Raw genomic sequence first — 115,343 nt, 5'->3', positions numbered from 1 at the left:
ATCTCGTTGCGGTATTCCTGCGGCCAACTATGCCCGAGGTAAATCATGGCCCCGGAATGGGCGTGTCCGCCCCCCGCCGACGCCGAGCGGAAGTTGCCGGCATGGGGCCCACGCTCGCCCACCCAGTGGACGTGGTCGGCGTGGGTCTTAATGTCGTCGTAGGTGTACGGATTGAAGTGTTTTCCGGCCTGCCGCTGATACCGTCCGCCCTGAATCATGTGGTACATGTGCGGAATGACGCAGGCCGTGATGAAGGCGTGGCCGTAATCGTTGAAGTCCAGCCCCCAGGGATTGCTGGTTCCTTCGGCGAAAACTTCGAACTGCCGCGTGGTGGGATGAAACCGCCATACACCCGCGTTGATCTTCGTCCGCTCCGAATCCGGCGCACCCGGTTTTCCGACGTTCGAGTGCGTAAAGACGCCGTGGGTGCCGTAGAGCCAGCCATCGGGTCCCCAGCGCAGGCTGTTCAGGGTTTCGTGCGTGTCCTGGGTGCCCCAGCCATCGAGCAGTTTCTGGGCCGGGCCGGTCGGTTTGTCGGTTTTGAAATCCGCCGGAATAAACAAAAGATACGGGGCTGCTCCCAGCCAGACCCCGCCCAGGCCCACTTCAATGCCGCTGACCAGATTCAGGCCTTCGGCAAAGACTTTCTTCCTGTCGAGCGTGCCGTCGCCGTTGGTATCTTCAAAGATAAAAATCCTGTCGCGTCCCTGCCCTTCCGGTGCCGGAACCGGATAGGTGTGCGACTCCACCACCCAAAGCCGGCCACGCCAGTCGATGGTAAAGCAAATGGGTTTCACGATATCCGGCTCGGAGGCTGCCAGCGACACTTTAAAGCCGTTGGGTGCGGTCATTGCCCTGGCCGCTTCGATGCCCGAAAGCCCGGCATTCAGGACGGGGTCCAGCGGGGGCAGAATAATGATATCCTTCTGTTTCAGCTCGTTCGGAAAGTTCGGACGGGTCGCGTAAAACTGAAAATCGTCAAAATTGATGTGCGCCCATTTGTCGTTTGGAATGTACGGGATCTGGGAAATACCGGTTTCGTTATCGATGATCCGAATGAAAATATCCTGATTCAGATACGGTTGCAGTTCCACCACGGCGGGTTGCAGCGTGGCCCGGCCCTGCCCGGTTATGTGGTAAATAATCTTGTTGGTGCTGGCCTGTACAATTTCGACCCGCGTATCCTGCAACGCTCCGCCCGACACTTTAAAAGCCGCAAATGGCTGGGTAACCTTGAACGGAACCGAGGTCAGCGTACCGGTTTGCTTGTAATTCGTGGTCCCGCCACTGCTCAGGAAATACGTGCCATCAAAACCGATGTGCATCTCCTTTTCGTGCACCGGCGACGGGTCGTCCTGGTTGAAAACCGGGTTACTGAACGCATCGCCGGTCGCCGTCCAGTCCTTCAGCGTGCCGGTTTCGAAATTCAGATTCAGCGGTTGTCCATCTTTCATCGGTACCTGCCCGGCGATGGTTGCCGTCGCAATGGCTCCCTCCACTACTTCGAAACTTCCGACCATACCAGCCGCCCGGTGGCCCGGAACCGAACAGAAATACGTATCGTTCTGGTCGGCTTTAAACGTAATACTGGCCTTCGAACCCTTTTCCAGAATGGTTTTGCTCTTGACGCCCAGTTTCTCCAGCGCAATGTCGTGCGTCATCACCTCCCCGTTGGTGATCGTGATCCGTACCCGCTCGCCTTTTCGGGCCTTTAAGGTCGGATTTCGGGTGCCATCTTTCGCAAAAAAGCCCAGCATGGTCGCTTCCAGCGCATAGTCCCGGTCAACCTTTGCGGTATCCTGAGCGACGGGCTTCGCTTTGGATGACTGCGCCATGGTCTGGGTAACCGGCACGAACAGGGCCGCAAAAAGGATGGGTGTAAGCAATCGGAATCGAAGCATAGGAACAATGGGTAAGGTGCCTGGGAATTTCACACTAAAGTATCAAAAAAAGTCTTGCCACTAACAGGACGGATTCGGCAACTTATTATACTCAGTGTAAAAGGCATTCGGAGCCACTTTTTCCTCTTATTCGCTGCTTTATTTCGATTCGCAGCCCGCCGGTTTCCGGTTTGTTACACGACGGTCTAAACCGCGTACCAATCGTCCATTCTGCCCTTAAGCTCGATCGTTGCGGGTTACCCAAACCGTCCTACTTCTTCTTGGCACTGGCGGTGCCGGCTCCTTTCCACTGGTCCATGTAATCGACCGTCAGGTGGCATAATGATTTGACACCCAGACCAAAACCGCTCTCATCGATGTAAAAATCCGGGGTATGATGCGGAGCAGCCTCTTCAAGTTTTCTACCTTTTGGCATTCCGCCCAGGAAGAAGAAAAAACCGGGCACCTTCTGCTGGAAAAAGGAGAAGTCTTCGGCGCCGGTGTCCAGCGGGCGGATGAGCACCTTCTCTTTTCCGGCCACGGCTTCGAGCGTCGGCACCATCTGGTCGGTCAGGGCGGGGTCGTTGTAGGTGACGGGATACATCACGTCAATTTTGACATCGGCTTTCGCCCCGGCGCTTTCGGATATGTTCGTCGCAATTTCGTTGATCCGGCGGTGGATGGTCTGCTGCATTTCGGGCGTAAACGAACGGATGGTGCCGATCATGTTGACTTCCTCCGGAATGATGTTCTGGCGAATTCCGCCGTGCATCGCTCCGACCGTTACAACGGCCGGATATTCGGTAATCGGGAGATTGCGGCTAACGATGGTTTGCAGGCCCATCACGATCTGGGAGGAGGTTACAATCGGATCGACGCCCGACCAGGGGGCGGCCCCGTGCGTCTGCTTGCCTTTGACTTTGATGCTGTAAAAATCAACGGCAGCCATCGTGGCCCCGGGCCGGTATTTGATCGTTCCGACTTCGGTTTGCGAATTGATGTGCAGCCCAAAAATGGCATCAACGTTCGGATTTTCCAGCACCCCTTCTTTCACCATCAGTTGTGCCCCTCCTTCTTCGCCCGCCGGAGCCCCTTCTTCCGCAGGCTGGAAAATAAACTTCACGGTTCCTTTCAGGTCGTTTTTCACGCTCGCCAGCACTTCGGCCACGCCCATCATGATCGCGACGTGTGAATCGTGGCCGCACGCGTGCATTACGCCGGTTTGCTGGCCGTTGTATTCCGTCTTCACCGTCGATTTAAAGGCCAGCTCACCCCGTTCGGTCACGGGTAACCCGTCCATGTCGGCCCGCAGGGCCACCACCGGCCCCGGTTTCCCGCCTTTTAAAATCCCCACTACCCCGGTTTTGGCCACATTGGTTTTCACGTCAATGCCCAGCGCATGCAGGTGAGCCGCAATCTTGGCCGCGGTCTGAAATTCGCGGTTGCCCAACTCCGGATTCTGGTGAATTTCACGGCGCCAGGTTATCACTTTTTTTTCAACCCCATCGGCCAGTTTATTCATCTGGGATTTCAGAGGAGACTGCGCATGAGCAGGATTAAAAACCAAGCATAAAACCCCAAAAAAGCAGTAAACTAATCCTGTAGTTATTTTCATAAAACTGGTTTGAGTCGTTTAAGTAGAAATATCAAAAAAACAGATTCATAAATGACTTCAAAAAAAATTTAATGAAATTTTAATGCACTATTATTATACAATCATTTTTTGAACCATTTTTGCAAATAACCTAAACAAATATACATACTTATGAAGAAATTCTTACCATTTCTATGGGTGTGGTCTGTCCTGTTGTCTTTCTCTGCTTCAGCCCAGGATCGTACCATCACCGGAAAAATCACTTCATCAGACGACGGCTCTCCCCTCCCGGGGGTGAGTATTCAACTCAAAGGTACCAGTCGAGGCACCAACAGCGATGGCGACGGCACCTACCGCCTGACGAATGTTCCAACCAATGCCCGCCTGGTTTTTAGCTTCATCGGTTTTTCTCCGCAGGAAGTCGAAGTCGGCAACCGCTCCACGGTTAACGTCACGTTGCAGGTCGATGCCACCAGCCTCAGCGAGGTGGTGGTGGTGGGGTACGGAACCCAAAGTAAAAAAACCATCACCGGGGCCGTTTCATCGGTGGGTGGTGAAAGCATCGCCAACAAACCGGTACAGAGTTTCGACCAGGCGCTGCAGGGCCGGGCGGCCGGGGTGAACATCATCACCCCGAACGGGGTGTTGAACAACGCACCGGTGATCCGGGTGCGCGGGGTTTCGTCCATCAACGGCAGTTCGTCTCCGCTGATCGTCATCGACGGTTTACCGATCAACTCCAATGACAACGTTTCGGCAGGCGGTTTTACGGTGAACAACCCGCTTGGCGATATCAACCCGTCGGATATCGAGTCGCTGGAAATCCTGAAAGATGCGTCGGCAACCGCCATTTATGGTTCTCGCGCGGCCGCCGGGGTCATTCTGATTACGACCAAAAAAGGGAAAGAAGGTCGGGTTCAGGTAACGTATGACGGCTGGATAGGAGCCACCAAACCGTTCCGGCTGTTTAATATTCTGAACGCCCAGCAATACATGGACTACAAGAACCTGGCCGCCCGGAATGCCGGGTTGCCGGATCAGTTCTTCCCGACGCTCAATGCCGACGGCAGCGTGGTCGATACGGATTGGTATGACGTCATTTACCGCACCGGAACCGCCCACAACCATAACCTGAGCGTCAACGGGGGCACCAAAGACACCAAGTATGCTTTCTCGGTGGGCTACACGAATCAGGAAGGGATGCTGAAAAAGAACTCGTTTAACCGGATGACGGGCCGGATGAACATTTCGCACCAATTAAACAAAGCCATTAAGCTGGGGGCTAACATTACGCTGGCCAACAGCAACAACCAGGCGCCCAATACCGGCACAACCGGGGCCTTCAGTACGGGTGGTCTGGGCCGTCTGCCGCTGGTTCTCGCTCCTAACCTCGCGCCCCTCAATCCGGATGGTTCGTACAACATCAACCGCGCCGGCAACAACATGGGCCTGGGTAAAAACCTGGTCGGTGCCGGTGGGTATTACAACCCGCTGCCGGACCTCGAACTGAGCCGGTTTACGTCGGAAAACAACCACCTGATCGGTAATGTGTTTGCCGATTTCAACCTGTTCAAAGGGCTGTCGTTCCGGACTTCCTACGGGATCGACAACACGACGGTGGAAGACATCGACTTCCGTAACAGCGTCCACGGGGAAGGTGGCACGGCGGGTGGCCAGGCGTTTAACATCTTCACCAACATCAAGCAGTGGAACTGGCAGAATTATTTCACCTACGATTTGCAGCTGGGCAAAAATAATGTCGCGCTGGTCGTCGGGAACGAGGTTCAGAAATACACGATCAACCGCTGGGGGGGTGCGCGGCAGGGCCTGTCCGATCCGTTCTTTACCTCGTATCAGGGGAACTTCACGAGCAACCAGCCGCCAGCCGGTAACTTCCAGAGCCAGAACGGCTTGATTTCCTACTTTGCCCGCTTCGATTACAACTTCGACCAGAAATACCTGCTCACGTTCAATTTCCGCCGGGACGGCTATTCTGCCTACGCGCCGGGTCAGAAATACGGCAATTTCCCCGGTGGCTCCATCGGGTGGCGGATTTCGGAAGAGAATTTCTGGAAAAACTCAATCGGAAAAGTGGTGAATGAATTCAAAATCCGGGCCAGCTTAGGCCGCGTCGGTAACGCCAGCATCAGCGACTTCGGTTCGTTGAGTCTGTTTAACTCCGGTTTGTACAGCACGGTTCCGACGTTCTTCTTCGCACAGGCCGGCAACCCCAGTTTGCGCTGGGAAAGCAGCACCAGCACGGATGTCGGGATTGCCTTCGGGTTGTTCGGCGACCGGATTACGGGCGAGCTGACGTATTACAACAAAAACGTAACCGACCTCGTCCTGCCCGAACCGCAGGCCCCGTCGCGCGGTATTCCGAACAACTTCATCCTGACCAACATCGGTTCAATGGTCAATTCCGGTATTGAACTGGCCCTGACGTCCAGCAACATCACCAAGGGAAAATTCAACTGGACCACCAACTTCAACCTTTCGACCCTGAAAAACGAAGTAACATCGCTGGCCAACAACAATGCCGACATTCTGGCCAATACCGGTGGTCTGGAAAGCTCCAACATTGTCCGGGTCAACGAGTCGATCGGAAGCATCTACGTCATTCGGACGGATGGGGTTAACCCGGCCAACGGGCGTCGGATTTTCATCAATGCTGCCGGCGACCGGGTTCAATACGATCACTCCGCCCCGGCCGCCAGCCGCTGGACGTATGTCGACAAAGACGGCAATGCGCCCGCCATTTCCGGCACCGACCGGGTGGTGGTTGGGGCCGCTCTGCCGAAATGGTACGGCGGTTTGGACAACACCTTCAAGTACGGTAATCTGGAACTGGGTCTATTCCTGCAATTCTCGGGTGGTAACGTGATCTACAACGGTACTAAAGCCGGTCTGCGTGACCAACGCCCCTGGAACAATGATGTGGGCGTTCTGAACCACTGGAAACAGGCGGGGGACGTAACCGATGTGCCACGGCCGGTTTTGAACGACAACATCTCCAACGGTTCGGCCAACCCGATTTCCGACAACGTCGAAAAAGGAGACTTTATCCGGGGTCGCAACATCATGCTGGCGTATACGTTCCGCAACGACCTGCTCCGGAAAGCGAATCTTTCCTCCATCCGGGTATACGGACAGATCCAGAACGCCTTCATTATCACGGGCTATTCGGGTGCTGACCCCGAAATTTCGACCAACCGGAACTCCAACACGGCGCCCGGTGTCGACCGCAACTCGGTTCCGCAGGCACGGACCTTCACGGCCGGCCTGAGCCTCAATTTTTAATCAATCGTTTAACGAACTGATTCGGATCAACTTTAAACGACCAACACGGTTTTCCATGAAAAAACATACCTCAATTCCTTCCATTAATCGACGGACTCTCCTGAAAACCGCCCTGCTTTCGGTTTTTCTGCTGCCGGTCGTGACCTCGTGCAGCGAGGAATCCATTCTGAACCCGACTCCACTGACCAGTCTGGCCGACGTGGAAGCGTTTGCCAATCCCGACCGGGTGCTGGCGCAGGTTAACGGGCTGTATTCCAGCGTCAAAAACGGCCAGTTTCTGGGTGGCCGGTATTTTATTTATGTCGACGTTCGGGGGGAGGAGTTTCTGAATGTGAGCAATAACGGGGTGACGGCCCTCCAGACCTGGAACCACACCAACAACTCCGGTTCGAACGAACCGACCAACCTCTGGAATCAGGCGTACCTGGCCATTAACCGGATGAACCTGTTTCTGGAAGGCATCGACGCCAATCCCAACGTAGTCGATGCGACGCTGGCCAGTCAGTACAAGGGAGAAGCCCGGTTTTTGCGGGGCCTCACCTACCTCTCGCTGATTCAGCTTTACGCCCAGCCGTACACGAAAAACAACGGTACCAGCCCCGGTCTGCCGCTTCGCGTGAAAGGGGAAGTGGGAAGCGGAAACAATGACCTGGCTCGCAGTACCGTAGCGGATGTTTACAAGCAGATTCTGGACGATCTGACATTCGCCGAACAGAACCTGCCCGCTTCGTATGCCAGTGCCGCGCTCAACACGACGCGGGCTCATAAAAATACCGCCATTGCCCTGAAAACCCGGGCTTATCTGGCCATGGGCCGCTACGCGGATGTGGTTACGGAGGCTGCCAAAATTGTGTCTGCTACGGCACCGTATCGGGCCGCTACCGGGGTTGCGCACCAATTGCAGCCCAGTGTCGCTACGGTTTTTTCGAACTATACGACTACGGAATCCATTCTGTCGATGCCGATGAGCAGCAACGACCTGCCGGGTGTACAAAACGGTTTGGCGAGTTATTACATGCCCATTGTCGGCATTGGTGACTACAGCCTGAACCCGAACGCAATTCTGGCCAGCCCGGCCTTTACGGCGACCGATGCCCGCCGGACCAGTTTTGTAAAGAATGATTTTACGGGCGATGCCGGTCGCATTCGGCTCACCAAATTCCCGACGGGGCCGCAACATACCGACTATGCGCCCGTGATCCGGTATGCCGAAGTGTTGCTCAACCTGGCCGAAGCCAAAGCACGGCTGGCAGCGGGCGTCGACGCGGATGCACTGGCTTTGCTAAACGCCGTACGGGGCCGGTCGGCACCGACGGCGGTTTACACGACGTTTGCCGATAAAACCGCCCTGGTCGATGCCATCCTGCTGGAACGCCGGATCGAACTGCTCGGCGAGGGATTCCGGTCGAATGATTTGCTGCGACTGAACCTGCCGCTACCGGCCAAAGCCAACATTCAGGCCGTAACGGTAGACGCATCGGTTTATATCTGGCCGATTCCACAGGGGGAATTGAACGTCAATAAACTGGCGGAGCCTAATCCGTAATTTTCCGTAAACTGGCCCGGTTATTGGGCAGGTTGTTAGCAAGAAGCCTTCCGGCAGTAAGGAAGATCCCCTAAAAAAGGGTCAGACTTACAGCCGGAAGGCTTCTTAATTATAGCCCGGAAAGATTCTAATCAATATACTATCAAATAACTAATAATCAAGTATTTAACAGGAAGACATCTTTCGTATGTCTAAAAAAAAGTAATCAAACTACCTACTTTGGTTTATTTATTGCGGATATAAAAGTATTTTTGCATCCATTTTTTTACGTTCATCCAAACATAACCTATCTATGAGAAAATGTCTAGCCGTTTTTTGGCTACTGTGCGTGCTTTTTGCACTGCCCGCACTAGCTCAGGATCGGACAGTGACCGGTAAAGTCACCTCGTCCGACGACGGCTCCTCCCTCCCGGGTGTGAGCATTCAACTGAAAGGTACCAGCCGCGGTACCACCACCGATTCAGACGGAAATTACAGTCTGACCAACGTTCCCGCCAACGCCCGCCTGGTTTTTAGTTTCATCGGAACCACAACGCAGGAAATCGAAGTAGGCAATCAAACCACCATCAACGTTCAGCTTAAATCGGATGCCAGCCAACTCTCGGAAGTTGTGGTAACCGCCCAGGGTATCGAACGCGACCGTCGTTCGCTTGGGTATTCAACCCAGGATGTTCGCGGGGATGTACTGGCGCAACGGTCGGAACCCAACGTACTGAATGCCCTCCAGGGGAAACTGGCCGGGGTGAACATTACGCCTTCCAGCGGGGCGCCGGGTGCTTCCACCAACATCAACATCCGGGGGATTACGTCGTTCAACGGCAGCAACCAGCCGCTGATTGTGGTCGATGGCGTTATTTTCAACAATGACGTAAACCGCAACTCATCGACGGACAACTCGCTTTTCAGCGCCCAGGCCTCCAACCGTCTGGCCGACATCAACCCGGAAAGCATCGAGTCCATCAACGTCCTGAAAGGCCCCGCAGCCTCGGTTTTATACGGCTCGCGGGCATCGGCCGGCGCCATTGTCATCACGACAAAAACCGGCCGGAACATGAAGGGAAAAACGGAAGTAACGGTTAACTCTTCCTTCAACGTTCAAAACGTATACGGTCTTCCTGCCCTGCAAAACGACTACGGACAGGGTACGCAGAACAACTTCGTCAACACTTCCGGTAACTCCTGGGGGCCTAAATTCGGTGGTAGCCTGACCGAAGTGACGACGCTTCAGGGCACCAAAGTTCCGTATCAGGCCTACCCGAATAACATCACAGATTTTTACAATCAGGGTAGTGTTTGGCAGAACTCGTTCAACATCGCTTCGGGCGACGAACGCCGGAACTACATCCTGGCCGTAGGCAATACGCTGCAGAAAGGGATTGTCCCAAACACCAAATTCGACCGGACCAACATTCAGGTGGGCGGTGAGTCCAAGCTCCAGAACGGCCTGAAACTGAGCAGCACCGTAACGTACGTAAAAACCGCCCAGAACGGGATTCCGGTCGGAAACGGCGGTAGTGCCTTTGGGCAGCTTACCCGGATTCCCCGGAGCTACGACCTGATCGGTTCGCCGTATCAGGATGCCCAGGGCAAGAGTATTTATTACTCCACCACGCAGAATCACCCGCTCTGGAGCGCCTATAACGAAACGATGAAAAGCCAGGTGGACCGGATTTTCGGTAACTTCCAGGTTGGTTATGACATCACCAAATGGTTGAATGTATCGTACCGGGTAACGGCCGATACCTACACGGATCGTCGGAAAATGAGCTTCGCCATCGGATCAGCCCGCGGACCAGCCGGCCAGATTGTTGAAGATATGTTCTTCCGCTCCGAATTGAACGGCGACCTGTTGATCAATGCGCACAAAGATGATTTGTTCCTGGAAGGTCTGACGGCCAATGTGTTGCTGGGCAATAACATCAACCAGCGCCGGGATCAGAACACCACGTTGTCGGCGCAGCAGTTGACCATTCCGGGTTTCTACAACGTCAGCAACGGCTCGGTTTTCACCGCCAGCCAGGAGAACAACACCCTGCGCCGACTGGTCGGTTACTACGGTCAGGTATCGCTGGGCTACCAGAACTACCTGTTCCTGGAATTATCGGGCCGGGTTGACCAGTCATCGACGCTGCCCAAGTCGAGCAATACGTACTTCTATCCGGCGGCCTCGGTTAGCTTTGTTCCGACCGATGCCTTCAAGCTCAACTCGGATGTGTTGTCGTACGCGAAAGTGCGCGCCAGCATTGCCCGGGTGGGGCGGGATGCCGACCCTTACCTGCTGAATTCGGTTTTTGTAGGCTCCAGCTACGGGAACAATGCCGCCAGCATAACCTTCCCGATTTCGGTGGGTGGTGCCAGTTTGCCGGGTTTCGGTCCCAGCACCCGAATTGGTAACAACGCGTTGACGCCCGAGTTTGTCCGTTCGTACGAGTTCGGGCTGAACCTGGGTCTGTTCCGCAACCGGGCCAGCATCGACCTGGCCTACTTCGACACGCGCAGTACCAACCAGATTTTCAACGTTTCGGTCTCTAACTCAACTGGTTACGACACCCGCACGACCAACGTAGGGGCCTTGCGCAACAAAGGGATCGAACTGGTGCTGAACACCACGCCGGTCCGTTTGCAAAACGGTTTCAAATGGGATCTGGTCCTGAATTTCACCCGCATTCGGAACAAGGTGGAAGAAATCGCTCCGGGCGTCACACAATCACCGATTACCGGGAACGCCTTCTCCGGTATTAACCCATCGATCGTGGTGGGCCATCCTTACGGCGTGATTGTCGGAACCGCCAATGCCCGCAGCCCACAGGGCGACTACCTGATCAACCCCAATACGGGTGCGTTCGTACCGGGTATTGCCGGACAGGTAATCTCCAACCCGAATCCGAACTGGACAGCTGGTCTGAGCAATACGTTCAGTTACAAAGGCTTGGCGTTGTCGGTCTTGTTTGACACCCGGCAGGGTGGTCAGTTGTACTCGTTTGGTGCGGTTGACTTGCGGGGTCAGGGCCACTTAGCTGTCACCGGTATCGACCGTGAACAACCGCGTATTTTACCGGGTGTCATTGAAGTTACCAACGCCGACGGTTCGAAATCATACACGCCAAACAACATCCAGGTGAGCGCGCAGAACTACTGGGCCAACCTCGGTGGTCTGGCATCGGAATCGGCCGTTTTCGACGCGACGGTTTACCGCCTGCGCGAAGTAGCGCTGAACTACAGCCTCCCGGCCAGCCTGATTGGCAAAACGCCATTTGGCGCGGTTTCGGTCGGTGTTAGTGGCCGTAACCTGTGGTTCTACGCACCGAATTACTTCGGTGATCCCGAAACCAACACGCAAGGTGCCGGTAACATTCAGGGACTTGATTTGAACGGTGTTCCCAACACGCGGAATTACGGTGTCAACCTGCGGTTTACGTTTTAATCACCTTCATCATTATGCTGACAATGAAGATCTTCAATTATAAAAAATTTCTGTTGGTGCCCCTGCTGCTTTCCATGGGTGCCTGTAGCAACTACCTCGACGTCAACGTGACGCCGAACAACCCGACGGAAGTAACACCCGCCGTTTTGCTGCCGTCGGCCCTGGCCGGTACCGCTTTTGCCAACAATGGCGAACTAAACCGGTTTGCCTCGGTTGTGGTGAATTACCTGTCTGGTGCGGGTGGAAGCCCCGCTACCTGGGACCGGTTTAACACCAATGGCGCTGATTTTGGGAACCAGTGGCGTTTCGATATCTACGGCGGTGCGCTGGTTGGGTATCAGAAACTCATTGAATCGGCCGACCAGCGGAATGCGAAAATCTATACCGGTATTGCTAAAATCATGAAGGCGTATACCTTCAGCATGGCAACGGATATTTGGGGTGACATTCCGTATTCACAGGCCCTGCAAGGCGAAGCATTTGTTCAGCCTCGTCTGGACAAACAGGAGGATATCTACAAAGGCAATCAATCATTAGGGATTCAGAGCCTGTTCGATCTGGTCCGCGAAGGGATTACGGATCTGGATGCCACCACCACTCCCAAACCAGGTGCCGAAGATATCGTCTATGCCGGGAACGTCGAGAACTGGAAACGTGCCGGTTATACGCTCATGCTGAAAATGGCCAATACAATCAGCGACAAAGAACCGGCGCTGGCCAAAACCATCATTACGGAAGTACTGACGAAAAACCTGTACATCACCAGCAACGCGCAGGACCTGAACGTAAAATTCGGTAGCAGCGTCGGAAGTACGAGCGCCATCTGGAACCTGGCGGTTTTCGGATCATTCAGCAACGAGTTGATTCTCAGTACCCGTTTCCTGAATATTCTCCGGCCAAATGCCGCAGACCCGTCTAAAACCGACCCGCGTCTGCCGGTTTTCTTTACCAAACCGTCGACCGATTACGTAAGCATTGATAACGGTTATAACGGTGTACTGCCCACGCCTACTACTACCTGGTCGCGGTATGCGCCGTACGTAACGGGTACCCAGGGTGAAGGCCCGGTCCGGTTGTTAACCAACTTCCAGCGCGCATTCATTCTGGCCGAATCGGCCCTGACACTCGGCACCCCGGGCGATCCGCAGGCCCTGTATACCGAGGGCATTACGGCTTCGATGAAACTGGCCGGTATTTCGGATGAGAACATTGCGGCCTATCTAAAAGCCAACCCTAACGTGGCAACGCTGACGGGAACGAACGAGCAAAAGCTCGAGCAGATCATTACCCAGAAATGGATTGCCTGGACGGGTAACGGACTGGAGTCGTGGAACGACTGGCGCAGAACCGGTTATCCCAAACTGACACCCTCGCAGAACGCCGTTGGTATCGACGGAACGCGTCCGGTACGGGCGGCCTACATCACGCAGGAAATCGAGCGGAATCCGAACTTCCCGAATCCGGGTCCGCAATCCAATGTGAAACTGTGGTGGGATGTTGATTAATCGGTCATTCGTTAACTGAATACTATCATGAAAAAAATAGCGTTTCAATTTCTTTTGCTTACAGTAATCGCGCTGGCCGGAACGTCCTGCAAAGATGATTACGTCTACAGCGACCTGGTCCAGGATAATCGTCCGGACGTGCCCGTAACCTATCCGGGTGCCACTACGTACGGTTTTGATCCGTATTACGAAGTTTCTACGGCTGCGGGTGGTAACATCAAAATCACCCTGTCGATTCCGGAGTCTTCGGGTCGGACGATCAAAGAGATCACCCGGGTTGCGGCCGGCGCTACCAGCATCAACGTCGCCACGCTGAATACGGCTTCGCAGAATTATCTTGCGGCTCCCATCGCCGGCAATGGTACCAAGGCGGAGTTTACCACTACGCTCAAGGATTTTTCGGCCAAACGGCCAGCCGTTTCCGTTGCCCCATCGGCCGAAATCGCCTTCATGTTCCTGGTCACGCTGGATAATGGCTCACAAATTGTGGCCCAGCCGGTTCGGATCCGAATTCGGGCCTAATTTACCGCCCATTACTTACCAAAAAACCGTTCCAGAACTGGAACGGTTTTTTTTATGCTTCGTTGGAAATGCAACGTTCTATTCCACTCCTTTTACCTGCATTTCAACGGTATAAACCGATTCCGATGCCGTGATGAAAAGCGTTTTACGATCTTTTCCGCCAAAACAGATATTCCCGACCCAGCGCGACGGCACCGGAATAACCTGAAGCTTTTCGCCCGCGGGGCTGTATACCGTTACCCCCCGACCGCTGAGGTAAACGTTCCCCTGGTTATCGAGCGTCATACCATCGGAGCCCTGCGAAACAAACAACTGGCGATTTGTTAACGAACCATCGGCGTTGATCTGGTATTTGTACGTTTTGTTGGCGCGAATATCGGCGACGTACAGGTGCTTCCCGTCCGGGGTTCCGACAATTCCGTTGGGTTGCATCAGATTATCATCGACTATCACGGGGGCTTTTTTCCCTTTGGGCAGGTAATAAACCTTCTGGCCCTCAATCTCCGGCTTTTTGCGATCCCAGTAATCGCGCTGGTAATACGGGTCGGTGAAATAGATTCCTCCTCTCGGATCAATCCACAGATCGTTCGGACCGTTGAGCCGTTTGCCTTCGTAATCCGTCAGCAAAACTGTTATCTTTCCCTTCGGACTAATCGCCCACAGTTCATTCTTTTCGTCGGCACAGGCAATCAAATTGCCTTTCTTATCAAAATAAAGCCCGTTCGACCGCCCGGTTTTATCCATGTAAAGGGATAAGGTCCCGTCGGCGTCGTACTGCCAGATTTTATCGTTCGGCTGATCGGTGAAGTAAATATCCCCTTTCTTGTTAACGGCCGGTCCTTCGGTAAATTTGAACTGGCTGGAAATCTGTTTCGGACTGGCCCCCGCTGCGGTTACTTTAACGGAATCGGCCCCGCCCGCAGTGAACCCACGGCCAACGCTGTTGAGCGCGCATACCGACAGCACCGTGAAAAGGAAAGCGGCTTTTCGACGAAAAGTCATAGGAATGGTTTTAAGAGTCAGGAATACGCAAATATAGCAGATTCCGCTTACCAGGGCACTTCCCGCTTGTCTTTCCAGAACTTGCCGGTTTCGTGCAGTGGCGCTTCCGTCGCCAGCCAGACGGCGGTTTCGGCCCCTTTCTCCAGCGATCGGTTGGCCCCGGAACCGCCCATACTGGTTTGTACCCAGCCCGGATTTACACAACTTACGGCAATGTTTTTTCCCACCAGTGCGGCCGCAAATTGCTTCGTCATTGCGTGTAGGGCGGTTTTTGAGAGACTATAGGCCGGGTACCCATCGCGCATGTGCGACAGCGCCCCCAGATCGCTCGTCATGTTGATGATCCGGCCGCCCCGTTTACTTTTTTCCAGATAAGGCAAAAAGTCCTGAATGACCATAATCGGCCCAATGAGATTGGTTTTGAGCGTACGCTCCAACGACTCGATGTTGAGTTTACGAATATCGACATGCCGGTCTGCTTCTTCCAGAATGGCGGCATTATTCACCAGTACGTCAAGATGATCAGCTTTTTGGGAGAAAGCCCCATAAGCATTTTTGATGCTTACCGGATCGGTAACATCCATATGGAGGAAGATGGCTTCGTAGCCTTTATCGCAGAATTCACGAACGGCGTCCCGGCCTTTCTCCGCATCGCGGGCGGCCATAAAAACCGCATAGCCTTCTTTGCACAACTGGTGTGCAATTTCCTTTCCAAGTCCCCGGTTGGCACCGGTTATTAAAGCAACTTTTTCGTGCCTCGTATTCATAACTTCAATGGTTGAATTGTAATCCTCGACCGGGTACTGTTTTCCAGTTTCCTTCAATTCTACCATTCAACCATTGAAATTGTTTTCAAATAGCCTGTTCCGCTCGTTGGACCTCTGATCTAACCGTGCGCAACCAAGATCATACTTTCCTTATGAGTGTGCTTTTTAAGAATCTTTACCCAGCGCCTTTACGGCACCGTAAATCATATCTGTCATTTTGCGCGAACTTTCATCGCCCAGAATTTCGGCGTACCGGCGCATCAAATTGTCCCAGGCTTTTTTAATGTCTGGCAACATCGCAATCCCTTTTTCCGTAGCGTAAACCAGGGTGTGCTTGCCTTCAATTTTGCGTTCCACCAGTTTTTTCAGCTCCAGCTTCTCAATAAGACGGGTAATTGTCGATGGCGTTAAATGTAATTCGCCACTTAATTCCTTGGGTTGAATTCCGGGGTTTTCGATTGCTTCCTTCAACACAAACGCATGCGAAGCTGTCAGTCCTAACCGGCCAAATTCATCATCGGAAATATTCGTCATTACTCTCGCTAACGCATTTGCCGTAAAATTCAGGCAACTGCTGTACTTGGATACCCGTTGTTTCTCTGCGATCATGATTGCTAGGGTTTTTAAACGTTTCTAATAAATTTTGTTACTGATTTGTAAATATAACGAACTTAACAAAGATTAGTTTGTCAAAGCAAGTATTTTTTGGTTAGACCCCGACCTTTGTTAAGAATATGTTACCACAAATGACTAGAGTTTTCGCAGAATTCAAAAAGCCCTTCTCCTTGTTGCTACAATTTAGTTATTAAACGGTATTTTAGAGCCAAGAAAAAATGAGATAATTTCAATTTTGGAGGTTACCCGTAAAGACGGTTTTCGTAAGCGTAAAGCCCTTTTTAGCCGTTTTTTACCACGATAAATTAACTCATGGAGGACCTCATTTAGAAGGTAAATGCACCTCCGCCATCATGCACCGGGCCGAACCGCCCCCATTGCTTTCGATCATAGCCAGATCAAAATGGAACAGTGTCGCAAAATCGTCCAATTCGTCGCGCTGCCGGACTGTCAGGGAATTAAAGGCCGTGGTCGACATTACGAGCAGTTTCTGGCCTTTCCGCGTCGTCACCAGCAGCATGTTTCCGGCAAACTTCGCCATCTGCTCGAGCGAAATATCGATCACGTGTTTTCCGCTGTTGACCAGTGACTGCCGGATCATCAACCGTTCGTCCGGATCGATAATGGCGGCCAGGCAAACCACGGCAAACACATCTCCGATGCACATCACCACATTGGTATGATACACCGGAACCCCGGCGGCATCGACGGCCGAAAACGTGATAACGCGATACCCGGTCCGCCGGCTGAACTCGGCCAGAACGCCCGTGTCGGTTCGGGGGGAAAGACAGGCGTACGCAATTCGTTTCATTCGATCGAGCACCAGGCTGCCGGTTCCTTCGAGGTATTTCCCCTCCTGCTCAAAATGCGTCAGATCGACAATTTTAGTTACGTGGTAGGTTTTGGCCAGATCGTCGATGATGTCGAGCCGCCGTTCGAGTCGCCGGTTGGGGGCCAGCATGGGATAGAGCACCACCGTTCCGCTATAATGAAACGAAACCCAGTTGTTGGGAAAAATGGAATCCGGGGTATACGGTTCAGGCGAATCTTCATAAATAATGACGTTAACCCCGGCGGCACTCAACTGGTGCGTCATCTCGTCGAATTCACGGAGGGCGCTTTCCTGAATTTCTTCCCGGTTTTGGGCCGCCAGTGCCGCATTCTGGAACGTGTTCGTTTCGGCAGTCTGATCATTGAAGCCAAATCGAACGGGCCGGATCATGAGGATGGTTGAGGTGGTCTGCGATTGCATCGGGATAGGAATTAGGGTTATAACTCGGCACGTAATAAAGGCAAACTCATGCAATGGGAACCGCCCCGCGCCCGCGACAACTCAGCCGACGGCAACAGGATGAAGGTATCTTCCAGCGTTTCGGGATCGGCTTCTCCCCGCTCGAACCGCTCGAGAAGGTCAGCCGCCCGAACGGTTTCAAAACCGGCTTCCCGGAAAGCTTCCAGGGTTTTGTCGTTGCGGTCGTACCCGATTACCACGCCATCTTTCAGCGCCAGCAGGTTACACGAGTCCGTCCATTGCTCGCGGGCCCCGAACGGAAATTCATTGTTCCCGGAATAGATAAACCGCACCGGTTCCTGGCAACCCAGGTCGTCGCGGCTAATGGAAATCAACAGGTCTTCGAGGTTTTCGAAGGCAACCGGTTTGTGTTCGGCTCCTTTCGTAAACTGCATGATCCGCATGTCCTCGGAACCATCTTTCGGGGCCAGAAAATGCAGCAGATCCCGCTTTTTGGCTTCATCACCCGTCCGGCCCAACGAGCCCAGCAACACCCAGACATTGCGTTTTACCTGCGTAAAAATAGTATCGATATGCATGTAATCCCGTTTTTTGGGGATCTGAACGATGGTCACTTTTTCGACCACCTTCTTTTCAAACAGCATCCGAATCACCTGTTGGGCGGCATAGAGCGTCGTGCGTTCACTGCAACCAATCACCAGGTGGTTATCGGAGACGATCATCACGTCGCCCCCTTCCAGCGTCGAACGGGTATAATCGTGACTGGCATCATTGTCGGGCAGCAGAAAATGATGCTCATTATCCGGAATTTCGATGATTTTGTCCCGGTAGGCGCTGAATAACGGGTGATAAAAGAAAATATACTGCGCCAGAAAAGCCTCGCGGGTCCGGGCCAGTTTGGCCGGTTTATTGAGCAGAATGTGGCTATTGATGACAATGCCAATATCCCGCGTAAAGATAAAATTCGGCAGGGGCGCGAACAGCATCCGGCGATTCGGCAACGAACCCGAAATCAGAATCTTGGACAGCTCGACCGGGTCATAGGTATACAACTGGCTCTGAATGTGGAAACTACACCGTTCAACGGCGCAAATTCCGGAGATCAGCCGGGTGCGGATGACCTCGTCCTCCAGAATCTCGGCCAGCAACCGCTGAATGTCGATCACGGCGTCGGAACGGAAATACGCCGGGTGATCCGGTTTGAAAAAATTCCGCTCCGAATCCGCATCAATTTCCGCCAGTTTGCCCCGGATTTTGTCGGGATCGAGAAAGTACAGCAGGATTTTTACATAATAGTCATATTCATCCTTCCGCATGGTTTCCAGATGAACAATATCCTCGAATAGCCAGTCCTGCGCCTTGGACGGGATCACCTTCCCCAGCCCGCGATCGGGGCTGTGAATCAGCAAACGCCGGAGCGCACCGACCTCTGATGTGACCCTGATTTCCTGAGTTTGGACCCGATGATTGCCATTTCGCATATACAAAAAAGGGAATACTTCTTCAGCCTGCAAGGTAAGGCTTTGGGTACTGAAAAAAAAAGCAGCCGGTCGCTGGCAAACGAAATGCAGTGAGCGTCAACTTTTAACAGCGCGAAATTGTTATCAGATCGTGTAGCTTACACATCATCTCATTACCTTTGCGGTTTCATTAAAGAAAGTAGTAATCATCCTTCCGTTATGCTAACTATTAGCAACTTACAAGCATCCATTGGCAATAAAGAAATATTGAAAGGCATTGATCTGGACGTCAAACCCGGTGAAGTTCACGCGATTATGGGTCCGAACGGTTCCGGCAAAAGTACGCTGGCAGCGGTTCTGGCCGGGCGGGAAGACTATACCGTAACCGACGGCAGTGTGCTGTTTAACGGAAAAGATCTCCTGGAAATGGGGCCGGAAGACCGGGCCGCCGAAGGAATCTTTCTGGCTTTTCAGTACCCGGTCGAAATTCCGGGCGTCAGCACGACCAACTTCCTGAAAACCGCGATGAATGAAATCCGGAAATACCGGGGTCAGGAACCGCTGGATGCCGTTCAGTTTCTGAAACTGATGAAGGAAAAAATGAAGCTGGTCAATATCGACCAGTCGTTGCTCAGCCGATCGCTGAACGAAGGTTTCTCGGGTGGGGAGAAAAAACGGAACGAGATTTTCCAGATGGCCATGCTCGAGCCGAAGCTTGCCATTCTGGACGAAACCGATTCCGGCCTGGATATCGACGCCTTGCGGATCGTGGCCGAAGGGGTCAACCAACTGCGTTCACCGGAACGGGCTACCATTGTCGTCACCCACTACCAACGCCTGCTCGACTATATCGTTCCTGACTACGTGCACGTGCTCTACAAAGGCCGTATCGTTAAATCCGGCCCGAAAGAACTGGCGCTGGAACTGGAAGAAAAAGGCTACGACTGGATCAAAGCCGAAGTAGAAACGGTTTAATTTTTTAGTTATGAGTTACGAGTTATGAATTATGAGCTGGCCCAGGCTTACGGGTCTACTTTTAACTCATAACTCTTCACTCTTAACTCCTAACTGACTCAGAATGAATAATCAGCCCAATAACGATCTTAAGTCCAAGCTGCTGGCGGATTTTCAGGCCTCGGAAGAGCGCATGAACGGTGCCAGCAAATCGGCTTTACACCAAATCCGGCGGGAAGCACTCAACCAGTTCGATCGGCTGGGTTTTCCGACGGTCAAGCACGAAGAGTGGAAGTATACGAACGTCAATCCTTTGATCAAGGAGGTTTTCGAGTTTAATGCGGTTTCTGAGGTAACGGCGGAGGATCTGGCGCAGCTGGAATCGTCGCGGCTGGAAGGGAACGTGCTGTATTTTGTCAACGGGCATTATCAGCCACACTTATCCAAAATTGTCAGCCCCACCGACCAGCTATCCATCACTCCGCTGGCCGAAGCCATTAAAACCGCCCCGGATGTACTGACGAAATACTTCGCTCAATACGCTGATTATCAGTCGAACGCCTTTACGGCCTTGAATACCGCGTTTGCCAACGAAGGCGTTGTAATCCAGGTTCCGGCGCATACCACCGTCGAAGCCCCGACCATTCTGCGGTTTATTTCCGACGCCCGGCAGGTTAATGTGGCCTCCCAGCCGCGTAATCTGTTCATCGTCCATAAAAACGCCGAAGTCAAAATAGCCGAGTCGTTCCGAACGCTGGGCGATCAGGCCAGTTTTACGAACGTGGTCACGGAAATTGTGCTGGATACCGAGGCCCGGATGGAATACTACAAGGTCCAGAACGAATCGGATATGGCCTATCACATCGGCACCACACAGGTCGATCAGAAAGATAACAGCTATTTTTACTCCGCCACGGTGACGCTCGATGGCGGTTTTATCCGCAACAACCTCAACATTGCGCTCGACGGCTCGAACTGCGAAGCGCACATGTACGGTTTGTATTTCCCGAACGGCCGGCAGCATATCGACAACCATACACTGGTCGATCACCGCAAACCGAACTCCCACAGCAACGAACTGTATAAGGGCATTCTGGAAGACCGCTCGACCGGGGTTTTCAACGGCAAGATTTTCGTGCAGGAAGATGCGCAGAAAACCAACGCCTACCAATCGTGCAAAAATGTGGTGCTCTCGAACGAAGCATCGATGAATACCAAACCGCAGCTGGAAATCTTCGCCGACGACGTCAAGTGTTCGCACGGGACGACTACCGGAAAACTGAACGAGGAAGCCCTGTTTTACCTGCGTTCACGCGGGATTCCGAAAGAAGAAGCCCAGTCGCTGCTGATGTATGCCTTTGCCGAAGACGTGATCCAGAAGATCAAAATCGATCCTCTGCGCGAACAGATCGAACGCCGGATTCAGGCCAAACTCGCACGATAATTAACGAAGTAAGAGTTATGAGTTAACAGTTAAGAGTTGGCTGACGCATTCCATTTGGCGGAGCAACTCATAACTCATAACTCTTCACTCATAACTCATAACTCCTTATGCAAATCGCGCCCCACGAAATCCTTGATATAGAAGCCATTCGCCGGGACTTTCCGATTCTCGATCAGGTCGTGAACGGTCGGCAACTGGTTTATTTCGATAATGCGGCCACCACGCAAAAACCGCTGCCGGTGCTCAACGCCCTGGCGCGGTATTACGAGGGCTATAATGCGAATATCCACCGCGGTATTCACACCCTGGCCGAGAAGGCAACGTCTGCCTTCGAAGCGTCGCGCCGGGCCATTCAGCAATTCCTGAATGCGGCCCAGGTGGAAGAGATCATCTTTACCTACGGCACGACCGACGGCATCAACCTGGTGGCGCAAACCTACGGTCGGCGGTTTTTAAAGGAAGGGGATGAGATCATCATCACCACGATGGAGCACCACTCGAACATTGTCCCCTGGCAGATGGTGTGCGAGGAAAACGGGTGTGTGCTGAAAGTAATTCCCATCGACGACAAGGGCAATCTGATTCTGGAAGAATACGAAAAACTGCTCTCCGAACGAACCAAATTTGTTTCGGTAGTCCATGTTTCGAATGCGATGGGCATCATCAATCCGGTGAAAACCATCATCGAGAAAGCCCATGCCGTTGGCGCCAAAGTGCTGGTGGATGGCGCCCAGGCCAGTTCACACATCGACATCGACGTGCAGGAACTGGATCCGGATTTTTACGTCTTTTCGGCGCATAAACTCTACGGCCCGACGGGCATGGGGGTGTTGTACGGCAAGCGCGCGGTACTGGAGGCCATGCCACCCTGGCGCGGTGGGGGCGAAATGATCAAGGAGGTCACGTTCGAGAAAACCACCTACAACGACCTGCCCTACAAGTTCGAAGCCGGAACCCCGAATATTGCCGACGTAATTGCGGTGTATGCCGCGCTGGAATACCTTGAAAACCTCGGCAAGCAAAAGGTAGCCGCCTACGAACATCACCTGCTCGAATACGCCACCGAAGCCCTGGAAAGCATCGACGGTTTACGGATTATTGGTCAGGGACCGGATAAAATCAGTGTCGTTTCGTTCGTGCTCGACGGGATCCATCACCAGGATACGGGCGTTATTCTCGATCAGCAGGGCATCGCCGTCCGGACGGGCCACCACTGCACCCAGCCCCTAATGCGTCGGTTTAACATTACGGGAACCACCCGGGCTTCCTTTGCGGTTTACAATACCAAAGAGGAAATCGACCGGCTGGTGCAGGGTTTGCACCGGGTTCAGAAAATGATGCGGTAAGCTTAACGCGCAAACATCATGGTCACGGAATTTATCAAGATTCTACCACCAAAGCGGTAGCTATTCGTCCGATGGGAAGACCTCTGGGCACGTTATAAAATGACGATCAACGAAAAACAGGACGAGATTATCGAGGAATTTGATCTGTTTGACGATCAGCTCGATAAAACACAATACATCATTGACCTGGGCAAAAAACTACCGCCCATGCCGGAGCAGTTCCAAACCGACGATAACCTGATTCGGGGTTGCCAGTCGAAGGTCTGGCTGCATTCCGAAATGCAGGGGAATACGGTTCATTTTGAAGCCGACAGTGAACCGACGGCCCAGATCAGCAAAGGCCTGGTGAGTCTGTTGATCCGGATTCTGTCGGATGAAAAACCGGAAGCAATTGCCCAGGCCGATTTGTATTTCATCGATCGCATCGGTTTGAGTACTTTAGTAACCTCCCGGCGCGCTGGTGGACTGGCTTCGATGATTCAACAAATGAAACAATTTGCCGCCTTCCAGGCCGGTAAAAACCAGGCTGCCGAGCAGTCAACGCTTTAATGGAAACTGTCATGAATGAGTCTGAACTGAAAGAAGAAGTTGTCAAAGCCCTGAAAGAAGTGTACGATCCGGAAATTCCGGTCGATGTCTACGAACTGGGCCTGATTTACGACATCAAGGTTTTTCCGATCAATAACGTCTATATCCTGATGACCCTCACCTCGCCTTCCTGCCCATCGGCCGGAACTATTCCGGGAGAGATTGAAGCCAAAGTGCGGGCCATCGAGGGCGTTAATGACGTGAGCGTTGAACTGACCTTCGATCCCCCCTACTCGACCGAGATGATGTCGGAAGTAGCGAAACTCGAACTCGGGTTCATGTAAAAGGAACGGTTAGAGTCATGGAATGGTTATACTGGCGAAATGGTGAATTGCCTTTTAGCCAGCAAACCATTTTTAGCCATAACAATTTAGTTACCATAAACTTTTAAATATACTACGATGTATCCTCCTCATTTAGTTGCCCCGATGAAGGACGAACTGCTCAGCGTCGGTTTCGAGGACCTGAATACCGCCGAGAAGGTCGATGACGTAATGCAAAACGCCGAAGGCACCATGCTGGTGGTCGTTAACTCGGTTTGTGGCTGTGCGGCTGGTGCGGCTCGTCCGGGTGTGAAAGCAGCTTTGGCCCTGAGTGATATTAAACCCGATAAACTGGTGACGGTTTTTGCCGGTGTCGATTTTGATGCGACCGCCCGGATGCGGGAATACCTGCTGCCGTATCCGCCGTCGTCGCCCTCCATCGGGATTTTCAAGGACGGTGAGTTGGTTCATTTCATTGAACGGCACCACATTGAAGGCCGTTCGGCGCAGATGATCGCCCAGCACCTTGAAATGGCTTTCGAAGAATTCTGCGAAAAAGCCTAAGCAAGTACATTTAACCAATCGAAAACCGGTAGTTTTTCACTACCGGTTTTTCTTTTTTGAGGTTTCGTCATCCGTAGATGTAACTAATGTTGCAATAACATAAACATTTGTTTTTTTTGTTGCATGGAAAAACGCTACTGTCTACCTCTTTTATTTATTCTTTCTTCATTCGTTGGCTGGGCGCAACCAGCCCCCCCCCACCAGGCTGTTGGGTACGCGGAAGTTGGCACTTTCGGTTCAACCACCGAACGAATTCCCTTTTGGTTAAGAGCCAATCAATATGGCACGATTCCCTTGTCAGGCCCCGGTGGCACCCTCCGGCTTGGCGTCCAGGGTTCGCTCCTGCTAACAGACACGACATCGGTTCGGTCGTTTATTCATCCGGGCCGGGAATGGACACTGTCGTATGCCGCTGAGGGCGTTGCGAATGCCGAAAAAAACAGTACGGTCCTGCTGCCCGAAGCATACCTCAAACTCACCCACCGCGGGCTCGTCCTGCTCGCCGGTCGGCGACGCGAAGTGATCGGACTGATCGACTCTACGCTTTCCTCCGGTTCGTATGGCTGGTCGGGAAACGCGTTACCGCTACCGAAAATTCAGATCGGCACCCGGGGATTCCTCCCATTCCGATCAGGAAGCTGGCTCGCCGTCAACGCATTCATCGCGCACGGCTGGTTTGGCAATACCTGGTACGTGAAACGCTCCTACCTGCACCAGAAAGCCGTTACGTTTCGGATCGGCAGACCTTCCGCGCGGGTACGCTTTTATGTCGGCCTTAATCACCACGTACAATGGGCCGGTCATACCGACCATTTGCCGGATAATTCAATTGCCATCAATGGTCAGATGCCCAATCGGCTCAGTGATTTGCCCAATGTCATGTTTGCCATCCGTACCAACGGTTTGAATAATGACCGCATAACCAAATTTGACTGGGAAAACATGTACGGAAACCACGTCGGCAGCACCGATTTCGCGCTGGAAACGTCGCTTTCCGGTTTTCATCTTCTGGCGTACCACCAGCATTCCTTTGAAGATGCTTCCAGCTTTCTTCTCCAGAACGTCCCGGACGGTTTATACGGTATTCGTTTACGCAATACCAGACCCGCCAACACCTTTATTCAGATAAATGGAATCAACCTTGAGTACCTGACTACGGTTTTCCAAAGTGGGGATCCGAACCTGAAGAATTTGCAATTCGGCTGGGGTGGCGACAATAATTTTAACCACGCCCAGTACCAGGAAGGCTGGATTTATAGAAACCGCGTCATTGGAACACCGTTTTTAACCCGCCTGATTGACGCTAAACCCGAAAACCGGATCGGTTATATGGTGAATAACAACCGGGTCAGGATGGCTCATGTCGGCCTTCAGGCAACCCTGGCAGGACAGCTTCAGCTCATTGCCAAAGTGTCCTATAGTGAAAATAAGGGAACGTATAACTTTCCGTTCCGCAAAACCCTGCCCCAGTGGTCGTCGATCGTGCAACTCGGCATGCCGCTCAACTGGCTCGGTGATACCTGGCTGACAGCCGCCCTGGCGGTCGATTCGGGGCAACTTTATGAGAATGCAACGGGCGGTTTTATCAGCCTTCGGAAAACCATCTGGCAAACGGCGGGTGCCCGCGTTCCCCAAAAACCGCCGGGACGGCTTTAAGGGACGTTACTCTTTTTTAGCCTGCCCCAACACCCGCAGCAGATTCCCGCCCCAGATTTTGGCAATATCCTTTTCGGAATAGCCTTTACGCACCAGTTCCAGCGTCAGGGCCTCGATCTGGGTGACGTCTTCCATACCGTTGACGCCCCCGCCCCCGTCGAAATCGCTGCCGATGCCGACATGATCGATCCCGACCAGGCGCACAATATGGTCGATGTGTTTGACGATATCGGCCACACTGGCCCGCTCGTAGGCGTACCGCTTCTGGATGGAATCGGCTTTGGCATCGAGCTGTGCCTGCATGGCGGGTGTCACCACGCGCCCCACCCCCGACATCCGGACCGCATTCAGGGCCTGCCGGTGTTCGTCCGACGGTTTCCGGAGGTAATCGCTTACAAAATTAACCTGGATGACGCCCCCTTTGGCCGCCAGGGCTTTGATCATATCGTCGGTCATGTTCCGCGGGAAATTGCAAAGCGCGCGGGCGTTGGAGTGCGACGCAATCAACGGCGCTTTCGATACTTCCAGCGCGTCGTAAAATGATTTATCGGAAACGTGCGAAACATCGATGAGAATGCCCAGCCGGTTCATTTCCTGCACCACCTTGCGCCCAAACGGACTCAGGCCGTTGTGCAACGGACCGTCGGGGTCGGTGGCAGAGTCACAAATGGCGTTGTTGGCAAAATGTGAAAGGGTGATGTACCGGCAGCCCAGGTCGTAATAGGTTTTCAGTAAGGACAGGTCTTCTCCCACCGGATACCCGTTTTCCATGCCGATAAAAACCGCCCGCTTTCCGGCTTTTTCGATCCGGTAAGCATCAGCCGGTGTTGTGGCCAGTTCGGCCTGATCGGGATGTTTCTTCAGCGCATCGTGAATGCGCTGAAAAATCCGGAGGGCGTTGGCTTTAGCCTCGGCATGGCCTGCGGGCGTACGGGGTCCCTGCGCCAGATAAACCGCAAAAAACATGGCGTCCATTCCGCCTTCCTTCATCCGGGGAAAATCAATTTGCGACTGATCCCGCACCCGGTCGTGCCGCTCGCCCACATCAAAACCGTCTTTGACCATGTTGATCGGCGCATCGGCGTGCGTGTCGAGTGTCAATACCCGTTCATGAATTTTATGGGCTTTCCGGGTCAGCCGATCGGCGGGTTGAAGCAAGAGAACAACCAGTAAAACAAAGGAAAAAAGTGCGTTCATCAATCAGGAATCTAATACCCCAAGGTAGAAAAGAAACGCTGAATTATTCCCATTCAAACCGCCGAAATCCTCGGAAAGACCGGGTGGACTTTGATTTATCCAAATGAGCATGTATTTATACACCAAATTCGCCAACGTTTAATGATTCCAACATGACCCCAACAGCTCTGATTACCGGTGCCACTTCCGGCATTGGTCTCGCCATTGCCAACGCTTTTGCCAAACTGAACTACCGACTGATTTTGTGTGGACGACGCCAGGAGCGATTGGACGAACTGCAACAGACCCTCGGCCAACAGACGGAATGCTACACCCTGACGTTTGACGTTCGCGACCGGTCGGCGGTCGAAACCGCCCTGGGTTCCTTGCCTGATGCCTGGAAAACCGTCGATATTCTCATCAACAATGCCGGAAATGCCCACGGTCTGGGGCCTATTCAGGAAGGCGACGTCAACGACTGGGACGCCATGATCGACGGTAACGTCAAAGGATTGCTGTACGTTACAAGAGCCATTTCGCCGGGCATGGTGGAACGCGGGCACGGGCATATCGTCAACATCAGTTCAATTGCCGGCAAACAAACCTATGCCAACGGCGGTGTTTATTGTGCTTCGAAAGCCGCCGTCGAAGCCCTGAGCGAAGGGATGCGGCTGGACCTGACCCAGCACGGGATTAAGGTTACCAACGTGGCACCGGGAGCGGTCGAAACCGAGTTTTCGATGGTCCGCTTCAAAGGCGATGAAGCGCGGGCGGCCAAGGTATACGAAGGCTTTACGCCCCTGACGGCCAGCGACATCGCCGATGCCGTAGTCTACGCCGTGACAGCCCCACCCCACGTCACCATTGCTGACCTGACGATTCTGGCGTCCGCTCAGGCTGCCGCCACGACGATTCATCGGAAATGAAAGGACAGGAGGAAAGAAAACCGTTCCTCCTTTCTCCTTTTACTGAAATATCATACAGGTTGAAGTCGCGTGGGCGTAGAGCTTTCCCTGCTCGTCTTCGACCCGGGCTTCGGCGGTGGCCACGCTCCGGCCTACGTGAATGACCGTGCCCGTGCAAATCAGTTTGCCGGTTTTGGCCGTCACGGGCCGCACCAGATTCACTTTGAGTTCAAGCGTGGTATACCCCACACCGGCCGCCAGTTTGGTATGGATGGCACAGCCCATCGCCGAATCGCAGAGCGTACTCAGCAATCCGCCGTGGACGACGCCAATCGGGTTGTAATGAAATTCGGATGGGATGACGGCAAAAACCGCCTTGCCTTCCTCCATCGCCACCGGGTCGAAATCCAGCGTCTGGCAGATGGGCGGCAACGGGTTTTCACCATTCAGAATGCTCTGAAGGTATTCTAACCCGGACATTTGTTTAGCAGCCTGGGCGCCCTGCATCGGATCTTCCCAGGTATACGACCGTTCTCTTTCTATGGCCATTAGTACTTGACGTTTTGGGATAAAAAACTCACTAAAATACAAACTCCCGCTTCCGGAAGCACGTCAAAAATCAAATTTTTCCGTTTTGGAGCGCTGATAGCTCCGCCAGTAGGCCTTCTTTCAACGAATAGGTCGAAACCCGGATTTGCCGGATCCCGTACGTTTTCAAAAGATAGTCGATCAGGCAAACGCCCACCACAATCATATCGACCCGCAGTTCGATCATTCCCGGCAACTGCATCCGCCCGGCGTGGTTACGGGTCAGCAGCAATTCGTACGAACGATAAAACTCGCTGATGGGCAGAAGAAAAGCCGTCTGCCCGGCCTCCGGCCACTGCCCTAGTTCGTGCATATACTGCATATCGATCAGCGTATCGAACGAACCCGACGAACCGACCAGTACCGTCGGGGCATACTGATGAATGGCATTGGTAAGCGTTAACAACTGCTCCTGAAAAAACCGGTTCATCCGGCGGATCGCCGTCGGACTGATCGGATCGGTGTCCATAAATCGTTCCAGCAGCCGCTGCCCCCCGATTTCAAAACTCTGCTTCCAGTAAATTCGCTGCCGGGTCCCAAGAATACATTCGACGCTCCCTCCACCGATATCGACCACCAGGGCCATTTGATCGTCCAGCGCACCAGCCGCCCGCACTCCCGCGTAAATGTAACCCGCTTCTTCCTCACCCGAAATGGAGCGAATGACAATCCCAGTTTCCTGGCGCACCCGTTCGATAAAGTCCGTCTGGTTGCCCGCATTACGGATGGCACTCGTTCCGATGGCAACGGCCTGCTCCGCTGCGATCCCGTGCTGATCAAGCACTGACCGGAAATACCGCAAAACCGTTAACGCCCGCTCGGTAGCTTCAGTGGTAATTACACCCTGATTAATCCCCAATTTCCCAATTTTAGCCGGCCGACTTTCCCGGAAGAGCGTCTGCCCCTCGCCCGTAATCATTAAATGAAAAGTATTCGTTCCGAGATCGATAACCGCTTGTTTCATGAATGCTGGATGGTTGGATGCTGGCTGGTTGGATACTGGATATTGGATATTGATGGTAGATGATTGAGTTGTTTATAATACAAGGAAAACCGTAAAGGATTATCAAATTGCCTTTCTAGTTCCAATATCCAGCATCCAGTATCCAACCAGCCAGTATCCAGCTCATCCAGTTCCCTCCTCTCTATGTGAATGATTTCACGCAAAACTATTGGATTTTTCTTTTCAGAAGCCTATCTTTGCAATCCGTTTGATATCAGAAAATTAACGAATAGCAGAATATGCTTATCATAAACGTCAAAGAAAACGAATCCATTGATAAAGCCCTGAAGCGCTTTAAGAAGAAATTTGAAAAAACCGGCGTATTGCGTGCCTTGCGTTCCCGGACTGCCTTCCAGAAACCGTCGATCAAACGTCGTCAGGAGATCCTGAAAGCGGTTTATCGTGAAAAAATGTACGGCAGCAACAGTGAAGCATAAGTTGTAGCATACATTCGGCGACAGCATGGGTTGGCAGTAGGCATAGGCTTACTGCTTTTTTTATGCTATCTTGGTTCTTCTTCCTGCTTGACGGTTTTATGGTTGCGCTTTTCCTTGAACACATCCGCTACGAAAAACGCCTGAGCCACCACACGCTCACGGCCTACCGCACTGATATGGACCAGTTTCAGGCGTACCTGAAAAGCGAGTACGAACTGGAACAACCCGAAACCGCCAGCTTCCACCAAATCCGGTCGTGGATTGTCAGTCTGGTGGAAAATGGGCTGGACAAAACCTCTGTCAACCGGAAAATTGCGACCTTGCGGAGCTTTTACGGTTTTCTGCTCCGCCGGAAGGCTATTGCTGCCGATCCGATGCTGAAAGTATCGGCGCTGAAAACCAGCAAAAAAATCCCGGTTTTTGTGGAAGAAAAGCCAATGGAAACCCTGCTGGACGACGTCGATTTTCCGGACGATTTCAAGGGCCTGCGCGATAAACTGGTGCTTGAGTTCCTGTACGGCACCGGCATCCGGCTGGCCGAACTGGTGGGCCTGAAAGTAGCCGACGTCAACCTCTACGAGAAAACCATCACGGTACTGGGAAAGCGCAACAAACACCGCATCATTCCGGTGCCGAATCCGCTGTTCACTCTTATTCAGCAATACCAGCAAGCAAAGGAAACGGAATTTGGCCCCAAAGCCGACCCGGTTTACCTGATTCTGAGTGATCAGGGCGTAAAAGCCTACCCGGTTTTGATTCAGCGGATTGTGAAGCGCTATTTAGGCCTCGTTACGACGCTGGAAAAGAAAAGCCCGCACGTGCTGCGTCATACCTACGCGACGCACCTGCTCAACCGGGGAGCCGACCTGAACGCCATCAAGGATTTGCTGGGGCACAGTAGTCTGGCGGCCACGCAAATCTACACGCATACCACCATCGACAAGCTCAAGAAAGCCTACAACCAGGCGCATCCGAAGGCCGGGTAAGTTGGCGGGAGTCGATCTGCTTGCTACCTTTACCGCATGAATGCAACAGCCCTTTCCGACACCCTGCTCGACCTGATTCAGCGGCAGCCAAACGCCGAAAAAGCCGTCACCTACCTGACGCAACAGGCCGACGCTTACCCAAAAAATCCGGCCACGGCCACCTTTTACCGCGTTTTTACGGCCCTACCGCGCTTCGTGGGCAAATCGCTCATCGAGGTTCCGCCCGCTACGGCGCAGGAAATTCAGACACTGCGACCCGGTTTTACCGTAGACGGCTGGACACTCGACCGGCTGGCGCGGGTGTGGTGGTTGCTCCAGCTACCGGCCAATGATCAAACCGCCTATACCAGCACGATTGAGAATTTGTTCAAAGGGGCCGAAATAAACGAACTGGTGGCGCTGTATTCCGCCTTGCCCGTTTTGCAGTTTCCGGAACATTGGCGGTTTCTGGCCACCGAAGCGGTACGCAGTAACATGAGCCCGGTGCAGGAAGCCCTGATGGTCTGCAACCCGTATGCGTCGGAACAATTGGACGAACCGGCCTGGAATCAACTGATTATGAAAGCCTTTTTCTGCGACCTGCCCGTCGATCAGATCATCGGTTTCCGGGAACGGTCCAACGAGCGACTCGCGCGCATTGTCATCGATTACGCGCACGAACGCCAGGCTGCCGGACGCACGATCCACCCCGAACTCTGGACGCTGGTAAAACCGTTCGTGACGGAGTCCAATAAAGCCGAACTGGAGAACTTATTCCGTACCCACGGACTTTAGCCCGTGTTTTTTTGAAATTGCCAACTTATCAGGCACCTAAAGCACGGACTAAAGTCCGTGGATACGGTTAGAGCCAGCGGTACGACAAGCCGACGGAAAGCAGCAGGTTCGTACTGTTGTTCAGTTCGTTGTACTTGAAAAATACGTTCTGGTACTGCGCCTGAATCTCCCCGCCCAGATTATTGCCTTTGCCAAACTGGAACTTCGCGCCGACCGCTGGGGCCAGAGCCGCCCGGATGCCGGTTTTCTGATCGGCCAGCGTACCGTAATACTGCGTATAATCGACGTAAGCGCCCCCCGCGCCCAGCTGCAAATACGGCCGGAACGTCGAATTGACATCGTTGAGATACACCGACCCGATAGCCAGCAGGGGAACGAGCGTCAGCGTTCGGGTCTGGACGGCCGAGATATCGCTTCCGTCCGGGAAGGAGAACACCTGCCGGGGTAACCGCTGGCTGAAATACTGCTGACCGATGCGGCCCCCCACCGAAAACCGCCCCGGAAACATGGCTTCGAAGGCCAGGGCAAAACTCCGGCTTCCGGCTTTGTCAATATAGTTCTGCTGACTGCCCATCGGCAGCGCAGCCCCGTAAAAAACCGTCGCCCGCCCGGATACAAACTGGCGGTAGAGCGACGATTGATACGACTTTTCTTCATCCGGACTGATTTGCGCAACCGCTCCCAGTGCCCAAACCAGTCCGATCAAACTAAATATGATCTTTTTACTCATGGCTTTTTGTCGATCAAAGACCGGAGAAGTGAAAGAAAAGATCAATACCTTTTTTCTTTCCTCCCGTGTCTACCCTCTTTCTTATTGATTAGCCCGTAAATAGGCCGATTGTTCGAATACCCTGGTCAGGATGGAATCGATTGAAGCGGCATCGAAAATACCGTTCCCCCGAATCTGGGCCTGCCAAACCACCTTCAGCTCCTTATCGGTCGTATTCGGATGTTTCAGGTCAATGGCCTGAATCAGCCAGTAGGTGTCACTGACTTCGTAAAACGAATAATAGCTTGGGTAATACGGACTGTAGCCGCCCCAGCCACCCAGTCCGCCGTAGCCCCAGTAATCGAGGTAATAGGGTGAAAACGGCATGGAGCTAACGCCCACGTAGCTGTTGTTGACCAGCATTACGGCCACCCCCAGGTCGGCGCTATCCTTCCGGCTGACCCGCTGGTACCCCCGGTTGGTCAGTTCCTGCGCGAGCCGGTTCAGGAAAGGCGGCTCCAGACCGGTATTGGAAAGCTGGGCCTGGTCGTTGGAAATCTGCACCACCGAGTCGGGCAGACTAAACGTTTTATACGCGGCAAAATTGACCGACTGATCGCGGTTCGTAATAAACACCTGACTATCTTCCGGGGTCAGGTCGCTCAGGGCGTCGGGGCGGCAGGAACTGATTCCACTTCCTATTCCTCCGCCTATTGCTACCCACAGCAGAATCCGAAATATGGGTTTCATAATTAACTAACGAAATAGTACAACTTATTTTAGTAGTCGATGCTCCATACATCGCTCCTACTTAACTAAACGTTTTTCCTTTCGGTTTTGATAAAAAGGGAACGGTTCTTAATCCTTTTCTAATCACTCCGGCCACGGAATCGTTCGGTCCATCACTTGCAACTGGGTCGCGGGCCAGCTACCTTTGTTTTTTTACAACCCGACAATATCATGAGTTTTTTAGAGAGCATCCGGGGCATGAAGTTCTTCGACATGCACGTGCACATGACCTCCCGCACCACCGACGATTACCAGGCCATGGCCGACGCCGGCATTGTGGCCCTCATCGAGCCGGCTTTCTGGCTCGGCCAGCCGCGCACAGGCGTCGATTCCTTCCGGGATTATTTTGCCAGTCTGGTGGGCTGGGAGCGGTTTCGGGCGTCGCAGTTCGGCATCCGGCATTACTGCACCATCGGTTTGAATTCGAAAGAAGCGAACAACGAAGCCCTGGCCGAGCAGGTCATGGAAATTCTGCCGTTGTTTATCTATAAAGAAGGCGTGGTGGGCGTCGGCGAAATCGGTTTTGACGACCAAACCCCGCTAGAAGAAAAATACTACCGGGCGCAGCTGGAACTGGCGAAGGAGGCCAATCTGCCGGTGCAGATTCACACCCCCCACCGCGACAAAAAGCAGGGCACCAGCCGCAGCATGGATATTGCCATCGAACACGGGCTGGACCCCGGCATGGTCATTGTCGATCATAACAACGAAGAAACCGTGAAGGAAGTCCTGGATCGGGGCTTCTGGGCCGGTTTTACCATTTATCCGTTTACCAAAATGGGCAACGAACGGATGGTGGAGGTCGTCAAACAATACGGACCGGAACACATCATGATCAACTCGGCAGCCGACTGGGGCATCAGCGATCCGCTGGCGCTGCCCAAAACCGCAGCCCTGATGAAAGAACGCGGCATTGCCGACGAAACCATCCGGCTTGTAACGTTTCAGAATGCCGTGACGGCCTTCGCCCAGAGCGGCCAGCTCAGCCTCGAAGACCTCGACCAACCACTCGACATCGACCAAAGCCAGCGCTACAACGGCAGCTCCGTTCTTCGCGGTGGCCAGGCTCCCCGGGTCGACAAATCTTCAACGATCATAAAATAAGTGATGCCTGATCCAGGAGGAATGGAGCTGATGCACACTCATTCCTCCTGGATCAGGCATCATTCGCTCCCATGTTGCTTCCGCTTCTTCGCCTAACCCGCCCTGCGAACCTGGTCACGGCCGTTGCCGATGTCATAGCCGGAATGGCCATTGCCGGGTATTTCCTTATTCCCGACGCTGATCCGGCCCCGGTTGGCTGGTTATGTTTGTCAACGGTTGGCTTATACGGCGGGGGCGTCGTATTCAACGATGTGTTCGATGCGGAGCTGGACGCTGTCGAACGGCCCGAACGGCCTATTCCGAGCGGCCAGGTCAGCCTGCGGGCGGCCACGCTACTGGGCGTTTTTTTATTCGCAATCGGAATCGTAGCCGCCTGGCTGGTGAACCCAACGGCAGGCTGGTTTTCGGTAGCGATCACAATCGCATCGCTGGTGTACGACAAATACGGCAAGCATAGCGCCATTCTCGGCCCGCTCAACATGGGCTTGTGCCGGGGCCTTAATCTGGCCCTGGGGATCAGCATTTTCCCCGAACTGCTATCGACCTGGGCCTTCCTGGGCATCATTCCCATTATTTACATTGCCGCCATCACGATGATTAGCCGGGGCGAAGTACACGGAGGGAATGCCGGTGTTCTGCGAATTGCCGGTTTGCTGTACGGCCTTGTTATTGGTAGCATCGGAGCCATTGCGCACCAGCGGGGCCAGCTGGGCACCGCCGTTCCGTTTTTACTTCTTTTTGGCTCCTTCATTTTCCCACCCCTCTGGCGGGCCATTCGCGAACCGCAGGGTCGCAACATCGGCCTGGCCGTCAAAGCCGGTGTGTTATCGCTGATTGTCATGAATGCGGCCTGGGTCGCGGCCTTTGCTTCCTTTCCACTGGCCATGCTGGTGGTTTGTCTCCTTCCCCTGTCGCGGTTGCTGGCAAAAGTATTTGCCGTCACCTAGCCGAACGCTTCCGGTTAATTGCTTGTTCTAGAAGACAAACCGTCCGGTTTGTTTTTTCAGTATCTTTACATTTTATCATCATTATCTGCGAGGAATGAACACCCTTCATCAGTCGTTCAGCGTTCGGTTTACGTACGATGTCTACTTTTCCGATCGTCTGTTTGAAAGTACTAACCCGACCTTACTTGATTTCCTGCAAAAACACCATTCCGAAGGATTTCGCAAAAAGCTTTTATTTATTCTGGATGAGGGCGTTACGACGGCTCACCCCGAACTGCCCGACCAGATTAAAACCTATTTTTCCCGCGTTTCGATTGTTGACCTGATCCCGGATCTGATCGTGATTCCCGGTGGTGAAGGCTCCAAAAACGATCCGTTGCTGGTCGATCAGCTCGTTGAGGCCGTTGATCGTTACGGCATCGACCGGCATTCGTACGTGGTCGCCGTCGGGGGCGGTTCCGTCCTCGATCTGGTGGGTTACGTGGCCGCCATTTCGCACCGGGGCATCCGGCACCTCCGCATTCCGACGACGGTTCTGTCGCAGAACGATTCGGGCATCGGGGTGAAAAACGGGGTCAATTACCGGGGCAAGAAAAACTTCCTGGGTTCCTTTGCGCCCCCGACGGCGGTTTTCAACGACGCCCATTTTCTGGCTACCCTCGACGACCGCGACTGGCGGTCGGGCATGTCCGAAGCCATTAAAGTGGCCCTGATCAAAGACCAGGCATTCTTTGTCTGGCTGGAGGACAACGCCGAAAAGCTGGCCGCCCGCGATCTGGAGGCCATGCAGTACCTCGTTCACCGCTGCGCCGAGCTGCACCTGAACCATATCGCCAGTGGGGATCCATTCGAAATGGGATCGTCGCGACCGCTTGATTTTGGTCACTGGAGCGCCCACAAGCTCGAACAACTCACGGATTTTGAGGTCCGCCACGGCGAAGCCGTTGCCATCGGCATTGCCCTCGACAGCGTGTATTCGCAGCGGATGGGCTGGCTCAGCGAAGCCGACACCAACCGGATTCTGAACCTGGAACGAATTCTCGGTTTTTCCTTGTTTCACCCGGCGCTCGACGGCGATGGCGTGTTGAAAGGATTGAACGAATTCCGGGAACACCTCGGCGGTCGGTTAACCATCATGCTGCTAAAAGCCATTGGCAAGGGCGTGGAGGTGCACGAAATGGACCCGAACCGGATTCGTGAAGCGATCGGCATTTTGAAAGAGAACGAAACGCAACCCGTATGAAAACCGCACTGGGACATCTCGGGTACTGCACCAATATTCACGCGGGCGAACACTGGCCGGAGCATTTTACCGCGCTCCAGCAGGCCATTCCAGCCCTCAAACAAAAACTTTCGCCCAACGCGCCGTTCGGGATCGGCCTGCGGTTGTCGAACGTGGCGAGTCAGGAACTGACCCAGGCCGAACGCCTGCGGGAGTTTCAGCAATGGCTGACCGACAATGACTGTTACGTCTTCACGATGAACGGTTTTCCGTACGGCGGTTTTCACCACACCCGCGTCAAAGACCAGGTGCACGCGCCCGACTGGCGGACGGCCGAACGAGTCGATTACACCATCCGGCTTTTCCAGTTGCTGGCCGCGCTGCTGCCCAAAGGGGCAAACCGCTTGACCCGGGCCGGTATTTCGACCTCGCCCCTTTCCTACCGCTACTGGTTCCGGTGGGACAACCCGGACGAGCGCGATCTGGCGTTTGAAGCAACCACCCAGCGGTTGATGACGGTGGTGGAAGAACTGGTTCGGATCAAACAGCAGGAAGGCATTAGCCTCCACCTCGATCTGGAACCCGAGCCCGATGGTCTGCTCGAAACCGCCGACGAATTTATCGACTGGTTCAATCTGTATCTGTTGCCGATCGGCATCGAGCGGCTCAACGATGAGTTCGGTTTTTCGGCCAGCGAATGCGAAGCGGCTTTGCGCGAACACGTGCAGTTGTGCTACGACGTTTGTCACTTTGCCGTGGGCTACGAACGGCCGGAAGAAGTCCTTAAAAAGCTGAATGACAATAATCTGAACGTCGGCAAAATCCAGATCAGCGCGGCCCTGAAGGCTACGTTTCCGGTTGAAGAAAATAGCCGGGAAGCGGTTCTGGACCAATTCCGGCAATTCAACGAACCAACCTACCTGCACCAGGTCGTCGCCCGGAATTCGACCGGTGATTTGCTGCGGTTTCCGGATTTGCCCGAAGCACTGCTGGCCTTTGATCAAAACCACGTCGAATGGCGGTCGCATTTTCACGTTCCGTTATTTGTGAACGATTACGGTTTGCTGCAATCCACGCAGGACGATATTCGTGAGGTGCTTCGTCTGCAGCAGGCTAACCCCTTCACGGAGCAATTGGAAGTAGAAACGTATACGTGGGAAGTCTTACCCGAAGATTTGAAACTGCGGCTCAACGATTCCATCGGCCGGGAATTGGAGTGGGTTTTGCATAAAATTAACCTGTAACCGTCGTAACGACCTGGCAGGGCTATTCGCAAGTATGAAAAAAACCGTCGTAATTGATGTGGTGGGGTTGTCGTCCTCGCTGATTGGCGAACACACCCCCTTTCTGAAACAATGGGTTTCCGGTAAGCAGCTTTCGACCATCGAACCCATGCTGCCCGCCGTCACGACCTCGGTTCAATCGACTTACGTGACGGGAAAATGGCCCACCGAAACCGGCATTGTCGGCAACGGCTGGTATGACCGGACCGATTGCGAAATCAAATTCTGGAAACAGTCGAATAAACTGGTGGGCGGGGAGAAAATCTGGGAACGCGCCCGGCAACTGGATCCGTCGTTTACGGTTTCCAAAATGTTCTGGTGGTACAACATGTATTCCTCCGCCGATTTTTCGGTCACACCGCGTCCGCAATACCACGCCGACGGTGTCAAAGCGCCCGACTGCTACAGCCACCCGTCCGACCTGCGCGACCGTTTGCAGGATGCACTGGGTACGTTTCCGCTGTTCAGCTTCTGGGGACCGAACGCCAACATCAAATCAACCCGCTGGATTGCCGATGCCTCGCTGCTGGTGGATCGCTGGCACGATCCGACGCTGACACTGATTTATTTACCGCATCTTGATTACTGCCTCCAGAAGTTCGGCACCGATTTCAGCAACATTTCGAAGGAACTACACGAAATCGACGCGGTTTTGCGCGACCTGATTCAGCATTACGAGCGGCAAAGTACGGAAATCATCCTTCTCTCGGAGTACGGAATCACGAACGTCAGCCGCCCGATCCACCTGAACCGCCTGTTCCGTGAAGCCGGACTGATCAATGTCCGGGTCGAGCAGGGGCTGGAATTGCTGGATGCGGGAGCCTCGCGGGCGTTTGCCGTGGCCGATCACCAGGTGGCTCACATTTACATCAACGACCCCTCCTGCGCGGCCCAGGTTCGTTCCATTCTGGAAAAAACCGCCGGTATTGAACGGATTCTCGACGAAGCCGGAAAAAAGGAGCATCACATCGACCACGAGCGGGCGGGTGATCTGGTAGTCATGGCCGACGCCGAAAGCTGGTTTACCTACTATTACTGGACCGACGACGCGAAAGCCCCGGACTACGCCCGGCTGGTCGATATTCACCGCAAACCGGGGTACGATCCGGTCGAGATGTTTATGGACCCGGCCAATCCGATGATCAAGCTCAAAGCCGGTTATAAACTGCTCCGGAAAAAGCTGGGATTCCGGTACCTGATGAACGTCATTCCGCTGGACGCGACCCTGATCAAAGGCTCACACGGGCGCGTCGGTACGCCGGTTGACTACCACCCGGTTTTCGTTTCCTCCCAAAAAGGATTAGCCACCGGAAAACCGCTTCAGGCCGTTGAGGTCTTCGGGAAAATCTGGGAATCCCTTACGTCGTAGCAGACCCGAAAACCGCCGAAATCGAATAGATTACCTTCTAAAAACCGGATACTGACCAGTGTCCGGTTTTTTAATTGTCCCGTTTAATAATAGAATTCGACCCATTCCACCGGGATTAGGTTGTTCTTTATAGACAGGGAGGTGCGATATGAGAGAAGAGACGTAAAAGGCCATCAGGTTTGTGAACCAGCGTTTTATTTTCTCTTGTCTTCTATCTCATCTCCTTTGTCTATTCAAGCTTTCTGATTTACTCAACAACGAACGAAACGGTATGGAAACGAAAATTCCACCCCAGCATCAGGACATACAACCGGGTCTGGAAAGCGAGCTGGACCCGCAGCCGAAAGTAATTCGGTATACGTATGTCGGGTCGGGGAAATTGAAGGGAAAAGTGGCGTTGATCACGGGAGGAGATAGTGGCATTGGGCGGGCCGTCGCGGTGCATTTCGCCCGCGAAGGGGCCCAGATTGCCATTTCCTATACACCCCGCGAAGAAGAAGATGCCCGGAAAACCAGAGCCCTGGTAGAAAAGGAAGGCCAGCCGTGTTTGCTCCTGCCGGGCGATTTGCGCAACCCCTCATACTGTGAGCAAATCGTCGACGATACGGTCCGGCGGTTTGGCAAACTGAACATTCTGGTCAACAACGCCGGTTTTCAGTTGCAGCACCAACAATTTGAGGATATGACCGACGATGACCTGGTCAAAACGTTCGAAATCAACATTTACTCCTTTTTCCGGGTGACCCGAGCGGCTCTCAAACACCTCCAGGCAGGCGACTGCATCATCAACACCACCTCGGTTACGGCCTACCAGGGCCGCGCTGACCTGCCCGAATACTCCGCCACGAAAGGTGCCATTATGAGCTTTACCCGGGCGTTGTCGTCGAATCTGGCGGACAAAAAGATTCGCGTCAATGGAGTCGCGCCCGGTCCTATCTGGACCCCGTTGAATCCCGCGTCGGTCAGTGCCCCGGAAGTAGCCCAGTTTGGAAAGGATGTACCGATGAAACGCCCCGGGCAACCCAGCGAAGTGGCCCCCGCCTACGTGTATCTGGCTTCTGATGATTCCACGTATGTAACCGGTCAAACCCTCCATCCCAACGGCGGAACAATTATCAACGCCTGAAAACTGCCTACCCTCATGAATCTAGAACAGGAAACACCGCCCCAGCACCAGAACGAGCAGCCGGGGCTGGAAGAACTGATGCATCCGCAACCCATTTACATCCGCGATACCTACGTCGGCAGCGGAAAATTACAGGATAAAATCGCCCTGATAACGGGCGGAGACAGCGGTATTGGCCGGGCCGTCGCGGTGCATTTTGCCCGCGAAGGGGCCGACCTTGCCATCGTGTACCACCCGCGCGAAACCGGCGATGCAGAAAAGACCAAAAGGCTGGTAGAAGCCGAAGGACGGCGTTGTCTGCTCCTGTCCGGGGACCTGCGAAACCCGTCATTTATCAGACAAGCAGTTGATCATGTCATTGCCGAATACCACCACATCAACATCCTGGTCAACAATGCCGCCAACCATGTCGAACAGCGCGAGTTTACGGCGATTTCGGACCAGCAACTGATCGAGACCTTCGAGCTGAATATTCTGGCCATGTTTCGGCTGATCCGGCAGGCATTGCCTCATATGACAGCCTACGATTGCATCATCAATACGACGTCGGTCGTGTCGTACCGGGGCAGCAAGGCACTGGTCGATTATGCCTCGACCAAAGGGGCCGTAACGGCATTAACGCGGTCGTTATCGCAACATTTGGTGGAGCGCAACATCCGGGTCAACGCGGTAGCACCCGGCCCCATCTGGACCCCGCTGATTGTTGCGACCAAAACCGAAAAAGAAGTGGCGGAGTTTGGAAAAGACACGCCCCTGGAACGCGTCGGGCAACCGGCGGAAGTCGCTCCGGCCTTTGTTTTCCTGGCGTCGGAGGATGCGTCCTATATGACCGGCCAGGTCCTGCACGTGAATGGGGGCGAGGTGGTCAATACGTAATTTATGCCAAAAAATGACAAAAATCAGCCCTGATTGCTGATTTATCAGATTGTCAAATTAGATAATAAGAAGAATTTTTGCATTACCGCAGATGACGGTTGGTACGATAAATGTTGGTTTTGAATCGTGAGTAAGCATTCGTACAAAATTGGACAATTGCCTAAGTTGGATATTTCGTGCACCCTCTTGCTTCTGTCAACAGGATTTCCAAACTTAGGTAGTCCATGGGTTCCTTGTTTAACTTTAAACCATGCGACACGTATGAGAATTCAAATTCATTGCGTCCATTTTACGGCAGATCAAAAGTTGCTGGACTTCATTCAGAAGAAGCTCGACAAATTAGACACCTTCAACGACCGGATTATTAGCGGTGAGGTTTATTTGAGGTTGGAGGGGAGCGATACCAGCAAAATCAAACAGAAAGTTTTTGAAGTTAAACTGTTTTTGCCGGGAGATTCCATCTTCGTTCGTCAACAGGGTACCACGTTCGAAGAAGCAACCGATATGGTGATCGACACACTCAAAAACAAGTTAAAACGTCATAAAGATAAACAACGTAATATTTCCGCGCAGCAGATCAAAGAGTCGCGGGATTTGGTGGAAGAGGGCGTTCTGAATGAAGACCTCGAGTACTAACCAATTCGTTCCTCAATAAAAAAGCCGTCCTTTCAGGACGGCTTTTTTTGGTTCAACCGATGGACCACCCGCAGGTTTTAGAGCCCAAACGCTTCTTTGACTTTATCAACATAGTCGAGTTTCTCCCACGTAAAGAGTTCGACTTCGACTTCTTTCGTACTGCCGTTCGAGCCAAAAACTTTTTTCACAACCTGGTTCTGGCGGCCCATGTGTCCGTACGCTGCGGTTTCTGAATAAATCGGATTGCGCAGTTTCAGGCGCTGCTCAATGGCATACGGCCGCATATCGAACAGTTCTTCGATTTTGGTCGCAATTTCGCCGTCGGTCATGTCCACTTTGGCGGAGTTGTAGGTGTTCACGTACAAACCGCAGGGTTTAGCCACCCCGATCGCATAGGAAACCTGCACCAGCACCTGGTCGCACAAACCGGCTGCCACAAGGTTTTTGGCAATGTGCCGCGTCGCGTAAGCCGCCGAACGGTCTACTTTCGAAGGATCTTTCCCGGAGAAGGCGCCCCCGCCATGAGCCCCTTTGCCCCCGTAGGTATCTACAATGATTTTACGACCCGTCAAACCGGTATCGCCATGCGGGCCGCCGATGACAAACTTGCCCGTCGGGTTGATGTAATACGTAATATTGTCGGTGAAAAGCGCCTGCAAGTCCGGTTTCAGCTTCGCCTTCACGCGCGGAATTACAATGTTGATGATGTCTTCGCGAATCCGCTCCAGCATCACCGCATCCGTACCGAAATCATCGTGTTGTGTCGAAACCACAATGGTGTCAATCCGCACCGGTTTGTCGTCATCGCTGTATTCAATCGTCACCTGCGACTTCGCATCGGGCCGCAGATACGTCAGAATATCCGATTCGTGGTTACGGATATACGAGAGTTCCTGCAAAATCTTGTGCGCCAGATCCAGCGGCAGCGGCATGAAGTTTTCGGTTTCGTTGGTCGCGTAGCCAAACATCATCCCCTGGTCACCCGCCCCCTGATCTTCGGGATTGGAACGTTCAACCCCCTGGTTGATATCCGCCGACTGATCGTGAATGGCCGACAGGATTCCGCACGAGTTGGCTTCAAACATGTATTCACTCTTGGTGTATCCAATTCGTTTGATGACTTCGCGCGCAATTTTCTGAACGTCAAGGTATGTATTGGTTTTTACCTCGCCCGCCAAAACGACCTGACCGGTTGTAACGAGGGTCTCGCAGGCAACCTTGCTGGACGGATCATACGCCAGAAAGTGGTCAATCAATGCATCGGAAATCTGATCCGCAACTTTGTCGGGATGTCCTTCAGAGACTGACTCTGAGGTAAATAGATAAGGCATTGTACGTTAGATTTAAGACCAAAAACAGCCACAAAGCTACTGGAATTTTATGAGAGGTCAAATGCTAAATTTTGGTTCCAGCCAAAGCAGCGTTAAACAACCCAGGAATAGCAGAAACCAGCCCCAGTCCGGTATTTGAACGGAAAGCGAGCGCAGAACCGCGGCTTTTGCAACTTCCGTTTCAATCGACCGGGCCCGCATATACGCCCCCAGCAGCGGATTGCCGTAACTGGTTTTGCGCCCCGGCGAATCCACGTAGATTTCCAGCGAATCCTGTAGCGACTGCCAGCCCGAACGACCAAAGGTATACGAAAGCTCGGCCGACAACTCGTTGATCGCCGAATAGGTCAGCCGAATCGGCTCCTGGCCCAGCCGGACAGACGGGGGTTTCGCCATCAGGTTATTGAACCGAACCACCGTCCGAAGCCCCGCAAAAACCGGCGCATCGACCTGAACGTTGTTGGTGTAACCGGGTTGCAGTTCTGCCAGAATCGCCGTCCAGATTCGGTCGTAGGCCAGGGTATCACCACTCAATTTCAGCGGATACGTTTCGCTCAGCAGACTAAAACCGATGTTCGCCGTTGTTTTCTGAACCGCAACGGGATAGCCCCAAACCGCAAACTGATTCGGAGCCTCAACGAATTGGAACGGCAATGCCTGCAACCCATTCCCGACAGAAACCGTCGCTTCGTTGGCGATTTTCTTCACCCGCCAGCGGGTTCCCAGCGCCTGATTGAGAGTTTTGCTGTCCGCTTCCGGGTCCGAACTGTTTATCAATAAGACCGGTTTTCCCTGCGCAACGGCCTTCTTAACCGCCGGATTCGTCACGTTACCCGGGTCTGTAATCAGGACGTCCGGGGCAGCAGCCCGGTTGATCTGAACACGGTTGCTGATGTCTCTGGAAACGCGCGAAATCAGTTGGACGGAATTACCCTTTTTCCCCAGCCAGTCCGCGAGCGTTTTGCTTTCGAAATCCGGATAATCCAGTAGAAACTGGTACGTAACCGGCTCCGGCTTCCGGGCAAAAAACCGGAGCGTATCCAGCGGTTTTTGGTCGAGGACCAATTCTACCTCGGTGCGTCCCTGCGAAAAAACCGGAAACTGCAACTGGAAAGTCGAATACCCCATTGGGATCGTTAAACTATCGAGCGTCTGTTCACCGAACCGGAGTTTAAGCCGCTGCGAATGCGACGATTGGATCGACCCGCGAACGGTTTGCAGGTCGCCCTTTCGAACGATCCCCTTCCACTGCCAGAACTGAATCCGGTCGGGCGGGCTGTACGGAATCCAGCGTACGGTTTGTCGGCTCAGCTGCGCTAACGCATCGGGCGAAAAACCGCTTCCCACCAGGGTGACCGAATCAATGGAACCGTCAACCAGTTGTTTTCTGAACGTCGATGACTGAAAGGCAGTCGCCCGAACCATCCGTTCTAGGCGCAGGCTATCGTTCAACTCGTTCAGAAAACCGGACGGCACATCCGGATCGGCGATCAAAACCGCCTTCGAACGATGCGGAACGTTCCATTCCAGCCGAAGGAAATAGCTGACCAGTACGAGCCACAGTCCGACATTCAGGAAGCCCCGAATCCACTTTCTGCGACGCGAAATCCCCCTGTTTCCCACAATCAGCCAGACCTGAATGAAGAGTAGCGCCACCAGCAGTATGGCCAGCATCCAGTGCAGGGGATCGGATGAACGAAATGAAAAGAGGAAATGGTTGAATACGGTCATTTGAGGTGCTTCCAAAAGGCTTGTTCCAGTTTCCGCTCACTGGCGTAGGAGCCGGTTTTGTTGGGAGCCGAAACCCGGGTTAGCGCGTACAATCTGGTTTTTAATGTCACTTTTTCTGCCTTCGCAAGCGCTTTTCCGTCGCCCAGTTTCTGCAAGATCGCAACTGTGGACCAGTTGGATAAACTACTGTTTACCAGTTCGACTGTTAGCAACGAACTCAGTTGCCGGACGCTTCTTTTCTGGTGCGGATCCAGGCTTTTTAAATCCAGGTAGCCCAACACATCAGCCGCGAGTTTTTCCGTGCGAACCGGGTCATAATGACGTTCCTGAGTAAAGCCGGTATTCACTTTTTTTAATTCACCGGTTAACCGGGTTTCTTTCTCTTTAATAGGGGGCGGATCGTAACCGCTTTTCTTAACAAACGTCCGGGCTTTGTGCTGCGCGGCTTTCAGATAAACCAACGCTTTATTCTCAAATGGCAACGCTTTTTCCGGTTCGTATAACCGCAAATGCAGTTCCGATTGCCACATCTGTTCGAGGGCCATTTTCAACAGGCTCCGCGTCGATTGTTCGTAAAAAGTATTGGCTTCCGCGTCATCGTGCGAATGGATATACTGCTCCATCAAAGCCGCAACGGGGTCGCTGTTCTCAGCGCCCGGTTTCCCGGCTTCGTGCCCGTGATCGTGCTGACCGGGCGCCGGCAACTCCTTTTTCTGCTGACTTTCCGCCTTTTCGATCTGTTTGAAAGCAAAGGGCTTTGGTTCGTTTTTCTCTTCCTCGGTATCGTGTTTATGGATAAAGCCTTCCAGCACATTGCCCTCGGGGGCCAGGTCGTGGCCTCCAATCGAATTTTCAAACTCTTCGCCTAAATATTGCCCGTACCGCAGCCGTAAAACTTTCTGATCAAACCCGATTTCGTTGGATATACTTTTAAACTCTTTGGCGGAGATTTTTTTCTTCCGGGCCAGCAGTTTTTCGGTATCGATAATAATCTGCCGCTGACTCCGGAAATACTCCGGCATAATGTTGACGGCCATCGTCGCCAGTTCGGCTTCTTCCACTTTGGCGGTATCTTTATAAACCACAAAATAGGTATCCGACTTGGCAAAATTGGGCTCCGGCTGTTTATTATCAATGGCGGCCCAGTAATAATACAGCTCGTCGCCCGGCGCAAAATTAAGGGCTTTTAAATCAATGGTTTTGGCAAGTTGCGCGTCTTTAAAATGAGTTTGTGGCAGGGGGAATTTGACCTCCCTGAATTTTACATTTTCCCCGGAGCCGCGCGCCAGCGTAGCAATAATATACGCCTGTTGCACCTTAAAATCGTCTGATATTCGGGCCGAAACCCGCAGGTTTTTATCATCCTTCAGGAAATGAAACTGGTATATTTCTTTGGAGTCCGGCTGAATTTTGGGCGCCAAGTCGGGTTGCGCTTCCAGCCGGTAAAAATCCGACTGGTAGACCAGCGAATCGTTTCCACGGGGGGCTTTCCAGTAGGCTTTCAGTGCATAAATCCCGGAGCTAATTAACTGATCGCGGTATTCGAAAGACGATGCGTTTTTTTTAAACGCCCGTTCTTCACCCCGGCTATTAGCCAGGCGAACGGAAAGACGGGCCGGATCACTGAAGGTAACCTGCCACCGCAGTTGCGATCCACTGACCGCTACGGCATTTAAATCCGCCGATTCGTTCGTGGGCAGACCCGTGTAGGCGGGTGGTTGGACCCGTAAAACCGCCGATTGAAATGCCGGTATCGACAACCGGTTTGGCTTTGCAGCAGCCGACCTGTCATTGGTCATTTTTTTCAGAACCGGGTCAGTCGTAGGCAGCAACGGGATAACATACGCAACCGCCAGTATCACCAGAACCGGTGTCGCATAGAACCCGGTTTTTGAAAAAATCACCGAAAAGAACTGGCTAAACGGCGTGTGAATGGTTTGAATTCGCTCATTCAGGCGGGCCAGCTGGAGCTGTTCGGCCAGGTTCAATTCCTGTTTTTCCAGAAGCGGCAAACTGTATTCGGCCTCGCCAAGGGTTCGGTGCAGGATGGAGATTGCCTGTTGCTTTTTACTTTGAAAAAGCCCCGTATACCAGGCCCCGACGGCAAACCCAACGGCCCCGGCCAACGCGGCAAAACCGGCCGGAGCGCCGGCCAGGCCGGCCCCCAAACCAACCGCCATTCCCAGCAGCAGGCTTTTCAGCAGCGCATTCGCAATGAGCTGATAAATGAGCGCCGACAATTTACGTTTCAGTTCGTTCATGCGTTTTTCTTCAAGGCTACCCAGCGCTCCACGCCCGTCACCACCACCAGCGCGATCAACACCCAGTTACGATCCGCTTCCGGTTGCTGCCGATCCGGCCGGGCTGTGGCAACAAATACGGTTTTTAACTGCTCGGGACTCAGCTCCGTTTTTTCGGGTTTCATCCTAAAATAAGCGATCAATAACTCACCCAGCCATTCCGGTAACTGACCATTCCGAACCCGTTCGGTACGCTGGGGGCTAAACGTTTCTCCGACATAGATCACATTGGAAACCGTCTGCACCTTCGGCGTTCCCGAAATGACATAAAACGTTTCCGGTTTGGGCGTTACAACGTCCGTGTCTGTTAGAATCCAGTCGTATTTTTTTGCCGGATTTTCCCGTTGTTCCTGCTGAATATCCAGCGAATACACTTCCGATAAAGCATCCAGGGCCGCCGACACGGTTTGCTGTTCTATCTTATCGTTAAACCGGACCAAAACCGTTAGGGAATCCGTATGGATGGGCGCTGATAAAAAGCGGGCAGCCGGGTCTAAATCCTGTCCGGTAATCAGGCGATTCGACAGGTTGACAAAGGTCTTTTTCCCATCCGAAAATGCCAGATAATTTCGAAGCGGTTGGCTTACCGAATCCGGAACAAGGTGCAATTGATAGGTATCAGGAACCCGAATAAAAGGAGCGTTTGCCAGGCGCGAATCATTCACTAAATAAAGGTTCAACTCCGTATTTTCTTTCTGCAAACGGTTGATTACCGATTGCAGCAAAGCCGGACTAAATAGCGGCTGGTCGGGCCATCCATCCGTTTTTTTCACCAATTCGGTGCTGCCATCGATCCAGTAAACCGCTTCTCCTCTTCGGGTGGCCTCCTCCAGTTCAAACCGGAAATTGTCAACCACTATTTTCTCGGGTTGCACCAAATGAATTTTCTGAACCGCCGGCGATGGCCGCAACCAGCGAAAAACTGGCTGGCTCAACAAAACCGCCAGTAAAACCAGGAGCAGACACCGCAGCGCTAACAGCCAGGGGTTATCGAACTGGAAGCCCCGCTGTTGCTGCTGATCTTTTTCCTGCAACCAGCGCATGGCGGCCCAATCCAGCGTTTTCCCTTTTTTCTGGTGCCAGAAATGCAGGATTACCGGAATAGCGACGGCACTTGCCCCCCACAACATGAACGGTTGTAACAACTCCATTAAACTCTCCGCTTGGTCAGAAAATCTTTCAACGCCCGGGCAACCGGCTCGTTGAGGTTTATCCGAATTAAATGAACGTGGGGCAGGGCTAATTCCGTCTCCAGTTTTTCCAGATACGCAGAAACCGATTGCTGAAATATTGCCCGGACTGTATCAGCCTGCACTTCCATCTCCCGGCCGGTTTCCAAATCCTTAAAGCGGTAAAAACCGCTCAGGTTAAAATCGGTTTCCTGCTGACCCAATATCTGAAAAATAACAATTTCCCGCCGGGGACTGGCGACGGTTTTAATCAGGTCAAGCCACTCGGTATTGGCCTGCAAAAAGTCCGAAACCAGCACGAACAACTCCTTTTGTTTCTGCTGAAACTCCGGAAAACGCACCTGATCCGGTAGCCATTGCCCCGATGCTTCGGCTTTCTGCAGCGCGAATAATATCCGTTGAAAAGCTTGCTTGCCCGCCGGAACCAGGGTTTGCAGGCCCCCATTTTGCAGGGCGTACAAGCTCATCTGATCGTTCTGCCGATAGCCCAGATACGCCAGGGAAGCCAACAGAAGTTTCGCATACGCCAACCGGCTGACGCCCTCTTCCGTATAATTCATTGACCCGGACAAATCCAGCAAAAACCGGATTTGCAGGTTGCTTTCCGTGGCCGATTCCCGGACCAGGTGTTTATCGGTTCGGGCGTACAATTTCCAGTCGATGCGCCGGGGATCATCGCCGGGTTCGTAGTGCCGGTACTGCTCAAATTCCGTCCCCGAGCCGGATCGCTTGCTGGCGTGAATACCCAGCAGCAACTCATCGCTGACGAGTTTCCCGGCCAGTTGCAGGTTATTGAGCTTGATCAGATCCGTTGCTAATTGAGACATAGGCCGTTATATCACAGAGTAAATCAAAGATTATCAGGGTTTATCAGAGGGCTCTCCGCTCGACTCTGATGGTCTCTGATAAACTCTGTGTAATAGCTATTTCGTTAACAATTCCTTAATCACCTGGTCCGTGGTCACATTTTCCGCTTCGGCGCGGAAGTTCAGGGCGATGCGGTGGCGCAGAATCGGGTAGGCCAGCGTCTGAATATCTTCGGGAATCACCGAAAACCGCTCGTGCAAAACCGCCCGGGCTTTGGAACACAACACCAGCGCCTGCCCCGCCCGGGGACCCGCCCCCCAATCGCACCACTGTTTGACAAAGGCCGACAAACTGCTTTCGGGCCGCGTCGAACGAACCAGTTTATTGATAAAACCGATGAGTTCATCGTTGATGTGGACCTGCCGCGTTAGCAACTGTAAATCAACAATTTCCTGATCGGTCAGGATGGTTTTCAGTTCCGCCCGGCGGGTGCCGGTGGTGCTTTTCAAAACGTTCAGTTCTTCCTGTTCCGAGGGGTAACTGAGTTTGATGTAGAGTAAAAACCGGTCAAGCTGGGCTTCCGGCAACGGATATGTTCCGGCCTGTTCGATCGGGTTCTGCGTCGCAATGATCAGGAAGGGCCGGGGCAGTTCGTAATCGGTGCCCCCGTAGGTTACCTTGTATTCCTGCATGGCCTCCAGCAAAGCCGCCTGGGTTTTGGGGGGAGTCCGGTTAATTTCGTCGGCCAGCACCACGTTGGCAAAGATCGGCCCGCGGTTGAACTTAAAGAATTTCTTACCCGTATGATGGTCTTCTTCCAGAATTTCGGTCCCGACAATATCGCCCGGCATCAAGTCGGGTGTAAACTGAACCCGTTTAAAATTCATTTCCAGTGCTTCGGCCATCGTCTTCACCATCAAGGTTTTGGCCAGGCCCGGCACCCCTTCGAGCAGGCAATGCCCCCCGGCCAGCAGAGCAATCAGAATTTCATCAATGGCCTCCTGCTGTCCGACAATCACTTTCCCGATTTCGTTTTTCAGCAGCGGGAGTTTAGCTACGAGTGTTTTATAATGCGTCAGTTCCTTGGTTTCCAATGATCAGGCGGTTAATGCGTACATGACAATATTGACCCCAAATTTGGTATTATCTTCGGCTAGAAAGCGTTTGTTGCGAAAGTCGTAATCCCACTCGCAACCGTAATCCTTGTTGCTGTAGAGAACGCCGATGCGTCCGTTGATGGAGATGGCTTTGAGATAATCGTGGACCAGGTCATCGCCCCAGCCGTTCAGCTCGAAGGTGGTGGTGGGCGGTCCTTCGTCAAACTGAAAAAAACTCTTGTAAATCGGATGCGTGTTCGGAATTTTCTGCAACGCCTTCGGCCCGAAGGTCCGCGCCATTTCCTGCTCGAACGATTTGGCAAACAGGCCATCGATGTCGTGGTTGCAGTCATCGACAAACACAAAACCGCCGTTCTGCACGTAGCGCTTGAAGTGTTCGCGCTCCTGGGTTGAAAATTCGACCAGTTTATGTCCGCTCAGGTAACAGAACGGACTTTTAAAGATCTCATTACTGGTCAGTTGCACGACTCTTTCTTTTTCATCGACCGGTAGGGTGGTGTACTCCACCAGGGAATGCAACAAATTGGAAGGCATTCGCTGGTCGGTATCCCAATCCCCGGAATTGTACTGGATGCGTGTGAAAAAGAATGGTTTCAAAATCAGGTTGATGAAGTTAATAAGTTGTTACACAGAGCTAATCAGAGAATATCAGAGTAACCAGAGAGGTCCCTGATAAGCTCTGATTCTCTCTGATTAGCCGCCGGGCGGCCCCGCCTGTGTAACAGCAAATCTAAACCGCGTCCGATAGCGAACTAAACGTAAACTCCCGGATTTTCATGGGCGGAATCAGGTAATTGGAATCAGATTCGGTGCTGACCACCCGCTCCGGTTTACCCAGGGCTTCGAGGTTGTTCAGCATGATCACCGGGCTCTCGTTGAACCGGAAGTTCTTCACAGGGTGCTTGATCTTACCGTTTTCGATGTAAAACGTACCGTCGCGGGTCAGGCCGGTCAAAAGCAGGGTTTGCGGATCGACCGAGCGAATGTACCACAGCTTGGTCACCAGAATTCCGCGCTGCGTACTCTTGATCATATCGTCGAGCGAGGCCGTTCCGCCGGCCATGATCACGTTGTTCGGAAACGGCACGGCTTTGACGCCCTTCTTCTGCGCCCAGAACCGCGAAAAGGCCATGTTTTTCACCACGCCTTTCTCAATCCAGTTGATCTTCTCCTGCGCCCGGCCATCGCCCGACCACGGAGCAGCGGGCAGTTCGGGATGCGTCGGATCGGAATAGATCGTCACGCGTTCGTCCACAATCTTCTCTCCCAGCTTGGTTTTACCCCCCGGTTTACTCAGAAATGACCGCCCTTCGTCGGCACTCCGGGCGTCCATGCTGAAAAAGATGTTTTCCAATAAAACGGCAGCCGCCGTCGGTTCCAGAATGACGGTGTATTTCCCCGGTTCCAGCGCCTTCGCCCCGACCGAACCCAGGCATTTCTGCACCGCAATTTTGGAAGCCGCAGCCGTGTCCAGTTTGGCAAAGTCACTGACACCCCGAATGACGTAGCCCGATCCCGTACCGTCGTCCGTCCGGACGGTCAGCGAAAAGTTCACATTGGTACTGGGGTAATACGCAAACAGGCCTTTGGAGTTCATCATGGCCGAATAACCGCGGTTATCCTCCATAAAACCGGCCGCCGACAGCTTCTGATTTCCGGATGCCTCCAGGCTTTTGGCCACGGCTTCGGCCCGGGCTGCGGGCGTAATTTTAGCGGTCGATTCAAAAAAACCGTTCGTTTTTAGGTAGTTTTGCGGTCCCAGAACCCCCATGTACTCCGGATTTTCCGGGGCTAACCGGGCCAGTTCTTCCGACCGGCGCACCACTTTTTCCAGCGACGCATCGTCAAATTCGTCAATGGTCGCAATACCGACTTTTTTTCCAAACGACGACTGGACCTGTAAATTCTGATTGATCATAAAACCGCTCGTCGAGACTTCGTTACGGGCATACCGGATATTTCCCCGCTCCTGCCCGAGCAGATTAGCCTCGCACTCGTCGGCCTTCGAATAACTTAATACCTTCTGAAGCAACGCCTTAGCCTCCGCTTCGGATAATATAACTGCCATTTTTCGTTTAACGTTTAAGGCGTAAGGTTTAAGGTTAAACAGTAAGGGGCCGCTTGCAAACCACCTTAAACGTTAAACTTTAAACCTTAAACTTTTCAAATTTTCCGTGCTGTATTGATGACGTTGACGCCGTTGAAACGGGCGGTCGAACTACCGTGGGAGACGGCGCTGACCTGCATGGGCTGACCTTTTCCATCGAAGAACGAACCGCCCAGGCGGTAATCCCGCTCGTCGCAGATCTGCGTGCAGGAGTTCCAGAATTCCTGGGTGTTCGACTGATAAGCCACATCTTTCAGCATACCCGCAATCTGACCGTCCTTGATTTCGTAGAACAACTGCCCGCCAAACTGGAAGTTATACCGTTGCTGGTCGATCGAGAACGAACCGTCGCCGATGATATAAATGCCTTTTTTGACATCCTTGATCATGTCCTGCACCGAAAGGGGCGTTTTGCCAGCCGCCAGCGACACATTGGCCATGCGCTGGAATTGCACGGAGCCCCAGCTGTCGGCGTAACAGCACCCCTGCGACTCGTTCTCACCAATGATGTGCACCTGATCCCGAATGGCCTGATAATTGACCAGCGTACCGTCTTTGACCAGATCCCATTTTTTACAGGCTACTCCTTCATCATCCCAGCCAACCGCGCCGAGCGACCCCTCCTGCGTTTTGTCCGCAAACAGGTTGACGATTTTGCTGCCGTAATTGAAGTTTTTGGATTTCCATTTATCGAGCGTGGCGAAACTCGTTCCGGCAAAATTGGCTTCGTAGCCCAAAACCCGGTCCAGTTCCAGCGGGTGTCCGACCGACTCATGAATCGTCAGCCAGAGGTGTGAGGGGTCCAGCACGAGGTCATACTTCCCGGCTTCGACCGACTTGGCGGTGAGCTTCTGCTTGGCCTGTCTGGCAGCCGCCGTCACGTCTTCCAGCATGTCGTACCCTTTGTTATAGCGGGTTGTAATGCCGGTTATCTTATCGCCCGGATTAACTTGCAGGTAATCGTACCCCATCCCCATCGGTGCACTTAACTCACCCCGGGTTTCGAATTTACCTGACTTGGGATCAATGGCCGTTACCTGAAAAGTGGGCCAGATGCGGTGAATATCCTGATCGATATACGAACCGTCGGTGGAAGCAAAGTACTTCTGTTCGTTGACCATGAACAGCACCGAATTGACATAGTTAGCCCCGTTTTTCAGGGCCGCATCGTTGACCGACAACAGCAGATCCACCTTCTCCTTGATCGGCACTTCGAAGGCATTTTTCTTGATGGGCGCTTTCCAGCTCACCTCGCCGTAGCCTTTCTGCGGGGCCAGTTGCACCGGCTGTTTCATTAAGCGGGCGTTGGCTTTGGCAATGGCTACGGCTTCTTCGGCGGCTTTGGCGGTTTGGGCCTCATTCTTGGCATCCACCACCGAGGCAAATCCCCAGCATCCGTCGGCAATCACCCGCACCCCGACGCCGTAGGATTCCGTGTTGACAATGTTCTGCACTTTGTCCTCACGCGTGGTTACAAATTGCTGTAAATACCGGCCAATCCGAACATCCGTGTAGGTAGCCCCTTTGGATTTGGCCGCATTCAGGGCGGCATCGGCCAGTCGTTTTTTGACGGCCACATCTACACCGGGTTCCAGCAGCGCTTCCGGGGCGACCGGGCGACCGAAAACCGTACCGTTAGGTAAAAGAAGCGCACCAGCACCTAACCCGGTCCATTGGAGAAAATCTCGACGGTTCAATGTTTGTCTGTTAATAAAGTGATTGGTATATGATAAACGAAATCCGGGCCGACTTCCGTAGGCTCTCCGCTCAAAAAGTATTTGTTCTACTTCTTCAGCCTTCAAGTCCAACGAAGTAGCCGCTGTCCGGTTTTGTTAAAAATGCGAAATAAGCCTCCGCTCCCTATCCTCCAGATTGGGGGATATTTTACCGTTAAAGCCCTCCTGCGGCTTAGTCGCCGATCAGAACCGGGCGACCGGCACCGTACCGACGGATACACGAACCGTTTGCCCGACGTATAAACCGTTAAAACGGTTCGGTTCCTGCAGGCTCCCTATTGCCCCCGGTTAAAACCGGGGGCTGCTAAATAGCGATTTCGGCGTTTTTTTAGGGTAAATGCAGTCAACCCGGAACCTGTTATACGGCATCCGACAGGCTGCTGAACGTAAAATCCCGGATTTTCATCGGCGGAATCAGCACACCACCGGCCCGAACCGGTTTGCCCAGGGCTTCGACGTTGTTGAGCATGATGACCGGACTTTCGTTGAACCGGAAATTTTTGATCGGGTACTTGATCTGCCCGTTTTCGATCAGAAACGTTCCGTCGCGGGTCAGACCGGTATACAGCAAGGTCTGCGGATCAACGGCCCGGATGTACCAGAACCGGGTAACCAGGATGCCTTTTTGGGTGCTTTTGATCAGATCGGCCATCGACTGGTTACCGCCCTGCATGATAAACCCGTTCGAAGGCGGCACCGCCTTGACACCCGCTTTCTGCGCCCAGTACCGCGAATAACTCAGGTTTTTGATGATTCCGTTTTCAACCCAGAGTGTTTTTTCCATCGGCCGACCGTCTACACCGCCACCGCCAAACCGGCCCCCACCGCCACCCAGAAAGGGCGAACCCGGAATTTCAACGTTGGCCGGATCGGAATAAATCGTAATGCGCTCATCAAAGAATTTTTCACCCAGCCGGGTTCCTCCGCCTTTCCGGCTCATAAAACTCCGGCCCTCTTCGGCATTGCGGGCGTCCAGGTTATTCATCATCAACCCAATGAGGTCGCTGGCGGCCGTCGGTTCCAGAATCACCGTGTACTTGCCGGGTTCCAGCGCTTTGGCGTTGACGGATGCCTGCGCCTTCTGCATGGCAATTTCCGTGGCTTCCTTCGTGCTCAGTTTCGATACATCATTGAAATCGCGGACGGCATAGCCGGAACCAGTCCCGTCGGCGGTGCGGGTTGTCACCGAAAAATCAACCGACGTAAACGGATTGTATCCAAACAAGCCCCTGCTGTTGGCAATGGCCGAAAAACCGGTGGTATCTTCCAGATAACCGGCGGCCGTCAGGTTCTTTTTGCTGCACGGATCAATGCTATCGAAAGCCGCCTGCGCCCGGAATTCCGGATTGATTTTGGCGGTACTTTCGGCGTAGGAGGCCGTTTCGATGTATTTCTGAGGCCCCAGCATCGGGACATATTCCGGATTTTCGGGTGCCAGCCGGGCAATTTCCTCCGCCCGCCGGACGGTTTTCTCCAGCGAGGCATCATCGAATTCGTTGATGGTAGCCGACCCTACTTTCTTGCCAAATACGGCCGTAACCGCCAGGGCTAAATTATCGGTTTCGCCACTGGTCGAAACCGTATTCCGGGCGTACCGGATGTTACCGGTGCGGTTTCCGTTCAGGCTCACGCTCATTTCGTCCGCCTTGGAATAACCCAGCACCTTATCGAGTATTTTTTTTGCTTCTTCTTTGCTTAAAATGGCCATGATCGTTTAACGTTTAACGTCTAAGGTTTAAGGAATAAACAGCTAACGTGTTATACGTTAGACATGAACCTTTAAACCTTAAACTCTTCAGATCTTCCGTCCGGTATTGATGACATTGACGCCGTTGAAGCGAGTCGTGGGGCAACCGTGCGAAACCGCACTGACCTGCGAAGGCTGGCCCTTTCCGTCGAAAAAGGAGCCAAACGTGCGGTAATCGTTTTCGTCGCATAGTTGCGCGCACGAATTCCAGAATTCCTGCGTGTTCGACTGGTAAGCCACATCATCCAGCATACCGACGATTTGTCCGCCCTTGATCTCGTAGAACAACTGCCCCCCAAACTGGAAGTTATACCGCTGTTGATCAATGGAATATGAACCACGGCCGAGAATATAAATACCCTTATCGACGCCCTTGATCATGTCGGACACCGAGCGTTTTTCGGCACTGGGTTTGAGCGAGACGTTCGGCATCCGCTGAAACTGGATCGAATCCCAATTGTCGGCGTAACTGCAGCCATTCGACTCGGTGCCGCCCAGAATTTTAACCTGATCGCGGGTCGCTTGGTAATTGACCAGAATCCCGTCCTTGATCAGATCCCACTCCTTGGTGGGTACGCCTTCATCGTCGTAGCCCACGGTGCCGAGCGTATACGGTTGCGTTTTGTCGGCCACAATGTTGACGATCTTGCTGCCGTAATTGAAGTTTTTGGATTTCCATTTGTCGAGTGTCGCGAAGGAAGTTCCCGCGTAGTTGGCCTCGTAACCCAACACCCGGTCCAGCTCCGTGGCGTGGCCGACCGATTCGTGGATCGTCAGCCCGAGGTGATTCGGATCCAGCACCAGATCGTATTTACCGGACTGAATGGATTTGGCGGTGAGTTTCTGCTTCGCCTGTTGAGCGGCCCACGTCGCATCCTCCACCATATCGTACGAATTGCGGTAACTGATCAGGCCGTTCGGACCGGGAATCTTATCGGAAGCCGTGCCGTCCAGGTATTCATAGCCCATGCCCATCGGCGAACTGAGCGCATCCCGGGTTTTGAATTTTCCGGCCTGGCGGTCTATCGCCGTCACCGTGAACGTCGGCCAGATGCGGTGAATATCCTGATCGATGTATGAACCATCGGTCGAGGCAAAATACTTTTGTTCATTGATAAAGAACAGGTTAGACGTTACAAAACCGGCCCCATTTTTTAGGGCGGCATCGTTCACCTTCATCAACAAATCAATCTTTTCCTGAACCGGCACCTCGAAGGCGTTTTTTTTCAGGGGTGTTTTCCAGCGCACCTCGCCGACGCCCTTCTGCAGAGCCAGGTCAACGGGTTCCTTCTGAATTTTGGCATTGGCCTTGGCAATGGCCACGGCGGTTTCGGCGCATTTGGCGATGGCCTCGGGCCGCACGTCACTCGTCGCCGAGAACCCCCACGTTCCGTTGGCAATCACGCGGATGCCTACGCCGTAGGATTCAGCGTTGGTGATGTTCTGCACCTTCATTTCCCGCGTAAACAGAAACTGCTGCAAATACCGCCCGATCCGCACATCGGCGTACGTCGCGCCCTTGCTTCTGGCCGCATTCAGGGCGACGTCAGCGAGCTTTTTTTTCTGGGCAGCATCGGCGCGGGGTTCGAGCATCCGGGCCAACGGAACCGAGTCGCCCAAAACCGGGATGGAACTTCCCAGTAGCGCACTCATTCCCAGGCCGGAGAGTTGGATAAAATCCCTTCTTCTCATGGGTTTGTTGATGGATAAAGTAAACGGTCAAATACAGAATAGACGGCTGGTTTGAAACCTGATTTCGGCAATAGCAGAACAATTGCCTTTATTAATAGAGAAGTAACGACCACGAAAATGGGCAAAAATCCCTAAATCCCCAAAAAACAGGTTCTATTTCACACTTCCGCTTTCTGTTAATTTGGTTCCTGTTCCGTACGAAAGAATAATATACCATTTGGAAGGGACCGCGTGAACCCGAATCTGTGCCGGTTGTCTTCCCGTCAACCTTTATTTTTCCAGCTTTCCGATGATCAGCAACTGACCGGCATACACGGCGTTTTCGGCGTACCGACGCGGATCATTGATGGTCTGGTTGCGTTTTTGCAGGATGGCGGCTTTGTCCAGCGGTTCCGCCGAAACCGTCAGCGTAATGGTATGGCTCTTTTCGTCGAGCGTGGGCAGAAAGAAATAATGCGACCGGTAATAGGTTGCAAAACTGTCGAACCGGGGATACAGCGCGCCCGGCGTCCCATCGATCGTGACGGCGTATTGCCCGCAACCCGGACCGATGACGTCGTAGAGTCCGGCCATTGTGCCTTTGAATCTGATCTGCAGCGATGCACCCGGCTGGTTCGATTTGAGCAGGGACGCAAACCGGTTCCGAAGCTGACGCGCTACCGTGTCATTATCGGGTGTCACTTCCTGCCAGTTTCCCTGCCGGACCAGCGATTGCACCGGAATCATCTGCGCATTCTCCCAATTGTCGGACACAAACGGTTTCAGAACGGCGTGAGCACCCGGTTTTCCGACAGTGGCGATTTGCCGCATGGCCCCGCTCAACGCTTCCGTATATAACCGGTGGCCGGTATCCGAATACGGGTGGGTTTTGTCGGGCGCAAAAACCGTCTTGTCGGGATAGTCTTCTTTTTTGCCCCCCCAAATCAGTTTTCCCTGCCGATCCAGCCGAATCACTTCCAGCCCCATGTGTACCGACGGAATACCGTAATGATGGGCGATCTGTTCCATCGCCCGCACCGAGTTCGGCATCCGTCGTTCCAGCAGAACCGGCGCCATCGGCGCGTTCAGGGTGTAGACAAAGCAAATGTCGGTTTTGCGGTTTTGCCGCCAGATTTGGCGCACAATTCCCTCCATCGCCTTGTGAATCTTTTCGGGCTGCTGGCCGCTGTCATTCACCGCAAACTCGACAAACACCAGATCCGGTTTGTGTACCAGCACATGTTGGCGGAGCCGGAAAACACCCAGATCGGAACCGGTTCCGCCAATGGCGGCATTAATATGCGTCAGGTTCGCTTTTGGATACTGCTGCTGCAACCAGTTCAGCGATTGTTCGCGCCAGCCATGGCCCGCTTCGGTGATGCTCCCGCCAAAATAGGCAATCGAAACCGGCCCGCCCTTTTGCAGTTTGTGAAAGAAGTTGGGCAATCCGTTGCGTTCCAGAAACGGCCGGTTTTCCGACAACGTATCGGTCTGGGCCTGCGCGAAGGAGCTGAAGAAAACAACTACAAAAAGAAACGAAAGGATACGTCGCATTGAATCGTTCATTAGGCTATTTTTTTTCGCGTTGCGCCACCATCTGGTCGAATTCCTGCGCCACACCCGAATCCATCCGGGCCTTGTTTTTCCAGGCCATCGAACCGTACACGCCAGCCTGGCTGTAGTCGAACGGTTTGAAGCCGATCCGGTTTACGACATCGGTGTTTTTCAACCGGAAATCGAAAGCCTGCGGATTCACAAAACCCGGATCAGCCACAATCGAATGCGGATCTTTCCCGACCTGTTGCCAGTCTGCTACAGATTGTTTGCCAAACAGCGGCTCTTTCGGGCGGGCATCCCAGTAGCAGTTCTGATCCGAGGTCAGGTTAACTTTCTCCCAATTGCTGCTGAGCAGCGTTCCGGTCCGGTAATAAACGATGTTATTGGTAAACGAAAACGACCGGTGCGGTTCGACGCGCGTGGCCTGCAACTGCGCCTTGATGTTGTCGGCAAAAATGTTGTTGCGAATGAGGTTATCCCGGCCGTAATGCTGGTGAAAACCGGAGCTTTTGCAGGCATACACCAGGTTGTTTTCCATCACGATTCCCGTCGAGCCTTCGTCGGTATACAGGCCCCAGCCGCCGTAATCGTAGGCATAAATGTGGTGAATGACATTGTTCGAAACGACCGTGCCTTCCGACATGCCCAGTGTATACACGCCCCCCATATCGCTCAACACGCCCCAGCCCAGGTGGTGAATGTGGTTGTATTCAACCCGGTTTCGTTTCGACGGGCTGAAGGTGTAGCCCCAGACCCAGCCGACGGAAATGCCGGAATACCGAAAATCGGCGATTTCGTTATGGGTCAGCGCATTATCCCGGCCGTTAAAAATAATCAGGGCGACGGCACAGGGAAAAACGTGTCCGCCCGACCGCATGATGTTGTTGTCGACGGTGATGTGGTGCGTTACTTCCGACGAATCGGGCCGGATGACGGTTTCGCCGATTTTCACCCCGCTGGCACCCAAATCGTGCAGGTAACAGCGTTCGACCCGCCCGTTGGCGCAGGCCCGCCGAAACCAGATGCCGCTGCCGCCGGTATGCGCAATTTCGCAGTCGAGAAAGCTGATGTGGTCGGCGAAATCGAGTTGGATCGTTCCGTCGACCCGCGCTGCCGCCTGTTCCGGTTCATTCCCGAAAGCAGGCATCCGATACCCCGCCATCTGGAACGACAGGTTCTCAAACCGGATATTTGTCACCCGTTTGCCGCTTTTTTCATTCCCTTTGACAATGACAAACTTCTCGTTAACCGGCGCATAGCAGGCCATTTTTTCGATGGTTTCGCCGGGACGGGGACGGTAATAGAGCGTACCCGACGGTTCGAGAAACCACTCACCCGGTGCGTTGAGGGCATTTTTTAGATTTTCGAGCACAAAGAGCGAGTGGCTGGTGATCTTATTCCAGGGTTTAAGCCCATCCCCCGCGATGTAGATGGAGGTATCGGCCCGGCTGATGGAAAGCACCGGTTTTCGGGTATTGTCCCAGTTGTGATAAAACGTCACGACCACCCGGCTCAATTCGGCTTCGGAGAGCTTTTGCAGCGCATCCAGGCTCTCGATCGGCACCCGGATCCGCTGCACGGCAAACTCCGGAGCGCGCCCGTTTCCTTTGTTCAGCACCGTTTCCGTCACGGAGATCGGCTGAAAAAAACCGTCGTTGGGCGTTCGGGCCCGCACTGCCCGCTGACCGTTGACGTACAGTTGCTCGAACTGCCAGCCAAACCGGCGTACTTCGGGAATATCTGCTTTCCAGAGTTCGTCCGAAACTTTCTCAAAACCGCTGATCCGGAGCCCGCCGTTGAAAACCGGCATACTGCCCGCTTCTCCCTTGATGACCAGCGGAGCAGTTTCCGTACCCGAGTCTTCCGGGCCCAGTTGCAAGGGGTCCGTCAGGCGGTATTCGCCTTTCCGAACGATGATTTCGAGCGGCCGGGTCAGCGGTTTTTGTTTGCGCAGCAACCGCGCCCGATTCCGGGCGGCTTCCAGCGTCGCCAACGGTTTCTGGAGCGTTCCGGCGTTTTTATCATTGCCATTGGGCGCAATGTAAATGGGCTGGGCAACGGATTCGATGGTCAGCAGCAGACTGGAAAGCAGGAAAAGAGGAAGGTTTTTACGCATAATCGGGAATAATGGTATAATGGAAAGACAATCAAACCCGCTTCTTACTATCAACCCGGTTCGATTATTTCAAAACCCATTCTGCGGTCCCGGGAATGATCTGTCGTCCCGAACGGTAGTAACCCCCAGCTGCCGACTTTACTAAGAAAATTGCCTGACACGATGACGTTCCGCTTAACAGTCCGATTTCTTTCTCTTAGTTTCCTGCTGAGCCTGTCCCTGATCGGCCCGCTGCTGGCGCAGCAGGACTGGCGCAATATCAAAACCGGGACGGTGATTCCCGACGAAACCTACAGCGACCAACCCTACCTTGTCAAAACCAACGACGGCGCCTGGTTGTGCATCCTGACGACCGGTACCGGCCACGAAGGCGCATCAGGCCAGCACATCATCTCCCAGCGAAGTTTTGATCAGGGAAAAACCTGGATCGACAAACAGGACCTGGAACCGGGGGACGGTCCGGAAGCCTCCTACGCCGTGGTGCTCAAGGCGCCATCGGGTCGGATTTTCGTTTTCTACAACCACAATACCGACAACATCCGGGCCGTCAAAGGCGACAATCCGCCGTACAAAGACGGGTTGGTAAAACGCGTGGATAGCCAGGGCTATTTTGTCTTCAAATACTCCGACGATCACGGAAAAAGCTGGTCCAAAAACCGCATTACGATTCCCATCCGAAATTTTGAAATCGACCGCAAAAACCCGTACCAGGGTAGCATTCAATATTTCTGGAACGTGGGCCGGGCCTTCACGCACAACGGATCGGCCTTTGTACCCCTTCACAAAGTCGGCGGTTTTGGCAATGGTTTTTTCACGTCGAGCGAGGGAGCTTTCGTGCAAAGCTCGGATTTACTGACAATCGCCGATCCGGCACAGGCCCATTGGAATACCCTGCCCGACGGCGACCTTGGCCTTCGGACGCCAGCGGGCGTTGGTGGCCCCATTGCCGAAGAACAGAATGTGGTAGTGCTCAGCGACGGCTCGTTCTTCTGCGTTTACCGGACCATTGACGGTTACCCGGTTTATAGTTACAGCCGCGACGCCGGGCACACCTGGGAATCTCCGCAGTACCTGCGCTATGGGAATGGGCGGTTGGTCAAACACCCGCGGGCGGCCAATTTTGTCTGGAAATGCGCAAACGGAAAATACCTCTACTGGTTTCACAACCACGGCGGCCGGTTCATCCGGGAGCACAAAAACCGGAACAGCATGGCGTACGACGACCGGAATCCGGCCTGGATAGCGGGGGGCGTCGAGGCCGATTCGCCCAACGGGAAAATCATCCGGTGGAGCCAGCCCGAAATCCTGCTGTACGACGACGATCCGTTCATCCGGATGAGTTACCCCGACCTGATCGAAGACCAGGGTTCGTACTTCATTACCGAAACCCAGAAGGACATTGCCCGCGTCCACCGGATCGACAAAGGTTTACTGGATAAACTCTGGAATCAGTTTGAGCCTCAGCAAAAAACAACCGAAGGGCTGGTCACGAACTGGACGTACCAAGCGGGTAAATTTCCGCAAACCGTAGCCGCTCCCCTCCTGCCCGATTTCTACAGACGGGACACCAAAAAACTGGAACAACCGGGCCTGAGTCTGCCCAATGGCTTCACCGTGGAACTGAGCTTTACGCTGAGCAGCCTGGCCGAAAACCAGCTGTTGCTGGATACCCGCGATTCGACGGGTAAAGGTTGGTATCTCCGCACGACGAAGCAGAAAACCGTCGAGTTTGCCATGAACGACGGACAGACGCAGTCGGCCTGGGCCTGCGACGAAGGATTGCTGAAACCCAATCAGAACCACCACCTCAGCCTTGTGGTCGACGGCGGACCGCACCTCATTGCCTTTGTGGTTGATGGCGTGCTGAACGACGGGGGCGAAACCCGGCAATTCGGCTGGGGGCGGTTTAGTCCGTACCTCAAATCGGCGATGGGCGCGTCCACCATCCGGATTGGTTCCTCCCTCAACGGGCAGGTGCGCCAGCTTTCGGTGTATAACCGGGCATTAACGGTTTCCGAAGCCATTGGAAACTTTCGGGCTTTTTCGCAACAACGCCGATGACCGTATTTTTACCATAAAACACTCCCCCGCCGTTCTTCTACTAAGAAGTTAACAGTCAGGCTATTAAGCAATAAAACGAATCCAAAAGGATACTATCGGGGAAAAACCACTCGAAAAAACCGGAAATCTCCCATTTCCTGCCAATCAGCGCCTGCCTACCTTGTGCTGTCATTAAACGATATGAGTTAATTACTTAATTTTCTATCTATTGATTATATTTTACAATATCGTAGAAGTCATACCGGTTAAATAAGGATTTGAAAGTAGTAGAGCAGGGCCCCGTGAACGGGGCCCTGTTTCTGTTTTTCTCCGAACGTTACAGCAAGCAAGTCCGCATCTTAGTAGGTTGCCCGACCACCCGAAATATCGTAGACGAAACCGGTTGAGAAGCTGTTTTCCGGCGAAACGATGAAACTCGCCATGGCGGCCACTTCGTCCGGTTCGCCCAGGCGTCCCATCGGGATTTTAGCGGTCATGTACGCCAGTTGCTCGGGAGCGGTATCGGCATTCATGGCGGTTTTGATGACCGCCGGGGCCAGCCCGTTGACCGTGATTCCCGCCGTTGCGTATTCCTTGGCAATGGCTTTCACGAGGCCAATCACGCCCGCTTTGCTGACCGAATAGCCCACCATGCCCGGATTGCCTTCTTTCCCGGCAATGGACGCAATGAGCAGAATCCGGCCATACTGGCGTTCAGCCATGTGCGAAACCGCGTATTTGGTGATCAGAAAGCTCCCAAACAGATTGATGGCGAGTACTTTTTCAAAATCAGCGGTGGCGTAGTGGGTAATGTTGGTACTCGTCGGCCCGACAATACCCGCCGAATGCACGACCACGTCGATTTTGCCGAAATCCGCAACGGTTTGTTCAACGGCCTGTTTGACGGCTTCTTCCTGCGAAATATCCAGCGTATACGTCTGCACGGGAATGTTACTGGCCCGGAACTCCTGAGCGGTTTTTTCCAGTAAAACCGCATTCCGGTCAAACAGCGCCAGGGAAGCGCCTTCTGCGCCCAGCCGGCTGGCAATGGCCTTTCCGAGTCCGTCGGCCCCGCCCGTTACAATAGCAACCTGACCCTTGAACCGATCAGGAAAATGAGTTGAATGATCCATTATAAAAAAAGAAATGAGAAAACGCCGAACCGCCTGGTTGGGGAACGGCGACAGGAAAATGCCGGTCTTTAGCCGCTTCGCTCGATTTTACCAACTACAAAGGTATAGGAACAGGCCCCCAGAAAGCCCAGAGTGCCGATAAATACCAGCGCCGGTTTGAAATCGCCGTCTTTGGCCAGATACCCAATGACAATCGGAACAATGATCGACGCCAGATTACCCATAAAATTGAACACGCCACCGGTTAAGCCGATCAGGTGTCGGGGGGCCAGCAACGACACGAAAACCCAGGAAATCAAGGCCATACCGGCCCCGAAGAATGAGAACGACATAAAGAAGATGACCAACGCCGTGTCGTTGGTGTAATTCGCCCCGATCAGCGCCACGGATAAAATCAGGCCGATAATGATCGGGGTTTTGCGGGCCGCACTGACCGACCAGCCTTTCTTCACCAGATTATCCGACACAAAACCGGACAGGAGCACCCCGGCACAGGCCGCCAGAAACGGGATTGACGCCAGGTAACCGGATTTGATAAAATCCAGCCCACGGTATTTGACCAGATAGGTCGGAAACCAGGTCAGGAAAAACCAGAGCGTGGCGTTGACGGCAAACTGCGCAAAATAAACACCCCAGAGCGTCCGGCCGCTGAAAACCAGTTTGAGGTTCGCCCAGGTCCAGACATTGGCGGGCGTCCCCACTTTCTTTTGCCCCCGGAACAAACCGCCCCCTTCTTCAATATAATCGAGTTCGGCCTGGTTGACGCCCGAATGATCGAGCGGGTCGCGGTAAAATAAATACCAGACAACGCCCCAGACAATCCCGACCAAACCGGTGACCAAAAACAGCCCTTTCCAGCCGGTATAATACTGTACCGTCACCAGCATCGGGGTCAGAAACGCCAGACCGATGAATTGGCCCGACACGTACAGGGCTGTGGCAGCCGCCCGTTCGTTATCCGGAAACCAACTCGTCACGATCCGGTTGTTGATCGGATAGGAAGGCGCTTCGAAAGCTCCCGTTGCCAGCCGCAACCCGAACAGGCTGGCAAAACCGCTGGCAAGCCCCTGAAGCACGGTCACGAACGACCAGGCAATCAGGCAAAACGCGTACAGAATCCGGGGACCAAAGCGGTCAGCGATCAACCCGCCGGGAATCTGCAAAATCGCGTAACTCCAGCCAAAGGCCGAAAAGATGTACCCCATATCGACCGGTGACAGGTCGAGGTCTTTAGTCAGGTTGGAAGCCGCCACGGCCAGGTTCGTGCGATCGAGGTAATTGATCACCACGTTGACAAAAACGAGCGCCAGCATGCCATAGCGCACCCGGGTTTTCTGCGCCCGGCCAATGACTTGTTCCATTGAAATGAACGTTAAAGATGTAAAGCTTAAGGGGTAACGTGTCAGCCCTGGAGGCCCATTGATCGGTTTTCTGTTTAAAATGACCGCATCCTGACCACCTTAAACGTCAAACCCTATTTGGCAGTCCAGCCGCCGTCGACGGTAATCAGGGAACCGACCATGTAGGAAGCCGCTTCGCTGGCGAGGAAAATGGCCGCGCCCTGAATTTCGCGCAACTGGCCCCAACGGCCCAGCGCGGTGGCACCCACCACAAATTTCTTTCCCTCTTCCGTGTCGGCAATCGGGACGTTCATGTCGGTCAGGAACGGGCCGGGGCAAATGGCGTTGACGTTGATGTTGAACGCGCTCAGTTCCAGCCCGAGTGCCCGGGTCATCTGCACCACCGCCCCCTTGCTGGACGTGTACGGCGTCCGGTTCGACAAGCCCACCACCCCGAGCGTACTGGCCAGGTTGATGATGTTACCCCGTCCGGCTTTTTTCATGAAAGGCGTCACAGCCCGGCAGCAGAGCCAGGTTCCGGTTACATTCACCGTCATGACCTGGTTGAAATCCTCCAGCGTCAGTTCGTCGATGGCCCCCCGGATGTTAATCCCGGCGCTATTGATTAGAATATCGATCCGGCCAAATGCATCCATGGCGGCTTTCGCCATCGTTTCGGTTTGTTGCTGATCCGTAATGTCGGCACTGAACGAGAGCGCATTCACCCCGTATTCCGTGCTTAAGTCCCTGGCGGCCTGCGCCCCTTCGGCCGCATTGCGGTTGACCAGCAGCAGATTAGCCCCGGCCGATGCCAGTCCGGCTGCCATCGCCAATCCCAGTCCTTTCGAGCCGCCCGTTACAATGGCGGCTTTTCCACTCAAATCAAATTGCTTAATTCCAGGTAGTATGTCCTTACTCATTGTTGATTGGTTTACAGTATACGGTTTTCGGTTCGTTGACACAGGTGTTGTTTCTGCCCAGCCATTGCGTTCGTCCACGGTAAACCGTAAACTGAATACCATAAACGCTAAACCATATACCAACTCTATTTAAGTCCTAGCCGATTACTACTGTATGAAAGGCAGGAAACGATGTTTTTCTCCTCAGCGGCCAGGCGGTCTTCGGCGGGTAACTGCGAAAACCGGGGCAGTCCGGCTTTGTAGGCACGCTGTTTGACCATGCGCAGCGTCCGGTCCATGTCCGACTTTGGAATGCCGTCGAACGTCGACCAGTACTCCGCTTTCCGACACGGTATTTCGAGCGGATCGCGGGTAATCATTTCGAGATTGAACGTCACCGCCGGATTGTGCTTTTTGCAAACCGCAACCATCTTCGGCAGGTCCAGAATCCCGTAACCGAGCGGCACTTCCGACAACAGAAAACCGTCCGCATATTCCTGAACACCCATGTCTTTAACGTGCGTAGTGAACGTATACGGCGCCAGCGTTTCGACCAGTTTCATCGGATCTTCGAGCAGGGCAATGTTGTTGCCAAAATCCAGCGTAACCCCGATCCATTCACTGTTCAGTTGTTTCAGAATGGCCACCAGTTCCTCAGCCCGCCAGTCCTTGTGGTTTTCGACCGCCAGCCTGACCTTGTGTTTCCGCAAAACCGGCTCAGCCAGTTGCAGCGAGGTCAGGGCGGTTTTCTTCAACGTCTGCCATTCGTCCGGCGAATGATAGGTTTCGTACCGCCGGCCGGTTGAACAAACGGTCCGCAGCACCGTGGCACCGGCTTCTTTAGCGTTGATAACTTCCTGCTCAAAAGCCGCCACCTGTCCGGCCTGTTTGGGCACGGCAATCGACCCCTCCAGATACAGACCGGTTTTCTCGCGTTCGTCCCGGACTTTTTTCGCAAAATCCGCCGACCAGTCCTTAACCACCGTCTGCACGCCCCCCGCGCCGATCGACCTGCAATGCTCGATCAGTTCGATGGCATTCGTAAAACCGGGGTATTTATCACTCGGCGTCTTCGAATTCCACCGGCTGGCGTAGGAATGTACGACCACCCCCATCGGCACCTCTTTCAGGAACGCGGGCAGTTTCGGCATCGAGAAGGCCAGCGCACCGGCAGCCGCTCTCTGGATAAATTCTCGTCTGTACATGGCTACTACGGGTTTAAGAATTCGGACTGTTGGTTCGGTATGCGTTTCGGCCGGTTTTATTTCGCGGTTGGCGTTTTGGCTTCCAGCATGTAATTGTTCAGTTCTTTGGCCGTCCACGGCACCACGCGTCCCTGCGAGGTCACCCGCGTCATGCCCACCGTCCGGCGGCCAATCGGCCCGGCATTGTTGCCCCATTCGTTACGAATATACATCAGAATGGCCGTAATCGAGTTGTCATCCATCGTTGAATGCGACGGCATCACCGGTAGAATATCCGGTACATTGTATACTTTTTTGGCAACCTCAACGGGTCCTTCCATACCATGCAACAGGATCAGCGTCAGCCGTTTTTCGTCGCCCAAAACCCATTCGGAACCAACCAGGGGTGGACCAAACCGGTTCAGACCGGCTCCATCCGTGCCGTGGCACCCCGAACAGGTTGTCAGGTAGAGCTGGCGGCCGGCGGCAAAGAGCTTCTGTTCGTCGTCGCTTAACCGGTTCTTTTGGGTCCGGTTTTCTTTGACGACGGTATGGCCCGGCCATTCAAACAATGCCGCAAGATTTTCCAGCCGCGACGGCGAAAGGGCCGCATTCGATCGCGTCAGGAGTTTGGGGGCAGCGGCCAGTTTGATCGGCATTTTCGAGGTACTTCCCTGAATTGCCAGACTCGTCAGGACGGCTTTTTCCTGCCAGCCCAGCGGCTCTTTGTCGAGCTGAGTCAGCAGGGTACTGAGTTCCGCCGGGTTCCGTTTCCGGACAATGGAGGTCGTCAGCATTTCCAGAAAAATCTCCTTCGACGGAGCGTGGGTTTGCCAGGCCGGGGTTTTCAGCAGGGTTTGCAGAAAGGCAAATTCCTGGTTCTGAAGGCTGCTGAGGGCCGCATCCCGGATCAGTGCGGTGTCTCCGTATCGGCTGACAATACCGGCCAGCAGCGGATGCGCCCCTTTCGCATCCAGCACTCCTGCCGTAAAGGTCATCTGGAGAACCTGTTCAATCGGGGCTTTTTCCCAGCTCCTCAAAAGTTGTTGTTCCAGTTTCGTGCGAACAGCTTTGTCGGTTTTCGCCATCGGCTCCAGCAGCCGTAAAGCCGTCGTTCTGACCAGGGCATTCTCGTCCGTCAGTAAGCTGAACAGTAACTGCGAATCACTCCATTTCAGGCCGTCGAGGGTCCACAAGGCGTGAAACCGGCTCAGCGGAGTGCCCCCTTTCCGGGCCAGGTCCACCAACGGCTGCCGGATGGTTTTGTCGTTGCGTTCGACCAATAACCGCTGCGCCAGATCCCGGTACCAGCCGTCGGGATTGGATAACTCCCGGACCAACTCCGCCGAAGTCGCTTTCGACAACTTTACCCGTTGGGTCGGCTGCCAGTTTTCGGGCACGATGCGCCAGATCCGGCCTTTGTTGACCGGCAATTCCAGGTGACGGTTCAAGGTTTGTTCCCGCAGATACGGCGTTACGTAGGCTTTGTGCTGAATCAGGCCCCGGTACATATCGGCAACATACAACGCCCCATCCGGTCCCGAGGCCAGAAAAACCGGCCGAAACCGCTCGTCGGTCGATGCCAGAAATTCGCGGCCCGGGTGCGGGTCTGTTGCGCTGAGCAGGAGGCCCTTTTCCTCCACCACATTGCGTTTGATCAAATTACCGGACGGTTCGCAGACGAAAACATTGCCGTAATAGGCTTTTGGTAAAGCCGTTCCCCGGTAATAGAGGGGTGAACAGGCGGCCGTAAATTCCTGCAAACGCCCTTCCTTGTCGAGTGTTCCGGGAATATAGCCCCGGTTTACAGCCGGATTAGGCCGGATCGGATACACCCGCCGGTCGATGGTCAGGCCGTGGTCGATACCGGTCGTGGGCGTGTGGTTTTTGTTGCGCGACAGGTAGTTGGGGGGCACCAGATCGGCGTGGAGCTGCGACCAGTTGTAGTTGTAGTATAACCGTCCTTTATCGTCGTGACTGATGCCCCACTGCCCCCGGAATTCGGTGCTGTCGCGCTCCCAGGTGCCGTTGTTCAGCCGGTAGCGAAAACGGGATTTAGCGTTGTAATACCAGTTGTCCATGCTGCGCCAGAGGCCATTGCCAGCGTGTTCGGGCAAACCGGCAACGGCGTATTGCGGATCAAGCAGCGTTTTCGAATCCGCTTTCAGATCGCCGTTGGTATCCTGGGTCAGCCACAGTTTACTATTTTCGGCCACCAGCGCCCCGCCCGGAACCAGCGCAAGAGAGCGCGGCAAAACCAGGCTATCCATATATACAGTGCTGACATCCATCTGACCATCGCCGTTGGTATCCTCCAGCACCGAGATCCGCCCGACCGGTTTTTCCTCGCCGGCTCCGTCGATATTGGGCATAAAACCGCGCATCTCGACCACCCACAAGCGTCCGGCCTCGTCGAAGGTCAGCACAACGGGATCTTCTACCATCGGCTCGGCGGCCACCAACTGCACTTTCAGACCCGGTTCAATCTGAAACGTTGCCAGTTCTTCGGCGGGCGTTCGGGCCGGTGAAGGACCGTCATCCCAGGGTGATACCCAACTGGTTTTAAAACTCACCAGGCCCAGCAGGCCTATTCCGATCAGATAACTATAGTGAATGCGCTTCCGCATAAGACGCTTTTTGTCATTATTACAGAATAAAGATTTTTTAGCAAAATACTACTCATGAATAACCAACAAAACCGGCCCCTGACCCGGTTTTTTACGGATGCCGCGGACTATTTCGGCTCCGATCAGAAGTTGAATGGAGCCTATTTATAAAGGATAAAGCGGACCGGGCAGGGACTGATTGCTTGCGGAGGGAATCCCTAACGCAAAAAAAATCCATTTATTAATAGACTATTTCCAATTCTATAGCGTTTTTTACATACGGAATACGCAACGCATTAGTCTCCAACAGCTTTCAGCCGTCAGGAAATAATAGGTTGACGACACCTATAACCCAACTGACCATGACGGCTACGGCTCCCCATTTGAAGTTTCTTAACAAGGAAAAATCACATTTTTTTTCGGCGCTGCGCTCTCGCATCGATCAGCATTTCCAACAAGAAGGGTTTTCCAAGACCGGTGAGCAGCCCATCCTGTTCAAGAGTCTTTTTATGCTGGCCCTCTATCTGGTTCCTTATCTTCTGATTCTAAGCAATGAAGTTTCGGAGACGGGTATGCTGGTGCTGTCAGCCGTGATGGGATTAGGGATTGCAGGGGTCGGTATGTCGGTGATGCACGATGCCAATCATGGCAGCTTTTCGTCCCGTTCCTGGATCAATCAGTGTTTTAGCGGCAGCCTTTATTTGCTGGGGGGAAATGTGTACAACTGGAAAATTCAGCATAACACCCTTCATCATACCTACACCAACATTGACCAGTTGGATAGCGATATTACCGGAAAGCCTTTTTTACGCCTATCGAATCAGCAGCGGCTTCACCGGATGCACCGCTACCAGCATGTATACGCTTTTCTGCTGTATGGATTAATGACCTTTTCGTTTCTGGTCAAGGATATCCGGCAGGTCTGGGATTTTAACCAAAAAGCCCGTCAGCGTTTAACCAAGGCCTTTCCGTTGAGTCAAATTCTGATCTTGATTGCCAGCAAAGTCCTCTACCTTTTTTTCATTTGTGCCCTGCCTCTGCTGGTGACGGATCTCACGGTCTGGCAATGGCTCATCGGTTATCTGGTGATGAACTTTGTGGCCGGACTGGTTTTGAGTACCATCTTCCAATTGGCGCACGTGGTCGAGGAAGTTGTCGCGCCAACCCTGAACGATGACGGTAATATTGAGAATGCCTGGGCGATTCACCAGCTTGAATCGACAGTGAACTTTTCCAGTTTTCGCTGGCTATCGTGGTTTATTGGCGGATTAAATTTTCAGATTGAGCACCACCTCTTTCCTTCCATCAGCCATATTCACTACCCGGCCATTGCGCCCATTGTGCAGGCGACGGCAGAAGAGTACGGCTTGCAATACCACCAAAAAGCTTCCCTTGTCGAGGCTATCGGCTCGCATATCAGCCAGCTTAAAAAATTGGGCAGGCCCTGATTTTCAGGATTCAGGGCCAAAAGGGTCGCCAACTAAATGATTTTCTTACCGTACCTTTTTTACCTCAATCGCATTGGGTCCTTTTGGAGTCTGCTCAATGAGAAACGTTACCCGATCGTTTTCTTTCACCGGCTCGAGCAATCCCCGCTTATGAACAAAGATGCTGCGTTGGTCCTGTTGATCTTTAATAAACCCGTAGCCTTTCGATTCATTAAAAAAACCAACCACACCCTGCCGGCTGTAATCCGCGGGGGTGCCACTGTTTTCCTGTTTCACCACCCGGATGCGTATTTCTTCCTGGGGGATCTCTCTCTTTTTCGATAAGTCCGGTGGAGTGGACGTCAGATTGCCGTTCTCATCCACATAAGCCAGCATATCATCCAGACTCTGACTTTTATTACCCTGCAGCTTTCGGTCTTCCCGCTTTTCTTCCTTTTCCTTCCGCTTTTTTAACCGCGCCTTTTCCTTCTCTTTTTTATTGAATGTTTCCTGTGATTTAGCCATATTGGTTGGTTTAAATTTAATTCACGCACTAAAGGGGTCGGGGAGTTTGGCTATTATTTAGCCGTCAAATAGGCAACAACAGCCTCAAAATCATCAAAATGCAGCCGAATGACGTCCTGGTCACGATCTTTATAATCGACGACAAAGCCTTTTGCAAAATGAATGGCGATGTCAAACGCAGTCGGTTTCACCAAACCGTCTCTTTTAAAATGAAGACGAAAAAGTTTTGAACCATCGATCGTTAAGGAACGATGAAAATTGGAAAGACAATAGCCGCCCGTAGTCCGGATTGCATACTCCTGTATTTTCTGAAGTTTTAAGGCCAGTTGATCCATAGTGTAGAATTTGATTAATCGAAATGAGTTTCAAAAGCAAGCGTTGCCAGGTTTGGCAATCCAGCAACCGCATCGCACGTATGTTTTACGCCAGGTTGGAAGCCGGAAATATGGGTATAAGCCCATTGATTTGCTTAACGTCCCAGGGTTATTCTTGTAGCTCTTAAGCGTAAATGGACAAAACAAACGCCATCCAGCGTCGGCCGATCACAACTAAAGCCCTGAAAAAGAAATGCTTAACTAAAAGAGGTGCGTAATGAGAGGAGCCAATGACCAACCATTCCGAAACTGATCAAGCAGAAGCAGATACTTAAATAACGCAGATGAGCTTTGAAAATTCCCACGCTGCTGTTTTTTTATTTATACGTTGAAACGCCTTTCCGGAGGACCTTACCTCCTTCCGGCGATAAATCCCGATTCAACCTTGCCGCCGGAAGCAGCACCGAAGCCCGCAAGCAAGCAAAAATGGCATTTTCAAAAGCGGCAGGACGGCCTGGGTTGGCGCTCAGGCCCGGAAAATTCGCTTGCGCAACACATCCAGAGCGGCAATGGTAAAAGGCTTCAGCGGTACGGTGGACATAATTTTAAGATCTTCGGCGAAGGTCGTGTCTTCGTCCAGAAACCGGAAAATCTGTTCGGGTGGGTTCAATTGATACAACCGGGTAAAGATATCATCCGCCGGGTGACGGCGTTTTTGCAGCACATTCAGCAAAACGCTGTCCAGAAACCGTTTGAAAAAGCGACGCAACCGCGGTTTATGGCGTTTCGGTTTGCCGTTGGCTACCAGATTCTGTACAATTTCGTGCAAATACCGCTGAGTACGCTGGAAGGTGTAGCCCGTCGACGGTTTGGTATAACCGCCCGATGTTCCGATCCGGACGACGTGTTTGCCCGCCCGTTCGCTGGTGGGTTCGTCCGACATGGGAATGATGCCGAATTCCGACTCCTGAATCGCGTAATTCCCCGTATCCAGAAACCGGTCGATGTAATTCATCAGGGCGGTTTCGTACTGTTCGTCCGATAGCAATTGCTCATTGAAAATGGTATACTCCACCAGCGCCGTCCGCTCGTCGAAAGGCAGAATATACAAAAACCGGCAGTCGCCCTGCTGATCGATCCGAAAATCCATCATACACGGCTTACTGGAGTCGAAACACGGTTTTTCGGTCGTAATGATCCAGCCTTTGAAATGCTGCCAGAGATTATGATTTTCGGGCTTGTTCAACTTCAGGACATGCGTACTGTCGAAAACGAAGTTGGCGATGTACGGTTCGTCGTCGGCAATTACAAAACCGCCCTGGGGCGTATCTTTCACCCGGTTGACGGTTGCCTGCCGAAATTCGATGGAAGGAAACCGGGCAAGGTGCGACTTCATAAACTCGTAGAAATCGATTCCCCGGAGCATTTTATACTGGTAATCGCCGATGTTCAGCGCACCCTTGTAGGTGGTTCCGAAGAACTCGACGGTGTTCCATTTGCGGTATAAAATCGACTCAAAGGGACCCTCCTGTTTCTCCCAGAAACACCAGGTTCGATCATTCCGCGACTTGGTTTCTTTGTCCAGAATCAGAATGGAGCAATCGCGCAGGGGCGACTGGCTCAGGTAATAAGCCAGACTGAGTCCGGCCATTCCTCCCCCGGCAATGATGAAGTCGTATTTTTTCATTCAGAACAAGAAAAGGAAAAAGCCGGAAAGGAAAAAGGGGGGAGTAGAAAAAGGTCCAAAAACCTATTTCCGCTCCCCCCTTTTTCCTTTCCGGCTTTCTTTATACGTTCACGTGCCGCTCGGCATGGTACGACGAGCGCACCAGCGGGCCAGATTCAACGTATTTCAACCCGCGTTTCAGGCCTTCTTCGCGGTACATGGCAAACTTCTCGGGATGAATCCATTCGATGACTTCGTGGTGCATCTTGGTCGGTTGCAGGTATTGCCCCAGCGTCAGAATGTCCAGGCCGTTTTCAACCAGATCATCCATGGCTTTCAGCACTTCGTCCACGGTTTCGCCCAGCCCCAGCATAATGCCCGATTTGGTCCGTTGTCCGTATTCTTTCGTCCGGCGGATTTGCTCCAGACTCCGTTCGTAACGGGCCTGCGGGCGCACCCGGCGGTACAGCCGCTCCACGGTTTCCATGTTGTGGGAAACGACTTCCTGCCCCGCTTCGATCATCCGGACCAGGGCGTCCCAATTGCCTTTGGTATCCGGGATCAGCGTTTCGATGGTCGTCGTGGGCGACACTTCTTTCACGGCACGAACGGTCTGGTACCAGATTTCGGCGCCCCGGTCTTTCAGTTCGTCCCGGTTGACCGACGTAATGACGGCGTGTTTGACTTTCATCAACAGAATGGCCTCGGCCACCCGGCGCGGTTCGTCGGTATCGTACTCGTTGGGGCGTCCCGTGGCCACCGCACAGAACGTACAGCTGCGCGTGCAGACATTCCCCAGAATCATGAACGTGGCCGTGCCAGCTCCCCAGCACTCGCCCATGTTGGGACAATTGCCACTTTCACAGATGGTATGTAATTTATAGGTATCGACCAGCTTGCGGACTTTGGCATATTCCGGGCCAATGGGCAGTTTCACCCGCAGCCAGTCGGGGCGTTTTTTACGCTGTTGTTCGGAGGGTATTACGGGGAGTTCAATCATAGCGCACCTCAATCCTGTTTGATACACAAAGGAAATTTCGGCGGGTAAAGTTCGGCAAAAAGGCGGAAAGGAGAAAGGGAGTATAAAAGCAGAAAAGATAGACGGAACCACTAGTAAGTACTGATTTACCCTTTCAAAGCTAAAATGAGACAACAACAACTTTAGTAAAGTTTTATACTGCAACCGAATACTATAATTATTTTAGGTTACATTTGACTTTTTTGTAACTATGGCTTCTCATCCTGAAAATAGTGATCTTGAATTAGTGGCCCTGATCGCGCAGGACGATGTGCAGGCTTTTGCTGAAATCTATCAGAGATACAAAGGAATCTTGTACCGGCACGCTTACCGGATGCTGAATGATCAGGAAGAAGCCAAAGATGTTTTACAAGATCTTTTTACGACATTCTGGACCCGGAGAAAAGAAATTAGTGTAAAAGGATCTCTCTCTTCCTATTTGTACAGTGCGTTACGAAATCGAATTTTTGATCTCATTGCTCATAAACAAGTAGAACAAAAGTACATTCAATCGCTGGCCCACTTTATGGAGGCAGGCGAATGCATCACCGACCAGCAAGTCCGGGAAAAAGAATTGAGTGCGCTCATTGAGAAAGAAATCCTCCTCCTGCCTCCCCGAATGCGGGAGGTTTTTGAATTAAGCCGCAAGCATAACCTTTCCTACAAAGAAATTGCCGATGAACTGAATATCTCGGACAAAACAGTCAAGAAGCAAGTGAATAATGCCCTTACTATCCTGCGTGAAAAGATTGATATCGCTTTTTTGTTAGCCTTCCTGTTGAAATAAATCTTTTTTTCTCGTTCGACTACTACCCGTGCTCCGGTAAACCGTCTTATCGCTATAACGCATGCATCAAGGTGTGAAAGAGGAATCGAAAGCCAGGGATTTACTTAAAAGGTACCGGGAAGGAACGTTGACCGAACAGGAAAAAGCAGTACTGGAAAGCTGGTATCTACATCTGGGCAAATCCCGGCAAGCGGATATCAATCCGGATGAGTTGACCAAGCAACTGGACCAGGTTTGGGAAGCATTACCGGTTCATGAACCGCCTTTGGCAGAAAAAACCGGTCGTCTCATTCCTTTCTTAAAGTCGCTGGCGGTTGCCGCATCGGTGGTTATTGTCGGAGCATTGGGCATGTACATCTTAAAGAATAGAGGGATTCAACCTAATTCACAACCTATTGTTACTGAATCAGATGCCTTACCGGGCGATCATCGGGCTAAACTCACGTTGGCCAGTGGGCAGAGTATTCTGCTGGATGAAGTAACAAATGGCAAGGTGGCGCAGGAAGGCCGAACGGTCATTACGAAAACCAAGCGGGGAGAAATTGTGTACACTATTGATCTGAAATCAGCATCGACCCCTCCGGCAACAGATTTAACGTACAACACGATCGTGACTCCCAAAGCCGGACAGTATCAGGTGAAATTGCCCGACGGTACGAATGTTTGGCTGAATGCCGCTTCCTCGATCCGTTTTCCGACCGTCTTTTCGACAAAAGAGCGTATTGTTGAAATTGTCGGTGAAGTGTATTTTGAAGTAGCAAAAGTTAATAAAAATACCAGACGTGTCCCTTTCAAGGTTTTGGCAGGAAAACAACTGATCGAGGTATTGGGGACTCGTTTCAACGTGAATAGTTACTTGGATGAAGGAAATGTGAGAACTACCTTACTGGAAGGCAGTATTAAACTTAAACTAAACGGCGACCAAAGTACAGGGATTCTACTAAAACCCGGGCAACAAGCGCAATTGCGCCCGGGCCGCCCCAAAGAACCCAATCAGGTTTTGCAGCCCTTTTATGTGAAGGAAGTAGATACTCAGTCGGTGGTTGCCTGGAAAGACGGTTATTTTAGGTTTGATAATATCGGTTTACCGGAATTGATGCGGCAACTTTCACGCTGGTACGATATGGAAGTGATTTATGAAGGCCCGATCAAACAATATGAGTTTGTGGGACAGATCGAGCGAGGCACCAGACTCTCAAAAGTATTGAAAATACTGGAACTGGGCGGGGTCCATTTCCGGATTGAAGGCCGAAAAATCATAGTCATTCAATAAACATCATCCTAACTTCCTACGCTATGCCAAACTAAAAAGAGCCGAAACTTCCCCTCGAATTTCCGGTAAAGAAAAACCGCTTCAGATGCGACCTGAAACGGTTAGTGATCCGGGAATTCCATTCCTTTCCGCAGAGCGGAGTTGGAAAGCATTGTCCTTTTATGACGAAAAAACAAGTTAAAAACCCCAAACCGACTCAAAAGTATGCAAATTCTTTTACATAAGGAAGAAACGTATATACCCAGGCGTTCTTTCCGTAAAATATACTTGGTAATGAAACTGACGGGCTTATTTTTAGTAATTGCGTGTCTTCACGTATCAGCAGCCGGCTTTTCGCAGAAAATCTCCTTATCAGTAAAAAATGCCCCCTTATCCAGCCTATTCACCCGGATTGAGCAGCAAAGTGGGTATACGTTTTTTTATGACAACAACCTGGTTAAGAAAGCCCGTAAAGTAACGCTCACGTTTTCTGATGGAACGGTCACGGAGATTCTCGACGAAGCGTTAAAAAATCAGGCGCTGACCTACTCCATTTTGGATAAAACCATTGTGATCAAGCGGTTGGAAGACAGCAAAGAGTCCGAGTCAACAAAAGGGACTCCAACATCCTCCTTGCCCAACGAAAGCCCCTTTGCCAAATCGCCATCGGATCTGGAAAAAAGGATGACCGCATCGCTTAACCCGAAGCCTTCCCTCACGATCAATCAGGACATTACCATCAGGGGCAAAGTTACGGAAGAAAATACAGGAGCACTTCCAGGGGTGAGCGTCGTGATCAAAGGAACAACGCGCGGCACGGCTACCGATGCCAGCGGGAATTACGAGCTGGCGGTTCCCGGCCCGCAGGCGGTGCTGGTGTTCAGCTATGTGGGGTATGAACCACAGGAGGTCACAGTTGCAGGACGCTCCGTAATCGATATCAACCTGAAACCGGATGTCAAAGCCCTCAATGAGGTAGTGGTGGTCGGTTATGGGACGCAGAAAAAGGTGAATCTGACGGGGGCGGTGGCGGTTTTGAACATGAAATCGAAAGAAAACACGCCGATCACCAACGTGAGCCAGGCACTGCATGGCGTATCCGGCTTGTGGGTTAATCAGGCCGGGTCAAAACCGGGTCGAGACAATGCCACGATCCGCATCCGGGGCATTGGCACAACCAACAACAGTAATCCGCTCGTGCTGGTCAACGGCATTGAATACGACATGAATGAACTAAACCCGAATGATATTGAGACGGTTACGGTTTTAAAAGATGCTTCTGCGGCCATTTACGGTTCGCGGGCGGCCAACGGCGTCATTCTGATCACGACCAAAACCGGGCAGCAGGGACAATCGAAAATCAACTACAGTTTTTCGTACGGTTTGCAGACCCCTACCATGATGCCCGATGTGGTTTGGGACCCGATTCAGTACATGGAACTCAAAAATCAGGCGTTGCGCAATGAAGGCAAAACCGTGGTTGATTATTCGGACGCGCAGATTCAGGAATACCGGGCCGGTATGGCCACCAACCCGATTGCTTACCCAAACATCAACTGGTTTGATTTGATGATGAAAACCGGGTATTTGCAGCAACATCACCTCCGGTTTTCGGGAGGTACGGAGAAAATAAGCTACAACTTTTCGCTGGGTTATACCGATCAGGACGGCATCAACATCGCTGCCGACCACGCCAACCGGTATTCACTGGATCTGAACCTGTCGGCCCAAGTGACCAAAAGGCTGCGCGTAGGCGGAAATTTGACCGGGAGTTACCGGAAGTTTGAAGATGTAGCCGACGGCGGCACGGCGAACTATTTTAGTGCGTTGACACGCATACTGCCCATTTTTACGCCGTACGTGGCCGACGGCCGCTATGGAAATACCGTATTTCGCACACCGGGTCGGAATCTGATCGAAAATCCAATGAAATTCCTGAAAGAAGGAAGCCGGGACCGAACAGAACAGCGGGTGCTGGCGAAGGTATTTGCCGACTATCAACTGCCTTTCAACATTCGGTATTCCATCAATTTCGGGGTTGACAAACGGGATGCTTACGAAAAATTGTTTGTCCCGCAGGTAAACACTTTCCATCCGTTGACGCTGGAAGAACTGGTGTATCCGGTAACGTATGCCTCCAGCACCAGTGAAAATAACCTGAATTTGACGGTTTTTCAGACGCTGAATTGGGAGAAAACTATGGGTGCCCATCAGGTTTCGGCCATGCTCGGAACGAGTTACAATGATTTTTACTACAACACCTTTAGCGCCCGGACCGAAGGTTTTCTGGACAAAACCCTGACCGATCTAAGTGTGGGTGCTGTGAATCAGCGAACGTCCGGCAATACCACCGTCGATCGGCTGGCATCTTATTTTGGCCGGGTCAATTACAGCTACGACGAAAAGTATTTGCTGGAAGCTATTTTCCGCTACGACGGTTCATCGCGGTTTGCGCGGGAAAACCGTTGGGGTACATTTCCCGGTTTATCGGCGGGCTGGCGCATTGACAAAGAGCACTTTTTTGGCAGCACGTCTTTTATCAATCTCCTGAAGTTACGGGCATCGTACGGAAAACTGGGCAATCAGGCTGTTCCGCTCTATAGCTACCTGAACGTAGTCAATCTGGGTAGCAATTATTCGTTTAACAACGCCATCCAAACCGGAGCGGCCATTACCTCTTACAACGACCCGACCATTTCCTGGGAAACCACGACCACCAACAACCTTGGGCTGGATCTGGAAGCCTGGCAGGGAAAGCTGGGAATTGAACTGGACGTCTACAAACGGCGGACTTCCGGAATTCTGCGCCCGGTTTCGATTCCGGCACAGGTGGGTGCTTTAACCGGTCCACAGGCCAACATCGGGGTCGTTGACAATACCGGTTTTGAGTTGGCCGTGAGTCATCGCAACCGGCTGGGTGATTTCCGGTATGACGTGCGGGCGGAGGTCGGACACGTGAAAAATAAAGTAATCGATCTGAACGGGGAAACCATTATTCGAACGCCCTCGCAGTGGCCTTACATCGGTCGGCGGATCATAAAAGAAGGCTATCCAATCGATTCGTATTTTCTGCTTCAGGCCGATGGAATCTATCAAAATACCGATGAAATCGCCAACAGTGCGAAGCTGAGTTCGGCCGTCAAACCGGGCTATATCCGGTACAAAGACATCAATAATGATGGTAAAATCAACGGCGATGATCGGGTAATTTCGGCGGGCACTATTCCGAAATACACCTTTGGGTTCACTCTTAATCTGGGCTATAAAGGCTTCATTTTGAATACGTTTCTTCAAGGCGTACAGGGAATCAGCATTTACCCGACCGGCAATTTGATCTACCCGGTCGACAACGGGGCCGGTATCACGAAAGTATGGGCGACGGATGCCTGGACGCCCGAAAACCCCACTGCTACACTTCCCATTCTGACGACCCCTCAGGGCGCTACCGAGAATTACGAAGCCTCTACGTTCTGGCTGCGGGACGGTTCGTATCTCCGGGCGCAAACGATTCAGTTGAACTATACTTTCCCCGAAAAATGGGTATCTAAAATAGCGATGAGCAAACTCTCCCTGTTTGTGAATGGACAGAACCTGTTCACACTGTCGAAGTTTAAAGACTCTGATCCGGAACGGGATTACAACACTGACAACATTAAGGATTACCCGATGCTGAAAACATTCAGTATGGGTCTGAACGCTACTTTTTAGTCCAATCACGACACGAAAATCGCTACAAAAATGAGACAGGTATTGATGGCACTGATGGCCACTTTTTTGCTGATGGGTTGTGGAAATGATATTCTGGACACCAATCCTACTGATCGCTACACCCAGGAAACCTTCTGGAGCACCCCGGAAAATGCGTCGGCCGCGCTGATTGGCTGTTATTCCGTGCTGCGAAACAATGGAATCTATGGCGGATCGGCAACGCCTTTACTGGAAGAAACCGCCACTCCGAACGCTTACAATTATGACAATACGGATGGGTGGAACGTCATCGCGGCCGGTACTCAAACCGCTACCAATTCGGCCATTACCAGTTCACGCTGGAACGATTGTTACCGCGGAATCGGCCGGTGTAACACCTTGATAAGCGGTATTGATAAGGTATCTATGCCCGAAACGCAGAAAAAACGGATGAAAGCGGAAGCCCTGTTTTTGCGGGCGTTGTATTATTCTTTACTGGAAATGTATTACGGTGGTGTTCCGTTAATCCTGACCGATCCGAACCCGGCTACCCAAGCCAACCTGCCCCGAAATACAAGGGCCGAAATCGTCCAGCAGGTACTGAAAGATCTGGAAGAAGCCGCAGCGGTATTGCCAGTAACCTATGCCATAAAGAATGATGTGGGTCGGGCCACCAAAGGAGCGGCACTCGCGCTGAAGGCCCGTGTTTTACTTTTTGAAGCCAGCCCACTGGTCAATACTGCCAGTGATGGTGCCAAATGGAAGCAGGCTGCCGACGCAGCAAAAGCCGTTATCGACCTGCCGGGAACGGGCTATGATCTTTTTCCGAACTACCGAACGCTGTTTCTGCCGGCCAACGAAAACAGCCAGGAGTGTGTATTCGATGTGCAGTTTAAAGCTCCCGAACAGAGTACCATTTTCGATGCCGTTGGGCAGCAAACCAACACCAACGCGCCCTTACGGAGTTTGGTGGACGCCTACCTGATGAAAGATGGTTTACCAACCGATCAGTCGCCTTTATATAATCCTGCGAAACCATATCTGAACCGGGATCCCCGGCTTTACCAGACAACGGTTTTTCCGGGCGATACCTTTCGGGGTGCGGTTGTGACACCGACCCGGTTTGCCATCACGGGCTACGGTTTGAAGAAATACACGGTTTACGACAAGGAACCGAATAGCCTCAACATTACCCAATCGGAAACCAATTACATGGTTATTCGCTTCGCCGATGTGCTGCTGATGTACGCAGAAGCACAGAATGAAGCCCTGGCCACACCGGATGAGTCGATTTATATGGCCATCAACCGGATTCGGAGACGCGCCGGAATGCCGGACCTGAAAGGGACGAAGACGAAAGTAGAAATGCGGGAGATTATTCGCCGGGAGCGACGGATTGAGCTGGCCGGAGAAGGTTTCTATTACACGGATATTCGCCGGTGGAAAACCGCAGAACAAGTACTGAAAGGGGCCATTTTTACACACGATGCAAAGCCCATCATGACCCGAACTTTTAACCCAACCCGCGATTATTGGTGGCCCATCCCGGACACCCAACGCACCCTGAACCCAAACCTAGTCCAAAATGATGGTTATTAATTAAACACTGCATACGATGAGAAAGTCCTTTTTTTGTTTTTTTGCCAGTACGATCGTTTTTATTGGTATTGCCTCCGGTATTTCGGCGCAACCGAAACCGTATAGTCCTCCTAAACTCAGCAACAAAGATTCCTGGTCAATGATCCTGATGCCTGATCCACAGGCGTATGTAAAACTGGCTAAAAACCAGCCACTGCTCGAATTGATGACGGCCTGGATCAGTACGAATATTGATTCTTTGAATATAAAACTGGTGTTGTGTACCGGCGATCTCGTCGAATTCAATGAAATGATCAGTCCCAGAGCGAGTGAGCGACTGAATCCCAATGGCACCAAAGTGGATCAGCCGAGCAAATCGCAATGGGAATCGGTGGCACGTTCGTTCGCCCGATTGGATGGCCGGGTGCCTTACATTACCGCTACGGGAAACCACGACTACGGCTATAACAGCATGGAAAACCGCCGGTCGAACTTCAACAAATACTTCCCCATCGACAAAAATTTTCTAACGCAGAAAATAGTCCGCGAAGTGGCACTGGATGCCGAAGGTGTTCCGACGTTGACCAACGCGGCATTTGATATGACGACGCCCCACGGCAAAAAAATGCTGATCGTTACAACGGAATTTGCGCCCCGGGACACGATCCTGAGCTGGGCGAGTCAGGTAGTCAATCAGGCAAAATACAAAGACCATACGGCTATTCTACTCACGCATTCCTACATGAATGCCAAGAACGAACGGTTTGAAAAGGAAAATTATCCCAACAAAGACGGAAATTACGGGGCAGCCATCTGGCGTAAAGTCGTGCAGCCGTCAAAGAATATTCAGATGGTATTTGCCGGACATATCGCTGCTGAAAATGACCCAAGGGGACACGTGGCTTTCCGGACGGATCTGAATGCCGGAGGCAAAAAAGTACAGCAAATGGTGTTTAATGCCCAGGCGCTGGGCGGTGGCAACGCCGGCAACGGGGGCGATGGCTGGCTGCGGATTCTGGAATTTCTGCCCGATGGAAAAACCGTCAAAGTGAAAACATTTTCCCCGCTGTTTGCGATTTCACCCACGACGCAGCCGTTTGCCTGGCGCACCGAATCATACGATGAGTTCACATTTGAGTTAGATTAAAAGCAAAATCGGTGTAACCGAAAATCTTAATCAGGTTTTCGGTTACACCGATTTACGAATGCCATTCCTTCTATTTCTTATTGCCGAAAAATAAGGTCACAAAACCGGAGGTGTAGACGCTCCGGTTATTGGTATCGTTCATAATCGTAACCTCCTTCGGAAAGGCTTCGGCCAGAAAACCGATTTCCAGCCCCGTCAGGTTGTTGCGGAAGGCGCTCAGTTCAAACGCCACAGCGGCCTTGAAGTTCAGCCCAACCGTCAGTTTCGATTTGTCGAAACCCTGAAAAAAACTACCGGAACCCACGATCAGTTCGGGTTGCAGGCTCGGGTCGAACGGCCGGGTTTCAATTTGACCAGGCCGCACCGTATACTGAACGTAATACGGTTTGATGATCCCCAGCGAAGGGCCAACGGCCAGAATTCCGTTGATGGCGACCCCCTCATCGGCCGTCCGGGTAAAGAGCGAGATTTCCCGACCGTACTGGGGCCGGACCACGAAGAGGTAATTCTGTTTGTTATAGACGTAGCGCCCCCCGGAATACGGCGTCTGCGACTGCACTTCTTTCGGGTGCTTCACATTGACGATTTCGAGCGCCATGTAACGAAACTGCCGTTTGCCCTTGAATAAGGTGGGCAACGCCTTCGAATGCCGAAAGACAAAACCGCCTAAAATACCAGAGTTCGTATTGGTCGTTACTCCGTAGGTCGTTACAGTTGTAAATTTATCTTCGTCGGTGTCGGCGTTCTGGGCCCGGGCGCTGCATACCGTCAGCAAGAGGCCCATTATGGATAATATCGGTAAAACTCGTGACACAGTCGTGGTAGAAAAACTTTTGTAAGGATAAAAATAACAGTTTACTTTGATACTATGAAATAATTGTGTGCCTCATCCAGCTCCGCTTTATTACCGGGGCTCTTCTGAGTAACGCCCTGACTCATTGGATGGTTGCGTATAGCAATTTATATTTTTCCATTTCATTCGTATACTTTTTCGGGAAATTAGTTTTTAGTACCATGCCTACGGCTCACATAACCTATCTGGGTGACTTACGGACGGAACCCGTTCACCTGCAATCCGGCACTCACATTATCACCGACGCTCCTACCGACAACATGGGTAAGGGCGAGGCCTTCTCCCCTACCGACCTGACCGCCACCTCGTTAGGAAGCTGCATCATCACCACGATGGGGATTGTGGCCCGGCGCGATGGCATCGAACTGGTCAACGCCGACCTGTCGGTTACAAAAGTGATGTCGAAAGATGCCCCCCGGCGGATCGTCCGGATTGACGTGGACGTGGTCATGCCGCCATCGGACGCGCATACGCCCGAATTCCGGGCCAAAATGGAACATACCGCCCACACCTGCCCCGTGGCCCTCAGCCTGCATCCGGACATCGAACAAGTTATCCGGTTTGAGTGGCAATAACTGGCCCGGGTCAGCCCTTGACCAGCGCCCTACGGCTTTAGCAGGCGGTTTTTAATTTCGGCCACATTTTCCTCGTAGGAAGCCCCAATGGGAATTTTAAAACCGGCCACGGTGATTTCGCTCCGGCTCATTTTGTCGATGTGCCGGAGCGAAATGCTGTAGGAACGGTGAATGCGGACAAACTGGTTCTCGGGCAATAACCGGAGCATTTCGGTCATCGTCTGCCGGGTCAGCACGTTGCGGTTTTTCAGCACCAGCGTCACGTAATTTCCGTCGGCTTCGAGGTACAGAATCTCCTCGAACCGGACTTTTTCTTCTTCGTAGCCGGTTTTTACGAACATAAATTCGTCGGCGTCTCCTTCCCGTAAACTTTTGTGATCCAGCGCCTTATTGCAGGCTTTCAGGAAGCGAACCAACGAAAACGGTTTCAGCAGGTAATCGATGGCATCGAGTTCGAACCCCTCCACGGCATAGTCGGCATACGCCGTGGTGAAAACGATCATTGGCAGGGTAGGCAAACTGTGCGCGAACTCGACGCCCGAAATATCCGGCATCTTGATATCCAGAAAAATCAGGTCGATTTTGTTTTGCTGCAAATACGGAATGGCTTCGAAAGCGTCCGTAAAACCGGCTTTTAAATCGAGAAACGGCACTTTGGCCGCGTGCATCCGGACGACTTCTAAAGCCTGCGGTTCGTCGTCGATGGCAATGGCGGTGAGCTGCACGGGATGGCGGTTAATAGCGAATCGTTAAGGCCACAAAATAATCCTGCTCCGACGCCTGAATGGCCAGTGTGTGCCGTTCCGGATAAATCAGTTCCAGGCGTTTTTTCACATTTTCCAGCCCGATACCCGCCCGGTCTTTTTCCGGATCATGGGAGGAAACCGGGTGGCGCGAATTGTGCACTTTAAAATAAATTGTGGTCAGGTCCAGCGTCAAGGTAACAAAAATCCAGGATGGATTGCGCAGGCTGATGCCGTGTTTGAACGCATTCTCCACGAACGGAAGCAGAATCATGGGGGCAATCGAAACGGCGCGGTCCGGTTCCTGAATGGTCACCCGGATTTCGATGCCGTGCGATTCATCGAGCCGCATCCGCTGTAGCTGGATGTAATTCCGCAGGTACTCCACTTCTTTATCGAGCGGAATCCGGTCGCGGTTATTTTCCTGCAGCATAAACCGCATCATGTCGCCCAGCTTCTGGATGCCGTCGGCGGTTTTTTCGCTGTTTTCCTGCAAAGCCGTTGCATACAGACTGTTGAGCGCGTTGAACAGAAAGTGCGGATTGATCTGCGATTGCAGCCCCGCCAGTTCGGCGGAGGTGTGCGACACCTGCGTTTGGAGCCGGATTTTTTCCCGGGAGAAGACCCGACGCATGAGCGCAATCAACCCCGGCACAAACAGGGTCAGAAAGAGCAAAACCGTATTGATTCCCCGGCTGGAATAGGTAAAATGAGTCATGGGACCCCAGATTACCAGACTGAACCCTAACCAGCTCGCCAGATAGGTAAGGACCCGACTGACAAAAACGGGAGACCACCTGTCCCGGCCATAGGGAAGAACCGCGGTATAGATAAATTCCTGAAGCCAGTACAGTTCGATCAGGGTCGCTACCATCAGCAGGGTACTGCCGAATCCCCCACCCCATAAATTTCTGGGCAAATGTCCGAATAACGCAAGCACCAGCAGGAAAGCCGCGACCGGAATCCAGTAAATAAAGCGCACAAACCGCAATTCTTCCTTCAACTTTCGGTCCAGGTAATACCCCAGTTGGCTCATGAGTTCATACCCCACCAGGAGGAAGCCCAACCCGATCGAATCGGCCAGCACGTTTCGTTTGCTAAAAACGGAGTAAATGCGCAATACCGGGTATTTCCCGGTGGCATACTCCCGAAACTCAACGTGACGCTTGAAAATGTGGTAGAAAAAGACACTACTAACCAGTAAAAAAAGGGTCAATGCCGCGAATAAACCCGCTTTCTCCGCCGGTTCTTTCCCGGTGAAGGCCGGAACAGCCAGGTAGTGGAAGGTATACCACGCCAGCAGAAAGAGCAGAACGCCCCCAATCAGGGGCACATTGTTGTTGAGCGTATGGTCGTAGGAACTCAGTCGTTTCAAAACCAGCCACGCGGGCTGACCGTTGCTGTTTCGCAGCACCGACGCCACCATATCGTCAATTCGACCCACCTCCTCCATCAGCCGCCGAACCACGTAAATAACCGCAATACCGATTGCAAACCCCAATTCAACGCGCCGGATACCCGTTATTTCCCGCATAACTGTCTTGTTTTTGAACAAAACTATACCGGAAATCGAAGGCCGGAGGTCAAATGGGGTGAATCGGTTGGAAAATGGGACGAATCAGGCTATTTGATGGTTTCCGGCCCCCTGTCCTGTTTTTTCTTTCGCACCAAATAAATGAACTGGCTGGACGCCCCTGAGCCGGAATGGGTAACCTGAAACGAAACAACCTCCCAGCCATTTTTTTCGACATAATTAATCGCCTGCATGACGGTATCGAACCGTTCAACCGGTTTGCCTTCCCCGTCGGGGATGCGTAGCTCACTGTTGACTCCTTCCCGAAAACCGGCTTGTCCATAATCGACATACACCCTCGCTTTGCCGCCCAGGTCGGGATATACACAAATCAACTGGCAGTACTGAATATCCAGCTGATTAAGATTGACCCGGTTGACCACCAGTTGTGCCTTTGCCGAACTAATGCCGAGTAAAAATAAAGTAGCGATTACCTTCATGTTAGCGGTTTTCACCCATAACGAATGAAAACCGTTCCCTAAGATAGATGATCAGCTCTTTTTTTGTTTTCCGGCCAGACTTTGCTTCCCGGCCAGGGCGGTAATGGCCGCGACCAGCCGGTCGAGGTCCTTTGGCGTCGTGTACACGTGGGGAGTCACGCGGACCCCTTCAATTGAGCCCAGCGAGATGGGGGTCGTATGAATTTTATAGGTACCCAGCAACTGGCTTTCCAGTTCGGGGCCTTTCATGCCGTCGATGCCCACCACGGCCAGCGCCCCGGCGTATTCCGGTTTCAGGGAGGTGAACAGCCGAACCCCCGGCACGTCTTTCACTTTTTCGGCCCAGTAATTTTTCAGGTAATGCAGGCGCTTGAATTTCCGTTCCGCTCCGATGCCCAACTCAAAATCGACCGCCGTGCCAATGGCCATTTCCGACGCAAACGAGCGCGTTCCGAGCGATTCGAACTTGCGGATGTCGGTTCCGTCGGGGTCGGTATTGGACAGCAAGGCCCAGACATTCTTGATTTTATCTTTTTTAATGTACATCATCCCGCTGCCAAACGGTGCGCAGAGCCATTTGTGCAGGCTGGTCGCCCAGTAATCGCAACCCAGATCGGGGATTTTGTAGTCAAGGTGCGCAAAACTGTGCGCGCCGTCACAAATCACCTCCAGCCCCCGTTTATGGGCCGCGTCGGCAATCTTCCGAACCGGCATGATCTGTCCCGTCCAGTTAATGACGTGTGTAACGTGTACCACTTTGGTTTTGCTGGTAAACGCGCTGGTGTATTGCCGCACCAGGTCATCGTCGTTTTCGGACGGCAGTTTCAGATCGAGCCAGACGAGCTTGATGCCGTCGCGCTTTTCGCGTTGTTTCCAGGCATTCATCATGTTCGGATAATCCTGTTTGGTCAGGACTACCTCGTCGCCCGCTTTCAAATCCAGGCCGAAAATGATAGTATTCAGTCCTTCCGTTGCGTTGCGGTTGATGGCCAGTTCGTCCGGCGACGTCCCCGCCAGATCGGCCAGCTTGGCCCGCAGCGACTCGCGGCCCTGATCCAGAATGCGCCACATGTAGTAGCTGGGGGCTTCGTTGCAGTACTGGTAAAACCGGATGTGGGCATCCTGCACCAGCTTGGGCTGGGGACTCACTCCCCCGTTATTCAGGTTCAGGATATTGGGAGAAACCGTGTACTCTGCCTTGATCCACGACCAGAAGTCTTCATCCTTCGCCAGTTGCTGCGGACTTGCCGTATTGTTCAGTCGCTCGATAAGCGAACGATTGGGTTCGGTCAGAAATTCGGGGAATACAAAGGGGGTAGCGGCAGCGGTGCTCAATTGCCGAAAAAACGTACGACGTGTCGTCATGGGTCAGGAGGGAATATGGCGTTTGCTCAACAAGGTAAAAAGAAAACGGGTGGCTTTGTATACTCGCCGAATAAGATCAAAGTAAATCCCAAAAAACTCTCATTTTCTTTCGTATGAATACCGTTAAATAAACCCCCATCGACATTATCGGAAGGATACGTATTTCTGGCAGGGTCTATGTGGAAACTACGCATTTTTCAAAAAGCGTACTTGTGCGCTAAAACCCCCGAAGGACGACAACTACTTTTGTACTGTCAACCTTGACATATCCACACCATTCCTATTTTTAGTATCAACAAACTAATGAAAACTGTCTTGATTTTCAGTACACTTTGCCTGGCCCTGGCCGTTACCTTACGGGCTTCGAGCCAAAAAAAAATCACCTTGAAACAGACGCTGGAGCAGCAGATAGCGTCGTATGCCTTGTATCCGGAAGTATTACAACAAATCGATAATGACGATTTCGTGATCATTAAGTTCCGCGTCGATCATGAACAGCGACTGGCTGACCTGCGCATTTCGGATGGTGACAACAAAAGCCTGAATGCCACGCTCATCAAGCAGCTAATGGGCAAGAAGGTTTTTCTGACGGAGCCGAATGCCAACGAAAACCAGGAATATCTGGCCAAGGTCCGTTTCCGATTGATCTAACTTACCACCTGTCCCTACCAAAAGCCGACGGCTCCGGAGCAATCCGGAGCCGTTCGTATGTCAGCATGCCGGTTTTCGGTGACCTACCGGATGGCTACGCATCGAAATCCAGGCTGCTCACCAAAGCATTAAAAATCGCAGCCGTACTTCCGCGAACGCTTTTCGACGCCGACTGACCGGCCCACATGGACAGGAAATCGGCCCGATTCGTTGCCTGCGCATAGGCCCGAATGGGAGCGGTCAGACTATTTTGAACCGTGTAGTCCGGCAGCGCCAAACCCGATGCCTCAAGGGCTTCCATAAACCGGTTCCGGATGCCCCGGGCCCAGCGCCCGGTAAACGCATTCGTCAAAACCGTATCCGTACTTTTCGAGGCCAGCACAGCTTTTTTTTGCGCTTCGACGGCGGCACTTTCGTCGGCCACCAGGAACAAACTCCCGATCTGGGCCGCCGACGCACCCAGCGTAAAAACCGCCTGCACCGTTTTCCGATCATAAATGCCGCCCGCAGCGATGACGGGTTGCTCAAGGTGTTCGACCAGTTGGGGCAGTAGCGAAAATAACCCGACCTGAGGCAGCCGGGACGAATCCAGAAAAGTCCCCCGATGTCCCCCCGCTTCGATACCCTGCGCCACCACGGCGTGAACGCCACGGCCGGCCAGCACCAGCGCTTCCTCCAGACTGGTGGCGGTTCCGACCAGAACGGTTCCGGACTGGCTCAACTGGTCAACCACTGATTGCTCCAAAACCCCAAAGGTGAAGCTCACCACCCGGATTTGTTCGTCCAGCAGAATGTCGACCTGGTCGCGGTAATCGTGAAACTGAAAGGCGGAAGCGGCCCGTCGCGTAAAGGGCAGGTCGTGTTCCCGGCAAAATTTTTCCAGGAAATCCTGCATCGCCGTCAGCTGGTCTTCGTCAATCCGCTCCGGAATCGAGTGGGCGAACAGGTTCACCGCGAAAGGTTTTCCGGTTTTCGCCTTGGTTTCCCGAAGTAAGGTTCGGGTTTGTTCCGGGGATAACCCGCCGACGGGCAGCGACCCCAAACCGCCCTGATTGGAAACAGCCGCAACCATAGCGGGCGTGGTGATCCCCAGCATGGGCGCCTGAATGAGCGGGTAATGGATACCGAGAAGATCGGTGAGCGTATTCTGTCTTTTCATGGCAAACCGGTTTTCTTTCCCGCTTATTTTTAACTCTCCTAACACTGATTAACAACAAAATAACCTGAAACCAACCAGGTTTCAACGTTTCCAGCCAGTGATTTTGTGTACCGCAGACGGCTTACGCCTGTACTGCTCCCACTCCTCAACCGCCAACACCGGCCCCGAAAGCAAAACCGGGGTCGCTCAACAGCAAAAGATACACTCTGCCTCTGGCATTCGGTCTCTTCCCGATCGGCTGAAGACGCCCTTGGGAAATTTCGTCTGCCTGTCGCCCCCTCGATCATTTAAGCGACCAGGACCGGACGCATCCGATTGTGCCGTTAAACGCAATTTTGCGTAAATACCGTAAATTGCCGGTAATCTGGGCGCGGAGGTGAATATAACGCCTTTCTGTCGGGTCATCCACGGCTTAACCCGGTACGGGAAAACCGGGTCCGGACGGCGAATGGACCTTCCGGCCGACCGGCCCAACCGGACGCTGGAGTAACGGATGCCCAGCAGGAAAGCAAATCGTCAATTCAGACGACTCACCTACGCCCCCGTGACTGAAACGTATGCTTCGGATCATTTGCCGCTGGTGATGGAGCTTGCTTTGAACTAGAAACCATATACCTTAAACAATACTATTTTGAGTAAAACTATTATCTGGTCGGCATACCTCTTAGCCTTACACTCCCTTTTCTGGGGATCATCGACGTCCGAAACCGGGTCTCTCCGTTCCTTCCACAGCGCACCGGCGGCCAATTCCCTGGCAGTCAGTCAGGAGGAACGGCCCGATAGTACCCGGTTTACCCACAGTATTCTGGCATCCGGTTTCGACGAACCGATGCAGATGGCGATTCTGCCCGATTATAGTGTGCTGGTTGCCGAGCGCAAAGGTGCCCTGCGGCTGTATGACGCAAAGACGAAAACGCTCTCGACGGTGGCCCATCTCAACGTTTTTAGCGGAATTGAAGACGGTTTGCTGGGCGTGGCGCTGGACCCGCAGTACGAACAGAATCACTGGATTTACCTGTATTATGGGCTGGGCGGTGATCGAAACGTGAGCGAGCTGGCCCGGTTTTCATACCGCAACGGTGTGCTGGATATGGCCTCGAAAAAGGTACTGCTGGAAGTGCCGACGCAGCGGACGTATTGCTGCCATTCGGCGGGTTATATCACCTTCGACCCGGCGGGTTTGCTCTACCTGTCCATTGGCGACAACACCAATGCGGAAGAAATCGAAGGCCACAACCCCACCGACGAACGGCCCGGGCGACAGCTTTCGGACGACCAGGGAACCTCCGCCAACAGCAAGGATTTCCGGGGGAAGATTCTGCGCATCAAGCCCGAAGCCGATGGAACCTACAGCATTCCCGACGGTAATCTGTTTCCCAAAGATGGTTCGCAGGGGCATCCCGAAATTTACGTCATGGGCTGCCGCAACCCGTTCCGGGTGTCGGTAGACCCCAAAACCGGCTATGTCTACTGGGGGGACGTCGGGCCGGATACCGAAGTACCCGCCGAGGAAGGAAAACTGAGCTACGACGAAATCAACCAGGCCCGAAAACCCGGTTTCTTTGGCTATCCGTATTTTCTGGGCGCGAACGAAGCCTTCCCCAAATACGATTTTGCGACCAAAAAGGAAGGCCCTCCGCAAGATCCGGCGGCTCCGGTTAATAATTCGCCGAACAATACCGGCGTCAAAAAATTGCCGCCCGCTCACCCCGCCTTTATCTGGTACGGCAAAGGGCCGTCGAAACGCTGGCCATTGGTGGGCCGGGGTGGGGCCAGTGCGATGGCGGGGCCGGTTTATTACAGCGACCGGTATCCCAATGCCCCCTATAAATTACCAGCCTACTACAATGGTAAATTGCTAATCTACGACTGGATTCGGAAATGGATGATGGCCGTAACAATGGATGAACAGGGCAACTACCTTAGCATGGAACCGTTCCTGCCGCAACTGAATGTGGTGGCTCCGATGGATATGCAGATTGCCAAAGACGGCGCCATTTATATTCTGGCCTACGGCACGAACTGGTTTGCCAGGAATACCGATTCGGGTATCATTCGGGTTGAATACAGCGAAGGCAACCGCCGGCCGATTGCCGTTTCCAGGGTCAGCAAAACCGTGGGTGCGGTGCCGCTTTCCGTGCATTTTTCGGCGCAAGGCTCGAAGGACTTTGATCCCGGCGATCAGCTTTCCTATACCTGGAAAGTGGGTTCCGTGAGCCTGAAAGGGGCCGAAGCCGACTACATTTTCAAGAAGCCGGGGACCTACGACGTAGTGCTGACGGTGACGGATTCGCAGGGCGCTTCGGCCACCACCACCTCCCAGATTCGGGTCGGCAACGAACCGCCGAAGGTCGTGATTGGCAGCAGTACCAACCAGAGTTTTTACTGGGACAATACGAAATTTGACTACAAAATTACGGTCACCGATCGGGAAGACAAACCCGTGGCAAAAAGCCGGACCCGGGTTTCGTTCGATTATTTACCGTTTGGGAAAGACCTGGCGAGTGTGCTGTCGGCGGGCAATGAAGACGTCAAATACGCTGCCACAAAGGCGTTTTATGACACCCAGGATTGCAAAGCGTGCCATACCGTCGAGACCAAGTCCATCGGACCGGCCCTGAAGGAAATTGCCCGCCGGTATACCGGAAACCCGGATGCCAAATCCAAATTGGTGGCCAAGATTATCGAAGGGGGCAGCGGCAATTGGGGCACCTATCCCATGCCGCCCCACCCCAACCTGACACCGGAAAAAGCCGGGGAAATTACCGATTACATCCTGAGCCTGACGAAACAGCACGCGTCGCTGCCGCTAGCCGGTTCGCTGCCGCTTGACCAGCATGCAGGGAAAGGTGTCGAAGGGGCGTATGTGTTGCAGGCATCTTATACCGACGGCGGAACCCCGTCCATGCCCGCGCTGACCGCCAGCAGTTACGTTGTGCTGCGGCATCCGCAGATTGAAATGGAGGATTATTCGGAAGGGAACGTCGGGGTGGTGATTGCCACGCTCAATACCGGTTACGTTTCGTACATCAGTAACATTACCAACGGAAAATACGCTCGTTTCGATGGCATCGACCTCACGGGAATTTGCAGTATCAAACTGCGCTTGCAGGAGCACGGAGCGGGCGGAACCATTGCGGTTCATCTGGACGCCAAAGACGGTCCGGAAGTGGGACGACTGAACGTCGCTGCCGGGCAGTTAGCTGACCTCAAAACCGGGTGGAAGGAAGTCAGCCTACCGATCAAGCCCACTACGGGTAAGCACCATCTCTATTTTGTGTTCAAAAACCCGGAGGCCAAACGGGCTTTGTTTCACCTCGATAAAATGGTGTTCGAACGCCGGTAGCCATCCGATCAGTCACCGGCTGCGATAAACTCCGTCAAGCGATTCGCCGAAGTACCCGGTGTCGTACGCTGTGGGTTCACGGCGTACCCGGCCGCTTATCGGCCGCGGAAACACTGGAAATCTTTGCGTTTATCCAGGCCGCTCAGGAAAGCAAAAAAGGTAATTTCTTTATCATAGTGCCGCCGGCTGGCTCCTCCCCCGCTGCCCTTGTTCCTGAACGTTCGGGAAACCGGGGCGCAGTACTTACGGCAGCCGGTTAAACACATCCTTCAACGCCCGTTGGGCGGCCTGGTAACCGCACATGCCGTGAACCCCGCCCCCCGGTGGCGTTGAGGAGGAGCAGATGTACAGTCCTTTGGCCGACGTGCGGTAGGGCGACCAGCGGAGGGCGGGACGGGTGAACAACTGACCGATGTCGATGATGCCGCCGTTGATATCGCCCCCGATGTAGTTGGGGTTGTGCTCCTGCATCTGAATGCTGTTCATGGTGTGCCGGGCTAGAATCCGCTCCCGAAAACCGGGCGCAAACCGCTCGATCTGGTTTTCAATGGCCGCCGTCTGGTCGAGTGTCGAGCCGTTGGGAACGTGGCAGTACGCCCAGGCCGTGTGTTTTCCCGCCGGTGCGCGCGTTTCGTCGAACCGGCTTTGCTGGGCCAGCAACACATACGGTTTTTCAGGATGCTGTCCCCCGGCAGCCTGGCGCTCCGAGGCCGCAATTTCTTCCAGCGTATTGCCGATATGAACCGTACCGGCCCGGTGGCACCCTTCGGCGGTAAACGGAATGGGGCCATCCAGCGCCCAGTCGATCTTGAAAACGCCCATACCGTACCGATAGCGATTGAGCTGCCAGCGGTACAGCGCCGAAAACCGGTGTCCGGCAATTTGCAGCAACTGGCGGGGCGTCACATCAAACAAAACCGCTTTCGCCGACGGCAGTTGAGAAAGATTGGTAACGTAAAAATCGGTCTCGATTTTACCCCCCAGCGAGACAAAATACGACGCAAGCGCGTTCGCAATTTGCTGCGAACCGCCCTTGGGCAGCGGCCAACCGCGCAAATGCCCCACCGTCATCAAGACCGTGGCAATGGCCGAAGTAGCAAAATTCGACAACGGCTGAATCGAATGAGCCGCCATGCCTGCCCAAAGTGCTCTAGCTTGTTTCGTTTTGAATAAGTGACCAATCCAGGTTGATGGCGGCAGGGCTTTTAGTCCGAATAATGCAAAATCAATGGGGTGTTTTGGCAAGGACAGCGGTCCCAGCACATCCGCGTCGATGCGGGGCCACTGGTTCAGCAACGGTTTGAAAAAATCCAGATACGCTTTTTCGTCCGCGCCCAGCAAACGGGCGGTTTCTTCCACCGATCGGGTTAACACAGCCGCGGTTCCGTCGTCGAACGGATGAGCAGCCGCAACCGGCGGTTCGATGTATTCCAAACCGTAGGACCCCAGCGGCAGCGTCCGAAAAAACGGCGAACCAGCCGCCAGCGGGTGAATGGCCGAGCAGGTATCGTGCAGAAAACCGGGCAAGGTCAGTTCCATCGACCGCAGTCCCCCGCCAATCTGCGGTTTGCCTTCCAGGATCAACACCGACAGGCCGGCCCGTTGCAGGGTAATCGCAGCAGCCAATCCGTTCGGGCCGGACCCGACCACTACAGCATCAAACTCTGTTTTACTCACAGTTATCGTTAAATTGTTTCGCAGAGTTGAGCGGAGATATAAGGAGTTAAGCAGAGGCTCCGCTAATCTCTTAGCTACTCCGCTCAACTCCGCGAAACAGTTTGTTATCTTTTTAAACTTCCGGACGGAACAAAACCTGCCCTGATGACGTAACTCGCCAGGCCGTGATCGGGTTCAAATGATACCCGCCGGTATCGGCCCCGCGGGCGTCCAGCAACTGCCGGAGCGTCGGCTGAAGATAGCCGGTTTCGTCCGTCACCCGGCTCATGATCACGGTTTCGCTGCCGTTCCATTGCCAGAGATACCGAAACCGCGTGTGCGCTTTGTCCAGCACCGGCCCCTGGATCTCAGCCACCCGCCACGTCCGGCCGTTGTCGGTACTCACTTCCACCTTCGTCACTTTGCCCCGCCCACTCCAGGCAATCCCCCGGATTTCGAGCCAGCCTTTCTGAATGGTAGCCGGATAGGTTGGGAAAGTAATGATCGAACGGGCGTCGATGGTGAAGCTAAACTGCCGGATTTTGCCGCCCTTGATCGGCTCGGTGTATTTCGAGGTTTCTTCCCGCGTCATAAACGGCTGGTCGGCGAGTTCGAGCCGCCGGAGCCATTTCACGCTGGCGTTGCCTTCCCAGCCGGGCAACAATAGCCGGATGGGATAGCCCTGCTCGGGCCGCAGCGGTTCGCCGTTTTGAGCGTATACGATCAGGGCATCGTCGAACGCTTTGCTGACCGGAACACTACGCGTCATCACGGCGGCATCCGACCCTTCGGCCAGAAACCAGCTGGCGTTCGGTTTGACGCCCACTTCCCGGAACAGCGTGGAGAGCATCACACCCGTCCATTCGCTCTGGCTCGTGAGGCCACAAATATCCTGCGGACGTAGTTTTTCGTTCGTTCCCCGACCCCGGTAATTGCCCGAACATTCCAGAAAACAGATGCGCGAAACCGACGGAAACCGTTTCAGATCCGCCAGCGTGAACACCATCGGTTTATCGACCATGCCGTGGATCAGCAGCTCGTGCCGGGCCGGGTCGATGACTGGAACGCCCCCGTGGTGCCGCTCAAAATGCAGGTCCGAGGGCGTGATGATGCCGTATAAATCCTGCAAGGGCGTTCGGGAGGAAGTCTCCGACGGACTTTTGACCAGCTTTTCAAACGTCGACCGGGTCCCCAATTGCCCCGGCGGCACACCCGGTACTTTGGTGGGATCATCGAGCTGGATTTCCTTTTCGGAAAGACCGATCTGGACGGCTTTGGCAAACGCGGTTTGCGTGATGGCGACGGCCGCCGTGGCCGCTCCTCCCAATACCGTTCGGCGGTTGATTTTCCGGCTCATTTAATTTCCCGCCCTCCTTTCCGATCATCCGGCACGAAAAATTGCCGGGCAGGCATCACAACTTGCGGAAGTGTCTGCGCATTCATCACCGCCGTGGAATCAACGATTTTGTTTAAACAAAGCAGGTAGGCCGTCAGGCTATAGACCTCCTGATCCGACAGCGACCCCGGCGCATTGAACGGCATGGCCCGACGGATGTAGTCAAACAAGGTGGTGGCATACGGCCAGTAGTTGCCAATGGCTTTTTGCCGGTCCTGCGGGGAGGTAGCCACCAACCGACCGCCCAGCGTGGCGTTTTCGGTGCCGGTGGCACCGTGGCAGGCGACGCATTGAGCCGCGTATAGCACCTGCCCCGCCGGTACGGTTCCCGAACCCGGAGGTAAGCCGGTACCGTCGGGTCGGACATCGATGTCTACGACCGCAATTTCCTGGGCGGTAGCCGGACGCCCCAGCCCAAAACGAGCGGGCCAGCCCGCCGTATCGACCATGCTTTGAATAATCGGCTGGGACATTCCGTCTTTGCCCCTGGCCGGATAACACGCCTGTAAGTTCTGGAGCAGCCAGCCACTCAGCAGGCCATAGCCAACCGTTCCGGCCACCGATAAAATGGTTTTTCTTCGCATACGTTACTCATCAAACCGTTACGATTTGCGGTCTGGCCACCCAATAATAAACCGGAACGCCCAGACGTGCAATCCTTAGCCCCGACATTCGTATCAATATTTTCCGGCCTGCAACTCGCTCGGCGACAGCGCATATTGGCGATCAACCCGATCGAGCACGACGTAGATCGAGTCTTTTCGTTCGTTAATACCGGTCAGGATAACCCGGTTGCCGTCGGTGGTCGAATAATTCAGCACCATCCGGTTGCGCTTCACCGGCCGGGATTCGTCCTGGATGCCTTTCGTCCGGCGGGTCGACCAGGCGCGCGGGTCAATCTTGTGATCTTCGTCACCAATCACCGCCAGCGCTTCCTTCGGAATCCAGTTATCGGCTTTTTCGTCGGTTTCTTTCGGGCGCTTGGGCTGATTCCGGCGGTTTTCCGCTCCACCGAGTTCCCGACCATCGACGGTGGCGCGGTTGCTTTTCCGGATTTTATCCTGCAAATACAGCACCTGATTGACCGTATCCGCTTCATAGTAAAACACCCGCTGCCCCCCGGCGACGCCCGACACCTCGAACGTCCGGTTGATATCACGCATGGGCGAACCACCCCCGTTGGAAAGATCCAGCTTGGTCGGGCAGTTCACCTTAAAGGTCAGGCTTGTCCATTTTTCGAAGGTGGCCTGTTGCCAGCGAAGCGTGTCCAGCGGAGAATACGGAATCACCTGGTTATTCAGGCGAAACTCGGTCACGTTGTATACCCCACGGAGTTGTGAAACACCTTTCAGCGCCGGTTGTTTGTAGGGATCATACAGGAAATTAATCCATTGCAGGTACGTAAACCAGACCAGAAAGATGCCAAACGTGGCGGTTTTCAGACTAATGCGAGCAATGCGGGGCCACCCTTTCGACAGGTCGGGGTAGATCCGGACGGGAACCGTAAACCGCTCCCGAATCAGCAGGTCATAGATATTCCGGGCGTCATAAACCAGCAGAAAAGCCGCCAGCAGCACGAAATAGGAGCTGTAAACATGTACGCCACCGTCGTACGCAAAATTGACAAACACAATATCGCCCAGCGCCCCCAGCAGCAAAGCCGCTCCGATGGTGGTGGTGCCCCGGAAGAACAGCAAAGCCCCCGCCAGAATCTCGACCACACCGGTAAACACCTGATACCAGGGCACAATACCGACCGACAGCCAGAAGATTTTCTGGGCCGTAAAATCCCCGAAATCCGTATTCAGCAGGCCTTCGGACGGATACGGCATCTGCGTCGGAAACAGCTTGGTAAACCCAAAACCGATGATGCCGATTCCGGCCCGGTACCGCACAATGACCCGCAGCCAGTAATACAGCAGGTTGTACTCCCGGCGGTTCCGATCCAGGGCCGTCCAGATCAGCCCACCGACGATGGCAATGCCCAGCACGATAAACCAGTCGGCGTAACCGAGTAAGGGTGCTCCTCCGCCTTCACCGCCCCGCCCACCGGCAAAATACCGCAGCACGCTCGGCTGAAACCGGGCAATTTCGTAGAGATCGCGGTAGTGCAGGTGGAGCCAGTCGAGCCCCAAAAGATTTTTGTACCACTCCAGATGGAGCGGAATTGAGAACAGCACAAAGAAGATAAAAGCGATGCGAAACAGAACTTTCTGAAACGTCGTCCAGGCTTTGGTTTTTAATCGGGCGTCCGTCGCCACCGCTGCTGACCGTCCGGCGGGAACGGGCGTCGATTCGAGCACGAGTTCTTCAGGCGTTGTTTTTTGAATAGCCATGACCGGTTGGAATTAGAGGGTTAAGCCACCACGACGACCGGTTTTCCGGGCTTCGTCGAGCAGGTATTTCTTATCGATTTTGTGCAAAACGGCGTAGATGGAGTCCCGTTTCTCGTTGACGCCCGCGAGAATGATCGTTGCCGAATCCGGGCGGCTGTACTGGAAAGTGAAGGATTCCCGCGCATGGGCCGGGTTACGATTTTTCAGAATCAGCCCGTGTTGGTCCGGGGCGATTTCGTACTGGAAATAATGCCGTCCGGCCGAACCCGCAAATTCATAGTTCCGGTCCTGATCGCGGTTGTGAACGACTTCCACGTTGGTTCGATCCAGCGTAACGGGTCGGTTGGACCGAATGCTGAGCGTGGTCCATTGCTCAAAAACCACATCCTGCCAGCGCAGCAAATCGGTTTTGGAATAGGGAATTATCTGCCCGTTGAAACGAAACTCACTGACGTTGTATAGCCCACTGGCGCCGGGCAAACCCGGTTTTTGCGGATACTGGTAAGAGCCTTCTCGGTAACTGGCGTAAACGTTAGCGCCGTAAAAACCGACGAACAACAGCACAAAGCCGGCTTTTAAAACCAGTCGGACGGTTTTCTGACCGTTGGTAAAATGCGGGTTAAAGCGGTTCGGAATCGTCGGGCGTTCCAGTGCCAGCAAAGTAAAAATCCGTTGCGCATCGAAGACCAGCAACGCCAGCGCGAAAGTGGTCAGGTAAAAGCTGTAAACATACTCCCCGCCCTCGTAGGCCAGGTTCGACATGAACACATTGCCCAGGAACGAAACCGTCAGAAAGGCGCCGATGGAAGCGGTTTTCCGGTAAAGCAACAGCAAGGCCGCCAGAATTTCGACGCCACCGAGGAACGACTCGTACGAAGGCACAATACCCAGGCTCATCGAAAATATTTTCCAGTGGGTCAGGTCGCCATAGTTGGTGTTCAGGTTACTCAGCGAGGGCGTTGGCGCCAGTACCGGAAACAGCTTGAGAAAACCGTAGGCCAGTAAGCTGACGGCCAGCCGGTAGCGGAGCACGACCCGCAAAACGTAATAGAGTGCGTTGTACTCCTTTCGGTCACGGTCGCGGTAGGTCCAGACGATGCCTCCTGCCAGGGCAATGCCGAAAATCACCACCCAATTGGCAAACGTGTCGGTTTCGCCAAAAAACCGGGGCTGATAACGCGACAACTGAAACAGATCGCCGTACGAGAGGTGCAGCCAGTTGATGTGCAACAGATCGCGGTAAAACTTCCAGTCGAGCGGAACAGCCTGGAGAATGAAATACAGAAAAGCAACCCGAAAACCGAGCTTTTCGTAACCCCGCCATTCGGTTTGGTCGGGTCGGGAAGCTGATTCGGAGCGAACCGTCTGAGTCTGCACCCGGTCTAACGTCTCTTGTCTCATTGCTTTTATCGGTTTTAATAGCCCGGGTTTTGTTGTAAAGCCTTGTCGACCAGCAGTTGATCCACCGGTACTGGCAGCAGCAAGCGGTTGGCATCGGTAATGCCCAGCACGGCAGCCGCCCGACCCGTCCGGACGAGGTCAAACCATCGGTGCGGCTCCAGCGCGAACTCCACCCGGCGTTCGTCTTCAATGGCCTGTAACAGCGCCGACTGCGTAGCGGCCGTACTGGCGGTCAGTCCTGCGCGGTCGCGGATCGCATTCAGGTCACCGAGGGCGTCGGTCAGCCTGTTGCGTTGCGCCCGGGCCTCCGCCCGGATCAGGTACTGTTCGGCAATGCGCAACACGAAGGAAGGGTCCGAAGCCGGATTGCGGTAATAGAGCGTGCCGTACCAGCGGTTCTGGTTGTCTTTGGCCACCAGCACACTGCGGTTACCGCCCACCGCCGGATCGTTCAGCAGGGCCACCAGCGCATCGTTGGGCGCCCACTGCCGGGTGCCGCCGTTGGTTTGCGGCTGCCACTGCCCCCGGTGGCTGTTGACCTCCGTGGTGCCGTTGTAAAATAGCTCGAAAACCGACTCACGAGTGCCCCGGGCGTCATTGGCAAAAAAGGCGCTGTACGGTTTGAGCAAACCGTAATTCGTTGCGTCGTCAAGGAGTTTTGTGGCAAACTCTTCGGCCTTCACCCAGTCTTTCTGATACAGGTAATACCGGGCTTTCAGCGCCCAGACGGTTTTGCGGGTCGCCCGGTAGCGGTCGGTCGTGGCTGGCAGTAAGGTTTCAGCCGCGTCGAGGTCGGCCAGCACCTGCGCGTAGGTTTCGGCCTGCGTGCTGCGCGGAATGCCGGAATTTTCGGTGGGCGAAAGCGTCGGTTTCAGGATCAGTGGCACGCCACCCCAGGTGCGGGCCAGATCGAAATAAGCCAGCGCCCGGATAAAGCGGGCTTCACCGACATACTGATCTTTCAGCGCCTGCGTCAGGGTCGGATCTGTAACGCCCGGCACTTTGTCGATGACGTTGTTGGCGCGGTTGATAGTCTGGTAAATCGCAGTCCACGCCCCTGCGATGGTGGAATTTTCGGCATTAACCCGGTGGTTGATAAACTCCTGCACCTGGGATTGCGATCCGGTCCACTGAATGTTATCGCCCGACAGGTACCCGATGGACTGAAAACCGGTTCCGTAGTAATTGGAACTGCCCAGGGCGCTGTAAACACCCCGAACGGCGGTTTCAGCCGTGGCTTTATCCACAATGGTTTGATCGTCTGAAATGGATTCGAGGGGCTTAACGTCCAGGAACGACTGGCAGGCGCTAAAAACCGTTAGCGCAATCAGGGAAAACCGATTGACAAATGACTTCATGATTCTCAGAGTGTTAGATTGACGCCAAGCTGGATACTACGCGGTTGGGGGGGCGTTCCAAGGTCGATGCCCTGCTGGTTGGGGTCACTGCTGGCGCTGGATTCCGGATCAAGGCCGGTGTACTTCGTGATCAGCAGCAGGTTAGCTCCGGCCAGATAGACGCGGACATTCTCCAGTCGGGCTTTGGTGGTCAGTTGTTTGGGCAACGTGTAACCCAGGTTGAGCGACCGAAGCCGCAGAAACGAGCCGTCTTCCAGCCATCGGCTGCCACCGTCGCGGTAGTTGTTGATGTTGATACCGTCGGGGCGCGGCACATCGGTGATATCGCCCGGTTTCTGCCAGCGGGCATTGTTGCTGGCCAGAATAACCCGGGCCGCATCGCGGGCTCCCCCGCCTTCGCCGAAAAACTTGTTGTGGTTGTAGACCTTGTTGCCGTACTGGAACGCGAAGAAAACACCCAGATCGAAGCCCCTGTAGGTCAGATTGTTGGTCAGTCCACCGAAGAATTTCGGCCAAATACTACCCAGAATCTGCCGGTCGGCCACGGTAATCTTGCCGTCGTTGTTGATATCCTCGTAAATCACGTTCCCGGTTTCGGGGTCGACCCCGAGCTGTTTATACACCCAGAACGAATACAGCGGGGTTCCCTGCTGTTGCAGAATCAGATCGCGGCTGCCGTAGCGGAGCGGGTTTTCCAGCTTCTCGATTTTGTTGATGTTCTGCGCCACGTTGAAACTGGTGGTCCAGGTGAGGCCGCCCCGCCGGATGTTTTCCGACTGAATCCCCAGTTCAAAGCCCTTGTTGCTGATCTCGGCGGCATTGCTCCAGTAGTTACTGAAACCGGTGGTTCCGGCCAGCGCCAGTTGCAGCAATCCGTTGGTGGTATACTTCTGATAGACGTTGAACTCCACCCGCAGCCGGTCGTTGAAAAGAGCCACATCGGCCCCCACGTTGAGCTGGTTGGTGCGTTCCCATTTCAGGTTCGGATTGCCGAGTTGCTGCGGTGCAATACCGGGGCTGCCCTGGTAGGAAGCGCCCCCGGTCCAGAGGCCCTGGGCCGCAAAATTGCCGATGCCATTCTGGTTGCCGGTGGTTCCGTAGCTGGCTTTCAGCTTCAGGTCGCTCACCAAGCGGGAATCCCGCAGAAAATTCTCCTGCTTGATGCGCCAGGCGGCCCCGATGGCGGGAAAATACCCCCACTTGTTGCTGGCTCCGAAGCGCGAAGAACCGTCGGCCCGGATACTGAAATCAACCAGGTATTTTCCGCCGAAATTGTAATCAATGCGCGAAAAGAAGGAGGCCAGGTTGCTCTTCGACCAGCTTTGGCTGCTGGCGGTGGTGGCCGCTGACGAGATTTGCGTAAACTGGTTGTTGGCAAAACCGCGTCCTTCGGCGTAGGTGCGGGTCAGGATGTCGCTTTGCAGGGTGTTTCCCACCAGCACACCGACGGTATGGTTGCCGAATTTCTGCCGGTACGTCAGCGTTTGCTCGTTCAGCCAGGTCGTAAACTGGGTGATGGTGGACGTAGCCAAACCCGCCGGACTGCCCGAAATGAGCAGGTTGTTCCAGTATTCCGACTCGTTGTAGTTGTTATAATCAATGCCCCAACTGGTCCGAAACCGCAGGTTGGGCAGAATCTGCGCGTCGGCGTAGAGGTTGCCGATGTAGCGCAAACTGGCCGACTGCACATCGTAATTGTCAATCAGCAACCTCAGGTTATCAAAACCGGCCCGGCCCACCGGAACGCCCTGTTCGTTAACGGGTGACAGGTACGTGGGGGTATGCAAAGCCGCCTGAAGCAATCCACCCGCCGGGCCATCGCCCGCCCGGGCCTGGTTGCGGAAGGTCCGGCTGAAGGTATTGCTGACGCCCACCTGCACCTTGTCGTTGACCTGCTGATCGAGGTTGACTTTAAAACTCGCCCGCTCGAAATAAACGGGCTTGATGATCGCTTCCTGCCGGTTATAACCGCCCCCGATGTAATATTTGGTGGTTTTGGTGCCGCCGGTCAGCGAGAGGTCGTAGTTCTGGAGCCGACCAGTGCGAAACAGTTCGCCCAGCCGGTCGTAGGTCTGCTGTTCTTCGGGCAGGCCACGACCGCCTTCCGAAACCGGGCGGAAGGGGCGGTTTTCGGCGGTTCGTTTCAGGCCCGGATCATCTTTTCCGGTATTGATCCACCATTCGTTGACGAGTTGCGCGTGTTCGGGGCCCGTGGTCAGCTCCCAGAGCTTGGCCGCTTTGGCCAGTCCGTACGAAGCGTTGAAATTAATTTTGGATTTCTGGTTGAAACTGCCCCGTTTGGTCGTAATCAGAATCACGCCGTTGGCCCCCCGCGAACCGTACAAAGCCGTGGCTTCGGCGTCTTTCAGCACTTCAATGCTTTCAATATCCGACGGATTGATGTCGGCAATGGGCGAAACCGCCTTGCCGCCGGTGCTGACGGTCTGGAGACTGTTGTTGTTGATAAACACCCCATCGACCACGTACAGCGGGTCGTTGTCGGCATTGATGGACGTGGCCCCGCGCACCCGGATGTTGACGGTTTCGCCCGGAACGCCCGTGTTCGAGCTGATTTGTACGCCGGACACCTTGCCCTGCAACTGGGCATCGAAGCTGCCCGTCGGGATGTCCCGCGTGGCTGCCGGATCAATTTTAGCAATGGACCCAATCAGGTTTTTACGTTCCTGGGTTCCGTAACCCACCACAATTACCTCGTTGAGCTGGCGTTGATCGGTGTCTAGCTGAACGCTTAGCGAAGTCTGGTTCCCGACGGTTATTTCCCGGGTAACGTACCCAATGAACGAAAACACCAGGGGTGTGCTGGTGTCGGAGAGCGTCAGCCGGAAAGTGCCGTCGGCTTCGGTCGTCGTGCCGCGGTTGGTGCCTTTGATGCGAATGTTGACGCCCGGCAGGATGTCCCCGTTTTTGTCGGTCACTATGCCCTGCACAGAAGCGTTCTGGGCCCATGTGGCCGGTATGGACAGGAATAGCGCCAGCACAACCAGCCAGCCGCCCCGGAACGGCCTGGCTGGTCGACGAAAAGATCGATGGAAGCGGTTTGAATCCGCAGAATATAAATACATAATTTCTATGTATTAAGTATAATAAAATTTATAAAAGAGGCATAATACCGGCGGGAACCCCGATAGACAGGCCAGCAGGCCCATGCGAATAATCAACCACCGAAAATTCTGACAAGCCTGTCGGGCCTGCCTATCGGGGTTTTAGCCAGTACTTCAAATCGTGAAAGCAAGGGGTAATCGCTGTCAGCAACAACAGCAACGGGAGACGCAAACCAGGGACGTTTCAGCCCCTTCAGAGTGGGATAACAAAACCACCAGCGCCATCGGGTTCGATGACGAAATAGATGTAGAAATCCTTTTCATTCTCGTAAATGAAAGAAGTTAGTTACATTCCAACCCTTTGCTGGTGGTTAACAAAGTGTCGGAAGAAGTTCAGAAATGCTAATTCTACTAAATCAGGAGACAAAGTAAACTAATCAATTTGCAACAATGCAATAGCGGATTCTAATTTATTCTAAAATAGTTTGTTTTTTGCGATAATATACCACCACAACCCCTTAAAATCCTATTAAAAATCCCGAAGGAAATCAGCTGTGGCAATTAGACAATACCGGGTACGGGCCGCAGCTCAACAGCAATTGCAGAGCATAGGAGTGAACGATACGCTGGATCTTTTCTCAGGGTTTAAAGGACAAAAGAAAGGTCAGGCCGTTTTGATTGATGAAATCGTTGATTCCCTTCAACTGCTGAACCTGGATACCGATCAGGGTCAAGCCAAACGATTCGGACGTCGGTTTAGCCACAAAGCCGGGTCCATTGTCAGCGATCCGCAGATGAATGCGTCCCTCGGTCTGATGACAGGTTATGGTTAACGCCGGCTGATCCTGACCGACGAAAGCATATTTACAGGCATTGGAAACCAGTTCCGTCAGGATCAGCCCTAGGGGAACCGCCTTGTCGACATGGAGCCAGATGGGCTCCAGCGTATAAGTGGGTTCCAGATTGCTGTACCCATAGTTGTATAGTACTTCGCCAACGAGTTCCTGGATAAACTCTGCCAGATCGACCTCCACCAAACGGGGACCGACATAGAGCCGTTGATGCAATCGTGACATCGATTCAACCCGTAATCGGCTTTCTTGCACCGCCTTTTGCGCCACGGGATCGCCCACTCGGTTGGCATGCAGACTGAGCAAACTGGTCACAACCTGCAGGTTGTTCCGGAACCGATGGCTCTGTTCCATAACCAAGGCCGCATTTTGTAGACTGATGCGTTTGTTCTTTCGGTATAGCCGAAAAAAAATAACACTCATGACCCCCGTAATCCCCAGGAAAATGCCGGTAATAAGCGTCAACCGTTTCTGTGTCGTCAGATTCTGTGTACGCAGTGCAAGGGCCTCGTTCTGCGCTTTGAGTTGGGCTTCTTTTTTTTCCGTTTCATACGCCACGCCCAACCGGGAAACCGCTCCTTCCCGGTCCATCGTCAAGGCTTTGTTTTTCAAACGCTGGTGTTCTTCCAGGTACTGATACGCCCTTTTCCAGTCACCCGTGGCCGCTGCATACGTTGCCTGTACGTCTGCCAGGTTCTCGAGCAGGTCATGCGTCTTCAGGTCATGCTGCTGACGAAGAAACTGAGTCTGATCCAGGTGATGACGGGCGTTCGTAAACTGCCGGATACGAACATACGCCCGGGCCAGGCACAGGTGAACAATGGCCACGCTATAGAAAACCTGCCGGGCTTTATAGAAAGCCATGGCTTTCTGAAAATAAGGAATGGCCCGGCGCACATCCCGTTGCATCCAGAGGCTCCCCGTGTTTAACTGAATAATGGCAACTTCCTTCGGATCCCTGAGCTTGCGAGCCAGTTTCTCCGCCAGTCGATTATAGTAGAACGTACTATCGAATGAGAGGTAGGTTACGTTTTTTTTCTCCGTGCTGTCGTTGATGAAATTTGCCGAATGAAGACCCGATAGCATGGTATAAGCACTCATCTGCGCATGGTCGGAATGGATTTGCTTCGCCATGGTCAGCGAACGGTGGACGAAACCGTAGGCGTCGCGGTAGCGGTGGGTTGCGGTGGCGATGCCTGCCAACTGGATGTAGAGTTTGGCAAGTTCTGCTGACGGTCCCCGTGGTTCCAGGATTCGTTCGCAACGAATGGACCATTTCTGGGCGGCTTCGAAATCGCCGAGGTTCGAATACCGCTTGCTTAGCAGATAACAAGCTTCGGCCACCCGACTGGAATCGCCCTCCGCCAGGGCCTGACGGTACGAGTTTTGCGCTTCGATCAATCGCTCGGGTTCGGACAGGAGCGTTGCCGAAGCGGGGGGACTATTCGCAGGAACTTGCTGCGATTTTGCCACAGGGGCTATCAACAACCCGCCGAGCGTACTAGCAAAAAAGAGAAGAAGACGAACAGGCCGTTGACACATAGACGCTAATGTCGATGTTCCGCCCGTGAAAATAAAAAATATTAGGAATTACTTTTAAGATAGGAAAAAAGAGGGATGAGAAGGGAGAGGAAAAGAGCCTGGGGACGCGGAGATTTGGAAGGGGTTGGGAATGTCGACGCGTAACTACCAGATTTTAAAAGCGAGCTTCCAAACCGAGGTTACCGCTGGCAGTCATCCCCAATTTTACGGTACAGGGGGGGAGAGAATTTTGGGTACTAAATCGAACAATGAATAATTTAGCTGATTTGGCCGTCAGTTCATTCGACAATTCCAGCAGGCAAATACCGCCAACAAAAAGCCCTATTCCGCCAAGAATTTTGGGCAGGCTCCGCACGGTATACGCCACGTCGATCTCCTGACTGGGGTTCGTTGCGGTACGGCGGGTTTGAACCGTTGCCACATCTTTGTAGCCTTTGAGTCCGTTATAGGCGATCACCACACCGGCCACTGAAACCAGCGGGCCAATGGGTTTCAGGATTTGCCCCCAGCGGTAGTTGGCCAGCGCTTTGGGCGATGTCTGGAACATTTCCCGAATCGTTGCATTCGACAATTTGCCGTCCCGATGATAAATAGAGGTCGTGATAAATCCCCGTTTAGACCAGAGGGAGTCATCGGCGTAGGCTGGACTCGCCTTCGATCGTTCCCGCGGCAGGTTCATAGCCGCCCACTCAGTCCGCAGGGGGTTAGCTACCGGAGAAAGTGAAGTCGTACGGTTTTGGTCCGACCGGTTTTGTAAAAGGGCCTGACCGAATCCATGTACGGAAAGTCCCAAAAAAAGAAGCGGTAGCAGGATCTTCATCAGAGGTAGGATTAACAAATAATTCGTTTAGAAAGACCGCTTTGCCAAAAGGCTGACGCCTACGTTTTGTTTCAGAAGGCCCCCACTATCGTAGGCAACTGTCGTATGGAAGGTGTATTGATGGTACGCAAAAACGACCGACTGCTGAAGAGAAGTCTGATGGAACGTTAAGGGAAGGTCGTAATTACCTAAATTTTCGCTCACTGAAAGTCGCGTTACGAAATCAACGTTGCTGATTCGGCTTTTAACGGCCACCATGAAGGCTTTTACCCGATTGTTAATGATCAGGTTTGGATTAAGCGCCAGATTCTGGGGCAGTCCCGTGGTGTAGCGTAACGGCATAATAAACGGTGTACCAATGGTTTGCCCCTTGTACGTCCATCCGTCGATGTACCGTCCGTTATTAAAATAGTCATCGCGCCCCCGCAGCCGATCGTCGCCCCCAATACTGGATGGGTAAGGGCCACCCTGGCTGGTCGTATTCAGGTATTCCAGGACAAGGCGCAGAACGCCCCGGGTAGCCTGCTTCCGGCTCAGGGACAAGCCCAGCAGCCCATCGGCTATATTATTCAAATGGTACAAGGAACCATCTTCATAAATGGATTGCCGGTATAAAAACCATTTGGTGGTATTTCCTTCGTATTCCAGTCCCAGATCAAAGGTTCCCAAATGGTTGCCGACCCGGTTTCCACCCTCCGCCGAGGCTTTCCCATTCTGAATGACTAAATCCTGGGTATACAAGGATTTGGCACCAACCACATATAAGTACGATTCCAGATCACTGCCATATTTTGTAATAGTCACTCCCCGGTCGATACGCGGATACAAGAGCGTTCCGCCCCACTGCACCTGGTGGTTAAATCCGCCGTAAAATTTAAACCGCCAGGTTGGTTTACCGATCCGCAGGTAGAGGCTTTTCTGGTGCAGAAAGTAGTTTCGAATGGAATCGCCGGTGCCAAACCAGCCATGCGCAAAATTACCTTTCACCGCAATCAATCCGTTTTTCAGAATCCGGGTGTAGGTTGGCAGACTGATTTCGACTTTCGGTATTGGCAGGGCGTTTCCCGACCAGATGTAGGAACCCGAACTTAGGGTCGTATCGGCCAGCCCCTGAATTTCCCGACGCCGTCCGGCGGAAAGCTCAAAAGCTCTGTACCGCAGTTTACCGTAGATTTCAGACAATAAAACCTGGTTAGTACTCCCCACATTCAAAACCGCCCTTGCACCGTAGCCGTAGGAAAACTTTTTTGTGGCAACGCTGTCATATTCCTTTCTCATCTGAGCCCGCAGCGTAAAACCGGGTGACTTGAGCGGAATTTCGCCATATTCGTTCGACCGAATCCAGAACGGATTTGTACCCGCCGTCGACAGAAACGCCCCCGCTTCCACCGAATAGGCTGGCTTCTTTCCCGGATGCTGGGCCTGTACGACCGATTGGCCCAATACGCCACAAAATACAATGGCACGGAAGAGCGGGGAACTCGTCTTCATGGTAAGCAGATTATTTGTTAATCGGTAGACAGAGAGGGCTTTATCAATCAGCCGTTTTTCAGCTTCTCAATTTTCGTTTTACTGGAATCCACCGAAATGGATATCCCCAGCGATTCGAGGTAGAGGTATAATTTCTTACCCTGCCGGGAAACAATCTCCCCCTGGTGGTGCATAAAAGCACCCGAATCGATCCGTACTTTATCCGAAACGTCAAACCGGTGAATCTCGAGGGAATCGTGCTCGAAGTCATTGAGCATATTTTTGATGAGATCGATTTCCTCCTGCCGAACGATGGCCGGTTTGTTCAGCCAGAACAGATAGCGTACGAAGCCCGGCACCCCAAAGACCCGGCTGCGCTCGTTTTCTTCCAAGTTCACAAAACAGTACGAGCGGAAGAGCGGTTCTTCCACAATTTTGTACCGATCCGACCATTTCCGTTTGACCAACCGAAGCGGGCAATACACCTCAATATTTCGTTTTCGGAGGCCGTCGGCCACTAATTTTTCAGAACGCGATTTAGTATAGAGGACAAACCAGGGCATATCATGACCAGTGTTAAAAGATGATGAATGGTTACACAGACGCTTCGTTGAACGAAAGACCTTCCAGCAGGATTTCTAACATTTTTTCGGCCGCGTGCCCGTCGCCATACATTTTCTGATAAACAACTGGCGTTTTTTTTTCGAAGTATTCATACGCTTGAAAAATCCGGTTTTCGTCTGCATCACATAAGAGAGCAGCTCCGCTTTCTACAATTTCCACCCACTCGGTTTCCGAACGAAGGATAATACACGGTTTGTTCAAAAAGTAAGCTTCTTTCTGGACCCCGCCAGAATCCGTCAGAATCAGGTTCGCATTTTTCTCCAGTTGAATCATTTCCAGAAAAGAGACCGGAGGCAGCAAAAGGATCTGCGGATGATTTCTAACAGTTTGAAGCAGGGTAGCATCCAGCAGTAATTCCATTTGTTTCACCGTCCGCGGATGAAGCGGCAGCACGATCCTGGTAGCGAACCTATCCACCAGGCGTTGAAAAGCCCAAAACAGGGCATTCAACCGGGACGGATCGTCGGTGTTGGCATTGCGGTGCAAGGTTGCCAACACATATCCGTCGGCAGCGAGATCATATTTTGCAAGAATAGTAGTATTCCGCTCCGCTACTGCACTAAAAAAGAGAGTATTATCATACATGACATCCCCCACATTAAATATGCCGGGATTATCGGCAGTGTAAGGTGGCTGGGTACCGGCCTTAAAACCTTCGTTGATCAAATTTATAAATCCGGTTTCGGTAGGCGGAAACAGATAGGTCGCGACATGATCGCTTAGAATCCGGTTAATTTCTTCCGGCATTCGTTTGTTAAACGATCGCAACCCGGCTTCAATATGGACGATGGGCGTCTTCATTTTAGAGGCTGCTACAGCCGCGGCCAGGGTCGAGTTCGTATCCCCATAGATAATCAGATAGTCCGGTTTTTCTTGTTCCAGAATGTCTTCAATTCCCTCAATCATTTTGGCGGTTTGCGCGCCATGCTTCCCGGAGCCAACATTTAGGTTGTAATCCGGTTTCGGAATCTGGAGTTCGTCAAAAAACACCGCAGACATTTGCGGGTCATAATGCTGCCCCGTATGGACAATGATCTCCTGAATGGCAGAGGAGAACTTATTTTTGATCGCCCGGCTGATGGCCGCTGCCTTGATAATCTGGGGCCGGGCGCCGATGATGGTAAGGAGTTTGGGCATAGAAAATCGGACTCACAAATTCCAATACTTTTGATTCAAAAGTATTTTAAGTGTAATGGTTCACAAAATTCGCTACGCTTTGCCTATTTTCTCAAATACTTATAATTTAAAATAGTTCAACTTTTAGTTATCACCACCTTTTCCTCCTCAAACCTCTCTTGCACTGATTGAGTCAAATTTGCAAAAGAATAACGTTTTATTAGGCAACCAATAGCCTTATTTATGCGTGAGTAAGTTAAAAAATAGGTATAATCTTCAGCATTCGAGTTAGTGTTAGCCAACTTAAATAAAAATAATTTTACAGGGTTATTTATAGTTCAATAAGTACAAAACATAAATATTACAACCTTATTCACACACCAATAACATCTTTTATATCTTACAAATTCACTCTAATCTTGGAACGCAAGAACAACAAATATACATTAAAAAAACCTACTTTTATCTATTAAAGACATATCCAGCATCATTAATTTTATAAATATGCTTATCATAATTACAAATACGCCATTTCTCCCAATCCCAAAAAGCAATATGAGTAAAATGCGAGTATTTTACTGAATCCATTTTAGCCGCGTATAAACCTTGATCATTCTTGGGGTACACACTATGTTTCACAAGCACAATAGCAGCACCTTTTCTCCAAAAATCAACCTGTTCATCACGCCATGTATATCTTTCGCTTTCAGAATTTAAAATTTCAAACCCAGAAAGATATAATAAATTTTTTATCGGATAAACACCGCCTTGCCCTGTAGTAATATACAAAGTATCAATCTTATGACCAGTCAAATATCGCAAAAAGCTCTCATAAATATAGCCTGATTTTATTTTAAGATCCTTCCACATCAAAGGAGCATATATAATACCTGACGAAAGCATTACTTCATCTGAAGTAGCTAACTTAGTACCACCACCAAGCACAACTCTTAAACTATCAATCGATTCAGTATTAAATTCAAACGACAAAATATCAAAGTAAGTCGGATATGGTTTATTTACAGAATATTCTTCTCTGATATATGGAAATGATTTGAAATAAAACTGAAATCCAACTATATATTGCATCACAAAAACAACAACAACTACAACCCGCCATATTTGATTACACTTTCCATTTAAATTAAAAATATAATTGGACGCATAAACTGAAGGTACGGCAAAAAATGGAATTAAATATAAAAGATGTTTACCCGCCACAAACCGAACATTGATTACCAACATAAAAAACACGACTGGCACTAATGAAATTACAAAAATTTTCCATTCTTTCATTCTAAACAACTGAACAAGTCCAACAACAATTAAAACGGCAACAAGTAAGCTAAAATAGCCAACTAAAGTTCTAACAAACTGTGAATATGATACACTTTCTACCGTTTTAATATTATCACTAAAACTCAAAGAACCACCATGCCCAGCGATCACATCCTGTAATTTATCAACATGACTCACCTTAAACAATACACAAAGCAAAAGTATCACTACAATTCCTATCAATAATACATACAAAACTCTTTGCTTATAGCTTGCGTTTATAAACATAAAACATACAACTGGAAAAGATACCATTACGTCTAATTTAGTATATGCCGCCACTGCTAATGCCACTCCACACATTAAAGATTTAACAAAATCTGGCTTATCATATATCAAATTAAACCCCAGTATCATAAAAAAAGCGGCACCGGTAGCAGCATTCATATAGTACCAAGAGGAAAATATTTCTTGAAATAATAATAAAACCAGACCACATTTAGCAAAAGAAGTATTTGTCACTTTCGAAACAAATCTCGTTGAAAACAAGAAAAATAATACACCAAAACCTGCAGTTATTAGTGAACTGCAAATCATCAAATCAAGTTCTGTTAATATATTCAACAATACAACCCAAAAATATGTGCCAGTCTGGACACTATAACTGTACGTATAAAAATTTTCACGCAACTGACCTAACTCTATTATTTTTCTAGATCCTGTCACTATCCCGAGAGCATCTGATTCGAAGTAGGCAAATGGAAATACTCCTGTTATAAAATATAGTAGTAACACCAAAAATAGAATCTCATATTTTTTACTAGTCACTGTATTATACAACGACAAATTAACCCCGAAGTATGAACGAATTATATTGTAAGTACCCATAAAATGTAAACAGTTTGCAGTTAGATACAAATGCTTATTTTTGATGACTTGAAAGCTACGCTACAGTTATTAATCCTTGAATTATCCTGTAAACATTTTTTTATCAAACTAGCTCACAGCAGCTCGAAGGCTACAAGCAAGTAATACTTACTTTACGGAATTACTCACATATCAACATCATGACAATTAAAAATATGGTTTTGTACTACTTCTAGCCCCTCCCCAACTGTATCCTATCTATAGAATCACAAAATTTTAGAAACAAGGTCACTATAGTGTATAGAAAAACACATTTATATACACTCATTTTAGCAATTAATCTTCTGCTTAACCCTTTTCATAAAGAAATATCGCTTTACTATATTCTTAGAATTTTGTACTACTAATTCTTTTGTCCACAAATAAGGGTCATCATTCCAGCGTTGGGGATGAAAGGTAAACATAATATGATCCGGAAGTAAATTTTTACGAGAAGCAACTATAATATGGTCTGTTGTTCTGAAGGAATGAGAAAACGTCGTATTTACTTTATCCCGGACACTCACTTTCTCTCCATCCCACCGCCGACCGGTATCGGTCAAATAAGCAACTTTACTAAAATCCACATCAAAATAGGGTTCTCCAATGATCCCAAAATCCCGGTAAGAGTATTGTTTCCACAGATCCTTGGAATCGTATTTTGATAAAGGGCTTCCGTGCATACAAATTGTTGACACGGGGACTAATTGCCGTAGCGCTGTTAAATTTTTCTCAAAATCCTTGACAGCAAGGCCCATATTTCCTTTGCACGTTGTCAGGCATTCGTAGTGGTAGCCAATTTCGTGACCTAACTCTGAAATCTTCTTTATAATGTGGGTATCCCAACTTTCTGGAACGGCCCTGAAGTAATAAACGCCTGAAATACCTAACTGATGTTGTAACGAGGCAAAGACAAGAGCGTTTTCAGGACACAGATCAACGTCATGGCGCAAAATAATAACCCTTTCGCTAGGCTTCATTAGGAAAGCCTCTAAGGTTTGAAAATAATAGCCTGTTTCTAGTAAAGTATGAAGAAGTATTTTATACTTCTTTATTGTAAAATCCATTATTATTGATCCGTGAATAAGCTTATAATAATCGTATCTTGTTGTCGGTATGGGAAAATACAAACAATCAGATTACGAACTACTCCGCAGACGCTGTGTTGAACTAGATCTGGCGGGTTGGAAGCAAGG

89 protein-coding genes (1 of these 89 running past the window's edge) are annotated in these 115,343 nt (G+C 52.6%); 35 read left to right on the top strand and 54 right to left on the bottom strand.

Annotation, left to right across the window (positions count from 1 at the left end):
• Both ACFPMF_RS25275 and ACFPMF_RS25270 read right to left on the bottom strand, forming a co-directional pair.
• A protein-coding gene (locus ACFPMF_RS25275; RefSeq protein WP_379850404.1) for a PVC-type heme-binding CxxCH protein crosses the window boundary here: on the bottom strand, nt 1-1,901 show its 5' portion. Its footprint begins 973 nt before the window's first position; the window shows 1,901 of its 2,874 coding nt (coding positions 1-1,901); it begins with the start codon at nt 1,899-1,901; its stop codon lies beyond the left edge, outside the window.
• Nucleotides 1,902-2,151: 250 nt separating this feature from the next.
• Complete coding sequence (locus ACFPMF_RS25270; protein ID WP_379850402.1) at nt 2,152-3,495, bottom strand: amidohydrolase; 1,344 nt, start codon at nt 3,493-3,495, stop codon at nt 2,152-2,154.
• Between the two features lie 150 nt (nt 3,496-3,645).
• Between ACFPMF_RS25270 and ACFPMF_RS25265 the strand changes: the two genes are divergently transcribed.
• The 5 genes from ACFPMF_RS25265 (at nt 3,646) to ACFPMF_RS25245 (ending at nt 13,771) form a co-directional block, all read left to right on the top strand.
• Entirely contained in the window at nt 3,646-6,774 is a 3,129-nt protein-coding gene (locus tag ACFPMF_RS25265) for a SusC/RagA family TonB-linked outer membrane protein (RefSeq protein ID WP_379850400.1), read from the top strand.
• Nucleotides 6,775-6,829: 55 nt separating this feature from the next.
• Entirely contained in the window at nt 6,830-8,320 is a 1,491-nt protein-coding gene (locus tag ACFPMF_RS25260) for a RagB/SusD family nutrient uptake outer membrane protein (RefSeq protein ID WP_379850398.1), read from the top strand.
• 292 nt (nt 8,321-8,612) lie between these two features.
• On the top strand, nt 8,613-11,744 hold the full coding sequence (locus ACFPMF_RS25255) for a SusC/RagA family TonB-linked outer membrane protein (protein ID WP_379850396.1): 3,132 nt from the start codon (nt 8,613-8,615) through the stop codon (nt 11,742-11,744).
• Between the two features lie 14 nt (nt 11,745-11,758).
• Complete coding sequence (locus tag ACFPMF_RS25250; RefSeq protein ID WP_379850394.1) at nt 11,759-13,249, top strand: SusD/RagB family nutrient-binding outer membrane lipoprotein; 1,491 nt, start codon at nt 11,759-11,761, stop codon at nt 13,247-13,249.
• Nucleotides 13,250-13,276: 27 nt separating this feature from the next.
• Entirely contained in the window at nt 13,277-13,771 is a 495-nt protein-coding gene (locus ACFPMF_RS25245; protein ID WP_379850392.1) for a hypothetical protein, read from the top strand.
• A 78-nt stretch (nt 13,772-13,849) separates the two neighbouring features.
• On the opposite strand, the gene ACFPMF_RS25240 is transcribed toward ACFPMF_RS25245, so the two are convergent.
• From ACFPMF_RS25240 to ACFPMF_RS25220, 5 genes are all read right to left on the bottom strand, one after another.
• Nucleotides 13,850-14,773 (bottom strand): SMP-30/gluconolactonase/LRE family protein, encoded by a 924-nt coding sequence (locus ACFPMF_RS25240; protein ID WP_379850390.1) that lies wholly within the window; start codon nt 14,771-14,773, stop codon nt 13,850-13,852.
• 47 nt (nt 14,774-14,820) lie between these two features.
• A complete protein-coding gene (locus tag ACFPMF_RS25235) occupies nt 14,821-15,540 on the bottom strand; it encodes an SDR family NAD(P)-dependent oxidoreductase (RefSeq protein WP_379850388.1) in 720 nt (239 codons plus the stop codon).
• A gap of 165 nt (nt 15,541-15,705) precedes the next feature.
• Nucleotides 15,706-16,149: a MarR family winged helix-turn-helix transcriptional regulator gene (locus tag ACFPMF_RS25230; protein ID WP_379850386.1), complete on the bottom strand. Its 444-nt coding sequence runs from the start codon at nt 16,147-16,149 to the stop codon at nt 15,706-15,708.
• 328 nt (nt 16,150-16,477) lie between these two features.
• Nucleotides 16,478-17,407, bottom strand: coding sequence for a citrulline utilization hydrolase CtlX (ctlX, locus tag ACFPMF_RS25225; protein WP_379850384.1), 930 nt, complete (start codon nt 17,405-17,407; stop codon nt 16,478-16,480).
• Nucleotides 17,408-17,424: 17 nt separating this feature from the next.
• Nucleotides 17,425-18,888, bottom strand: a complete 1,464-nt coding sequence (locus ACFPMF_RS25220) for an arginine deiminase family protein (protein ID WP_379850382.1) — start codon at nt 18,886-18,888, stop codon at nt 17,425-17,427.
• 198 nt (nt 18,889-19,086) lie between these two features.
• On the opposite strand from ACFPMF_RS25220, the gene sufC reads away from it, so the two are divergent.
• The 7 genes from sufC (at nt 19,087) to ACFPMF_RS25185 (ending at nt 25,682) form a co-directional block, all read left to right on the top strand.
• The gene (sufC, locus tag ACFPMF_RS25215) at nt 19,087-19,842 is read left to right on the top strand and encodes a Fe-S cluster assembly ATPase SufC (protein ID WP_379850380.1); all 756 of its coding nucleotides are present in this window, start codon (nt 19,087-19,089) and stop codon (nt 19,840-19,842) included.
• A gap of 103 nt (nt 19,843-19,945) precedes the next feature.
• Nucleotides 19,946-21,265, top strand: coding sequence for a Fe-S cluster assembly protein SufD (gene sufD, locus ACFPMF_RS25210; protein ID WP_379850378.1), 1,320 nt, complete (start codon nt 19,946-19,948; stop codon nt 21,263-21,265).
• A 107-nt stretch (nt 21,266-21,372) separates the two neighbouring features.
• A complete protein-coding gene (locus ACFPMF_RS25205) occupies nt 21,373-22,611 on the top strand; it encodes a SufS family cysteine desulfurase (protein ID WP_379850376.1) in 1,239 nt (412 codons plus the stop codon).
• 99 nt (nt 22,612-22,710) lie between these two features.
• Nucleotides 22,711-23,160 (top strand): SufE family protein, encoded by a 450-nt coding sequence (locus ACFPMF_RS25200; protein WP_379850374.1) that lies wholly within the window; start codon nt 22,711-22,713, stop codon nt 23,158-23,160.
• Nucleotides 23,161-23,171: 11 nt separating this feature from the next.
• The gene (locus ACFPMF_RS25195) at nt 23,172-23,483 is read left to right on the top strand and encodes an SUF system Fe-S cluster assembly protein (protein WP_379850372.1); all 312 of its coding nucleotides are present in this window, start codon (nt 23,172-23,174) and stop codon (nt 23,481-23,483) included.
• A gap of 117 nt (nt 23,484-23,600) precedes the next feature.
• Nucleotides 23,601-24,026 carry a BrxA/BrxB family bacilliredoxin gene (locus ACFPMF_RS25190; RefSeq protein ID WP_379850370.1) on the top strand — a complete coding sequence of 142 codons (426 nt, stop codon included), beginning with the start codon at nt 23,601-23,603 and terminating at the stop codon, nt 24,024-24,026.
• Between the two features lie 123 nt (nt 24,027-24,149).
• On the top strand, nt 24,150-25,682 hold the full coding sequence (locus ACFPMF_RS25185; protein ID WP_379850368.1) for a capsule assembly Wzi family protein: 1,533 nt from the start codon (nt 24,150-24,152) through the stop codon (nt 25,680-25,682).
• Nucleotides 25,683-25,688: 6 nt separating this feature from the next.
• Here the strand turns inward: ACFPMF_RS25185 and ACFPMF_RS25180 are convergent, their stop codons facing one another.
• Nucleotides 25,689-26,879 (bottom strand): dipeptidase, encoded by a 1,191-nt coding sequence (locus tag ACFPMF_RS25180; RefSeq protein ID WP_379850366.1) that lies wholly within the window; start codon nt 26,877-26,879, stop codon nt 25,689-25,691.
• 152 nt (nt 26,880-27,031) lie between these two features.
• On the opposite strand from ACFPMF_RS25180, the gene ACFPMF_RS25175 reads away from it, so the two are divergent.
• On the top strand, nt 27,032-27,784 hold the full coding sequence (locus ACFPMF_RS25175; protein ID WP_379850364.1) for an SDR family NAD(P)-dependent oxidoreductase: 753 nt from the start codon (nt 27,032-27,034) through the stop codon (nt 27,782-27,784).
• Nucleotides 27,785-27,823: 39 nt separating this feature from the next.
• Here ACFPMF_RS25175 and ACFPMF_RS25170 read toward each other — a convergent pair whose 3' ends face one another.
• A complete protein-coding gene (locus ACFPMF_RS25170) occupies nt 27,824-28,312 on the bottom strand; it encodes a PaaI family thioesterase (RefSeq protein ID WP_379850362.1) in 489 nt (162 codons plus the stop codon).
• 70 nt (nt 28,313-28,382) lie between these two features.
• Nucleotides 28,383-29,315: a Ppx/GppA phosphatase family protein gene (locus ACFPMF_RS25165; protein ID WP_379850360.1), complete on the bottom strand. Its 933-nt coding sequence runs from the start codon at nt 29,313-29,315 to the stop codon at nt 28,383-28,385.
• Nucleotides 29,316-29,593: 278 nt separating this feature from the next.
• On the opposite strand from ACFPMF_RS25165, the gene rpsU reads away from it, so the two are divergent.
• The 3 genes from rpsU to ACFPMF_RS25150 all read left to right on the top strand — a co-directional run bounded on the left by rpsU (nt 29,594) and on the right by ACFPMF_RS25150 (nt 31,551).
• Nucleotides 29,594-29,791, top strand: a complete 198-nt coding sequence (rpsU, locus tag ACFPMF_RS25160; RefSeq protein WP_038120545.1) for a 30S ribosomal protein S21 — start codon at nt 29,594-29,596, stop codon at nt 29,789-29,791.
• A gap of 62 nt (nt 29,792-29,853) precedes the next feature.
• Complete coding sequence (locus tag ACFPMF_RS25155) at nt 29,854-30,777, top strand: tyrosine-type recombinase/integrase (protein WP_379850357.1); 924 nt, start codon at nt 29,854-29,856, stop codon at nt 30,775-30,777.
• 36 nt (nt 30,778-30,813) lie between these two features.
• Nucleotides 30,814-31,551: an EboA domain-containing protein gene (locus tag ACFPMF_RS25150; protein ID WP_379850355.1), complete on the top strand. Its 738-nt coding sequence runs from the start codon at nt 30,814-30,816 to the stop codon at nt 31,549-31,551.
• A gap of 67 nt (nt 31,552-31,618) precedes the next feature.
• Here the strand turns inward: ACFPMF_RS25150 and ACFPMF_RS25145 are convergent, their stop codons facing one another.
• On the bottom strand, nt 31,619-32,281 hold the full coding sequence (locus ACFPMF_RS25145) for a hypothetical protein (protein WP_379850353.1): 663 nt from the start codon (nt 32,279-32,281) through the stop codon (nt 31,619-31,621).
• Nucleotides 32,282-32,362: 81 nt separating this feature from the next.
• Entirely contained in the window at nt 32,363-33,010 is a 648-nt protein-coding gene (locus ACFPMF_RS25140) for a DUF4136 domain-containing protein (protein WP_379850351.1), read from the bottom strand.
• A gap of 210 nt (nt 33,011-33,220) precedes the next feature.
• Here ACFPMF_RS25140 and ACFPMF_RS25135 point away from each other — a divergent pair, with 210 nt between their 5' ends.
• From ACFPMF_RS25135 to ACFPMF_RS25100, 8 genes are all read left to right on the top strand, one after another.
• Entirely contained in the window at nt 33,221-34,153 is a 933-nt protein-coding gene (locus tag ACFPMF_RS25135; RefSeq protein ID WP_379850349.1) for a TatD family hydrolase, read from the top strand.
• Between the two features lie 71 nt (nt 34,154-34,224).
• Nucleotides 34,225-35,100, top strand: coding sequence for a UbiA-like protein EboC (gene eboC, locus ACFPMF_RS25130; RefSeq protein WP_379850347.1), 876 nt, complete (start codon nt 34,225-34,227; stop codon nt 35,098-35,100).
• Nucleotides 35,101-35,194: 94 nt separating this feature from the next.
• A complete protein-coding gene (locus ACFPMF_RS25125) occupies nt 35,195-36,343 on the top strand; it encodes a 3-dehydroquinate synthase (RefSeq protein WP_379850345.1) in 1,149 nt (382 codons plus the stop codon).
• On the top strand, nt 36,340-37,566 hold the full coding sequence (gene eboE / locus ACFPMF_RS25120) for a metabolite traffic protein EboE (RefSeq protein WP_379850342.1): 1,227 nt from the start codon (nt 36,340-36,342) through the stop codon (nt 37,564-37,566). The genes ACFPMF_RS25125 and eboE overlap by 4 nt, the downstream gene beginning before the upstream one ends.
• Nucleotides 37,567-37,600: 34 nt before the next feature.
• The gene (locus ACFPMF_RS25115; protein WP_379850340.1) at nt 37,601-38,974 is read left to right on the top strand and encodes an alkaline phosphatase family protein; all 1,374 of its coding nucleotides are present in this window, start codon (nt 37,601-37,603) and stop codon (nt 38,972-38,974) included.
• A gap of 271 nt (nt 38,975-39,245) precedes the next feature.
• A complete protein-coding gene (locus ACFPMF_RS25110; RefSeq protein ID WP_379850338.1) occupies nt 39,246-40,100 on the top strand; it encodes an SDR family oxidoreductase in 855 nt (284 codons plus the stop codon).
• Between the two features lie 15 nt (nt 40,101-40,115).
• Nucleotides 40,116-40,976 carry an SDR family oxidoreductase gene (locus tag ACFPMF_RS25105; RefSeq protein WP_379850336.1) on the top strand — a complete coding sequence of 287 codons (861 nt, stop codon included), beginning with the start codon at nt 40,116-40,118 and terminating at the stop codon, nt 40,974-40,976.
• A 261-nt stretch (nt 40,977-41,237) separates the two neighbouring features.
• A complete protein-coding gene (locus tag ACFPMF_RS25100; protein WP_379850334.1) occupies nt 41,238-41,612 on the top strand; it encodes an HPF/RaiA family ribosome-associated protein in 375 nt (124 codons plus the stop codon).
• Between the two features lie 77 nt (nt 41,613-41,689).
• Here ACFPMF_RS25100 and metK read toward each other — a convergent pair whose 3' ends face one another.
• The 13 genes from metK to ACFPMF_RS25035 form a co-directional block, all read right to left on the bottom strand.
• Complete coding sequence (gene metK, locus ACFPMF_RS25095) at nt 41,690-42,943, bottom strand: methionine adenosyltransferase (RefSeq protein WP_379850332.1); 1,254 nt, start codon at nt 42,941-42,943, stop codon at nt 41,690-41,692.
• 57 nt (nt 42,944-43,000) lie between these two features.
• The gene (locus ACFPMF_RS25090; RefSeq protein WP_379850330.1) at nt 43,001-44,674 is read right to left on the bottom strand and encodes a type 1 periplasmic-binding domain-containing protein; all 1,674 of its coding nucleotides are present in this window, start codon (nt 44,672-44,674) and stop codon (nt 43,001-43,003) included.
• Nucleotides 44,671-46,935, bottom strand: coding sequence for a hypothetical protein (locus ACFPMF_RS25085; RefSeq protein WP_379850328.1), 2,265 nt, complete (start codon nt 46,933-46,935; stop codon nt 44,671-44,673). The genes ACFPMF_RS25090 and ACFPMF_RS25085 overlap by 4 nt, the downstream gene beginning before the upstream one ends.
• Complete coding sequence (locus ACFPMF_RS25080; protein WP_379850326.1) at nt 46,932-48,125, bottom strand: BatA domain-containing protein; 1,194 nt, start codon at nt 48,123-48,125, stop codon at nt 46,932-46,934. The genes ACFPMF_RS25085 and ACFPMF_RS25080 overlap by 4 nt, the downstream gene beginning before the upstream one ends.
• Nucleotides 48,125-48,991, bottom strand: coding sequence for a DUF58 domain-containing protein (locus ACFPMF_RS25075; protein WP_379850324.1), 867 nt, complete (start codon nt 48,989-48,991; stop codon nt 48,125-48,127). Before ACFPMF_RS25075 ends, ACFPMF_RS25080 begins: the two co-directional genes overlap by 1 nt.
• A gap of 96 nt (nt 48,992-49,087) precedes the next feature.
• Entirely contained in the window at nt 49,088-50,065 is a 978-nt protein-coding gene (locus ACFPMF_RS25070) for an AAA family ATPase (RefSeq protein WP_379850322.1), read from the bottom strand.
• A gap of 3 nt (nt 50,066-50,068) precedes the next feature.
• Nucleotides 50,069-50,686, bottom strand: coding sequence for a DUF4159 domain-containing protein (locus ACFPMF_RS25065; protein ID WP_379850320.1), 618 nt, complete (start codon nt 50,684-50,686; stop codon nt 50,069-50,071).
• A 133-nt stretch (nt 50,687-50,819) separates the two neighbouring features.
• On the bottom strand, nt 50,820-52,157 hold the full coding sequence (locus ACFPMF_RS25060; RefSeq protein ID WP_379850318.1) for a TldD/PmbA family protein: 1,338 nt from the start codon (nt 52,155-52,157) through the stop codon (nt 50,820-50,822).
• 95 nt (nt 52,158-52,252) lie between these two features.
• Complete coding sequence (locus tag ACFPMF_RS25055; protein ID WP_379850316.1) at nt 52,253-53,893, bottom strand: TldD/PmbA family protein; 1,641 nt, start codon at nt 53,891-53,893, stop codon at nt 52,253-52,255.
• Between the two features lie 397 nt (nt 53,894-54,290).
• Entirely contained in the window at nt 54,291-55,640 is a 1,350-nt protein-coding gene (locus ACFPMF_RS25050; protein WP_379850314.1) for a TldD/PmbA family protein, read from the bottom strand.
• Nucleotides 55,641-55,727: 87 nt separating this feature from the next.
• Entirely contained in the window at nt 55,728-57,371 is a 1,644-nt protein-coding gene (locus ACFPMF_RS25045; RefSeq protein WP_379850312.1) for a TldD/PmbA family protein, read from the bottom strand.
• A 270-nt stretch (nt 57,372-57,641) separates the two neighbouring features.
• Nucleotides 57,642-58,904 (bottom strand): SGNH/GDSL hydrolase family protein, encoded by a 1,263-nt coding sequence (locus ACFPMF_RS25040; protein ID WP_379850310.1) that lies wholly within the window; start codon nt 58,902-58,904, stop codon nt 57,642-57,644.
• A 16-nt stretch (nt 58,905-58,920) separates the two neighbouring features.
• On the bottom strand, nt 58,921-61,023 hold the full coding sequence (locus ACFPMF_RS25035; RefSeq protein ID WP_379850308.1) for a right-handed parallel beta-helix repeat-containing protein: 2,103 nt from the start codon (nt 61,021-61,023) through the stop codon (nt 58,921-58,923).
• 162 nt (nt 61,024-61,185) lie between these two features.
• On the opposite strand from ACFPMF_RS25035, the gene ACFPMF_RS25030 reads away from it, so the two are divergent.
• The gene (locus tag ACFPMF_RS25030) at nt 61,186-63,084 is read left to right on the top strand and encodes an exo-alpha-sialidase (RefSeq protein ID WP_379850306.1); all 1,899 of its coding nucleotides are present in this window, start codon (nt 61,186-61,188) and stop codon (nt 63,082-63,084) included.
• 338 nt (nt 63,085-63,422) lie between these two features.
• On the opposite strand, the gene ACFPMF_RS25025 is transcribed toward ACFPMF_RS25030, so the two are convergent.
• The 5 genes from ACFPMF_RS25025 to ACFPMF_RS25005 all read right to left on the bottom strand — a co-directional run bounded on the left by ACFPMF_RS25025 (nt 63,423) and on the right by ACFPMF_RS25005 (nt 70,246).
• Complete coding sequence (locus ACFPMF_RS25025) at nt 63,423-64,196, bottom strand: SDR family NAD(P)-dependent oxidoreductase (RefSeq protein ID WP_379850304.1); 774 nt, start codon at nt 64,194-64,196, stop codon at nt 63,423-63,425.
• A 68-nt stretch (nt 64,197-64,264) separates the two neighbouring features.
• The gene (locus ACFPMF_RS25020) at nt 64,265-65,557 is read right to left on the bottom strand and encodes an MFS transporter (RefSeq protein ID WP_379850302.1); all 1,293 of its coding nucleotides are present in this window, start codon (nt 65,555-65,557) and stop codon (nt 64,265-64,267) included.
• Between the two features lie 113 nt (nt 65,558-65,670).
• The gene (locus ACFPMF_RS25015) at nt 65,671-66,456 is read right to left on the bottom strand and encodes an SDR family NAD(P)-dependent oxidoreductase (protein WP_379850300.1); all 786 of its coding nucleotides are present in this window, start codon (nt 66,454-66,456) and stop codon (nt 65,671-65,673) included.
• A 125-nt stretch (nt 66,457-66,581) separates the two neighbouring features.
• The gene (locus ACFPMF_RS25010; protein WP_379850298.1) at nt 66,582-67,640 is read right to left on the bottom strand and encodes a sugar phosphate isomerase/epimerase family protein; all 1,059 of its coding nucleotides are present in this window, start codon (nt 67,638-67,640) and stop codon (nt 66,582-66,584) included.
• Nucleotides 67,641-67,696: 56 nt separating this feature from the next.
• A complete protein-coding gene (locus ACFPMF_RS25005) occupies nt 67,697-70,246 on the bottom strand; it encodes a DUF7133 domain-containing protein (protein WP_379850296.1) in 2,550 nt (849 codons plus the stop codon).
• A 341-nt stretch (nt 70,247-70,587) separates the two neighbouring features.
• On the opposite strand from ACFPMF_RS25005, the gene ACFPMF_RS25000 reads away from it, so the two are divergent.
• Nucleotides 70,588-71,673 carry a fatty acid desaturase family protein gene (locus ACFPMF_RS25000; RefSeq protein WP_379850294.1) on the top strand — a complete coding sequence of 362 codons (1,086 nt, stop codon included), beginning with the start codon at nt 70,588-70,590 and terminating at the stop codon, nt 71,671-71,673.
• A 45-nt stretch (nt 71,674-71,718) separates the two neighbouring features.
• On the opposite strand, the gene ACFPMF_RS24995 is transcribed toward ACFPMF_RS25000, so the two are convergent.
• The 4 genes from ACFPMF_RS24995 to lipA form a co-directional block, all read right to left on the bottom strand.
• Entirely contained in the window at nt 71,719-72,177 is a 459-nt protein-coding gene (locus ACFPMF_RS24995) for a cold-shock protein (protein ID WP_379850292.1), read from the bottom strand.
• Nucleotides 72,178-72,230: 53 nt separating this feature from the next.
• On the bottom strand, nt 72,231-72,512 hold the full coding sequence (locus tag ACFPMF_RS24990; protein WP_379850290.1) for a hypothetical protein: 282 nt from the start codon (nt 72,510-72,512) through the stop codon (nt 72,231-72,233).
• Between the two features lie 505 nt (nt 72,513-73,017).
• Nucleotides 73,018-74,178, bottom strand: a complete 1,161-nt coding sequence (locus ACFPMF_RS24985; protein WP_379850288.1) for a lycopene cyclase family protein — start codon at nt 74,176-74,178, stop codon at nt 73,018-73,020.
• A gap of 100 nt (nt 74,179-74,278) precedes the next feature.
• Entirely contained in the window at nt 74,279-75,157 is an 879-nt protein-coding gene (lipA, locus tag ACFPMF_RS24980; RefSeq protein ID WP_379850286.1) for a lipoyl synthase, read from the bottom strand.
• Between the two features lie 229 nt (nt 75,158-75,386).
• Between lipA and ACFPMF_RS24975 the strand changes: the two genes are divergently transcribed.
• From ACFPMF_RS24975 to ACFPMF_RS24955, 5 genes are all read left to right on the top strand, one after another.
• Nucleotides 75,387-75,962: an RNA polymerase sigma factor gene (locus ACFPMF_RS24975; RefSeq protein ID WP_379850284.1), complete on the top strand. Its 576-nt coding sequence runs from the start codon at nt 75,387-75,389 to the stop codon at nt 75,960-75,962.
• 61 nt (nt 75,963-76,023) lie between these two features.
• Nucleotides 76,024-77,235 carry a FecR family protein gene (locus tag ACFPMF_RS24970; RefSeq protein ID WP_379850282.1) on the top strand — a complete coding sequence of 404 codons (1,212 nt, stop codon included), beginning with the start codon at nt 76,024-76,026 and terminating at the stop codon, nt 77,233-77,235.
• A gap of 273 nt (nt 77,236-77,508) precedes the next feature.
• A complete protein-coding gene (locus tag ACFPMF_RS24965) occupies nt 77,509-80,922 on the top strand; it encodes a TonB-dependent receptor (protein WP_379850280.1) in 3,414 nt (1,137 codons plus the stop codon).
• Between the two features lie 30 nt (nt 80,923-80,952).
• Nucleotides 80,953-82,500 (top strand): RagB/SusD family nutrient uptake outer membrane protein, encoded by a 1,548-nt coding sequence (locus ACFPMF_RS24960; RefSeq protein ID WP_379850278.1) that lies wholly within the window; start codon nt 80,953-80,955, stop codon nt 82,498-82,500.
• Nucleotides 82,501-82,516: 16 nt separating this feature from the next.
• Nucleotides 82,517-83,626, top strand: coding sequence for a metallophosphoesterase (locus tag ACFPMF_RS24955; RefSeq protein WP_379850276.1), 1,110 nt, complete (start codon nt 82,517-82,519; stop codon nt 83,624-83,626).
• Between the two features lie 70 nt (nt 83,627-83,696).
• Here the strand turns inward: ACFPMF_RS24955 and ACFPMF_RS24950 are convergent, their stop codons facing one another.
• On the bottom strand, nt 83,697-84,410 hold the full coding sequence (locus ACFPMF_RS24950; RefSeq protein ID WP_379850274.1) for a hypothetical protein: 714 nt from the start codon (nt 84,408-84,410) through the stop codon (nt 83,697-83,699).
• A gap of 230 nt (nt 84,411-84,640) precedes the next feature.
• Between ACFPMF_RS24950 and ACFPMF_RS24945 the strand changes: the two genes are divergently transcribed.
• Nucleotides 84,641-85,054, top strand: a complete 414-nt coding sequence (locus ACFPMF_RS24945) for an OsmC family protein (protein ID WP_379850272.1) — start codon at nt 84,641-84,643, stop codon at nt 85,052-85,054.
• Nucleotides 85,055-85,083: 29 nt separating this feature from the next.
• Here ACFPMF_RS24945 and ACFPMF_RS24940 read toward each other — a convergent pair whose 3' ends face one another.
• The 4 genes from ACFPMF_RS24940 to ACFPMF_RS24925 form a co-directional block, all read right to left on the bottom strand.
• Nucleotides 85,084-85,779 (bottom strand): LytR/AlgR family response regulator transcription factor, encoded by a 696-nt coding sequence (locus tag ACFPMF_RS24940; RefSeq protein ID WP_379850270.1) that lies wholly within the window; start codon nt 85,777-85,779, stop codon nt 85,084-85,086.
• 10 nt (nt 85,780-85,789) lie between these two features.
• Nucleotides 85,790-87,331 (bottom strand): sensor histidine kinase, encoded by a 1,542-nt coding sequence (locus ACFPMF_RS24935; RefSeq protein WP_379850268.1) that lies wholly within the window; start codon nt 87,329-87,331, stop codon nt 85,790-85,792.
• Nucleotides 87,332-87,420: 89 nt separating this feature from the next.
• Nucleotides 87,421-87,810 carry a hypothetical protein gene (locus ACFPMF_RS24930; protein WP_379850266.1) on the bottom strand — a complete coding sequence of 130 codons (390 nt, stop codon included), beginning with the start codon at nt 87,808-87,810 and terminating at the stop codon, nt 87,421-87,423.
• A gap of 51 nt (nt 87,811-87,861) precedes the next feature.
• The gene (locus ACFPMF_RS24925; protein ID WP_379850264.1) at nt 87,862-89,175 is read right to left on the bottom strand and encodes an aminotransferase class V-fold PLP-dependent enzyme; all 1,314 of its coding nucleotides are present in this window, start codon (nt 89,173-89,175) and stop codon (nt 87,862-87,864) included.
• Between the two features lie 303 nt (nt 89,176-89,478).
• Here ACFPMF_RS24925 and ACFPMF_RS24920 point away from each other — a divergent pair, with 303 nt between their 5' ends.
• Nucleotides 89,479-89,826 carry a hypothetical protein gene (locus ACFPMF_RS24920; RefSeq protein WP_379850262.1) on the top strand — a complete coding sequence of 116 codons (348 nt, stop codon included), beginning with the start codon at nt 89,479-89,481 and terminating at the stop codon, nt 89,824-89,826.
• 94 nt (nt 89,827-89,920) lie between these two features.
• Here the strand turns inward: ACFPMF_RS24920 and ACFPMF_RS24915 are convergent, their stop codons facing one another.
• Nucleotides 89,921-90,985: an NAD(P)H-dependent flavin oxidoreductase gene (locus ACFPMF_RS24915; protein ID WP_379850260.1), complete on the bottom strand. Its 1,065-nt coding sequence runs from the start codon at nt 90,983-90,985 to the stop codon at nt 89,921-89,923.
• Between the two features lie 631 nt (nt 90,986-91,616).
• Between ACFPMF_RS24915 and ACFPMF_RS24910 the strand changes: the two genes are divergently transcribed.
• Entirely contained in the window at nt 91,617-94,331 is a 2,715-nt protein-coding gene (locus ACFPMF_RS24910) for a PQQ-dependent sugar dehydrogenase (protein ID WP_379850258.1), read from the top strand.
• A gap of 243 nt (nt 94,332-94,574) precedes the next feature.
• On the opposite strand, the gene ACFPMF_RS24905 is transcribed toward ACFPMF_RS24910, so the two are convergent.
• The 12 genes from ACFPMF_RS24905 to wecB form a co-directional block, all read right to left on the bottom strand.
• A complete protein-coding gene (locus ACFPMF_RS24905) occupies nt 94,575-96,008 on the bottom strand; it encodes a phytoene desaturase family protein (protein ID WP_379850256.1) in 1,434 nt (477 codons plus the stop codon).
• Nucleotides 96,009-96,120: 112 nt separating this feature from the next.
• Complete coding sequence (soxC, locus tag ACFPMF_RS24900) at nt 96,121-97,344, bottom strand: sulfite dehydrogenase (RefSeq protein ID WP_379850254.1); 1,224 nt, start codon at nt 97,342-97,344, stop codon at nt 96,121-96,123.
• On the bottom strand, nt 97,341-97,967 hold the full coding sequence (locus tag ACFPMF_RS24895) for a c-type cytochrome (protein WP_379850252.1): 627 nt from the start codon (nt 97,965-97,967) through the stop codon (nt 97,341-97,343). The genes soxC and ACFPMF_RS24895 overlap by 4 nt, the downstream gene beginning before the upstream one ends.
• A gap of 93 nt (nt 97,968-98,060) precedes the next feature.
• On the bottom strand, nt 98,061-99,719 hold the full coding sequence (locus ACFPMF_RS24890) for a hypothetical protein (RefSeq protein ID WP_379850250.1): 1,659 nt from the start codon (nt 99,717-99,719) through the stop codon (nt 98,061-98,063).
• A 12-nt stretch (nt 99,720-99,731) separates the two neighbouring features.
• On the bottom strand, nt 99,732-101,120 hold the full coding sequence (locus ACFPMF_RS24885) for a DoxX family protein (protein WP_379850248.1): 1,389 nt from the start codon (nt 101,118-101,120) through the stop codon (nt 99,732-99,734).
• A 14-nt stretch (nt 101,121-101,134) separates the two neighbouring features.
• Complete coding sequence (locus ACFPMF_RS24880) at nt 101,135-102,478, bottom strand: RagB/SusD family nutrient uptake outer membrane protein (protein ID WP_379850246.1); 1,344 nt, start codon at nt 102,476-102,478, stop codon at nt 101,135-101,137.
• 5 nt (nt 102,479-102,483) lie between these two features.
• Nucleotides 102,484-105,561 (bottom strand): SusC/RagA family TonB-linked outer membrane protein, encoded by a 3,078-nt coding sequence (locus ACFPMF_RS24875; RefSeq protein ID WP_379850244.1) that lies wholly within the window; start codon nt 105,559-105,561, stop codon nt 102,484-102,486.
• Nucleotides 105,562-106,178: 617 nt separating this feature from the next.
• Entirely contained in the window at nt 106,179-107,933 is a 1,755-nt protein-coding gene (locus ACFPMF_RS24870) for a histidine kinase dimerization/phosphoacceptor domain -containing protein (protein ID WP_379850242.1), read from the bottom strand.
• Between the two features lie 154 nt (nt 107,934-108,087).
• Complete coding sequence (locus tag ACFPMF_RS24865) at nt 108,088-108,753, bottom strand: hypothetical protein (protein ID WP_379850240.1); 666 nt, start codon at nt 108,751-108,753, stop codon at nt 108,088-108,090.
• Nucleotides 108,754-108,780: 27 nt separating this feature from the next.
• Nucleotides 108,781-110,244: a capsule assembly Wzi family protein gene (locus ACFPMF_RS24860; protein WP_379850238.1), complete on the bottom strand. Its 1,464-nt coding sequence runs from the start codon at nt 110,242-110,244 to the stop codon at nt 108,781-108,783.
• A 47-nt stretch (nt 110,245-110,291) separates the two neighbouring features.
• Nucleotides 110,292-110,786 carry a transcription termination/antitermination protein NusG gene (nusG, locus tag ACFPMF_RS24855; protein ID WP_379850236.1) on the bottom strand — a complete coding sequence of 165 codons (495 nt, stop codon included), beginning with the start codon at nt 110,784-110,786 and terminating at the stop codon, nt 110,292-110,294.
• A gap of 31 nt (nt 110,787-110,817) precedes the next feature.
• Nucleotides 110,818-111,927 carry a non-hydrolyzing UDP-N-acetylglucosamine 2-epimerase gene (wecB, locus tag ACFPMF_RS24850; protein WP_379850451.1) on the bottom strand — a complete coding sequence of 370 codons (1,110 nt, stop codon included), beginning with the start codon at nt 111,925-111,927 and terminating at the stop codon, nt 110,818-110,820.
• Here wecB and ACFPMF_RS24845 point away from each other — a divergent pair.
• Entirely contained in the window at nt 111,871-112,089 is a 219-nt protein-coding gene (locus tag ACFPMF_RS24845; RefSeq protein ID WP_379850459.1) for a hypothetical protein, read from the top strand. The two genes, wecB and ACFPMF_RS24845, sit on opposite strands and share 57 nt — an antisense overlap.
• A gap of 336 nt (nt 112,090-112,425) precedes the next feature.
• Here the strand turns inward: ACFPMF_RS24845 and ACFPMF_RS24840 are convergent, their stop codons facing one another.
• Both ACFPMF_RS24840 and ACFPMF_RS24835 read right to left on the bottom strand, forming a co-directional pair.
• Nucleotides 112,426-114,069: a hypothetical protein gene (locus ACFPMF_RS24840; protein WP_379850234.1), complete on the bottom strand. Its 1,644-nt coding sequence runs from the start codon at nt 114,067-114,069 to the stop codon at nt 112,426-112,428.
• 368 nt (nt 114,070-114,437) lie between these two features.
• Entirely contained in the window at nt 114,438-115,214 is a 777-nt protein-coding gene (locus ACFPMF_RS24835; RefSeq protein ID WP_379850232.1) for a hypothetical protein, read from the bottom strand.
• Nucleotides 115,215-115,343 lie beyond the last annotated feature (129 nt).

The organism is Larkinella bovis (genome assembly GCF_042655385.1).
Taxonomy (GTDB): domain Bacteria; phylum Bacteroidota; class Bacteroidia; order Cytophagales; family Spirosomataceae; genus Larkinella; species Larkinella bovis.
This window is presented reverse-complemented; position numbering and strand designations above follow the sequence as displayed.

Excerpts from the sequence above, each read along its gene's own strand:
- eboC (WP_379850347.1), top strand. The coding sequence starts at position 34,225 with ATGTTGCTTCCGCTTCTTCGCCTAACCCGCCCTGCGAACCTGGTCACG.
- ACFPMF_RS24835 (WP_379850232.1), bottom strand. The coding sequence starts at position 115,214 with ATGGATTTTACAATAAAGAAGTATAAAATACTTCTTCATACTTTACTA.
- ACFPMF_RS24960 (WP_379850278.1), top strand. The coding sequence starts at position 80,953 with ATGAGACAGGTATTGATGGCACTGATGGCCACTTTTTTGCTGATGGGT.
- sufD (WP_379850378.1), top strand. The coding sequence starts at position 19,946 with ATGAATAATCAGCCCAATAACGATCTTAAGTCCAAGCTGCTGGCGGAT.
- ACFPMF_RS25140 (WP_379850351.1), bottom strand. The coding sequence starts at position 33,010 with ATGAAACCCATATTTCGGATTCTGCTGTGGGTAGCAATAGGCGGAGGA.
- lipA (WP_379850286.1), bottom strand. The coding sequence starts at position 75,157 with ATGATTGAACTCCCCGTAATACCCTCCGAACAACAGCGTAAAAAACGC.
- ACFPMF_RS24925 (WP_379850264.1), bottom strand. The coding sequence starts at position 89,175 with ATGACGACACGTCGTACGTTTTTTCGGCAATTGAGCACCGCTGCCGCT.
- ACFPMF_RS24975 (WP_379850284.1), top strand. The coding sequence starts at position 75,387 with ATGGCTTCTCATCCTGAAAATAGTGATCTTGAATTAGTGGCCCTGATC.
- ACFPMF_RS24880 (WP_379850246.1), bottom strand. The coding sequence starts at position 102,478 with ATGAAGTCATTTGTCAATCGGTTTTCCCTGATTGCGCTAACGGTTTTT.
- ACFPMF_RS24970 (WP_379850282.1), top strand. The coding sequence starts at position 76,024 with ATGCATCAAGGTGTGAAAGAGGAATCGAAAGCCAGGGATTTACTTAAA.
- ACFPMF_RS24935 (WP_379850268.1), bottom strand. The coding sequence starts at position 87,331 with ATGCGGGAAATAACGGGTATCCGGCGCGTTGAATTGGGGTTTGCAATC.
- ACFPMF_RS24950 (WP_379850274.1), bottom strand. The coding sequence starts at position 84,410 with ATGGGCCTCTTGCTGACGGTATGCAGCGCCCGGGCCCAGAACGCCGAC.
- ACFPMF_RS25270 (WP_379850402.1), bottom strand. The coding sequence starts at position 3,495 with ATGAAAATAACTACAGGATTAGTTTACTGCTTTTTTGGGGTTTTATGC.
- ACFPMF_RS25040 (WP_379850310.1), bottom strand. The coding sequence starts at position 58,904 with ATGCGACGTATCCTTTCGTTTCTTTTTGTAGTTGTTTTCTTCAGCTCC.
- metK (WP_379850332.1), bottom strand. The coding sequence starts at position 42,943 with ATGCCTTATCTATTTACCTCAGAGTCAGTCTCTGAAGGACATCCCGAC.
- ACFPMF_RS25180 (WP_379850366.1), bottom strand. The coding sequence starts at position 26,879 with ATGAACGCACTTTTTTCCTTTGTTTTACTGGTTGTTCTCTTGCTTCAA.
- ACFPMF_RS25185 (WP_379850368.1), top strand. The coding sequence starts at position 24,150 with ATGGAAAAACGCTACTGTCTACCTCTTTTATTTATTCTTTCTTCATTC.
- ACFPMF_RS24995 (WP_379850292.1), bottom strand. The coding sequence starts at position 72,177 with ATGGCTAAATCACAGGAAACATTCAATAAAAAAGAGAAGGAAAAGGCG.
- eboE (WP_379850342.1), top strand. The coding sequence starts at position 36,340 with ATGAAAACCGCACTGGGACATCTCGGGTACTGCACCAATATTCACGCG.
- ACFPMF_RS25075 (WP_379850324.1), bottom strand. The coding sequence starts at position 48,991 with ATGTCTCAATTAGCAACGGATCTGATCAAGCTCAATAACCTGCAACTG.
- ACFPMF_RS25150 (WP_379850355.1), top strand. The coding sequence starts at position 30,814 with ATGAATGCAACAGCCCTTTCCGACACCCTGCTCGACCTGATTCAGCGG.
- ACFPMF_RS25015 (WP_379850300.1), bottom strand. The coding sequence starts at position 66,456 with ATGAGTAAGGACATACTACCTGGAATTAAGCAATTTGATTTGAGTGGA.
- ACFPMF_RS25050 (WP_379850314.1), bottom strand. The coding sequence starts at position 55,640 with ATGGCCATTTTAAGCAAAGAAGAAGCAAAAAAAATACTCGATAAGGTG.
- ACFPMF_RS25005 (WP_379850296.1), bottom strand. The coding sequence starts at position 70,246 with ATGCGGAAGCGCATTCACTATAGTTATCTGATCGGAATAGGCCTGCTG.
- ACFPMF_RS24955 (WP_379850276.1), top strand. The coding sequence starts at position 82,517 with ATGAGAAAGTCCTTTTTTTGTTTTTTTGCCAGTACGATCGTTTTTATT.
- ACFPMF_RS25190 (WP_379850370.1), top strand. The coding sequence starts at position 23,601 with ATGTATCCTCCTCATTTAGTTGCCCCGATGAAGGACGAACTGCTCAGC.
- ACFPMF_RS24845 (WP_379850459.1), top strand. The coding sequence starts at position 111,871 with ATGGACAATGATCTCCTGAATGGCAGAGGAGAACTTATTTTTGATCGC.
- ACFPMF_RS25115 (WP_379850340.1), top strand. The coding sequence starts at position 37,601 with ATGAAAAAAACCGTCGTAATTGATGTGGTGGGGTTGTCGTCCTCGCTG.
- ACFPMF_RS25255 (WP_379850396.1), top strand. The coding sequence starts at position 8,613 with ATGAGAAAATGTCTAGCCGTTTTTTGGCTACTGTGCGTGCTTTTTGCA.
- ACFPMF_RS25175 (WP_379850364.1), top strand. The coding sequence starts at position 27,032 with ATGACCCCAACAGCTCTGATTACCGGTGCCACTTCCGGCATTGGTCTC.
- ACFPMF_RS24990 (WP_379850290.1), bottom strand. The coding sequence starts at position 72,512 with ATGGATCAACTGGCCTTAAAACTTCAGAAAATACAGGAGTATGCAATC.
- ACFPMF_RS25045 (WP_379850312.1), bottom strand. The coding sequence starts at position 57,371 with ATGAGAAGAAGGGATTTTATCCAACTCTCCGGCCTGGGAATGAGTGCG.
- ACFPMF_RS24885 (WP_379850248.1), bottom strand. The coding sequence starts at position 101,120 with ATGAGACAAGAGACGTTAGACCGGGTGCAGACTCAGACGGTTCGCTCC.
- ACFPMF_RS25125 (WP_379850345.1), top strand. The coding sequence starts at position 35,195 with ATGAACACCCTTCATCAGTCGTTCAGCGTTCGGTTTACGTACGATGTC.
- ACFPMF_RS25200 (WP_379850374.1), top strand. The coding sequence starts at position 22,711 with ATGACGATCAACGAAAAACAGGACGAGATTATCGAGGAATTTGATCTG.
- ACFPMF_RS25220 (WP_379850382.1), bottom strand. The coding sequence starts at position 18,888 with ATGCGAAATGGCAATCATCGGGTCCAAACTCAGGAAATCAGGGTCACA.
- ACFPMF_RS25265 (WP_379850400.1), top strand. The coding sequence starts at position 3,646 with ATGAAGAAATTCTTACCATTTCTATGGGTGTGGTCTGTCCTGTTGTCT.
- ACFPMF_RS24920 (WP_379850262.1), top strand. The coding sequence starts at position 89,479 with ATGAAAACTGTCTTGATTTTCAGTACACTTTGCCTGGCCCTGGCCGTT.
- soxC (WP_379850254.1), bottom strand. The coding sequence starts at position 97,344 with ATGAGCCGGAAAATCAACCGCCGAACGGTATTGGGAGGAGCGGCCACG.
- ACFPMF_RS25035 (WP_379850308.1), bottom strand. The coding sequence starts at position 61,023 with ATGCGTAAAAACCTTCCTCTTTTCCTGCTTTCCAGTCTGCTGCTGACC.
- rpsU (WP_038120545.1), top strand. The coding sequence starts at position 29,594 with ATGCTTATCATAAACGTCAAAGAAAACGAATCCATTGATAAAGCCCTG.
- ACFPMF_RS25155 (WP_379850357.1), top strand. The coding sequence starts at position 29,854 with ATGCTATCTTGGTTCTTCTTCCTGCTTGACGGTTTTATGGTTGCGCTT.
- ACFPMF_RS24860 (WP_379850238.1), bottom strand. The coding sequence starts at position 110,244 with ATGAAGACGAGTTCCCCGCTCTTCCGTGCCATTGTATTTTGTGGCGTA.
- ACFPMF_RS25020 (WP_379850302.1), bottom strand. The coding sequence starts at position 65,557 with ATGGAACAAGTCATTGGCCGGGCGCAGAAAACCCGGGTGCGCTATGGC.
- ACFPMF_RS24890 (WP_379850250.1), bottom strand. The coding sequence starts at position 99,719 with ATGGCTATTCAAAAAACAACGCCTGAAGAACTCGTGCTCGAATCGACG.
- ACFPMF_RS25240 (WP_379850390.1), bottom strand. The coding sequence starts at position 14,773 with ATGACTTTTCGTCGAAAAGCCGCTTTCCTTTTCACGGTGCTGTCGGTA.
- ACFPMF_RS24930 (WP_379850266.1), bottom strand. The coding sequence starts at position 87,810 with ATGAAGGTAATCGCTACTTTATTTTTACTCGGCATTAGTTCGGCAAAG.
- ACFPMF_RS25010 (WP_379850298.1), bottom strand. The coding sequence starts at position 67,640 with ATGTACAGACGAGAATTTATCCAGAGAGCGGCTGCCGGTGCGCTGGCC.
- ACFPMF_RS25235 (WP_379850388.1), bottom strand. The coding sequence starts at position 15,540 with ATGAATACGAGGCACGAAAAAGTTGCTTTAATAACCGGTGCCAACCGG.
- ACFPMF_RS24865 (WP_379850240.1), bottom strand. The coding sequence starts at position 108,753 with ATGAAGATCCTGCTACCGCTTCTTTTTTTGGGACTTTCCGTACATGGA.
- ACFPMF_RS25165 (WP_379850360.1), bottom strand. The coding sequence starts at position 29,315 with ATGAAACAAGCGGTTATCGATCTCGGAACGAATACTTTTCATTTAATG.
- ACFPMF_RS25060 (WP_379850318.1), bottom strand. The coding sequence starts at position 52,157 with ATGGCAGTTATATTATCCGAAGCGGAGGCTAAGGCGTTGCTTCAGAAG.
- ACFPMF_RS25145 (WP_379850353.1), bottom strand. The coding sequence starts at position 32,281 with ATGAGTAAAAAGATCATATTTAGTTTGATCGGACTGGTTTGGGCACTG.
- ACFPMF_RS25090 (WP_379850330.1), bottom strand. The coding sequence starts at position 44,674 with ATGACCGTATTCAACCATTTCCTCTTTTCATTTCGTTCATCCGATCCC.
- ACFPMF_RS25170 (WP_379850362.1), bottom strand. The coding sequence starts at position 28,312 with ATGGCCATAGAAAGAGAACGGTCGTATACCTGGGAAGATCCGATGCAG.
- ACFPMF_RS25025 (WP_379850304.1), bottom strand. The coding sequence starts at position 64,196 with ATGGATCATTCAACTCATTTTCCTGATCGGTTCAAGGGTCAGGTTGCT.
- ACFPMF_RS24915 (WP_379850260.1), bottom strand. The coding sequence starts at position 90,985 with ATGAAAAGACAGAATACGCTCACCGATCTTCTCGGTATCCATTACCCG.
- ACFPMF_RS25110 (WP_379850338.1), top strand. The coding sequence starts at position 39,246 with ATGGAAACGAAAATTCCACCCCAGCATCAGGACATACAACCGGGTCTG.
- ACFPMF_RS25000 (WP_379850294.1), top strand. The coding sequence starts at position 70,588 with ATGACGGCTACGGCTCCCCATTTGAAGTTTCTTAACAAGGAAAAATCA.
- ACFPMF_RS25100 (WP_379850334.1), top strand. The coding sequence starts at position 41,238 with ATGAGAATTCAAATTCATTGCGTCCATTTTACGGCAGATCAAAAGTTG.
- ACFPMF_RS25030 (WP_379850306.1), top strand. The coding sequence starts at position 61,186 with ATGACGTTCCGCTTAACAGTCCGATTTCTTTCTCTTAGTTTCCTGCTG.
- ACFPMF_RS24895 (WP_379850252.1), bottom strand. The coding sequence starts at position 97,967 with ATGCGAAGAAAAACCATTTTATCGGTGGCCGGAACGGTTGGCTATGGC.
- sufC (WP_379850380.1), top strand. The coding sequence starts at position 19,087 with ATGCTAACTATTAGCAACTTACAAGCATCCATTGGCAATAAAGAAATA.
- ACFPMF_RS25245 (WP_379850392.1), top strand. The coding sequence starts at position 13,277 with ATGAAAAAAATAGCGTTTCAATTTCTTTTGCTTACAGTAATCGCGCTG.
- ACFPMF_RS25260 (WP_379850398.1), top strand. The coding sequence starts at position 6,830 with ATGAAAAAACATACCTCAATTCCTTCCATTAATCGACGGACTCTCCTG.
- ACFPMF_RS24870 (WP_379850242.1), bottom strand. The coding sequence starts at position 107,933 with ATGTGTCAACGGCCTGTTCGTCTTCTTCTCTTTTTTGCTAGTACGCTC.
- ACFPMF_RS24985 (WP_379850288.1), bottom strand. The coding sequence starts at position 74,178 with ATGAAAAAATACGACTTCATCATTGCCGGGGGAGGAATGGCCGGACTC.
- ACFPMF_RS25250 (WP_379850394.1), top strand. The coding sequence starts at position 11,759 with ATGCTGACAATGAAGATCTTCAATTATAAAAAATTTCTGTTGGTGCCC.
- ctlX (WP_379850384.1), bottom strand. The coding sequence starts at position 17,407 with ATGCAATCGCAGACCACCTCAACCATCCTCATGATCCGGCCCGTTCGA.
- nusG (WP_379850236.1), bottom strand. The coding sequence starts at position 110,786 with ATGCCCTGGTTTGTCCTCTATACTAAATCGCGTTCTGAAAAATTAGTG.
- ACFPMF_RS25135 (WP_379850349.1), top strand. The coding sequence starts at position 33,221 with ATGAGTTTTTTAGAGAGCATCCGGGGCATGAAGTTCTTCGACATGCAC.
- ACFPMF_RS25105 (WP_379850336.1), top strand. The coding sequence starts at position 40,116 with ATGAATCTAGAACAGGAAACACCGCCCCAGCACCAGAACGAGCAGCCG.
- ACFPMF_RS24965 (WP_379850280.1), top strand. The coding sequence starts at position 77,509 with ATGAAACTGACGGGCTTATTTTTAGTAATTGCGTGTCTTCACGTATCA.
- ACFPMF_RS24875 (WP_379850244.1), bottom strand. The coding sequence starts at position 105,561 with ATGTATTTATATTCTGCGGATTCAAACCGCTTCCATCGATCTTTTCGT.
- ACFPMF_RS25085 (WP_379850328.1), bottom strand. The coding sequence starts at position 46,935 with ATGAACGAACTGAAACGTAAATTGTCGGCGCTCATTTATCAGCTCATT.
- ACFPMF_RS25195 (WP_379850372.1), top strand. The coding sequence starts at position 23,172 with ATGAATGAGTCTGAACTGAAAGAAGAAGTTGTCAAAGCCCTGAAAGAA.
- ACFPMF_RS24945 (WP_379850272.1), top strand. The coding sequence starts at position 84,641 with ATGCCTACGGCTCACATAACCTATCTGGGTGACTTACGGACGGAACCC.
- ACFPMF_RS25080 (WP_379850326.1), bottom strand. The coding sequence starts at position 48,125 with ATGGAGTTGTTACAACCGTTCATGTTGTGGGGGGCAAGTGCCGTCGCT.
- ACFPMF_RS25230 (WP_379850386.1), bottom strand. The coding sequence starts at position 16,149 with ATGATCGCAGAGAAACAACGGGTATCCAAGTACAGCAGTTGCCTGAAT.
- ACFPMF_RS25205 (WP_379850376.1), top strand. The coding sequence starts at position 21,373 with ATGCAAATCGCGCCCCACGAAATCCTTGATATAGAAGCCATTCGCCGG.